Source organism: Nitrospiraceae bacterium (genome assembly GCA_019637075.1).
Lineage (GTDB): Bacteria > Nitrospirota > Nitrospiria > Nitrospirales > Nitrospiraceae > JAHBWI01.
On record JAHBWI010000004.1, the window covers coordinates 225,555 to 339,236 of the forward strand.

Annotated in this window: 116 protein-coding genes, 3 tRNA genes and 1 pseudogene (2 of these 120 running past the window's edge); 86 read left to right on the forward strand and 34 right to left on the reverse strand. The window is 59.5% G+C overall.

Features of this window, described 5'->3' with window-relative positions; genetic code table 11:
- Together KF814_12280 and KF814_12285 are read right to left on the reverse strand one after the other, a co-directional pair.
- A protein-coding gene (locus KF814_12280; protein MBX3236923.1) for an LPP20 family lipoprotein crosses the window boundary here: on the reverse strand, positions 1-114 show its 5' end (the start). 426 nt of this gene lie to the left of the window's left edge; only the first 114 of its 540 coding nucleotides appear in the window; the start codon lies at positions 112-114; its stop codon lies off the left edge, out of view.
- Positions 114-1,397, reverse strand: coding sequence for a hypothetical protein (locus KF814_12285; GenBank protein MBX3236924.1), 1,284 nt, complete (start codon positions 1,395-1,397; stop codon positions 114-116). The genes KF814_12280 and KF814_12285 overlap by 1 nt, the downstream gene beginning before the upstream one ends.
- A gap of 188 nt (positions 1,398-1,585) precedes the next feature.
- Here KF814_12285 and KF814_12290 point away from each other — a divergent pair, with 188 nt between their 5' ends.
- The 7 genes from KF814_12290 (at position 1,586) to KF814_12320 (ending at position 8,350) form a co-directional block, all read left to right on the forward strand.
- The gene (locus KF814_12290; protein MBX3236925.1) at positions 1,586-2,632 is read left to right on the forward strand and encodes an alkaline phosphatase family protein; all 1,047 of its coding nucleotides are present in this window, start codon (positions 1,586-1,588) and stop codon (positions 2,630-2,632) included.
- Between the two features lie 18 nt (positions 2,633-2,650).
- Complete coding sequence (locus KF814_12295; GenBank protein MBX3236926.1) at positions 2,651-3,112, forward strand: hypothetical protein; 462 nt, start codon at positions 2,651-2,653, stop codon at positions 3,110-3,112.
- Positions 3,109-4,491: a HEAT repeat domain-containing protein gene (locus tag KF814_12300; GenBank protein MBX3236927.1), complete on the forward strand. Its 1,383-nt coding sequence runs from the start codon at positions 3,109-3,111 to the stop codon at positions 4,489-4,491. Before KF814_12295 ends, KF814_12300 begins: the two co-directional genes overlap by 4 nt.
- 74 nt (positions 4,492-4,565) lie before the next feature.
- Complete coding sequence (locus KF814_12305) at positions 4,566-5,648, forward strand: HEAT repeat domain-containing protein (protein MBX3236928.1); 1,083 nt, start codon at positions 4,566-4,568, stop codon at positions 5,646-5,648.
- Between the two features lie 116 nt (positions 5,649-5,764).
- On the forward strand, positions 5,765-6,865 hold the full coding sequence (locus tag KF814_12310; GenBank protein MBX3236929.1) for a HEAT repeat domain-containing protein: 1,101 nt from the start codon (positions 5,765-5,767) through the stop codon (positions 6,863-6,865).
- Positions 6,858-7,619: a HEAT repeat domain-containing protein gene (locus tag KF814_12315; GenBank protein MBX3236930.1), complete on the forward strand. Its 762-nt coding sequence runs from the start codon at positions 6,858-6,860 to the stop codon at positions 7,617-7,619. The genes KF814_12310 and KF814_12315 overlap by 8 nt, the downstream gene beginning before the upstream one ends.
- A 20-nt stretch (positions 7,620-7,639) precedes the next feature.
- Positions 7,640-8,350 (forward strand): HEAT repeat domain-containing protein, encoded by a 711-nt coding sequence (locus KF814_12320; protein ID MBX3236931.1) that lies wholly within the window; start codon positions 7,640-7,642, stop codon positions 8,348-8,350.
- Positions 8,351-8,367: 17 nt separating this feature from the next.
- Here the strand turns inward: KF814_12320 and KF814_12325 are convergent, their stop codons facing one another.
- Entirely contained in the window at positions 8,368-9,687 is a 1,320-nt protein-coding gene (locus KF814_12325; protein MBX3236932.1) for a UDP-glucose/GDP-mannose dehydrogenase family protein, read from the reverse strand.
- 183 nt (positions 9,688-9,870) lie between these two features.
- Here KF814_12325 and KF814_12330 point away from each other — a divergent pair, with 183 nt between their 5' ends.
- The 3 genes from KF814_12330 (at position 9,871) to KF814_12340 (ending at position 12,693) form a co-directional block, all read left to right on the forward strand.
- Positions 9,871-10,278 (forward strand): CBS domain-containing protein, encoded by a 408-nt coding sequence (locus tag KF814_12330; GenBank protein ID MBX3236933.1) that lies wholly within the window; start codon positions 9,871-9,873, stop codon positions 10,276-10,278.
- Positions 10,279-10,342: 64 nt separating this feature from the next.
- A complete protein-coding gene (locus tag KF814_12335; GenBank protein ID MBX3236934.1) occupies positions 10,343-11,914 on the forward strand; it encodes a fused MFS/spermidine synthase in 1,572 nt (523 codons plus the stop codon).
- 299 nt (positions 11,915-12,213) lie between these two features.
- Positions 12,214-12,693, forward strand: coding sequence for a hypothetical protein (locus KF814_12340; protein MBX3236935.1), 480 nt, complete (start codon positions 12,214-12,216; stop codon positions 12,691-12,693).
- Between the two features lie 146 nt (positions 12,694-12,839).
- On the opposite strand, the gene KF814_12345 is transcribed toward KF814_12340, so the two are convergent.
- Both KF814_12345 and KF814_12350 read right to left on the reverse strand, forming a co-directional pair.
- Positions 12,840-13,175: a hypothetical protein gene (locus tag KF814_12345; GenBank protein MBX3236936.1), complete on the reverse strand. Its 336-nt coding sequence runs from the start codon at positions 13,173-13,175 to the stop codon at positions 12,840-12,842.
- Between the two features lie 222 nt (positions 13,176-13,397).
- A complete protein-coding gene (locus KF814_12350) occupies positions 13,398-13,745 on the reverse strand; it encodes a 4Fe-4S dicluster domain-containing protein (protein MBX3236937.1) in 348 nt (115 codons plus the stop codon).
- 247 nt (positions 13,746-13,992) lie between these two features.
- On the opposite strand from KF814_12350, the gene KF814_12355 reads away from it, so the two are divergent.
- From KF814_12355 to KF814_12425, 15 genes are all read left to right on the forward strand, one after another.
- Positions 13,993-14,490, forward strand: coding sequence for a DUF192 domain-containing protein (locus KF814_12355; GenBank protein MBX3236938.1), 498 nt, complete (start codon positions 13,993-13,995; stop codon positions 14,488-14,490).
- Positions 14,491-14,510: 20 nt separating this feature from the next.
- Positions 14,511-14,828, forward strand: coding sequence for a Rieske 2Fe-2S domain-containing protein (locus KF814_12360; GenBank protein MBX3236939.1), 318 nt, complete (start codon positions 14,511-14,513; stop codon positions 14,826-14,828).
- Positions 14,829-14,861: 33 nt separating this feature from the next.
- Positions 14,862-15,194 (forward strand): protease inhibitor I42 family protein, encoded by a 333-nt coding sequence (locus KF814_12365; GenBank protein MBX3236940.1) that lies wholly within the window; start codon positions 14,862-14,864, stop codon positions 15,192-15,194.
- A 26-nt stretch (positions 15,195-15,220) separates the two neighbouring features.
- Positions 15,221-16,060 carry a D-amino acid aminotransferase gene (locus KF814_12370; protein ID MBX3236941.1) on the forward strand — a complete coding sequence of 280 codons (840 nt, stop codon included), beginning with the start codon at positions 15,221-15,223 and terminating at the stop codon, positions 16,058-16,060.
- A 108-nt stretch (positions 16,061-16,168) separates the two neighbouring features.
- Positions 16,169-16,666, forward strand: coding sequence for a ribosome maturation factor RimP (locus KF814_12375; protein ID MBX3236942.1), 498 nt, complete (start codon positions 16,169-16,171; stop codon positions 16,664-16,666).
- 54 nt (positions 16,667-16,720) lie between these two features.
- Positions 16,721-17,860: a transcription termination/antitermination protein NusA gene (gene nusA / locus KF814_12380; GenBank protein MBX3236943.1), complete on the forward strand. Its 1,140-nt coding sequence runs from the start codon at positions 16,721-16,723 to the stop codon at positions 17,858-17,860.
- A 49-nt stretch (positions 17,861-17,909) separates the two neighbouring features.
- Positions 17,910-20,531: a translation initiation factor IF-2 gene (gene infB, locus KF814_12385; GenBank protein MBX3236944.1), complete on the forward strand. Its 2,622-nt coding sequence runs from the start codon at positions 17,910-17,912 to the stop codon at positions 20,529-20,531.
- On the forward strand, positions 20,528-20,809 hold the full coding sequence (locus tag KF814_12390) for a DUF503 domain-containing protein (protein MBX3236945.1): 282 nt from the start codon (positions 20,528-20,530) through the stop codon (positions 20,807-20,809). The genes infB and KF814_12390 overlap by 4 nt, the downstream gene beginning before the upstream one ends.
- 9 nt (positions 20,810-20,818) lie before the next feature.
- On the forward strand, positions 20,819-21,223 hold the full coding sequence (rbfA, locus tag KF814_12395) for a 30S ribosome-binding factor RbfA (GenBank protein MBX3236946.1): 405 nt from the start codon (positions 20,819-20,821) through the stop codon (positions 21,221-21,223).
- 15 nt (positions 21,224-21,238) lie between these two features.
- The gene (truB, locus tag KF814_12400) at positions 21,239-22,210 is read left to right on the forward strand and encodes a tRNA pseudouridine(55) synthase TruB (GenBank protein MBX3236947.1); all 972 of its coding nucleotides are present in this window, start codon (positions 21,239-21,241) and stop codon (positions 22,208-22,210) included.
- Positions 22,211-22,256: 46 nt separating this feature from the next.
- Complete coding sequence (gene rpsO / locus KF814_12405) at positions 22,257-22,526, forward strand: 30S ribosomal protein S15 (protein MBX3236948.1); 270 nt, start codon at positions 22,257-22,259, stop codon at positions 22,524-22,526.
- 229 nt (positions 22,527-22,755) lie between these two features.
- Positions 22,756-24,873: a polyribonucleotide nucleotidyltransferase gene (pnp, locus tag KF814_12410; GenBank protein ID MBX3236949.1), complete on the forward strand. Its 2,118-nt coding sequence runs from the start codon at positions 22,756-22,758 to the stop codon at positions 24,871-24,873.
- A gap of 5 nt (positions 24,874-24,878) precedes the next feature.
- Positions 24,879-26,132 carry an insulinase family protein gene (locus tag KF814_12415; GenBank protein ID MBX3236950.1) on the forward strand — a complete coding sequence of 418 codons (1,254 nt, stop codon included), beginning with the start codon at positions 24,879-24,881 and terminating at the stop codon, positions 26,130-26,132.
- A gap of 367 nt (positions 26,133-26,499) precedes the next feature.
- Positions 26,500-27,012 carry a hypothetical protein gene (locus tag KF814_12420; protein ID MBX3236951.1) on the forward strand — a complete coding sequence of 171 codons (513 nt, stop codon included), beginning with the start codon at positions 26,500-26,502 and terminating at the stop codon, positions 27,010-27,012.
- 54 nt (positions 27,013-27,066) lie between these two features.
- Positions 27,067-27,741, forward strand: coding sequence for a hypothetical protein (locus tag KF814_12425; GenBank protein MBX3236952.1), 675 nt, complete (start codon positions 27,067-27,069; stop codon positions 27,739-27,741).
- Positions 27,742-27,829: 88 nt separating this feature from the next.
- Here KF814_12425 and mutS read toward each other — a convergent pair whose 3' ends face one another.
- The 5 genes from mutS to KF814_12450 form a co-directional block, all read right to left on the reverse strand.
- Positions 27,830-30,478, reverse strand: a complete 2,649-nt coding sequence (gene mutS / locus KF814_12430; GenBank protein ID MBX3236953.1) for a DNA mismatch repair protein MutS — start codon at positions 30,476-30,478, stop codon at positions 27,830-27,832.
- Positions 30,471-30,815 carry a LapA family protein gene (locus KF814_12435; protein MBX3236954.1) on the reverse strand — a complete coding sequence of 115 codons (345 nt, stop codon included), beginning with the start codon at positions 30,813-30,815 and terminating at the stop codon, positions 30,471-30,473. Before KF814_12435 ends, mutS begins: the two co-directional genes overlap by 8 nt.
- Positions 30,812-31,351, reverse strand: coding sequence for a tRNA (adenosine(37)-N6)-threonylcarbamoyltransferase complex ATPase subunit type 1 TsaE (tsaE, locus tag KF814_12440; protein ID MBX3236955.1), 540 nt, complete (start codon positions 31,349-31,351; stop codon positions 30,812-30,814). The genes KF814_12435 and tsaE overlap by 4 nt, the downstream gene beginning before the upstream one ends.
- 63 nt (positions 31,352-31,414) lie before the next feature.
- Positions 31,415-32,968: an NAD(P)H-hydrate dehydratase gene (locus KF814_12445; protein ID MBX3236956.1), complete on the reverse strand. Its 1,554-nt coding sequence runs from the start codon at positions 32,966-32,968 to the stop codon at positions 31,415-31,417.
- Between the two features lie 48 nt (positions 32,969-33,016).
- Entirely contained in the window at positions 33,017-33,730 is a 714-nt protein-coding gene (locus KF814_12450; protein ID MBX3236957.1) for a pyridoxine 5'-phosphate synthase, read from the reverse strand.
- Between the two features lie 307 nt (positions 33,731-34,037).
- Between KF814_12450 and alaC the strand changes: the two genes are divergently transcribed.
- From alaC to rlmB, 13 genes are all read left to right on the forward strand, one after another.
- Entirely contained in the window at positions 34,038-35,234 is a 1,197-nt protein-coding gene (gene alaC / locus KF814_12455) for an alanine transaminase (GenBank protein MBX3236958.1), read from the forward strand.
- Positions 35,231-36,544 (forward strand): homoserine dehydrogenase, encoded by a 1,314-nt coding sequence (locus tag KF814_12460; GenBank protein MBX3236959.1) that lies wholly within the window; start codon positions 35,231-35,233, stop codon positions 36,542-36,544. The genes alaC and KF814_12460 overlap by 4 nt, the downstream gene beginning before the upstream one ends.
- A 46-nt stretch (positions 36,545-36,590) precedes the next feature.
- Entirely contained in the window at positions 36,591-37,649 is a 1,059-nt protein-coding gene (locus KF814_12465) for a threonine synthase (protein ID MBX3236960.1), read from the forward strand.
- Between the two features lie 18 nt (positions 37,650-37,667).
- Positions 37,668-38,915, forward strand: a complete 1,248-nt coding sequence (gene apgM, locus KF814_12470) for a 2,3-bisphosphoglycerate-independent phosphoglycerate mutase (GenBank protein ID MBX3236961.1) — start codon at positions 37,668-37,670, stop codon at positions 38,913-38,915.
- Positions 38,916-38,920: 5 nt separating this feature from the next.
- Complete coding sequence (locus KF814_12475; protein ID MBX3236962.1) at positions 38,921-40,156, forward strand: aspartate kinase; 1,236 nt, start codon at positions 38,921-38,923, stop codon at positions 40,154-40,156.
- A gap of 122 nt (positions 40,157-40,278) precedes the next feature.
- Positions 40,279-41,868: a citramalate synthase gene (gene cimA, locus KF814_12480; protein MBX3236963.1), complete on the forward strand. Its 1,590-nt coding sequence runs from the start codon at positions 40,279-40,281 to the stop codon at positions 41,866-41,868.
- A gap of 144 nt (positions 41,869-42,012) precedes the next feature.
- Positions 42,013-42,288: an integration host factor subunit alpha gene (locus tag KF814_12485; GenBank protein MBX3236964.1), complete on the forward strand. Its 276-nt coding sequence runs from the start codon at positions 42,013-42,015 to the stop codon at positions 42,286-42,288.
- Positions 42,289-42,329: 41 nt separating this feature from the next.
- Positions 42,330-42,680: a MerR family transcriptional regulator gene (locus KF814_12490; GenBank protein ID MBX3236965.1), complete on the forward strand. Its 351-nt coding sequence runs from the start codon at positions 42,330-42,332 to the stop codon at positions 42,678-42,680.
- Positions 42,681-42,742: 62 nt separating this feature from the next.
- Positions 42,743-42,819, forward strand: a tRNA-Pro gene (locus KF814_12495).
- A 130-nt stretch (positions 42,820-42,949) separates the two neighbouring features.
- Positions 42,950-43,765, forward strand: coding sequence for a 5'/3'-nucleotidase SurE (gene surE / locus KF814_12500; protein MBX3236966.1), 816 nt, complete (start codon positions 42,950-42,952; stop codon positions 43,763-43,765).
- Positions 43,762-44,397: a DedA family protein gene (locus KF814_12505; GenBank protein MBX3236967.1), complete on the forward strand. Its 636-nt coding sequence runs from the start codon at positions 43,762-43,764 to the stop codon at positions 44,395-44,397. Before surE ends, KF814_12505 begins: the two co-directional genes overlap by 4 nt.
- A gap of 12 nt (positions 44,398-44,409) precedes the next feature.
- Positions 44,410-45,861: a cysteine--tRNA ligase gene (gene cysS, locus KF814_12510; protein ID MBX3236968.1), complete on the forward strand. Its 1,452-nt coding sequence runs from the start codon at positions 44,410-44,412 to the stop codon at positions 45,859-45,861.
- Complete coding sequence (gene rlmB, locus KF814_12515) at positions 45,836-46,609, forward strand: 23S rRNA (guanosine(2251)-2'-O)-methyltransferase RlmB (GenBank protein ID MBX3236969.1); 774 nt, start codon at positions 45,836-45,838, stop codon at positions 46,607-46,609. Before cysS ends, rlmB begins: the two co-directional genes overlap by 26 nt.
- On the opposite strand, the gene KF814_12520 is transcribed toward rlmB, so the two are convergent.
- Positions 46,606-46,881, reverse strand: coding sequence for a response regulator transcription factor (locus tag KF814_12520; protein ID MBX3236970.1), 276 nt, complete (start codon positions 46,879-46,881; stop codon positions 46,606-46,608). The two genes, rlmB and KF814_12520, sit on opposite strands and share 4 nt — an antisense overlap.
- 212 nt (positions 46,882-47,093) lie before the next feature.
- Here KF814_12520 and KF814_12525 point away from each other — a divergent pair, with 212 nt between their 5' ends.
- From KF814_12525 to KF814_12620, 20 genes and pseudogenes are all read left to right on the forward strand, one after another.
- Complete coding sequence (locus KF814_12525; GenBank protein ID MBX3236971.1) at positions 47,094-47,867, forward strand: prepilin peptidase; 774 nt, start codon at positions 47,094-47,096, stop codon at positions 47,865-47,867.
- A 292-nt stretch (positions 47,868-48,159) separates the two neighbouring features.
- Entirely contained in the window at positions 48,160-48,594 is a 435-nt protein-coding gene (locus KF814_12530; protein MBX3236972.1) for a GspH/FimT family pseudopilin, read from the forward strand.
- A 65-nt stretch (positions 48,595-48,659) separates the two neighbouring features.
- The gene (locus KF814_12535; protein MBX3236973.1) at positions 48,660-49,118 is read left to right on the forward strand and encodes a hypothetical protein; all 459 of its coding nucleotides are present in this window, start codon (positions 48,660-48,662) and stop codon (positions 49,116-49,118) included.
- Entirely contained in the window at positions 49,115-49,891 is a 777-nt protein-coding gene (locus KF814_12540) for a prepilin-type N-terminal cleavage/methylation domain-containing protein (GenBank protein MBX3236974.1), read from the forward strand. Before KF814_12535 ends, KF814_12540 begins: the two co-directional genes overlap by 4 nt.
- A gap of 22 nt (positions 49,892-49,913) precedes the next feature.
- Positions 49,914-51,395, forward strand: a complete 1,482-nt coding sequence (locus KF814_12545) for a hypothetical protein (protein ID MBX3236975.1) — start codon at positions 49,914-49,916, stop codon at positions 51,393-51,395.
- 262 nt (positions 51,396-51,657) lie between these two features.
- Positions 51,658-53,271, forward strand: coding sequence for a type II/IV secretion system protein (locus KF814_12550; GenBank protein MBX3236976.1), 1,614 nt, complete (start codon positions 51,658-51,660; stop codon positions 53,269-53,271).
- Between the two features lie 294 nt (positions 53,272-53,565).
- The gene (locus tag KF814_12555) at positions 53,566-54,066 is read left to right on the forward strand and encodes a prepilin-type N-terminal cleavage/methylation domain-containing protein (GenBank protein MBX3236977.1); all 501 of its coding nucleotides are present in this window, start codon (positions 53,566-53,568) and stop codon (positions 54,064-54,066) included.
- 11 nt (positions 54,067-54,077) lie between these two features.
- A complete protein-coding gene (gene pilV, locus KF814_12560) occupies positions 54,078-54,599 on the forward strand; it encodes a type IV pilus modification protein PilV (GenBank protein MBX3236978.1) in 522 nt (173 codons plus the stop codon).
- A 3-nt stretch (positions 54,600-54,602) separates the two neighbouring features.
- Positions 54,603-55,727 carry a PilW family protein gene (locus KF814_12565; GenBank protein MBX3236979.1) on the forward strand — a complete coding sequence of 375 codons (1,125 nt, stop codon included), beginning with the start codon at positions 54,603-54,605 and terminating at the stop codon, positions 55,725-55,727.
- Between the two features lie 90 nt (positions 55,728-55,817).
- Positions 55,818-56,369 carry a hypothetical protein gene (locus KF814_12570; protein ID MBX3236980.1) on the forward strand — a complete coding sequence of 184 codons (552 nt, stop codon included), beginning with the start codon at positions 55,818-55,820 and terminating at the stop codon, positions 56,367-56,369.
- Between the two features lie 10 nt (positions 56,370-56,379).
- On the forward strand, positions 56,380-56,700 hold the full coding sequence (locus tag KF814_12575) for a hypothetical protein (GenBank protein MBX3236981.1): 321 nt from the start codon (positions 56,380-56,382) through the stop codon (positions 56,698-56,700).
- 75 nt (positions 56,701-56,775) lie between these two features.
- Positions 56,776-61,191, forward strand: a complete 4,416-nt coding sequence (locus tag KF814_12580) for a hypothetical protein (protein ID MBX3236982.1) — start codon at positions 56,776-56,778, stop codon at positions 61,189-61,191.
- The gene (locus tag KF814_12585; protein ID MBX3236983.1) at positions 61,176-62,219 is read left to right on the forward strand and encodes a hypothetical protein; all 1,044 of its coding nucleotides are present in this window, start codon (positions 61,176-61,178) and stop codon (positions 62,217-62,219) included. Before KF814_12580 ends, KF814_12585 begins: the two co-directional genes overlap by 16 nt.
- 117 nt (positions 62,220-62,336) lie before the next feature.
- Positions 62,337-63,272, forward strand: a pseudogene (locus KF814_12590) (PhoH family protein).
- A 125-nt stretch (positions 63,273-63,397) separates the two neighbouring features.
- Positions 63,398-63,868 (forward strand): rRNA maturation RNase YbeY, encoded by a 471-nt coding sequence (gene ybeY / locus KF814_12595; protein ID MBX3236984.1) that lies wholly within the window; start codon positions 63,398-63,400, stop codon positions 63,866-63,868.
- Positions 63,869-63,924: 56 nt separating this feature from the next.
- A complete protein-coding gene (gene ftsY / locus KF814_12600) occupies positions 63,925-64,839 on the forward strand; it encodes a signal recognition particle-docking protein FtsY (GenBank protein MBX3236985.1) in 915 nt (304 codons plus the stop codon).
- A 148-nt stretch (positions 64,840-64,987) separates the two neighbouring features.
- Entirely contained in the window at positions 64,988-65,773 is a 786-nt protein-coding gene (locus tag KF814_12605) for a response regulator (protein MBX3236986.1), read from the forward strand.
- A gap of 33 nt (positions 65,774-65,806) precedes the next feature.
- Complete coding sequence (locus KF814_12610) at positions 65,807-68,005, forward strand: hypothetical protein (GenBank protein ID MBX3236987.1); 2,199 nt, start codon at positions 65,807-65,809, stop codon at positions 68,003-68,005.
- A complete protein-coding gene (locus tag KF814_12615; protein MBX3236988.1) occupies positions 67,992-69,128 on the forward strand; it encodes a PD40 domain-containing protein in 1,137 nt (378 codons plus the stop codon). Before KF814_12610 ends, KF814_12615 begins: the two co-directional genes overlap by 14 nt.
- A 141-nt stretch (positions 69,129-69,269) precedes the next feature.
- Positions 69,270-70,292 carry a phosphatase PAP2 family protein gene (locus tag KF814_12620; GenBank protein ID MBX3236989.1) on the forward strand — a complete coding sequence of 341 codons (1,023 nt, stop codon included), beginning with the start codon at positions 69,270-69,272 and terminating at the stop codon, positions 70,290-70,292.
- Positions 70,293-70,326: 34 nt separating this feature from the next.
- Here KF814_12620 and KF814_12625 read toward each other — a convergent pair whose 3' ends face one another.
- From KF814_12625 to KF814_12640, 4 genes are all read right to left on the reverse strand, one after another.
- On the reverse strand, positions 70,327-72,126 hold the full coding sequence (locus tag KF814_12625) for a glycosyltransferase family 39 protein (protein MBX3236990.1): 1,800 nt from the start codon (positions 72,124-72,126) through the stop codon (positions 70,327-70,329).
- Positions 72,126-72,431, reverse strand: coding sequence for a lipid-A-disaccharide synthase N-terminal domain-containing protein (locus KF814_12630; protein MBX3236991.1), 306 nt, complete (start codon positions 72,429-72,431; stop codon positions 72,126-72,128). The genes KF814_12625 and KF814_12630 overlap by 1 nt, the downstream gene beginning before the upstream one ends.
- Positions 72,432-72,452: 21 nt before the next feature.
- Positions 72,453-73,187: a glycosyltransferase family 2 protein gene (locus tag KF814_12635; GenBank protein MBX3236992.1), complete on the reverse strand. Its 735-nt coding sequence runs from the start codon at positions 73,185-73,187 to the stop codon at positions 72,453-72,455.
- A gap of 221 nt (positions 73,188-73,408) precedes the next feature.
- Positions 73,409-73,975, reverse strand: coding sequence for a hypothetical protein (locus KF814_12640; GenBank protein ID MBX3236993.1), 567 nt, complete (start codon positions 73,973-73,975; stop codon positions 73,409-73,411).
- Between the two features lie 166 nt (positions 73,976-74,141).
- Here KF814_12640 and KF814_12645 point away from each other — a divergent pair, with 166 nt between their 5' ends.
- From KF814_12645 to KF814_12670, 6 genes are all read left to right on the forward strand, one after another.
- Entirely contained in the window at positions 74,142-75,617 is a 1,476-nt protein-coding gene (locus tag KF814_12645) for a class I SAM-dependent methyltransferase (GenBank protein ID MBX3236994.1), read from the forward strand.
- A gap of 272 nt (positions 75,618-75,889) precedes the next feature.
- Entirely contained in the window at positions 75,890-76,165 is a 276-nt protein-coding gene (tatA, locus tag KF814_12650) for a twin-arginine translocase TatA/TatE family subunit (GenBank protein ID MBX3236995.1), read from the forward strand.
- 116 nt (positions 76,166-76,281) lie between these two features.
- On the forward strand, positions 76,282-76,581 hold the full coding sequence (locus tag KF814_12655) for a twin-arginine translocase TatA/TatE family subunit (protein ID MBX3236996.1): 300 nt from the start codon (positions 76,282-76,284) through the stop codon (positions 76,579-76,581).
- 259 nt (positions 76,582-76,840) lie between these two features.
- Complete coding sequence (locus KF814_12660; protein MBX3236997.1) at positions 76,841-78,511, forward strand: alginate export family protein; 1,671 nt, start codon at positions 76,841-76,843, stop codon at positions 78,509-78,511.
- 82 nt (positions 78,512-78,593) lie between these two features.
- Positions 78,594-79,022, forward strand: a complete 429-nt coding sequence (locus tag KF814_12665) for a hypothetical protein (protein MBX3236998.1) — start codon at positions 78,594-78,596, stop codon at positions 79,020-79,022.
- 100 nt (positions 79,023-79,122) lie between these two features.
- Positions 79,123-81,003 carry an ATP-dependent DNA helicase RecQ gene (locus KF814_12670; GenBank protein MBX3236999.1) on the forward strand — a complete coding sequence of 627 codons (1,881 nt, stop codon included), beginning with the start codon at positions 79,123-79,125 and terminating at the stop codon, positions 81,001-81,003.
- Between the two features lie 10 nt (positions 81,004-81,013).
- On the opposite strand, the gene thrH is transcribed toward KF814_12670, so the two are convergent.
- Both thrH and KF814_12680 read right to left on the reverse strand, forming a co-directional pair.
- Positions 81,014-81,634 carry a bifunctional phosphoserine phosphatase/homoserine phosphotransferase ThrH gene (thrH, locus tag KF814_12675; GenBank protein ID MBX3237000.1) on the reverse strand — a complete coding sequence of 207 codons (621 nt, stop codon included), beginning with the start codon at positions 81,632-81,634 and terminating at the stop codon, positions 81,014-81,016.
- Between the two features lie 96 nt (positions 81,635-81,730).
- Positions 81,731-82,528, reverse strand: coding sequence for a YkgJ family cysteine cluster protein (locus tag KF814_12680; GenBank protein ID MBX3237001.1), 798 nt, complete (start codon positions 82,526-82,528; stop codon positions 81,731-81,733).
- 193 nt (positions 82,529-82,721) lie between these two features.
- On the opposite strand from KF814_12680, the gene KF814_12685 reads away from it, so the two are divergent.
- Both KF814_12685 and KF814_12690 read left to right on the forward strand, forming a co-directional pair.
- Positions 82,722-83,093: a hypothetical protein gene (locus KF814_12685; GenBank protein MBX3237002.1), complete on the forward strand. Its 372-nt coding sequence runs from the start codon at positions 82,722-82,724 to the stop codon at positions 83,091-83,093.
- The gene (locus tag KF814_12690) at positions 83,094-84,266 is read left to right on the forward strand and encodes a PQQ-dependent sugar dehydrogenase (GenBank protein MBX3237003.1); all 1,173 of its coding nucleotides are present in this window, start codon (positions 83,094-83,096) and stop codon (positions 84,264-84,266) included.
- Between the two features lie 92 nt (positions 84,267-84,358).
- Here KF814_12690 and KF814_12695 read toward each other — a convergent pair whose 3' ends face one another.
- On the reverse strand, positions 84,359-85,186 hold the full coding sequence (locus tag KF814_12695) for a YdcF family protein (protein MBX3237004.1): 828 nt from the start codon (positions 85,184-85,186) through the stop codon (positions 84,359-84,361).
- 69 nt (positions 85,187-85,255) lie between these two features.
- Here KF814_12695 and KF814_12700 point away from each other — a divergent pair, with 69 nt between their 5' ends.
- Positions 85,256-85,729, forward strand: coding sequence for an EVE domain-containing protein (locus tag KF814_12700; GenBank protein MBX3237005.1), 474 nt, complete (start codon positions 85,256-85,258; stop codon positions 85,727-85,729).
- 173 nt (positions 85,730-85,902) lie between these two features.
- Here the strand turns inward: KF814_12700 and KF814_12705 are convergent, their stop codons facing one another.
- Positions 85,903-86,151, reverse strand: coding sequence for an ImmA/IrrE family metallo-endopeptidase (locus tag KF814_12705; protein MBX3237006.1), 249 nt, complete (start codon positions 86,149-86,151; stop codon positions 85,903-85,905).
- 549 nt (positions 86,152-86,700) lie between these two features.
- Here KF814_12705 and KF814_12710 point away from each other — a divergent pair.
- The 9 genes from KF814_12710 to KF814_12750 all read left to right on the forward strand — a co-directional run bounded on the left by KF814_12710 (position 86,701) and on the right by KF814_12750 (position 95,181).
- Positions 86,701-87,261 carry a CHRD domain-containing protein gene (locus KF814_12710; GenBank protein MBX3237007.1) on the forward strand — a complete coding sequence of 187 codons (561 nt, stop codon included), beginning with the start codon at positions 86,701-86,703 and terminating at the stop codon, positions 87,259-87,261.
- Positions 87,262-87,487: 226 nt separating this feature from the next.
- Entirely contained in the window at positions 87,488-88,249 is a 762-nt protein-coding gene (locus KF814_12715) for a hypothetical protein (GenBank protein ID MBX3237008.1), read from the forward strand.
- Between the two features lie 205 nt (positions 88,250-88,454).
- Complete coding sequence (locus KF814_12720; protein ID MBX3237009.1) at positions 88,455-89,546, forward strand: saccharopine dehydrogenase NADP-binding domain-containing protein; 1,092 nt, start codon at positions 88,455-88,457, stop codon at positions 89,544-89,546.
- Between the two features lie 6 nt (positions 89,547-89,552).
- The gene (locus tag KF814_12725; protein MBX3237010.1) at positions 89,553-91,112 is read left to right on the forward strand and encodes an aldehyde dehydrogenase family protein; all 1,560 of its coding nucleotides are present in this window, start codon (positions 89,553-89,555) and stop codon (positions 91,110-91,112) included.
- A 10-nt stretch (positions 91,113-91,122) separates the two neighbouring features.
- Positions 91,123-91,695 carry a VOC family protein gene (locus tag KF814_12730; protein ID MBX3237011.1) on the forward strand — a complete coding sequence of 191 codons (573 nt, stop codon included), beginning with the start codon at positions 91,123-91,125 and terminating at the stop codon, positions 91,693-91,695.
- Between the two features lie 190 nt (positions 91,696-91,885).
- Entirely contained in the window at positions 91,886-92,956 is a 1,071-nt protein-coding gene (locus tag KF814_12735; GenBank protein MBX3237012.1) for a cytochrome-c peroxidase, read from the forward strand.
- A gap of 133 nt (positions 92,957-93,089) precedes the next feature.
- On the forward strand, positions 93,090-93,608 hold the full coding sequence (locus KF814_12740; protein MBX3237013.1) for a DUF1264 domain-containing protein: 519 nt from the start codon (positions 93,090-93,092) through the stop codon (positions 93,606-93,608).
- Between the two features lie 130 nt (positions 93,609-93,738).
- Entirely contained in the window at positions 93,739-94,155 is a 417-nt protein-coding gene (locus tag KF814_12745) for a cytochrome c (protein MBX3237014.1), read from the forward strand.
- A gap of 21 nt (positions 94,156-94,176) precedes the next feature.
- Complete coding sequence (locus KF814_12750; GenBank protein MBX3237015.1) at positions 94,177-95,181, forward strand: hypothetical protein; 1,005 nt, start codon at positions 94,177-94,179, stop codon at positions 95,179-95,181.
- A 33-nt stretch (positions 95,182-95,214) separates the two neighbouring features.
- Here KF814_12750 and KF814_12755 read toward each other — a convergent pair whose 3' ends face one another.
- The 11 genes from KF814_12755 to KF814_12805 all read right to left on the reverse strand — a co-directional run bounded on the left by KF814_12755 (position 95,215) and on the right by KF814_12805 (position 103,799).
- Positions 95,215-95,589: a PilZ domain-containing protein gene (locus tag KF814_12755; protein MBX3237016.1), complete on the reverse strand. Its 375-nt coding sequence runs from the start codon at positions 95,587-95,589 to the stop codon at positions 95,215-95,217.
- Between the two features lie 281 nt (positions 95,590-95,870).
- Positions 95,871-96,071 carry a hypothetical protein gene (locus KF814_12760; GenBank protein ID MBX3237017.1) on the reverse strand — a complete coding sequence of 67 codons (201 nt, stop codon included), beginning with the start codon at positions 96,069-96,071 and terminating at the stop codon, positions 95,871-95,873.
- Between the two features lie 382 nt (positions 96,072-96,453).
- Positions 96,454-96,831 (reverse strand): hypothetical protein, encoded by a 378-nt coding sequence (locus tag KF814_12765; GenBank protein ID MBX3237018.1) that lies wholly within the window; start codon positions 96,829-96,831, stop codon positions 96,454-96,456.
- 64 nt (positions 96,832-96,895) lie between these two features.
- Positions 96,896-98,092: a glycosyltransferase family 2 protein gene (locus tag KF814_12770; GenBank protein MBX3237019.1), complete on the reverse strand. Its 1,197-nt coding sequence runs from the start codon at positions 98,090-98,092 to the stop codon at positions 96,896-96,898.
- A 99-nt stretch (positions 98,093-98,191) separates the two neighbouring features.
- Positions 98,192-98,692, reverse strand: a complete 501-nt coding sequence (locus KF814_12775) for a hypothetical protein (protein ID MBX3237020.1) — start codon at positions 98,690-98,692, stop codon at positions 98,192-98,194.
- 329 nt (positions 98,693-99,021) lie between these two features.
- Positions 99,022-99,660: a response regulator transcription factor gene (locus KF814_12780; protein ID MBX3237021.1), complete on the reverse strand. Its 639-nt coding sequence runs from the start codon at positions 99,658-99,660 to the stop codon at positions 99,022-99,024.
- On the reverse strand, positions 99,657-101,750 hold the full coding sequence (locus tag KF814_12785; protein MBX3237022.1) for a PAS domain S-box protein: 2,094 nt from the start codon (positions 101,748-101,750) through the stop codon (positions 99,657-99,659). Before KF814_12785 ends, KF814_12780 begins: the two co-directional genes overlap by 4 nt.
- Before the next feature lie 557 nt (positions 101,751-102,307).
- A tRNA-Lys gene (locus KF814_12790) sits at positions 102,308-102,383 on the reverse strand.
- Positions 102,384-102,489: 106 nt separating this feature from the next.
- A tRNA-Arg gene (locus KF814_12795) sits at positions 102,490-102,565 on the reverse strand.
- 47 nt (positions 102,566-102,612) lie between these two features.
- The gene (locus tag KF814_12800) at positions 102,613-103,233 is read right to left on the reverse strand and encodes a YkgJ family cysteine cluster protein (GenBank protein ID MBX3237023.1); all 621 of its coding nucleotides are present in this window, start codon (positions 103,231-103,233) and stop codon (positions 102,613-102,615) included.
- A gap of 5 nt (positions 103,234-103,238) precedes the next feature.
- A complete protein-coding gene (locus KF814_12805) occupies positions 103,239-103,799 on the reverse strand; it encodes a hypothetical protein (protein MBX3237024.1) in 561 nt (186 codons plus the stop codon).
- A gap of 286 nt (positions 103,800-104,085) precedes the next feature.
- On the opposite strand from KF814_12805, the gene KF814_12810 reads away from it, so the two are divergent.
- Positions 104,086-104,373: an HU family DNA-binding protein gene (locus KF814_12810; protein ID MBX3237025.1), complete on the forward strand. Its 288-nt coding sequence runs from the start codon at positions 104,086-104,088 to the stop codon at positions 104,371-104,373.
- A gap of 97 nt (positions 104,374-104,470) precedes the next feature.
- Here the strand turns inward: KF814_12810 and KF814_12815 are convergent, their stop codons facing one another.
- Entirely contained in the window at positions 104,471-104,743 is a 273-nt protein-coding gene (locus KF814_12815; GenBank protein ID MBX3237026.1) for a MoaD/ThiS family protein, read from the reverse strand.
- Positions 104,744-104,839: 96 nt separating this feature from the next.
- Here KF814_12815 and KF814_12820 point away from each other — a divergent pair, with 96 nt between their 5' ends.
- From KF814_12820 to KF814_12860, 9 genes are all read left to right on the forward strand, one after another.
- Positions 104,840-105,226, forward strand: a complete 387-nt coding sequence (locus KF814_12820) for a hypothetical protein (GenBank protein ID MBX3237027.1) — start codon at positions 104,840-104,842, stop codon at positions 105,224-105,226.
- A 176-nt stretch (positions 105,227-105,402) separates the two neighbouring features.
- On the forward strand, positions 105,403-105,954 hold the full coding sequence (rfbC, locus tag KF814_12825; GenBank protein ID MBX3237028.1) for a dTDP-4-dehydrorhamnose 3,5-epimerase: 552 nt from the start codon (positions 105,403-105,405) through the stop codon (positions 105,952-105,954).
- 105 nt (positions 105,955-106,059) lie between these two features.
- Positions 106,060-106,515 (forward strand): transcriptional repressor, encoded by a 456-nt coding sequence (locus KF814_12830; protein MBX3237029.1) that lies wholly within the window; start codon positions 106,060-106,062, stop codon positions 106,513-106,515.
- Between the two features lie 39 nt (positions 106,516-106,554).
- Entirely contained in the window at positions 106,555-106,983 is a 429-nt protein-coding gene (locus KF814_12835; GenBank protein ID MBX3237030.1) for a rubrerythrin family protein, read from the forward strand.
- Between the two features lie 106 nt (positions 106,984-107,089).
- Complete coding sequence (locus KF814_12840) at positions 107,090-108,361, forward strand: hypothetical protein (protein ID MBX3237031.1); 1,272 nt, start codon at positions 107,090-107,092, stop codon at positions 108,359-108,361.
- A gap of 20 nt (positions 108,362-108,381) precedes the next feature.
- Positions 108,382-108,984, forward strand: a complete 603-nt coding sequence (locus KF814_12845) for a DUF3501 family protein (GenBank protein ID MBX3237032.1) — start codon at positions 108,382-108,384, stop codon at positions 108,982-108,984.
- Between the two features lie 59 nt (positions 108,985-109,043).
- The gene (locus tag KF814_12850; protein ID MBX3237033.1) at positions 109,044-109,796 is read left to right on the forward strand and encodes a 6-carboxytetrahydropterin synthase; all 753 of its coding nucleotides are present in this window, start codon (positions 109,044-109,046) and stop codon (positions 109,794-109,796) included.
- A gap of 207 nt (positions 109,797-110,003) precedes the next feature.
- Positions 110,004-111,335 carry a hypothetical protein gene (locus KF814_12855; protein ID MBX3237034.1) on the forward strand — a complete coding sequence of 444 codons (1,332 nt, stop codon included), beginning with the start codon at positions 110,004-110,006 and terminating at the stop codon, positions 111,333-111,335.
- Position 111,336: 1 nt separating this feature from the next.
- Positions 111,337-112,089: a hypothetical protein gene (locus KF814_12860; protein MBX3237035.1), complete on the forward strand. Its 753-nt coding sequence runs from the start codon at positions 111,337-111,339 to the stop codon at positions 112,087-112,089.
- Here KF814_12860 and KF814_12865 read toward each other — a convergent pair.
- From KF814_12865 to KF814_12875, 3 genes are all read right to left on the reverse strand, one after another.
- Positions 112,086-112,865: a formylglycine-generating enzyme family protein gene (locus KF814_12865; protein ID MBX3237036.1), complete on the reverse strand. Its 780-nt coding sequence runs from the start codon at positions 112,863-112,865 to the stop codon at positions 112,086-112,088. The genes KF814_12860 and KF814_12865 overlap by 4 nt on opposite strands.
- A gap of 61 nt (positions 112,866-112,926) precedes the next feature.
- Positions 112,927-113,256, reverse strand: a complete 330-nt coding sequence (locus tag KF814_12870; GenBank protein ID MBX3237037.1) for a thioredoxin family protein — start codon at positions 113,254-113,256, stop codon at positions 112,927-112,929.
- A 94-nt stretch (positions 113,257-113,350) separates the two neighbouring features.
- Positions 113,351-113,682, reverse strand: the 3' portion of a protein-coding gene (locus tag KF814_12875) for a peroxiredoxin (protein ID MBX3237038.1). 139 nt of this gene lie beyond the right edge of the window; 332 of the gene's 471 nt are visible here — the last part of the coding sequence; its start codon lies off the right edge, out of view — the gene reads right to left on this strand; it ends in the stop codon at positions 113,351-113,353.

Genomic DNA, 113,682 nt, shown 5'->3' on the forward strand with positions numbered 1-113,682 from the left:
GGCATGCTTCCGCACCGTTTGAGGCGAGGTGTCCGCCGGCTGCGCCAGGCTTGTGAAGAGCGCACAGGTGAGCAGGCACGCCATCGATGCGGAGGTCCGTCGAATAGACTCCATTATTTGACTCCCGGACTCAGCCCCTGGGTGGGGGCACTGGACGGTGCCGTAGTCGGAGCCTGTGCAGGGCGCTGACTGTGATGTGATGCGGGCGAATGAAATTGTTGTACGCCGGGCGGTGGCAGCGGTTGCCCGGGCGTGGACATGCCGGAGCCGCCTGGTTGCATCGTATGCAACGTCGGCGGCGGCTGGAGCCGGCCGGCAGGCCCCGGCACCTGTTGGTACATGCGGTCCATCAACCCTCCCGGCCGTTGTGGTGAGGTTCCTGATCGGGTCGGAACCTGAATGATGGTCACCGAGCTGCCGACGGCCGGAGGCTGCCCGGTTGGATTAGGCAAGAGCGGGTTTAGCTGATAGACGCTCGACAGTTGACGCGTATTCCCCGGCGCGTTGTTCGACGATATCGCCGGCGGCGAAGTCGCTGCTCCGGGGATGGCGATGCCCGGCCAGGTTGTGATAGCCGATGGCAGAGGCGGGCGTGGAGGCTGCGGCGGCGCGGGCGGAGTCTTGGTGGCAATGACCTGCTGCGCCCATGCCACATGAGGATTGTTGGGATTCAAATTGGCCGCGACGGCCAGCATCGCCTGGACCTGTGCCAGACCGGTGGCGGGGGGCATCAGCGGAACGAGGAGTGCCCAGTCCGTCCAGGCTTGAGCCACCATGCCGTTGGATTGCGTACGGTTCAATAGACCCTCGCGCTGCTGACTGAGCGTTCGTGCCTGGTCCGCCGAGGTGGCAGTTGCCAATGCCTGATTCGCGCGATCCAACTCCTGTTGGAGTTGCTCGACCTCCTGGTGGAGGGTGAGGAGCTCCTGCCGTGCATCCTCGTTTTGCCGGAGTGCGGTAATCGCGCGTTGGACCTCATCCGTATCGACCTGAGCGGTGAGGATGACCTTGATAACCACGGTATCTTCCTCAAGCAGAGTCTTGGTTTGCTGGTCCAACACCAGGACCATACCGGCGGTGTAACTGCGGAGTTCGTCTTGCGTCACGTCCAGGTTTCGGACAACCGTGATGCTTTCCAGGTACGTCGCCACCTGCTCCAGAGCCTGCCGTTTCGCCTGTTCGGCCGCAAGACGCACTCCGTCATCTTTCGTTTCTCGATCTGAGAGACGATGGAGCCCTTCGCCGGTGACGACACGCGTCTCCGCAAAGAGCTGGTCAGGAACGACGTTCAGGACGCTTGCGAGGGCGAGGCAGCCACAAAGAATGAGCAGGTAATGCCGGTGAGACCCCCATTGGGTTGCGCGTGGTACGCCCTTGTGCCAGATTCCGGAGGGCATCGCCTGACCACCAAATTATGAGGGCAATTGAGGGCTCGATCGGGGCTCGATTCGACCTGTTGAGCATAGCATCGAAGGGCCGCAAACGCCAGGATTGACGCGGCTCCTTCCGTATATCGCCATACCTTGCCTTCGCCGAAAACAGCGTGTTAAGGTACCTATCCCCTTGTGAAAGAAAGGAAAGCGTTGTGAAATCCGCCAAGCTCTCCCCACAGCTATATATGGTTCTCGTTGTCCTTTGCGTGCTTAGTGTTCTGCTGGGTCCGGCTGCATTCGGTGCTTCTTCGGCCTGGTCTGCCAAGGGAACGGGCGAAGCTCCGGCGGCGGTGCCCGGGATTGATACGGAGCATGTGATTCTCTTTGTGTTGGAAGGGGTGGATCAGGAGGCCCTCAAGAGCGGCGCCATGCCGGCGTTGTCGGGGTTGGCTAAGAACGGCTCGGCGACTTGGGCGGCTACCGCAGTGGCGCCGGCCCGTCGGCTGCCGACGATGGCGTCGCTCGTGACTGGGATGCCGGTAGACAAGCACGGCATTACCTGGAACTTCTTTGAGTTCAGCCGCGGCTACCCCCGGCACCCCACGATGTTCGACTACCTGGACTTGAGCGGCGGGCGTGACAGCGCCATCTTTTTGATGGATGAATCGCTGTATCAGCTGGCCAAGCCCGAGCCCTATACCGACTACCAGATGTGCGGCCCGTTGCGGCCCGAGTGCACACCGGACCGGTTGGTCAGCTATATCAAGGACTATTTCCGAAAGGCGACCAGCGGCTCAGGTCACGGACACGCGATTTTGTCGTTGCCCCATCTTCTGGTCGTGCACTTACCGCAGGCTGGACGGGTAGGGGAGGCGCAGGGTTGGAAGTCCCCTGCGTACAAAGAGTCCCTGAAGACTGTCGACAAGGCCATGAACTCCGTGCTGGACCTGTATCGGCAGCTTGGGCTCTTGAGCCGGACCACGATCTTCGCGACCTCGCTGAGTGCAGTCGGCGAAGGGCAATTCTCTTCCGGCGAGGGACCTGCTGCTCCGTCTGCCGCTGTGCCGGTCGTTCCCTGGATTGCTTCCGGCGTCGGGATCAAGCCCGGCTATGCGATTCGTCAGCCGGTTTCGATCATGGATACCGGAGCGACTGTGATGCGGGCTCTCGGTTTGGAGACGCACACGGAATGGGACAGCCACGCGGTCGAAGAAATCTTTAAAACCGCATCCACCGCATCCGCTTCATCCAAGCAATAGAAAAGTAAGGTGCTTCATATGCGATCTGCCTATCACACGTCGTTCGCACGGCATTCGATATTCGGATCAATGGTGCTGCTCGCCCTTTCTTTGGTCGGAACGACCGCGTCCTTGTTGGCTGCTGGTCCTCCCCCCGCGTATACAAAAGAGCATGCGATTACCATCGATGCGACTGCATTGGTTCCGCAGGGTTGGTGGGGTGTACCAGGCGTGACTCCCCCCTTGTGGGTCTTGGATCCTGAGACGTCGGATGCGTATCGGACGACCGAAAAGAAAGAATTGCAGCTCAAGCCTGGTCAGTACAAGTTCGTCAGTTTTACGTTCGATTTTCCGTTCACAGTCAGCCTGGAAGGTAAGCTTGAATATTCAGCCGCCCTCGACCAATGCGTCGGAGGTCGCGGTACGCAAACCCTGCTGGTGCGCTGCAAGCGCACGTATCCGCACGGCGGACAGCGGGATCCCTATTACGGGCAACAATGAGGCTCAACATGGCACCAGCAGTAGACGATCTCCTCGATGCGCTCGAAGATGTGGATGACGCGACCCGTGAAGAGGCCGCGAAAGCCTTGGCGGAACTGGCCGATCCCAAGACGCTCGAGCCGCTCCTAAGCGCGTGCGGGGACGACTTTTGGTCGGTCCGTGCGTCGGCCGGGTGGGGCGTGGCCAAGATCGGCGGGGCCAAGGCGATCGAAGCGCTGGTGACTCTGTTCAACGATCCGATCATGGAAGTCCGCAACGAAGCGGTGGCGGCTGCGGCCAAGATGGGGACAGTCGTGGTCGACCGCATGTTGGTCGCGATGAAAGACGAGCGCTGGCGTGTCCGTGAACATGCCGCCAAAGTGTGCGGCGATCTTCGCGATCCTCGCGCCGTCGACGGATTGATCTTTGCCTGCCGCGATCGTGACGGTGCCGTGAAGAGTGCCGCTGCGGAGGCGTTGGGTAAAATCGGGGATCCAAAGGCGGTGGCGGCCCTGGTCAAGCTGTTCCGCGATTCTTCGAAGATCGTCCGGGAAACCGCCGGCATCGCGCTGGTCGCGATCGGCCAGCCCTCGGTCGATCAGTTGCTCGAAGGGCTTAAGGATAAAGACTTTGTCGTGCGCTGCCATGCCGCCCGGGCGCTTGGCGGGATGACTACGGACTACCAAATCGGCCGAAGTTGGGTGCAAGAACCCCGCGTGGTGGATGCCTTGATCGAGGTGCTCAAAGATCCCGATCGAGCCGTCCGTGAAGACGCCACGATTGCTCTGGGCATGATCGGAGACGCGCGTGCGGTCGATGCGCTCATGGAAGCGATGAAGGATGGCGCGGTTAAGCGCCATGCCATCGCGTCGCTCGGCATGATCGGTGATCCCCGGGCTTTGCCGGCGGTATTGAATGCGTTGAAGGGAAAAGGCATCAAGCAAGCCGGTACGCCGACTCCCGGTTGTATCGTGAGCGAAGACGCCTTCATCAAGGAAGCCGCAGCAACCGCGCTCGGCCATTTCCGCGATCCGCGTGTCATTCCCGACCTCATCATGTTGCTCAAGGACGGTGTGTTGCGGGAAAAGGCTGCAGCAGCGCTCGTGCTGATCGGCGATTCCGCGATCGAACCGTTGATTTCATTCCTTTTTGATCCCAAGGCCTCGGAAGTAGAGGCTGAAGGCGAGCGGGTGTTGTCCTATGCATCCGTGCGATTGACGGCCAAGGACGCCCTGCGCCAGTTGGTGTTGGAGACCCTCGAACAATTGGGCTGGACGCCGCCTGAAGAGGACGTGGCCGTAGACTCCAGCCAAGCCGACAACCTTCGAGTCGATCGACCGTTGGGTGACGTCGGACGATTTGGCCCGAGCGGAGACTACGCCAAAGGTTCGGCGCGGTAAGCCTTGGGACCATACCTCATCCGTCATGTTCGTCCGGATCATCTGCGGCGGGCGTGGCAGGAGCCTGGTAGTCGATGGCCGACCCCGTTACCGAACAAATTGCCGCCCTATCCGATGAAGATTGGGCTGTCCGCGAAGATGCCGCATCAGCGCTTGCGACCTTGAGAGATCCTCGGGCTGTCGCGCCCCTGACTCGGGCGCTTCGAGACAGCGATCGGGCGGTGCGTGAGGCGGCGAAGGCCGCATTGTTTGCGATCGGCGAGCCTGCCGTGCCTGCCCTGGGCGATTGTCTCGACGATCCTGCGCTTCAGGTTCAGGAAGCGGCCTCGTCGGTGTTGGCGGAGATTGCCGACTATCGCGTATTCGATGCGCTGGTCGCCGCCTTGCGAAGCGGCGATTGGATTGTCCGCATGCATGCCGCGAAGGCGCTGGGCCGAATCCGCGATCCGTCGGCCGTCGCGTTTCTGATGCCGTTGTTGCAGGACAAGGTCAAGGCCGTGCGGGAGCAGGTCACGGCATCCCTGGCTGCCATCGGCGATTCCGCGGTATCGCCGTTACTTCAGGCCTTAGAGCATGACGAGTGGTTGATTCGACTCCATGCCGTGGAAGCCCTGGGCAAACTGAAGTCTGCAGATGCCGTCGAGCCGCTGCTCCGCGCCTTGTTCAACGATGGGGACTCCGCGATCCGCGAGGATGTAGTGCGGTCTCTGGGGCTGATAGGCGACGCCCGTGCGGTCGATTATTTGTTTGTGGCGTTGAAGGAACCGGGCCTTCGTCCCACGGCGGTGGAAGCCCTGGGGTTGATCGGCGACAGTCGGGCTGTGCCGGTACTGCGGGCTATCGTGGAAGGGGCACAGCGAGCCGAGTATCGACGTCCGATCGCGGGCTGTGGCGATGAGTGGACGGAAGACATGGCCACGATGGGGTTGGCTGCCAGGGCTTTGGGCTTGATTGCCGATGACGCCGCCATTCCCTCACTGGTCATCGCCTTGCGGAACACGGTGACTCGTGCGGAGGCTGCGGCGGCGCTGGTGCGGTTTGGGGCTAAAGTGGTTCCGGCACTCGTGCCGTTGCTGACGCGCGAGCAGGACGAGAATGTCCGGTACCACGTCAGGGAAACGCTGACTGCCGTGGGATGGCGACCGGGACGACTCTAAGGACGTACGATTTCCGGATCCGATGATGTGCCGAATTCCAGGAAGCGGCACTCATCGCCGACTAGCAAAACGAGTCAGCGGATCATTCAGGCGTCAAATCAGTAAGATCTTCTGCGATGTCTAAAGAAACGATTGAAACCCTCGTATCCGAATTGACCCATGAGGAAGAGTGGCGGCGGATGCGCGCGACTGCGGCTTGTTTGGCGGGCGGGCCGGTGGCGGTCCGTACTCTCGTGAAGGCATTGGAAGTCGGGGATGCCCCTCTGCGCGCGGAAGCTGCGTCGATGCTCGCACGGATCAAAGACCCGGCAGCCGGATTGCCTCTTGTGGCGGCGCTGAACGATGCGGACGAGACGGTTCGAAAGGCCGCTTTTGGAGCGCTGGAACAGATGGCCGGCGTGCTGGACGGTGAAACCGCCGCAGGGTTGGTTCGCTATCTCTCCGACTCGCCGGATGAGGATGTCAGAGCTCGTGTCCGGCAATTGCTGGGCGTCATCCCTAACGCGATTGCGCCGCTTTGTGACATGCTGAAACATCCGGATGCCGTCGTGCAGGAAATGGCCGCCTCCATTCTGGAGCATCTGCTCGATCCCCGGTCGGCGGACGGCCTGATCGATGCGATGACCTTTCCCGCCGTGCGCGATATCGCGGTGCGTACGTTGAAGAAGCTGGGCGTGATTCGGGACCGGATCGATGGCTCCTTCAATGCGTTGCGCGATGTCGAAGGCGCAAGCGAGCGGGAAGAGGCTCGGATGGCGGTCGTGATGGATTTGTTGGGGATCGGTCGGCCGAGCGTCGAGATCCTGATCGAGTATCTCGAGGACGACGATTGGGTTGTCCGGGAAGCGGCGGCCGATTTGTTGGGCATGATCGGCGACGTGCGGGCAGTGGAGCCCTTGATGAAGCGACTGCAGGTGGACAAGGATACCGGCGTGAAGGAATACGCCCTCAAATCGTTGGGTCTGATCGGCGATCCAAGGCCGGCGCAATTGTATATCGAGGCCATCCCGATTCGCCCGTTACGGGTGTTCGCGATGGAAGCCCTGGCCAAGGTGAAGGACGTAGAAGTGCTCCGCCCCCACCACGAACTGTTCAATCGGTTGAGGACGGATCGTGACGGCTTGGTGGCGTATAGTGCGGGGCTCATTGCCGATAAGTTGGCGGCTTTGGAGGGGATGCAACCGGTGGGGCAGGAAGGAACAGAGGACCATGAGTGACTCCAATCGCATCGAACAGTTGATTGCCGCGTTGCGGGACGATAACGAAGCGCTTCGCGACCATGCCATGGCCAGTCTGGGCCAGATGGGCGTCGACGCGGTGCCGCAGCTCATCGGGCTGATGGCGGACGAAGACACGGTCATCCGCGAAGCGGCCGCCACGGCAGTAGTCCGGATCGGTCCCGTAGCGTTTGATCAACTCTTGGAGGCCTTGGGAGATGACGAATGGGCCGTTCGGGAGCAGGCGGCCAGCGCGCTGGGGCGGCTGCGGGATCCGCGTGCCGTCGAGCCCCTGGTGAAGGCGCTTCGCGATAAGGACGGAGCCGTCCGCACCGCCGCGGTGTGGGCGCTTGAACGGATCGGCGATTCCCGGGCGACGCCGGGCTTGATCGAGGCGTTGGGTGACAGTACTGTGCGGGAAGATGTCGCGCGGGTATTGAAGAAAATCGGAGATACGCGGGCGGTTGAGGCGTTGATTGACGGCCTCTTGGGGCCGAATTGGATGGTGCGCCGCCATGCGGCGGAGGCGCTCGGCAAAATCGGCGATGCGCGTAGCGTCGATCCTCTCATCCAGTCGCTTCAAGACGAGGACTGGCTGGTTCGGCGTAACGCCGCCGAGTCGCTGGCGCGGCTGGGTGCAAAGCAGGCGATCGAGCCGCTGCTCCCCTTGCTGGAAGACGAAAATACCATGGTGCAGGAAACCGTGGAGGGCGTGTTGGCAAGTTTGGGCTGGAAGCAGGAAGCGTCCCAATAACCGGATAAAGGAAACATATCATGGCAGATGAAGCACCGGCGAAGCTGATTCAGATCGGTCCCAAGGGCGGAGCGAAGAAGGATGGGTTCAACCTCGTGACGGAACGGGTCGTGGCGGTCAACCCCGAGTCCAAGCAGCTCGAGGTCGAATTGCTGGCCTACGACGGCAAGACGGTCGTGCTCGACGTGGCCGAGGAGGCCTTAGAGGATCTCGCCAAGATCAAGGTCGGTGACGGCGCGACGATTCGCGTGGTGGAAGAGGGCGGCAAGCGCATTGCCAAGAGCTTCCGGATTCGCGCGAAAGATCCCAATGCCGCGAAGGCCGACGCGATGTTGGCGGATCTCAAGGATTCACACTGGCTGAACCGGAAGTATGCTGCCGAGGTATTGGGTGATCTGAAGGATGCCCGGGCCGTAGGGCCTTTGGTCGAGGCGTTGAATGACGAGGTCGGCGATGTGCGCCAGCGGGCGTACGATTCCCTGATCAAGATCGGCGGGACGGCTGTCCCCTCGCTCGTGCCGTTGCTCGTGGCCGAAGAGGATGAACTACGACAGTCTGTGACGGAGATTATCCGCAAGATCGGCAAGCCGGCCGTCGAGCCGTTGGCGACGGCATTAGGCGACGCCGACGATCGGCTTAAAACCAGGATCATGAAGGTGTTAGACCGGATGGGCTACAAGCCCAAGGCGAAAGACGAAACCAAAGCCGAGGCCGCAAAGCAATTGACGTAGCAGCCTCGGCTCAGGGGTTACTTGCCGGGGGCTTGGGTCAGGCGGCCGACCGAGACGTGCGTAAATCCGTGCGGGACCACGCGATCCGAGTCATAGACATTCCGCAGGTCCAAAAGCACCGGTTTGCGCATGATGCCCTTGAGCTTTTCGAAGTCGAGGTTTCGGAACTGGTTCCATTCCGTCATGATCACCAGGGCATCGGCGCCTTGCGCCACGTCGTAGGTGTCGTGACAGGGGATCATCTCCGGCAACAACTTGACCGATTCTTCCATTGATGCGGGATCGTACGCCCGCACCTTGGCCCCTTCTTTCATCAACTCTGGCAGGATCGTCAGGCAAGGGGCTTCCCGCATGTCGTTCGTGTTGGGCTTGAACGAAAGGCCCAGGACACCTACCGTTTTTCCTTTCAGTCCGCCGCAGGCTTCCCGGATTTTGTCCACCATCCGCAAGTGTTGTTCGTGGTTGACCTTTTCGGCTGCGCCTGCGATTTGCAGTGGGTAGCCGACACGGTCGCCGGTCTGCACCAACGCCTTCAGGTCCTTGGGGAAGCAGGATCCGCCGAAGCCGGGGCCGGCATGCAGGAACTTGTTGCCGATCCGGTTATCGAGCCCCATCCCCTTCGACACCATCTGCACGTCCGCGCCGACCTTCTCGCACACGGTCGCGATTTCATTGATGAACGAAATCTTGACGGCCAGGAAGGCGTTGGACGCATACTTGATCATTTCCGCCGTTGGAATGTCGGTGACGACGATCGGGGTTTCCAGCAGGTACAAAGGACGGTAGAGGTCTTTCATGATCGCCACCGCCTGCTCGCTGTCTGCGCCGATCACGACCCGGTTGGGCCGCATGAAGTCCTCGATGGCCGAGCCTTCGCGAAGGAACTCAGGATTAGAGACGATATCGAAGCGGAATCGCTCCGATTGGTTCGCCTTGATCACTTCGCGCAGCTTTTCGCCTGTGCCAACGGGAACCGTGGATTTCGTGACGATAACTTTATAGCCGGTCATGTTCTTCGCAATGCCGCGTCCGACTTCTTCGACATAGGAGAGGTCGGCCGAGCCGTCTGCTTTGGGAGGTGTGCCCACCGCGATAAAGATGACCAGGGCCTTGTCCACTGCCTTGGCGACGTCGGTCGTAAAGTGAAGGCGCTCTTCCTTAATCCCCTTGGTAACCAGTTCGGTGATGCCGGGTTCGAAAAACGGTACTTCGCCTTTCTCGAGGCGGGCGATGCGGCGGGCATCCGTGTCCATACAGGTCACGTTGACTCCGAACTCTGCAAAGCAGGCGCCCGTGACTAATCCGACATAGCCCGTACCGATAACGCTGATGTGCATGGAACCCTCTCCTTGGTGATGAAGGATGCGGTGCGACCGAAGCGAATGTGTGCAGCGTCGTCAGTATAGCAACGGTCACCGGCCGGGGCAAACAATTCACAGGATTTGAGTTCAGAGCGGGGCAATTGCAGATTCGCGTCCACTCCAGTAATATTTTGCCCCTTACGCAAAACGGGATCTATCGTGATATCTAGCGGTGCGGTCCAGCGGCCCTTGGCGATGATGATGCGTCCGATCGTGCGGGCAGTGCATCCGGATGATACGCTGCTCGAAACCGCCAGGCGGTTTCGTGATGCGCGGGTCGGGGCCATGCTCGTGGAGGAAGGCGGGAGCTATGTGGGCATCATCAGCGAAGCCGATATGGTTCGGAAGGCCATGGCGAGCGGCTCGACTGCGGAGCAGATGACGGTGCGGATGGTGATGAGCACTCCGCTGATTACGATCGATATCGCCCGATCGGCGCATGATGCCAGCGACCTGATGGCCGAACAGGGGATTCGGCACCTTGCCGTGACGGAAGAGGGGCAAGTAGTCGGGATGATTTCCGTGCGCGATTTACTTCGGTATTTCAAAAACTGGGGGACCTTGTGACCAAGGTCTCTTGGTCCAATCGTTTGTTCCGGGGCCTCGCTGCGCCGGCGATTGCTGGGCGGCAATGACGCAAGCAGCCGGCGCGTATTCCACCTCGCGATTCTTTCTTCTGGCTACCGCCTTGATCACGGGCGCGGTCGTCATGGCCTTAGAAATCCTCGGAAGCCGTCTCCTTGCTCCGATCTTCGGCAATTCGTTGTTTGTTTGGGGCGCCCTCATCGGGATCATCCTTGCGGCGATGAGTTCGGGGTATGCCTTCGGAGGTTGGGCCTCGGATCGGTATCATGTTCCCGCAGTATTGGCCTGGTTGCTTCTAGTGTCCGGGACCTGGACGATCTTGATTGCCTGGATGGGGCAACCGACGATCTTGAAGGTCGCGAAGTTGGTCGAGGACCCTCGCTGGGGCCCGAGTTTGGCTGCCTGTGTGTTGCTGGCTCCTCCGGCATTCGGATTGAGCGGGGTCATGCCCGCGATGCTGCGTCTGGCTGTTGTCGATATGGGATACCTGGGCCGGCACACGGGTAGCATGATTGCACTGTCGACTGTCGGGAGTCTCGCTGGGACGTGGGGAACGGCCTTTTTTCTCCTCTCTTGGTTGGGAACCCACACGTTGGTCGCATCGCTTGGGATCGTACAACTGCTTCTGGGGCTGCTCTGGTTGCTGAAAGGGACGCGCGGCGCGGCGCGGCTGTCCGGAATGGCCTGGGCGGGTTTGCTTGTTACGGGCTGGCAGTTATTCGGGCAAGCGCCTCCAGTCTCCGGGTTGGTGCATCAGGAGGACAGTCCCTACCAGCAAGTTCGCGTGCGGGATGACGATCTGTTTCGCTACTTAGTGCTCGATCGGACCTGGCATGCGGTCATGTGGCGGGCGGACCCCGTGAATCTCTTCCTGCCTTACAGTCAGCTCATGGTCGGGGCGCTCGCCCTGACGCCGGAACCAAAGCGTGGGCTTATTCTCGGCCATGGCGGTGGTTCATTGGCCAAGTGGCTGGCCTTCGTCTGGCCGAAACTGGAGTTGGATGTCGTCGAGTTTGATCCGGTCGTTGTGCAGATGGCGGAACAATACTTCAGTTACCGACCACCGGCAAACCACCATGTCTTTGTGAAGGATGCGCGGGTCTTTCTTCGTGATACCACTGCCACCTACGATGTCATTTGGGTCGATGCCTTTGCGCGGCATCTCATTCCGTTTCATCTGACGACGGTGGAGTTCTTCGCTGAACTGCGGCAGAAGCTGAATCCGCAGGGAGTCGTGGCGGTCAACCTGGCTTCGTCTGGTGAAGGCGGAGACCTACAGCGAGCCAGCGCCGTCGTGCAGACTTTGAAAACGGCCTTTCCCACCATCGAGGCGTTCGGAGTGAAGGGACCGTGGAGGGCTCACCAAACGACTGCCGAAAACCTTATCTTTTTTGGGGGAGCGCCAATCGATCACATGTCGTTCGATGAAATGGTATTGCGCATCCAAGCGCAAGTGGATGCCCATCGGATGCCGCCCGAGGCGACGGCGCTCTTGGCATCACGTCGAACCGGAGTATGGTCGCCGGGGCTGACCTTGACCGACGACTACACCCCCTACGACCTCTTAGTAGGCGCCCACCTCGGCGAACCCCAACCTGATGCGAAGGTCGCACCATAACAATCTGGAATTACAGATGAATTCCGCGTAATTCCGGTATCGTGTGGAGATTGCCGCTGACGGTGAAGCCCGGTTTCTGAGGGGCGGATTCGGGAGTCTATCCGGCCCAAGAACTTTCTTGCTTCCTTTTTAAACCCTGTGCTATAAGGTGTGCCTCGTTAGCCAGGGATTCTCCCCTAGATCACGCGTGCGAAAGACTTGCGTCCGATGCGGAACGTCCCACAGAGTTTATTGAGTGCGGTGCTCATTATTCACCAACCTAATCACATCTCTTCTTAATCTCTTTAAGGAGGTAGGTCATGGGTAAGACGATGGTAGCGGTGTTCTTCGGCCTGGTCATGGTCGTGGCTGGGGTGTCGGGCGCCTATGCGTTGCAAGCGGGTGGCGTGGAAATCGGCGACCTCGAGACCGGGTCTGTCGTGGGCCAGCCGTTCAAGGAATTGGAAGTGGATGCGTCTCTCTATGCTGTGGAAATCGGGAACATGAAGACCTGGTATCCTCCGACGACGGTCATCGACTTCAAGGTGCGTCCTGGCCGTCCGGTCGTCATCAAGGTCACCAATAACTCCTCGGCCGAGCATGGGTTCCAGATGACCGATGCGGCGAACGCTGGCTCTCCGTTCGTGTTGAAGGCGGAAGTCGTCTTGAAGCCGGGTGAGACCAAGTACATTGGTATCCCGACCAGCGACCTCTTCTATGCCACGCAGGGCAATACCTTGAGCTATCGGTGCCACCTGCATCCGGCTCACGTCGGCGGCAAGCTCTTGATGTGGAAGTAGTGACGAGGGTAGGCAGCTGCCCGGCGGTCACCTCAGTAATAATATAGAAACAGCGAAGGCCCCACTCGCCATCGGCGGGTGGGGCCTTCGTCTGTTTAGAGAAGGGAGCGTGGCGGCCGTCTGGCCTTCCGGATCAACTCTGGGTCTCAGGCCTCATCCGTCTTGCATTCAGGCTGGCCGTCTAGCGGTACGCTTTGCACGCCCTCCAGTTTGCCTGCCACGATCAGCAGGAGAAATCGGCTTGAAACGGGTTCTGGTTGTTGTTTGGGCTGAATGACCGCGTTGATATCGACGATCATTTCGTCGCCGTCCCACTGTGTCCCGTTGACTACCCAGAAATGGCTGGCCGCATCCGGGAACTGCCGCGATACGAAGTTTTCGATAATGCTGCCGATCTCTCCTCCTGCGCTGGCAGACGCAAGATTCGGCAGGAAGAGGGCAAAGAGGCAGCAGAAGAGAATCAGTCGAGTGGGGTGACTCATGAGGGCACCTCCCAGTGAGAGTGATGGGATGGAGGAGGGGCCACGCCAGGCGAGGCTGGCCGCGCGTCCTTTGTCATGACGTACTTGAAGTCTACTGCACTGGAACGGAGAAAGCCAGAAAAGAGGTGCTTCGCTCGACGTGCCGTCGGCAGGATACGTACAAACAGCGAAGGCTCCCGGAGGAGCCTTCGCGCGTAATAAAATCAAGTTGGATCGAATCGACTAGTTGCGGACGCCGCTCCAGACCTTGGCTGGATCTATGGTCTTGTCCGGGTTCAGGCCCTTGGCCTTTTCCAGTAGGACGTCCGTCGTCTCGGGATAGGCCGGGTCGGAGATGCAGCAGTTGTCCACCGGGCATACGGCGGCGCACTGCGGTTCATCGAAGTGTCCAACGCACTCGGTGCAGCGATCGTGGGTGATCACATAGATGTTGTCGCCGACACCCTGGCCGTCGCCGACATGGAAACCCTTGCCCTCTGCATCGCTGCGGGTTTCGAAAATGGCTTCGTTCGGGCATTCCGGAAGGCATGCCCCACAGGAAATACATTCATCGGTAATCAGCAGTGCCATGGCCTATGCCTCCTTCTCAATTCCTTCGAGAGCAGATAAAATGTTGACAATTTCGTGCTGCCGCGACCATAGTTCGCGGCGAACAGGAGCGGCATTTTATGCCGCGATTCTTCATCAAGTCAACAGAGTGAGCCTCGCGCAGAAGGCCTAGGCTCGGAGGGTGCATGGGGCTTTGGGCCCAATTTCCATGCGGTCGTCCGTATGAGGTGTGTCTGACCGGCGCAGATGTTCCCAGGCAGAATCGTGCATGACCAAATCATCGAGCGGATCTGATTCAGAACAACGCAAAAAAAAGGTGATCACGCTCACGCTCCTGGCAATCTTGCTCATGAGCGTGAGTCTGTTTCTTACGGGCCCGAAGGAATCCGACACCATCATCGTCGAATTTCCCGGCGGCAAGAAGCTGGAGACGGAAGTCGCGAGCACCCCTGAGAAGCTGCTGTTCGGCTTGGCGTTTCGTGAAGGATTGCCCCGGGATACCGGGATGCTTTATATCTTCGAGTCGACCGGCCTGCACCGGGTGCGGACGCGGCAGTACAAGATTCCGGTGGATATGATGTGGGTGGATGAGAGCCACCATGTCATCCAGCTTCTGGAGAATGTCCCACCCTGCGCCCAAGATCCTTGTCCGCTCTACGGTCCGCCTCCGGAACCCGTGCGATATTTGATTCAAACGGACGCAGGCTACGTGCGGCGCGAAGGGGTGACGGCCGGCATGGAACTCAAATTCACTCTTCGAATGTAACCGGGAAGGTACTACGGGGCATGGAAGGATTTCAGTGCGTGGCCACGGTGGACGAGATTCCCCCCGGCCAGGTCAAAGTGTTTACGATCAATGAGCGGTCCATCGCGGTCTTCAATGTCGAGGGCCGATTTCATGCGATTTATAATGTGTGCCCGCACGAAGGTGGTCCATTGCACAAGGGGCGGGTGAAAGGGTATGTGGTGTCTTGTCCCTGGCATGACTTGGCATTTGATATTCGGAATGGTCAAGGCACCGACGGCGGCGGGTACTGCGTGGGCAGCTACGACGTACGCATTGAAGAGGGGCAAGTCTTTGTCGGCCCCCGACGGAAGGTGTAGTGGCGATCGAGTGAAAATCGGGATGAATCGGAGATGAATCAAGGTGGGAAAGCGCCTGCGGGCGCGAGCGAGCGCGAGTCCGAGGCGAAGGCCATAACTGGGAAAGTCGGCCAGCCGGTGCGCATTCATCTGTGGGAAGACCGTACGCGCGGGGAGTTGTGGGTGCCGATCTACGATCCCAAGACCATGCCCTTGGTGGACGACGATTTTCTGCGGATCGCCAGCGGTAATGCCGTCGATACGGGGCGACGGACCTTCGAGTTCCGGCCTGTGACAGCCGGGACGCACCGCCTCGTATTCGAGAAGCGCATGGGTTGGAAATTTACGGCCGAAGATCGCCAAGTATTTTATGTCGCCGTCGTCTAACGGCGGTTGTGACATCCTCCATTGCTATGCCTGATATTGCGTATGTGAACGGACGGTTCAGTCCCCTGGCCGAGGCCGTCGTCCATGTCGAGGATCGAGGATTTCAGTTCGGCGACGGTGTCTATGAGGTCATTCGGACCTACCGCGGCCGCCCCTTTGAAGTAGAGGCACATCTTGCCCGCCTCGAGCGAAGTGCTGCAGCATTGCGCCTGTCTTGGGATCGCACGCAGGCGGCCTGGGCAAATCTGATCGACGAAGGGCTCCGGCTGAGCGGCTTTCCAGAGACCAAGATCTATATCCAGTTGACCCGAGGACAGGCACCCCGGGACCATCCGTTTCCCGCCGGAATCGCGCCCACGACGGTCCTGACGTTTCGGGAATTGCACCCATTGGATCCGGCCGTTCGTCAGGAGGGAGTTTCAGTCATGACGTTGGAGGATTTGCGATGGGGGCGCTGTGACATCAAGAGCCTGAATCTCCTTGGTAACGTCCTGGCACGGCAGCAGGCAAAGGAAGCCGGCGCGTTCGAGGCCATTCTCATTCGGGACGGTTTGGTCACGGAAGGCTCGGTCAGCAACGTCATGGTCGTTCGCAGCGGCGTGCTTCAGACCGCGCCCGAGGGGCCAAAAATTCTGTCGGGTGTGACGAGGACCTTGGTCTTGGACGTGGCGCGGAAGCAGGGACTGCAGGTGAGGGAATCCTATGTCTCGCGACAAGAATTATTCGACGCGTCCGAGGTGTTGTTGACCGGCACGACGGTGGAAATTTTGTCTGTGGTGCGTGTGGATGATCGAGTGATCGGCGACGGTGTTCCCGGTCCCGTTTCCAAGACCCTCATGCGCGGCTGGGAGAGGCTGATCGGCTGATCTCCCCTTGCTTTCATAGGAGGGGCGTGTTATGGTTCGTGCGATTTAAGTGGGCCCAGGCCCACTTTTTTGTTTGAGCAACTTTTGACGATGCCTGAAGCAAGCACAATGGCGAGCGAAAAGCCTTCAGCTGGACGTGCTGAGGCGGCTGCGGCGCGGGTCCATGAAGTCGCGGCGCCGATTCTGTGGTCGCATGGGTTGGAATTGGTTGAAGTCGTGTGCGTCGGCAAGGGACCCGGCACGGTCATTCGTGTCTTCATCGACAAGCCGGGCGGGGTGACGCTGACCGATTGCGAGCAGGCGCATCGATCCCTCAGTCCGGCGCTCGACGTCGCAGATCCGTTTCCCCACGCCTACACGCTGGAGGTGTCATCGCCCGGCCTCGATCGGCCTTTGCGGGGACCAAAGGACTATGTGAAGCTGGTCGGCGAGCGGGTGACGATCAAGTTGCGTGAACCGCGGCAGGGCCAGTGGCGGCTGACCGGCACCTTAAGTGAAGTTGGGGAACAGGGGCTGACGCTGGCGATCCAACAGAAAAAAACGACGGAGACCGTGTCCGTCGCATTCGAGCACATCGCTTCCGGTCGACGGGACGTGGGATTTTGACCGGCGCTCCGTAGCGGGCGCCTCCGGAGCGTGGGAAATCATGAGGGATGAGTCATGAATCGTGAGTTGATCGCTGTCATCGACGAAATCGGTCGGCAAAAAGGCATCGACAAGGCCAGAGTGATCGGCGCGATCGAATCCGCCCTGCAGACCGCTGCGAAAAAACGGTTCGGCCAGGCTGAAAATATTCAGGTCGAAATCGATCCGAAGACCGGCGAAATTTCGGTGGTATCCAAGAAGGTGATCGTCGACACCGTGACGAATCCCAAAGCCGAGATTTCGTTGAAGGAAGCGCGTGAGTACGACGAGGGCGCGGAGATCGGCGACGAGATCGGGTCACTGATTGAGATGGACGAGCTCGGCCGCATCGCCGCGCAGACCGCCAAGCAAGTGATCTTTCAGAAGGTTCGCGAAGCCGAGTGGGAAGCCGTACAAAAAGAATACTCGACGCGGCAAGGCGATCTGGTCAACGGCATTATTCTCGGAATGGAGCGCCGAAATTTCCTGGTCGATCTCGGTAAGACCGAAGCCGTGCTGCCCATCCAGGAGCAGATCCCTCGCGAGACCTACCGTCGTGGTGATCGTGTGAAAGCCTTGCTGTTGGAAGTCCGTCGGACTCCCAAGGACGTGCAGGTCGTGCTCTCCCGCAGTCATCCTCAGTTCGTGGCCAAACTGTTCGAGCTGGAGGTCCCCGAGGTCGGCGAAAAGATCGTCGAGATCAAGTCGATCGTGCGGGAGCCGGGAGATCGGACCAAAATCGCCGTCTCGTCGCGTGACAAGGCGGTCGATCCGGTCGGCGCCTGCGTCGGTATCAAAGGGTCTCGCGTGCAGGCCGTGGTCCGCGAGTTGCGCGGAGAGAAGATCGACATCATCACCTGGACCCAGGATCCCCGCGTGTTCATCGCGGAGGCGTTGAATCCCGCCACGATCGAGAAGGTCGGCATCGACGAGGAAAAGAAGTCGGCCCTGGTCGTCGTCGCGGATTCACAATTGTCGCTCGCAATCGGTAAGAACGGGCAAAACGTGCGGCTGGCCGCACGGCTCACCGGTTGGAAGATCGACATCATCAGCGCCACCGAATACGAGAAAGAAAAGGCAGAGCGGGACAAGGAGATTAAGGCGGCGCTGGCCGAAGAGGCCGAGGCGCAGCGTCAGCAGGATGAAGCGCGGGCTGCCGCGCAGCAGGCGGAGTAAGCCCGAGGGCACCGGCCACACCATTTTAGAGAAGGCGGAACGGAATCGTATGCGGGTGTATGAGCTAGCGAAACAGTTGGGGATGGAGAATCGGGACCTGATCCCCGAACTGAAACGGCTGGGGATTGCAGTGGCATCGCACAGCAGCGCGCTGGACGAGGACTCCGTCAGGCTCGCGCTGGAGAAGTTGGGGCCGAAGACCCGGCATGCCGGGGGCGAGTCGGGCGGCGATGCGGGCGCAGCGGGGCATGACGTGAAGCGGACCCACCGGCCAGCCGCTGGCCATGAAGGCGGCGCCAAGGCGCATGCGGCGCCGCATGAAGAGCCGGCTAAGCCTGACAAGAAACGGATTCTCATCAAGAAGAAGCGGGAAGAAGGGACGGAAGAGCCGGCGACGGTCATCGCGACCGAAGCTGCTGCTCCCGCCGTTGCTCCTGCGGCCCCCGTGTTTGAGCCGGCTCCTGCTGCGCCGGCCGAATCGGCTCCTGTTGCGGAGCCGTCTGCTCCAGTGGTCGTGACGGCGGCGTCGGCTGACGCGCTGGTGGCGGCGAAACCGGTTCAGCCTGCTGCGTCCGCTCCTGTTCTTGCTGCTGCGCCTGCGACCACTCCCTCCGCGCCGGCGCTCGACTCCCTGGCGGCTGTGGCGAAGAAGAAGAGTTTCTCAGGTGAGACCGCCGAGGCAGAAGCTGCGAACAAGGACAAGCTGAAGAAGGGTCGGAAGGGGCCACGTGCCCGAGAGGAAGACGACACCAAGTTTCGAAACGATGCAACGCGCTGGGAAGATCTGCGGGCGATTCCGGTGCAGCGACGGGACGATCGCTCCAAGCATGCTCATCACGCTACTCCCGCGGAGATTACGAAACCTCGGAGGAAAAGTGTGAAGCTGGTCGCCGGAGTGAGCGTTAAGGAATTTGCCGAACTCATTGGTCAGCGGCCGGCCGAGATCGTCAAGAAGCTGATGGAAATGGGCCAGATGGCCACCTTCAATCAGCCTATCAACCTCGAAGCCGCCTCTCTTATCGCGGAGGAGTTCGGCACGAAGGTGGAAGTCTCGGTGGAAAAGGCCGGTGAGGCCTTGTTGGAGGAGGCAGCCCAATCGACTGGGGAAGAGCTGGCGGTGCCTCGGCCTCCCGTCGTTACCATTATGGGCCACGTCGACCACGGGAAGACGTCCCTTCTCGATGCCATTCGTTCGACGAAAGTCGCCGAGGGCGAAGCCGGGGGCATTACGCAGCACATCGGGGCCTATACGGTCTCGGTCCATGGCAAGCAGGTGACGTTCCTCGATACACCGGGTCACGAAGCCTTTACCGCCATGCGTGCCCGCGGCGCCAAGGCGACGGACATCGTGATTCTGGTCGTGGCGGCTGATGACGGCGTCATGCCGCAGACCATCGAGGCGATTCACCATGCCAAGGCGGCCGGAGTCCCCTTGGTTGTGGCTATCAACAAGATCGACAAGCCGGGCTGCAATCCGGATCGTGTCCGCACTGCGCTATCTGAACACGGTTTGATCCCTGAATCCTGGGGCGGCGAGACGATTATGGTGGAGGTGTCCGCCAAGCAGAGGACTGGGTTGGATCAGCTGTTGGAAATGATTCTCCTGCAAGCGGAAGTCTTGGAACTGAAAGCCGATCCCACGCGCATGGCGAAGGGGTTGGTGATCGAGGCCAAATTGGAGCGAGGCCGGGGGCCGGTGGCCACGGTACTCGTACAGAGCGGTACCTTGCATGTCGGCGATGCGTTTGTCGTGGGCAACTTCAGCGGCCGTGTTCGCGCCCTCGTGACGGATACCGGAGCCAAGACGGCTGAAGCCGGCCCGTCGATTCCCGTGGAGGTCATCGGACTGCCCGGTGTGCCGGCGGCCGGAGATCTGTTCACGATCGTGAAAGATGAACGGGTTGCCAGAGAAATCGCGGAAGAGCGCGCCCGCAAGCAGCGCGCGGCGGAATTGGCCGGACCGGCCAAGGTCAGCCTGGATGACCTGTTTGCCAAGATTCAAGAAGGCGAAGTCAAAGAACTTCCCATCGTGATCAAGGCGGATGTGCAGGGTTCGGCGGAAGCGCTGGCTGCGGCGGTCGAGAAAATGCCGGCCGGCGCCGTCAAGCTTCGGGTCATGCATAGCGGGGTCGGAGGAATCACCGAAACGGACGTATTGTTGGCGGCGGCTTCGAAGGCCATCGTGATCGGGTTCAATATCCGTCCGGAGCCCAAGGCTGCGGCCTTGGCTGAGCGAGAAGGTGTGGATATCCGCCTCTACAGCATCATTTACGATGCATTGAACGACATCCGTGCGGCGATGGAAGGCCTCTTGGAGCCGATGTTGAAGGAGCGGGTCCTCGGTCGCGCGGAAGTCCGGCAGGTGTTTACGATTCCCAAGGCGGGTCTCGTGGCCGGCTGCTACGTGGTCGACGGCGTGATCTCGCGGGCCAGTGCCGGCGCGCGCGTCATCCGCGACAGCGTGGTCGTGTACGAAGGTAAGCTTGGGTCCTTGCGTCGGTTCAAGGACGATGTCCGGGAAGTGCAGCAGGGCTATGAGTGCGGTATCACGGTTGAGAATTTCAATGACGTCAAATCCGGCGACATCATTGAAGTCTATGTGGTCGACAAGATCGCGGCCAAACTGGAAACGGCTGGACGCGCGCCGTCCTCGCAAAGCCAGCGGGTATGATCGTCGGGTTATGTACGGTTGAGCTCTTCATACCGGACAGCCACTCGTTGAAGGACAAGCGCCAAGTTTTGCAGAGTTTGAAAAGCCGGCTTCGGGACAAGTTCAATGTATCCGTGGCCGAGGTCGGTGACCTGGATTTGTGGCAAAAGGCCATATTGGGGCTGGCCTGTGTCGCGAACGAGTCAGGCCACGTGAACCAGGTGCTGGATCAGGCGTTGAATCTCGTGCATGGGATACCTGCAGTTCAGGTCGTGAGATCGCAGATTGAATTGCTTTAGCAGACTGCCATGATGAAATCGACCTACAACCGTGCCGATCGTGTGGCGGATCAAATCAGAATGGAAGTCGCCGACATTCTGATGCGGAAAATCAAGGATCCACGGGTGCGCTCGGTAACGGTGACCGACGTCGAATTGACCAAGGACCTCCGGATCGCGAGGGTTTTCGTCACGACGTTGGAGCGGGGCGAGGCGGAACGTCACGTGTTCGATGGGCTGGCCAAGGCCAGTGGGTTTGTGCGCGCCGAATTGGGGCGTCGGCTCACATTGCGGTACTTGCCCGAGTTGATTTTCGTCAAGGATGTGAGCGGATCGCGGGGAGACCGCATACTCGAGTTGTTGGAAGGGTTGCATCGCGATGAGGCCGGAACGGAAGCGGCAGGGTCGCCCGAACCGGTGCATCCCGATCACTGAACGACGATGACCGTCGTGGCGTTGTCCCCATCACTTCCTGATACCCGTCTGCGGGATGGGGTGTTGAACGTTCGAAAAGAAGCGGGCTGGACCTCTCACGATGTCGTAGCGAGGCTTCGAGGCAAACTGCGGGGGGGCAAGGTCGGCCATGCTGGGACCCTGGATCCTGCTGCCACGGGTGTGTTGCCTGTGCTGGTGGGGAAAGCGACCCGGATTGCCGAGTACCTGTTGACCTGGGATAAGCAGTACCTGGTAGAGTTGCGGCTCGGGGAGACGACTGACACCCAAGATGCCACGGGAACGGTGTTGGATCGCAATTCGGTCGACCATCTGACCGAGCAGGCGGTGCGGGACGCTGCCGCAAGATTCGAAGGGCGTATCCTCCAAGTGCCTCCGATGTATTCGGCGGTCAAGGTGAGGGGCGTGCCGCTTTACAAGTCGGCACGGGCGGGTCGCGAGATCGAGCGGGAAGCGCGCGCAGTCACCATAGAGCGACTCGAAGTGTTGCGGGTGTGCTTACCCGATGTAACCTTGCGTGTCGTGTGCTCGAAGGGCACATACATGCGGACCCTCTGCGCGGATATCGGCGAGAGCCTTGGCGTCGGCGGGCACATGCTGGCTCTTGATCGCGAGCGCGTCGGCCCCTTGAAGGTTGAGGAGGCGTTGACTGTTGCCGAGGTCGAATCCCGGCTGGCTGAGGGTACGTTCGGGGCTGTGCTGTTGACGCTGGACGGGGCGCTCCAGGGTCTGCCGGCTTGTACAGTAGGTCCCGAGTCGGCTGCTCGTATCCTGCACGGAACGCCCGTGGAGCAGCGCGATGTGCTGGCCTGGGTGCCGGCTCCTGTTGCAACGGGTGACGGTGCAGACCATGCGATTCGCCTGAAGGATGAGCAGGGGCGGTTGTTGGGCATTGGTATGTTGCGAGGGGACGTCAGCGACGGTCGGCAGCCGCTCATTTCGGTGTCGAAAGTGTTGGTAACGGAATAAGGGTTGGACGGTGGGTCTAGTCAATCAATAGAGGAGTAGGGACGTTATGGCATTGGCGAAGGAAGCGAAAACGGAATTGGTGAAGACTTATCGGACGCACGACACGGATACCGGGTCGCCGGAGGTACAGATCGCCATTCTCACCAATCGAATCACCTATCTGACCGAGCATTTCAAGCAGCATAAGAAGGACCATCACTCGCGGCGCGGATTGCTCACGCTGGTCGGCCGGCGTCGTCGGTTATTGGACTATCTGCGGCATACCGATGATGCCCGGTATCGTTCGGTCCTGGATCGGTTGAGCATTCGGAAGTAGTTGTCGGTAAGTGGACGATAATGGGCCGTCTCCGATCGATGGGACGGCCCGCGGATTCCCCCTCGCAGGTGAACACTGACATGGGCTCGCGCTTCGGCAAGGCACAGGGAGAAAGGGCGAAAGAGAGTGGTGGTGAACTCTCGCCTTTTGATTGTGAACTGCTTGCTGGGTACATGCGTGTGAGCGCATCTCTGTGGGCATCTGTGGGAGATAACGAAGGAGACCATAGATGAAACACACGGTAGAAATGGAACTGGCGGGTCGGCGGCTGACTCTGGAAACCGGCCGCATTGCGAAACAGGCGGATGGGGCGATCTGGGCCACATACGGCGACACCATCGTCCTTGCGACGGCGGTGGCGTCCCAAACCGTGAAGCCGGGCGTCGATTTCCTGCCCCTGACCGTCGATTATCAAGAAAAGACCTACGCGGCGGGCAAGATTCCCGGAGGGTATTTCAAGCGGGAAGGTCGGCCGTCGGAGAAGGAAGTCCTCACGAGCCGGTTGATCGATCGGCCTCTCCGCCCGCTCTTTCCGGAAGGCTACTACTACGACACGCAGGTCATTGCCTCGGTTTTGTCGGCGGACAAGACGGGTTCTTCGGATATCATCGGCATCATCGCGGCGTCCGCTGCCCTGGCCGTGTCGCCGATTCCGTTCAACGGTCCGATCGCCGGCGTGAAGATCGGCCGCGTCAACGGGCAGTTCGTCGTGAATCCCGACATCGAGACGCTCGAAACCAGCGAACTCAATCTCGTCGTGGCCGGGACGGCCGATGCCGTCATGATGGTGGAAGCGGGTGCCAATGAATTGCCGGAATCCGTCATGCTGGAAGCGATTGAGCTGGCGCATAGCGAGATCAAGAAGATCGTGGCGAAGATCGAGGAGTTGCGCGCGTTGGCCGGCAAGCCGAAGCGGGTGGTGGTGCAGGAACAGATCGACGCAACACTCAGCGATCAGGTGCGGGCTTTGGTGGCGGGGCAGATCCGCGAAGCCATTCTGATTCCGAACAAGAACGCGCGTCAGGAGCGCTTGGATGAAGTGTTGGCGGGGGCGATCGCCAAGTTCAAGTCGGATGAGCCGAACCGTGAACGCCACGTCAAGATCATCTTCCATGGGCTCGAATACACCGAAGTCCGAAGCATGATCCTGGAAAAGCGTGTGCGAGCCGACGGCCGCGGTCCGGCGGACATCCGACCCATTACCTGCGAAGTCGGGGTGCTGCCTCGGGCTCACGGCTCAGCCGTCTTCACCCGTGGAGAAACGCAAAGTTTGGCCGTGGTCACGCTCGGTACGACCGATGACGAGCAGCGGATCGATGCGTTGGAGGGGGAATACACGCGAACGTTCATGCTCCATTACAATTTCCCGCCGTTCAGCGTCGGCGAGGCGAGGCCGTTGCGTTCGCCGGGTCGGCGCGAAGTCGGCCATGGTGCGTTGGCGGAGCGGGCGCTCAAGTCGGTCATTCCGGGCAAGGACAAGTTCCCGTATACCCTCAGGATCGTGTCGGAGATCTTGGAATCGAACGGGTCATCCTCGATGGCAACGGTCTGTGGCGGTACTCTGGCCTTGATGGATGCCGGTGTGCCGATCAAGGAGCCGGTAGCCGGCATTGCCATGGGGTTGATCAAGGAAGGCGACCAAGTGCTGGTCCTCTCCGACATCCTCGGGTTGGAAGATCACTTGGGCGACATGGACTTCAAGGTCACCGGAACGAAGAACGGCGTGACGGCGCTGCAGATGGATATCAAGATCGGCGGCATCACGTTCGCCTTGATGCGGGAAGCATTGGCGCAGGCGAAGGCCGGCCGACTCCATATCCTGGAGCGCATGGCGAAGGCTCTGACGGAACCGCGGACGAAGCTGTCGGCCTATGCGCCGCGCATATTCCCGATGAAGATCAAGCAGGACAAGATTCGCGATGTCATCGGCCCGGGCGGCAAGATGATCCGCAGTATCATTGCGGAGACCGGGGTCAAGATCAATGTCGAGGACACCGGCGACGTGACGATTGCCTCCTCGGATGAGGCATCGGCACAGAAGGCCATCGACATGATCAAGCGGCTTACCGAAGAGGTCGAGATCGGCAAGATCTACCTTGGGACGGTGCGCAAGATCATGGATTTCGGCGCGTTCGTGGAAGTGTTGCCGGGGACGGATGGGTTGGTGCACATCTCGCAGTTGGCGCATCATCGAGTGAAGGCCGTGTCCGACGAGGTGTCCGAAGGCGATCAGATTATGGTCAAGGTACTAGAGATCGATAAACAAGGGAAGATTCGCCTGAGCCGGAAGGAAGCAATGCCGGCGCCGGACGGTTCTCCCGCCAAAGAGCCGACTCCTGCGGGATAACCGACGTGTATCGTAAGATCGTTCTGGATAATCGGCTGCGCATTGTGGCCGAACATATCCCCACGCTGAAGTCCGTCACCATCGGGATCTGGGTCAACGTCGGCTCACGAGACGAGCAGCCCGGTGAAGAAGGCCTCTCACATTTCCTTGAGCATATGTTCTTCAAGGGAATGCGTAGCCGGTCTGCGACGCAGATTTCACGTGAGATCGACGCCCTTGGCGGGGAGATGAACGCTTTTACGACCCGCGAGACTACGACGTTCTATATCAAGGTGCTCGATCAGCAGCTGGATACGGCGCTGGAACTCCTCTCGGACCTCTTCTATCAGTCCCGCTTCGAGACGAAAGAAGTCGAAAAAGAAAAGCAGGTCGTGCTGGAGGAGATCCGGATGGTGCAGGACGATCCGGAGGATCTTGTCCAAGAGTTGCACATGAAGCATACGCTCGGCAGTCATCCCCTTGGGCGTTCGATCCTGGGGCAGGCCAAGCGTATCCAGGCACTCGACCGCAATGATTTGTTGGCCTATGTGCAGTCGCACTACGATCCGGAGCAGACTGTCGTGGCTGTGGCCGGGAATTTTAGCTGGCGGCGCTTGGAACGCTTGCTCGCCAAGTATTTCTCCGCGCCTCACAAGGGCGCACCGGTGCGCCCGCATCGTTGGCCGCCGGAGGTCAACGGCGGAGTGCTGGTGCAGCGGAAACCCCTCGAGCAGGTGCATCTGTGTCTTGGTTTGCAGGGGCTGGGGGCCGGACATAAGGATCGCTATGCGGCGCATGCGTTGAATGGCGTGTTGGGCGGCAGCGTGAGCTCGCGCCTGTTTCAGGAAGTGCGGGAGAAGCGCGGCTTGGTGTACTCGATTTATTCGTTCCTCTCCGCCTATTCCGACGGAGGCATGATTACGGTATATGCCGGCACGCGTGCGAAGGAAGTGCAGCGCGTGGTCGAGTTGGTTTGCCGGGAACTCCGGAAGTTGAGGATGCAGGGCATCGATGCGAAGGATCTTGCTCGGGTGAAGAATCAGATGAAGGGTAGTCTGATGCTGAGTCTCGAGAGTTCGCATAGCCGTATGAGTAAGCTGGCGAAGGACGAGTTGTCGCAGGGGTGCCACGTGTCCCTCGAACAGATGACGGCAGAAATCGATCGCGTCACGACTGATCAGGTGTATCGTGTCGCGCAGGACCTGCTTAACCCGCGGTGTTTGTCGGTGACGGCTCTTGGGCCTATTGCCCCGAAGGCGCTGGACGCGTTCGCGAAGTAATCAAGTAATCATTAGGTATCGGGCGGCCGAATATATCTGTCCATTGGGCGGTGTTGGGGTAGAGCAAATTCGTGACTAAGTCATTGAAACCATGATCGTTTTAATCCTCAAGTCCGACATGAAGAATCGCCAAAACAATTCCTTGACACCTTTGGGGGATTTCAGTACGATGGCGGCGTTTTTCGGGCCAACGATACTGAAATATCTTTCGGTTGCACCACACAGGAAGGTAAGCAGAGTGAAAGGGGGTGTCGGTCGCACTTCCTCCTGCTAAAGCGTTCTCTGATTTTTTTGCTTTTCTGCAATCTTTATTGGAAGCTGGTATTCAGGTTTTCTGGTCATCATTTTTCCAAGGAGGGATAGGGTTATGAAAAGGGTCGGAATTCTAGCCGCACTTGCAGTTTCGTCTGTTGTCGGCTTGCTGACGGCCGAATTTTCGGTGGCAGCCGACGCGCCGGCCGGTGGTGGACCGGTTGAGATCACCACGGGCAGTGGAAAGTCCTACAAGGGCGAAGCGACCAACACCCTGAAGGGGCGTGTGTGGTCTCAGTGGGCTGACAATCCCGATGGGGAGCTCCTGTTCGGGATCCAGTACTGGAATACGGGTGAGCCGGCCTCCGGGAACTCCGGTGGACGCTCCTCCGGCGACCTCGATGTGAAGCCGCCGGATCCTTTGTTCAGCTGCTGCGCCTGGGGCTTTGTCGGTGGGACTGAAAAGAACAACCCCTACTCGGGCTGGTATCACGCTGCCACGACCGTCCGCTTGGCTGTCAAGGACAAGGCGTTGATGGATCAAATCATCAAGGCAGCCCAGGAACTCGTCGCGATGGAAGTGACCCTTGATGGTCGCACCATCACCGGCTTCAAGGTCCTGAAGTAGAATTTATCACTATTCGAAATTCATAGACTTTCTTCTCTTAAGGAGGACGTGATTATGAAGCTGCACAAGCAAGGCTGGGCCTTCATGGCTGCCGTGGCCCTGGTGGTAGGGCTCTCCTCCACCGCGCTGGCCATTGAGGCGTTCCAGGAGCGTTTTGAGTGGGGAGACATGAGCAAGCCGACCACGTTGCAGGGTCGGGTGATCATTCTGGATCCCTACGATGAAGCGGTGTGGATCAACATCGCAGTGTTCGGCGGCAACGCCGAGAGTGGTTTGTTCTGGCAGAAGATTCACCCGGGCAAGAACCTGAAATTCTATGCTGCCGACAAAGCGGTGTGGGAACAACTGAAGTCGATGGCGCGTCCGCATGCCGGTCCCGCTGCCGCCAAGGAAGTTCCGCCGTCTTCCCAGACCACGTTGGTTGAGTTCACCGCTCAGGAGACCGAGCAGAACCATCGCGTGATCTCCGCAGTCAAGAAGCTGAGTGACAATGCTGGTGAGTTGGGCAAGCCGAAGAGCATCTCCTCCTTGCGCTTGAAAGAGTGTGATGGGAAGAACGAGATGGAAGCTGGCTGCGCAGCTGCCAAGCAGGTTCTGAATACCTCCCCTAAGTCTCCGGATGGTGCCAACGTCATGATGCAGTACGATGTGCTGCAGCCGGGCGGGAAGCCGTTGTCTGGCTTGATTCCTTGGTCCGCCAAGTACAATCAGCCAGGCGGCCACCACTGATCGCGTAAGCGATTCCTGTGAGGGAATGAAGGGCGGTGCTTCGAAAGAGGCACCGCCTTTTTGTTTGTCCGGCCTTGTTGCCTCCGAATCAGTCGTTTGCTAAGCGACGCTGCAATTCGGCTAGGCGATTCAGCGCGTCCAGTGGCGTCATTCCAAAGAGATCCATTTGGCGGACCTCCTCAAGAATTGGGTGGGGTGGAGGCAATGTGGCGTCGAACTGTAGAGACTGCTGGGGTTCCCTTTGAGGGTGGGCGGAGGTACCTGAGGTTTCCAATTGCGCCAAGACCGCCTGTGCGCGGCTGATCACAGCGGCTGGCAGGCCCGCCAACTTGGCAACATGGATGCCGTAACTCCGGTCTGCACCGCCGGGCACGATCTTTCGCAAAAAGAGGACATCGCCGTCCCGTTCCTGAACCGCAACCCGAAAATTCGCGATTCCGTCTCGAAGCGATTCCAATTGCGTCATTTCGTGGTAATGGGTCGCGAAGAGCGTTCTGGCTCCGAGGCGCTGGGGATCTTCGATGAACTCGGCGACTGCCCAGGCGATGCTGAGTCCGTCATAGGTACTGGTTCCGCGGCCGATTTCGTCGAGCAGGATGAGGCTGCGACCGGTGGCGCTATGTAGGATATGGGCGGTCTCGGTCATCTCGACCATGAAGGTGCTCTGTCCCCCCGCCAGATTGTCTGATGCCCCGACTCTGGTGAAGATGCGGTCCACAAGTCCGATGCGGGCGGATTTGGCCGGGACAAAGCTTCCCACCTGGGCCATCAGGACGATGAGGGCCACTTGCCGAAGATAGGTACTCTTCCCCGCCATGTTTGGGCCGGTAATGAGATGCAGCCGATGAGACACCGCATCCAGACGAGTGTCGTTCGGAATGAATCCGCCCGAGAGGTTCAGCCGTTCAACCACGGGATGTCGCCCTTGAACGATCTCCAACTCCACACCCTCATCGACGATCGGCCGCACATACCGATTCAATGCTGCTGTCTCCGCCAGCGCCCCGAGGATATCCAAAATTGCCAATCGCTGGCTGATTTCCTGGAGCCGCACCGTGTGTCCGGCGAGCCGGAGGCGCAGCGCCTCAAATAGCTCCTGCTCAAGCGCTACCAGCTTCGACTCTGCCCCCGTTACACGCTCCTCCAATTCCTTCAGTTCCGGGGTCATGAAGCGTTCCGCGTTGGCCAGCGTTTGCTTTCGAATGAAATCGGCGGGGACTTTATCCAGATTCGCCTTTGTCACTTCAATGTAGTAGCCGAACACCTGGTTGTAGCGAACCTTGAGTGAGTCGATCCCTGTTCGCTCACGCTCCTTTGCCTCCAGCCCGGCGATCCATCCCTTTCCTTCTCGACTGGCCTTCCGAAGTTCGTCGACTCCAGCGTGATAGCCCTCCCGGAAAATCCCACCGTCACGGATAGAGACGGGCGCCTCCGCTTCAATGGACTGTTCCAAGAGTTCGTACAGGTCTCCGGCGTTATCCCATGCGGTCGCCAGCTCTCCGATCAACGGAGCGGTAAGGGGGATGAGCCTTGTCTGCACGGCCGGAAGGGATGCGAGGGAAAGCTTGAGCGCCACAAGGTCCCGCGGGTTGGCGACGCCCAGGGAGATCCGGCTGCTCAGACGGGAGATATCCTGTACCGTCCTCAATGCGGATCGAAGTCCGACGCGGGATTCCAGATGGTCCTTCAAATTCTCGACGGCGGAAAGACGGGCGTCGATTGCCGAACAAGACAGTAGGGGACGCAACAACCACTCGCGCAGCAGGCGGCTGCCCATTGCGGTGACGGTTCGGTCGAGCACTCCGAGCAGCGTCGAATCCGCCGCTGCATTGGATGCGTCCAGCCGATCCGAGCCACGGACCAACTCCAGATTGCGGATGGTGACGCTGTCCAACTGCATGCCGTCACCGTCATGCCGCACTCGGAGTCGTCGAATGTGTTCCAACGACGCGGTGGGTTGGGTTTCGCGCACGTACCGCAGGACGGCGGCTCCGGCTTGAACGGCGACCGTCAGGCCTTGGCATCCGAAGGCGTCGAGACTATGAACATGCAACTGCTCCTGAAGTCGGAGGCGCCCCTGTTCGAGGTCGAACCAGGCGGCAGGTCGGTTACAGAAGCGCAGGTGTGAAAGCGGCGCGAGCCACTTCCGTGCCTCATCCTGTTGTTCCTCCGGATAGAGCAGTTCTTTCGGTTCGAGGCGCGTAAGTTCGTCTTGAAGGGCCGAGGTTGCCCGTTCTCCATGAAACTCGCTGAGCCAAAATTCGCCGGTCGACACTTCAAGGGTCGCGAGTCCATACGAAGCGGTGTGTCGTCCGCCGGTTCCGGCTCGATGACGGACGGCGACGGCCGCCAACACATTCGTTTCAGTCGGGGGCAGGAACTCGCTGTCCACCAATGTGCCCGGTGTATAGAGGCGGACCACTTCCCGCCGCACCAAGCCCTTGGCCAGTTTGGGGTCCTCAACTTGATCGCACAGGGCCACCGTCCGTCCGGCCTTCAATAACTTGGCGATATAGGCGGTGGCGGCATGATAGGGCACGCCGCAGAGGGGAACGGGATTGTCGCTCGTCTTGTCGCGGGATGTCAGGGCAATGGAGAGTAGTTTGGATGCTTCGACGGCATCTTCATGGAACATTTCATAGAAGTCGCCGACTCGAAAAAACAGGATCGCGTCGCGATATGCTTGCTTGATCTCGCGGTACTGCCGCATCAGCGGCGTTGCTTCGGAGTCACCCATCGGCGTGGTCTCCCTCCGGGTCTCCCAGCGGGGCGGGGGCAGTCCGGCGTGTGGCTCTTTCCAGCGATTGCCTCAGCCGTTCCAGGTCGACCTCCGCTTCCTGCAGGGCTTTGGTCTTTCGACGGAGTTCGATACGGCCGCGGACCCAGGCCGGAAACAGCAAGATGCCCGAGACGAGAATACCGATGGCGAACGCCGCGAGGATCGGCTTGTAGATAAGCGTGGAGGCGGATCGAAGGCCGAAGAAGTAGCGGAGGGTGACTTCCTGCTCCTGATTCTGGAGAAAGAAGGCCAAGGAGAGTAGGAGTAACGTGCCGACCAGTATGACCCGAATCACCGCGAAGCCCTCCTTGATCGGCGCGATTGTACACGGGTCGGCCGGCGCGCTCCAGTAGCAGCGCGTTGCCTCAGTTCGGCGCGGACGCCGGACAGCCATCTGGTGCTCGAAGGCCCATAGGGAATGAGCGTCGCGCGGCGCGTGGCGGCAGTCCGATGCTTGAGTTGGATGTCGAGGCGATCCGCGGGTAGTCCGGCGTTCCAGCGCTCAGCCCATTCGATTGCAAGCACAGTCCGGTCGTCGAGGTATTCGGTCAAACCCGTGTCCTCGAGTTGTGAGCCGGTCAAGCGATAGAGGTCCGTGTGAATCAGACGCAGTCGTCCAGGATATTCCTGGATTAACGTGAAGGTGGGACTGCTGACCGAGGCCGGCTCCGCACAAAGTCCTTCGGCCAGTCCTCGCACCAGCGTGGTTTTTCCGGTTCCGAGATTCCCGAAGAGCGCCAACACGTCTCCGCCACAAGCTGTCCGGCCGAGCGCGAGTCCCAGTCGGCGGGTATCACGGAGGGATTTCAGTAGAAGCGTCAAGGGTTTCACGGCATGGCCTGAAGGCGTGAGGGAGTCTCCTGTTGCCTGGGACGGACGCGGGCGCGAGCCATATTATGCCCCCGTGCAAGATACAAGGGCGTGGGGAATTTCCGCGATGAGGTCGCCCGCGATCATACCGGCCTGTCCATGATGTTCCGCTGCCAGATCTCCAGCCAACCCATGCAGGTATGTGGCGGCACAAGCGGCATCCCAGGGCGACAGTCCCTGTGCCAGGAGGCCGACCAGCATGCCGGTCAGGGCGTCACCGGTTCCGCCCGTCGCCATTCCGGGGTTTCCCGTGGGGCAGATGGCTGCTGTACCGTCTGGTCTGGCGATGATCGTCTTTGCGCCCTTCAAAACGACATAGACCCCGCGCTCCCTGGCAAATCGTGTTGCAACGCCGAGGCGATCGGCATTGATCGAGTGGGTGGTGGCCTCAGGCTCCAACCGTGCCATTTCCCCCGGGTGAGGGGTGAGGATGGGAGGCACTGTACATTCGGTGAGTAACGAAGGCTTGCCCGCAAGGGCATTCAAGGCATCCGCATCCAGGACGCAGGGGCGATCGATGCGTCTTACCAGTTCCTGCACAAGTTCAACGGTTTCAGGATGGGTTGTCAAGCCGGGGCCGATCGCGACGGCTGTGCGGGCGCCGGTGAAAGCCGCCAGGCTATCAAGTCCGGACCGGGCGAATGTGCGGGCTTTCGTCTCGGGCATGGGGCTCGTCATGGCTTCCAACAGTTTCGACTCCAGGATATCGTTCACGCTGGAGGGGACGGCCACGGTGACCAGACCGGCGCCGATGCGCAGAGCCGCCAGCGCAGCCATCGCCGCGGCGCCGGTTTTTCCGACTGAACCGGCGATGATGCCGGCATGTCCGAAGGTGCCCTTGTGGGCAGTCGGGCGGCGGGTCGGCAGCACGGCCGACGTACCGGCTTGGGTCAGCAGGTGGACACGACTGTCCAGGGCCTCTACAAAGTCGTGGGGAATGCCGATGTCCACGACCCGAACGGCCCCGGCGCAATCGATGCCTGATCCCAAGTAGAGCCCTAACTTGGGCAGGCCAAAGGTGACGGTGAGGTCAGCTCTGACGGCGCTTCCCAGGATCTCGCCCGTATCGGCATGGAGCCCGGACGGCAAATCGACGGCGATGGTGGGCTTGTCTGCGGCATTGATGGCCTCGATGGCTGCCTGGTAGAGGCCGGTGACCGGTGATGATAGCCCGGTTCCCAATATCGCGTCGATGACGAGCGCGGAGGTCGATAAGCGGCCGGAGAGAGTCGACGGATCTGTAACGCGAGTGAGCGCGGAGTTCGAGATGGTTCCCCGCAGACGCCGGTGCATGGCTTTGGCGTCACGACTCAACTCGGTTGGGCTGGCCAGCAGGAACACATGGACGCGCGCGCCTTTTTTTTGCAGCAACCGGGCCGCGACCAGACCGTCACCGCCGTTGTTACCTTTTCCGCAGACGATAGCGATTGGGCAGCGAGCGATGGAGCCATAGCGGTCGATGAGGTGTGTGACGATCCCCTTGCCGGCACGCTCCATCAGAGTCAATCCGGGCACCCGCGCTTCGGCGATCGTGCGCCGGTCGAGCGCTTGCATTTGAGCGGCCGTGACGATTCGCATAGGTGACCGACTGGTGTTCCCTGGACGTATGAACCGAATTCAGGGGGCCTAAGCGATGAGCGCTTTCATCTCGCGCACGGCCCGGCTGAGGCCGACCATGACCGAACGCGCGATGATGCTGTGCCCGATATTGAATTCGACGATTTCCGGAAGTTTGGCTAATCGCTTGACGTTCTTGTAGTTGAGGCCATGTCCGGCGTTGACGCCGATCCCTAATTTGTAGGCTAACTTGGCTGCTTGGGTGATGGCTTCGAATTCCTCGTCTTCTTCCTTTGATCGTCTGGCATTGGCATAGCGGCCGGTGTGCAGTTCCACGTAGGCGGCGCCGACTTTGTGGGCGGCCTTCACCTGTTCGAGGCTTGGCTCGATGAACAAGCTGGTCGGAATACCACCGTCCCGGAGCATGTCCACGAGGCCTTGAATCTTGTCTCGATGGTTGGCGACGTCCAACCCGCCTTCGGTTGTCAGTTCCTGACGGCGTTCCGGCACCAGAGTGACAAGGTCGGCCTTGATGCTCAATGCGATCTTTGCCATCGTCTCGTCGGCGGCAATCTCGAGATCCAGCTTGGTGCGGACGATTTCGCGTAGGAGAGTCAGGTCGCGATCTTGGATGTGACGGCGATCTTCGCGCAAATGCACCACGAGACCGTCGGCCCCGGCCAGTTCGACCAGAATGGCGGCGGCCAAGGGGTCGGGGTCAGTGCCCCCCCTGGCTTGCCGAAGCGTCGCCACATGATCGATATTCACACCCAGTCGTGCCATCGTGCCTCCCCAGTCTCGGCTCAGTTGCAGAGGGATTTCGAACGGAACTTCTCGAAATTCATAGACATTTTGGATGCCGGTCAGGCATTATTAACAGAAAGTACGAGGATGCGGCAAGGAGGCAGCGGCCTAGGGTGGTTTCCTCATGTGCGCAGGGTCCCACGAGACTATCGAAGAAATCCCCCAACCTCATAGAATCCAAGTGAAATTGACTCGTTTTGAGCCCTCAATTAGAATACGCCCTTTCATAAATACGGCTTTTACCTCAACCAGACGTATGACCCTTCCCTAAGGAGTCAGATATTTCATGTCGATCGGCGAAGGATTTTACCGACTCAAGCGCCTTCCTCCCTACGTTTTTGCACAAGTACAAGCACTGAAGCTTGAGGCACGTCAGCGGGGCGAAGATATCATCGATTTCGGCATGGGGAACCCTGATCAACCCACGCCCGGACACATTGTCGACAAGCTGATCGAGGCGTCCAAGAAGGCGAAGAATCATCGCTATTCCGCCTCGCGCGGCATCACCAAGCTCCGGCACGCCATCGCCGGTTGGTACAAGCGAAACTACGATGTCGAGTTGGATCCGGAAACGGAAGCGATCGTCACCATCGGATCGAAGGAGGGCATTGCCCACCTGGCGTTGGCCATGATCGGGCCAGGCGACGTCGTGTTGACGCCGACGCCGACCTATCCGATTCACATGTACAGCTTTATCATCGCCGGCGGCGAAGTGCGCGGGATCGAGCTTCGCCAAGACAGCGATTTCTTCGACGATCTGCAACGCGTGTATCGGCAGACCTTGCCCCGGCCACGGATCCTCGTCATCAATTTTCCGCACAACCCGACGACGGCCGTCGTGGATCTGGAGTTCTTCAAGAAGATCGTCGCCTTTGCCAAGGAACACAACGTCATCGTTATCCACGACCTTGCCTATGCGGATATCGTTTTCGATGGGTACAAGGCGCCTAGCTTCTTGCAGGTGCCGGAGGCGAAAGATGTCGGCGTCGAGTTCTACACGCTATCCAAGAGCTACAACATGCCGGGATGGCGTGTCGGATTCTGCGTGGGCAATCGTGAAGTGGTGGGCGCGCTGGCGAAGATTAAGAGCTACCTCGACTACGGGATTTTCCAGCCTGTTCAGATCGCCAGCACCGTGGCCCTCAATGGTCCGCAGGATTGCGTGAAGGACATCGTGCAGCGCTATCAAAATCGGCGCAACGTGCTCGTGAACGGGCTCAACCGGATCGGTTGGCCGGTGGCGCTGCCGCGCGCGACGATGTTCGTCTGGGCTCGGATTCCGGACCCGTTCCGCCACATGGGCTCGCTCGAGTTTTCGAAGTTGTTGTTGAGGGAGGCCAAAGTCGCCGTGTCGCCCGGCATCGGATTCGGTGAGGGGGGCGATGAATATGTGCGCTTTGCGCTCGTGGAAAATGAACATCGAACGAGACAGGCGTTGCGCGGGATTCGCAAAGCCTTGAAATTGGACGGTCGCGAAGCATGAAAAGTGAGATCGGAGTCGGGCTGATCGGGTTCGGGACGGTGGGGACGGGAGTTGCACGTATCCTGCTGGACAATGCCGCGCTCATCCGGCGGCGGGTGGGCATTCCCATCAACCTCGTGCGGATTGCAGATCTGGATATCACGCGTGATCGCGGGGTGAAATTGGCCCCGGGGGTGCTCATCAACGACGCACAAGCTGTACTGGCCGATCCCAAGGTCGATATCGTGATCGAACTCATGGGCGGCTATGACGCCGCCAAGCGCGTGTTGCTCGATGCGATCGGCCGCGGGAAACAGGTGGTGACGGCGAACAAGGCATTGCTGGCGGTTCATGGTGAGGACATTTTTTCAGCTGCCTCGCGGCACGGAGTGGACGTCGGTTTTGAGGCCAGTGTCGGTGGCGGTATTCCGGTCATCCGGGCGCTGATGGAAGGTTTGGCGGCCAATAACATCCAATCCATCTATGGCATCATCAATGGGACGTCCAACTATATTCTCAGCCGCATGACGAGCGAAGGGCAGCGGTTCGAGGTCGTGCTGGAGGAGGCCAAGCGGGCCGGGTATGCCGAAGCGGACCCCACGTTTGATGTGGCCGGAACCGACAGCGCCCATAAGCTGACGATCATGGTGAGTCTGGCGTACGGCACGCCGGTGAATTTCAAGGATGTCTACACGGAAGGGATTACCGGTCTTACCCCGATCGATATCGCCTACGCGAAAGAGTTTGGGTTCACCATTAAGCTGCTGGCCATCGCGAAATACGTGGAGGGAGAAATCGAAGCGCGGGTGCACCCCACCATGGTGCCGTCGGCGTCGCAGATTGCAAAGGTGGACGGCGTCTACAATGCGATTCAACTGGTGGGTGATGCGGTTGAAGACGTGGTGCTCTATGGTCGTGGCGCCGGGTCGATGCCGACCGGCAGTGCCGTCGTGAGTGATGTGATGGCTATCGCGCGCAATCTGATGAAGAATGCGACGGGCCGAGTTCCGCCGGCCTCGTATCAACAGGATCAGCGGCGGCCCCTGCGCATGCGTCCGATGGAGGAAATCACCTGTCTGTATTACATTCGGTTCATGGTACTGGACCGTCCCGGCGTGTTGTCTCAAATTGCCGGCGTCCTGGGCCGGTATGGCATCAGCATCTCGTCGGTGCTTCAGCAGGGGCGTAAAGAGGGGCAGACGGTGCCGGTGGTTATCATGACGCACATGGCCCGAGAGCGGGATGTGCAAAGCGCGCTTCGCGAGATCAATGGGATGCCGTATATTTCGGAGCCCACCACCCTGATTCGGGTCGAGGGGAAGGACGAATGAGTCGGGCAGGCTCGTATCGCCGAAATTGGGAGAGGATGAAGAGCCGATGAATCGTTGGCGCGGTGTCATCGAAGAGTACCGGAAGTTTCTTCCGGTCACAACCCAGACCCCGATAGTCAGTCTCGGCGAGGGAAATACCCCGTTGATTCGTGCCGCTCGCCTCGCGAAGAAGATTGCGCCGGGCGTGGATCTCTATTTGAAGTACGAGGGGGTCAATCCGACGGGGTCGTTCAAGGATCGTGGGATGACGATGGCCATCTCCAAGGCGCTGGAGGGTGGCGCTCGCGCGGTCATTTGCGCATCGACCGGCAACACCTCCGCCTCTGCCGCGGCCTACGGAGCCCGCGCCGGCTTGGCTGTGTATGTGCTCATTCCTGCGGGAAAGATCGCCTTGGGGAAGCTGTCCCAGGCAATGATGCATCAGGCCACGGTCATTCAGGTCGAGGGCAATTTCGATCAGGCCCTGACGATCGTCAAGGAACTCGCTGCGTCGTATCCGGTCGAACTGGTGAACTCCTTGAATCCCTTCCGGATCGAGGGACAAAAGACGGCGGCGATGGAAATTTGCGACGATCTCGGGGATGCCCCGACGGTCCATGTACTTCCCGTGGGCAATGCGGGTAATATCACCGCCTATTGGAAGGGATATCGGGAGTATCGGTCGGCCAACCAAATCACTCGGCTCCCGCAAATGATGGGATTCCAGGCCGCCGGAGCCGCGCCGATCGTGCTGGGCCATGTCGTGGCAGAACCGCAGACGATCGCCACCGCCATCAGGATCGGCAATCCGGCCAGCTGGCAATCGGCTCTTACGGCCGTGGAGGAATCCGACGGGCGTATCGACATGGTGACCGACGAAGAAATTCTTCATGCCTATGCGCTGGTCGCGGGCGAAGAAGGGGTTTTTTGCGAACCGGCCTCTGCGGCCTCCGTTGCCGGTGTCATCAAGATGAGCCGAGCCGGGCAGTTGAAAGAAGGCGGCACGGTGGTCTGTACTTTGACCGGCCATGGCTTGAAAGATGCCGATACGGCGATCAGTATTTCGCGTCCGCCCAAAACCGTTAAAGCCACTCGTGATGATGTGGCCCGCCTGCTTCATGTCTGATTATTTCAGGACACTGGCATGAAATACTTGATCCTCCACGCCGATGGCATGGCTGATTTTCCATGTCCGGAACTGGGCGGGAAGACACCGCTTCAGGCCGCTGTGACGCCTCACCTAGACCGTATGGCGCTGGGAGGAGAAGTGGGGCTGCTTGCGTTGCCGCCCGATGCAGGGCATGCCGGCAGTGATGTCACGGCCGTGGCGATGTTGGGGTATGATCCGCGCAAATTTTACCCGGGCCCCGGACCGCTCGAAGCCGCCAGCCTCGGCGTGACGGTTGGCGAGCACGACGTGGTGTTTCGCTGCACGATGGTCACGGTGCGCGGGGAATCCGTCGGTGGAAAGAAGGGTGGGTACGGGGATGTCAGGAAACTGACTCCGCAGACTATTCTCGAGGATGCGACGGCCGGCTTGATCGACAGTGAGCAGGCGCGTGAGTTGATCGATGCGATCAATGAGCAGCTCGGGTCCGAATCGATTCAGTTTTATCCGGGGTCTGGTCACCGGCATCTGATGGTGTGGGTCGGAGGAAAAGCGCGTGCCGCTTGTACTGATCCGCAGCGGCTGGTGGGGAAAGCCATCGGTGACGGGCTTCCGTCCGGTGACGGAGCGGACACGCTGCGTAAGATCATGGACGCGTCGCTGCTGATTCTGCGCGACCATCCGGTCAACGATGAGCGCCAGGCTGAAGGCGCCAAGCCGGCCAATTGTGTGTGGCTCTGGGGCCAGGGGCGGGCTCCGTCCTGGCCTCCGCTGCCGGAACGGCATCAATTGAGCGGCGCGGTCGTCTCGTCGAGCGATGTCCATCGCGGCGTGGGGTTGTGCGCCGGGCTGGATGCCGTCGAGGTGCCGCTCGAGCACGACCATGAGTCCGGAGAATTCGGGACTCGGGCCCAACTCGCGCTGAAAGAATTGGCCAAGAAGGATTTCGTGTATTGCCACATCGGATTTTCGGATGACGTGCTTCATGCGACGGACCCTAAGGACAAGGTGCGGGCGATCGAAGAATTCGACGCCAAGGTCGTGGGACCGTTCCTGTCCGCGCTCGCATCCTTTCCCGCGCATCGTTTCTTGATGGTCTGCGATCCAGGCTTGGCCCGCGAGGGGCAGGCGATGCCACCGATTCTCTATGCGTTGAACGACAGTGCCGCGCCTGCCAAATCGGGCGGAGCGCGTCGTTTCAACGAACAGGACCTCACGGCCGGCGATGCCGTTCCGCGCGATGCGTCGAAACTGCTTGCCCGGCTGATTGCCCGCGGAGTGTAAGACGTATGGCCTTAATCGTTCACAAGTACGGCGGCACGTCCGTCGGCAGCATTGAGCGCATCCACCGTGTGGCCGACCGGGTCGAGCAGGCTTATAAAGCAGGCCATCAGGTCGTCGTAGTGTTGTCGGCCATGAGCGGTGAGACCGATCGCCTGCTGAAACTGGCTCATGAAGTGACGTCGACGCCGGACGAGCGGGAACTTGACATGTTGTTGTCGACCGGGGAACGGGTCACCATCTCCCTGCTGGCGATGGATCTGCGAGGCCGGGGTATCAACGCCCGCTCGTTTACCGGACGCCAAGTCGGCATCCATACGGACAGCGCCCATACCAAGGCTCGTATATCGCGGGTGACCGCCGAACGTATCCGTGAGGCCATCGTCGAGCGGGTCGTCCCGGTCGTCGCGGGTTTCCAGGGCATCAACGCCCGGTCCGATGTGACGACGCTCGGCCGGGGAGGGTCGGACCTCACCGCCGTGGCGCTCGCGGCCGCACTGAAGGCTGATCGCTGCATTATCTATACGGACGTCGACGGCGTGTACACGGCGGACCCCAACATTGTGCCGGCGGCGAAGCGGATCGACAGGATTTCCTACGAAGAGATGCTGGAGATGGCGAGTCTCGGAGCGAAGGTCTTACAGAGCCGCTCGGTGGAATTTGCCGCGAAGTACGCCGTTCCCGTTGAGGTCAACTCCAGTTTTAAGGAAGGAAAGGGGACGCTCGTGACACGTGAAGACGCGGATATGGAAGGGGTGCTGGTATCCGGAGTAACCGGTGACCGCCATCAGGCCAAAGTGACGATTGTCGGAGTTCCTGATCGCCCCGGCATCGCCGCGAAGATTTTCGGCGCCATCGCGGAAGCCAACATCGTCGTGGACATGATCATTCAAAACGTGAGCCAAGCGGCGATGACGGACATCTCCTTCACGGTGCCGAAGCCCGATTTACGGAAGGCGGTCGATCTGATCCAACGCTTGGCTAAGGAAGTGGATGCCCGGTCGGTGACGGTCACTGAATCCATTGCCAAAGTGTCCTTGATCGGCGTGGGCATGCGGTCCCATTCCGGTGTCGCAGCGAAGATGTTCGAGGTCTTGTCGCGAGAGGGCGTGAACATCATGATGATCAGCACCTCGGAGATCAAGATCTCCTGCGTCATCGAAGAGAAATACCTAGAGTTGGCCATGCGCGCGCTCCATACAGCCTTCGGGTTGGATCGGGTGTCCGCTCCTTCCCTTGGGTAATCGCCGCGTCGTCGGGACCGGTCGGCTCGGACTGGACTCGACAGGCGCTTACGATCCTTGCTACGCTCATGCCTATGAAACGCCAACAGACACCTATTCGGAGGCCCGACGGCCCCGCCTCGATTCCGGCCGCGACGCCAGCCAAGCTTGCAGGGTTGGAGATCTACGACACCACGCTTCGCGACGGCGCGCAGGCGGAGGACGTGAGTTTCTCGGCCGAGGACAAGGTGCGGGTCGCGCAAAAGCTCGACGAACTGGGCGTCCAATACATCGAGGGCGGCTGGCCTGGGGCGAATCCCAAAGACATTGAGTTCTTCCGCATGATCAAAACCATCCCGTTGCAACATGCGACGGTGGTGGCGTTCGGCTCGACCCGAAAGGCCAGCAACCCGGTTCAAAAAGATGCGAATCTCCAATCGCTGCTGGCGGCCGAGACCCATACGATCACGCTGTTCGGGAAAAGTTGGTCGCTCCATGTGACGGACGCGCTCGGTATCTCGCTGGCGAAAAATCTCGAGTTGATCGGGGATTCCGTTCGCTATTTGCGCGAGAAAGGGCGGCAAGTGTTTTACGACGCCGAGCACTTCTTCGACGGCTACAAGACTAATCCGGACTATGCCCTGGCTACTCTCAAAATGGCGGTGGAGGCCGGCGCAGAGCGGGTGATTCTTTGCGACACCAACGGCGGTTCCATGCCCTGGGAAATTCGCGAGATCTGCGAGACGGTCCGTCGCGAGTGCGCGGTGCCCTTGGGGATTCACGCCCATAACGACTGCGAAATGGCGGTCGCCAATTCTCTTGTGGCGATCGATACCGGCATCGTGCAGGTCCAGGGGACGATCAATGGTATCGGCGAGCGATGCGGGAATGCGAACCTGTGTTCCATCATTCCGAACCTCCAGCTCAAGATGAAGCGCCAGGCGCTCGGCAAGAAGTTGGCGCATCTGAAAGAAGTGTCGGGCTTTGTCACGGAAATCGCCAATCTCATGCCGGACAAACACCAGCCGTACGTGGGCGACTCGGCGTTTGCCCACAAGGGCGGGGTCCATATCCATGCGGTGCTGAAGAATCCCGCCACCTACGAACACGTCATCCCCGCCGAGGTGGGCAATCGTCAGCGCATGCTGGTGTCCGACTATGCCGGGCGCAGCGGATTGCTTGAGAAGGTCGAAGCCTACGGGATCTCCCTGAAGAAAAATCACGCCAAGGTGCAGGAACTGGTCGACACGCTCAAGGAGCGAGAGAGCCAGGGCTACCAGTTCGAAGGCGCCGAGGGGTCGTTCGAATTGCTGATGAGAAAAGCGATGGGCACCCACAGACCCTCCTTCCAACTGCTCGGATTCCGAGTCATTGTCGAGAAGAAACAGGACGACGGGGCTCCGCTCTCCGAGGCGACCGTTATGGTCAAGGTGGGTGAAGTCGTGGAGCACACGGCAGCGGTTGGTGCAGGCCCGGTGAACGCGCTGGACCATGCATTGCGCAAGGCGTTGGAGAAATTCTATCCCCAACTTCGCGAAGTAAGATTATTGGACTACAAAGTCCGGGTATTGTCTGCGAGCAAGGGCACCGAATCCCGCGTCAGGGTGTTGATTGAATCAGGCGACCACAAGGACAAGTGGGGCACGGTGGGGGTCTCTGAAAATATCATGGAGGCCAGCTGGCAGGCCTTAGCCGACAGTATTGAATACAAGCTTCTCTTAAAGGATCGGTAAGCCAATCTATCCCTTCAAGCCGCATATAATCCTTGACAGAGTTGGTAACCTCACGTAACTTATGGGAAAATTCTTCTTCTGGGACGATCGGCGCCAAGAAAGACTTCCTAAGGAACGATTCGAGTGCATGGCGGGGGGAAAGGCATGAGAAAGGCCGATATTGCGAACGAGATTTTTAAGCAGGTTGGTGTCTCGAAAAATGAAGCATCGGACATCGTCGAATTGGTGCTCAACCTTCTGAAGGGCGTTCTGCAAAAAGGCGATTCTGTCAAAATCGCGGGGTTTGGGAATTTCGTGGTCCGCAGTAAGGGGGCGCGCAAGGGGCGCAATCCGAGGACCGGCGAGGAAATCGGCATCACTCCCCGTCGTGTGGTGACCTTTCGGCCCAGTCAGGTTTTTAAAAAATACGTCAACTCCTAAGCATCATTGTGCAACAGGCGATCACGGTATGAGGACCGGTCATGGGCAATGAACCCAGACTGGGAAGCAAAGTTTTTTATAAAATCGGTGAGGTCGGCGCAATTACGAAGTTGCCGGCCTACGTGTTGCGGTTTTGGGAATCCGAGTTCGCATTCCTGAAGCCGAAGAAGAGCCGAGGTAATCAGCGGCTCTATGTGCAGAAAGATGTGGAAACGGTGCTGGAGATCAAGCGCATGCTGTACGAGGAAGGGCATACTTTGGCCGGCGTCAAGCGGTACTGGGCCCGTCGTGGGCGGGCAACGACCAAGCAGGGGACCAGAAAAGATCTGGCGCAGCGGGTGCGGGGTGATCTTCAAGCCATCATTCGAATGATTGATTCTTATTCGGCATAATCCCTCCGGTGATTCGGGCGGCTGCGTTCGAACCACTCTTTCCGGAACAGGGTCGTGTGTGTCGGGGCGTAGCGCAGCCTGGTAGCGCACTCGCTTGGGGTGCGAGTGGTCGTGGGTTCAAATCCCGCCGCCCCGACCATCCACACGAACCCGGTCGGAATTTCATACTGTCCGGATGTGAATATTCCAGATGCCGCTTACGGTTTAGGTCCACCCCGCCTCCCGCCGCCGCTTCGTCCCGACCAGATTCATGCAACCAAAGGAACACTGTGGCCCGCCTAACCATACTTTTGACGAATGACGACGGAATCGCCTCGCCGGGTGTTCGGGCCATGGCCGCTGCATTGCAGTCGCTCGGCGAGGTGTGGGTGGTGGCGCCTGAGCGTGAACGCACGGCCGTTGCCCATGCGGTGACGTTGCACAAACCGCTTCGGCTGACGAAGCTTGAGTCCCGATGGTTTGCGGTGAATGGGACGCCGGTCGACTGCGTGAACCTGGCGCTGGCGAAGGTTTTGCCTAGAACACCCGCGCTGGTCGTCTCCGGCATCAACCGAGGCGTGAATCTCGGCGATGACGTCATGTATTCGGGAACCGTCTCCGGCGCTCTCGAGGGCACGATCCTGGGCATCCCGTCGATCGCCGTCTCGCAGGAAGGGGACGAGGATTTTCGCTTCGAGGTCGGCGCCCGCTATGGTGCGCGCGTGGCTTCCTCGGTCTTGCAGGACGGTTTGCCGCCGGAGACAATCCTCAACGTGAATGTGCCAGATTGTCCGGCCCGCGCCATCCGTGGAGTGAAGGTCACCTGCCTGAGCCGCCGCAGATTTGAAAATCCGATTGTCGAGAAGGTCGACCCTCGAGGAAGAAAATACTATTGGATCGCGGGGACACGCGTCTCATGGAGTCGTCGAAACGACGCGGACCATGAAGCGGTTGAGCGTAAGATGGTGTCGGTCACTCCCATCCATTTGGATACGACGCACTATGAGGTGTTGTCGCAATTCAAGCGGTGGGAGTCTGTCTGGTCGAAGCGTCCGCGCGCCACGAAGTCCGCGACGACACGTTCACGGGCGAGGCGTCTCGTATGACTGCGTTCATCGAATGGCTGGTGGAGGAACTGGGGCGGTTCGTCATTGCGGCGATTTCGCGGTTCGGCTACACGGGCATTCTCCTCACGATGGCGATCGAGAGCGCCTGCATTCCGCTTCCAAGTGAAATCATCATGCCGTTTTCCGGCTACCTGGTGTCGACGGGAGAGTTCTCGATGCTCGGCGTGACCTTGGCCGGAGCATTCGGCAATGTGCTGGGCTCTCTCGTCGCCTACTATGCGGGGCTCTGGGGTGGACGACCGTTCGTCGAGCGATACGGCCGGTATGTGCTGGTCTCGCATCATGATCTGGATCTGGCGGATCGATGGTTTCAAAAGCACGGCGATGCCGCCGTCTTGGTGAGCCGCCTCTTGCCCGTGGTCCGGACGTTCATCTCGCTCCCTGCCGGGATCGCGCGAATGAACGTGACGAAGTTCGTGTTGTTCACCTTCATCGGGGCGCTCCCGTGGTGTTACGCGCTCGCGTACATCGGCGTTGTTATGGGTGAGCGGTGGAACCAGTTGCGTGCTTATTTCCACCACGTCGATCTTGTCATCGGAGTCGCGGTCGCGATTGGGGTGGCCTATTTTCTGTGGTCCCACTGGCCAAAACGACAGCCATCCACGGAGTAATAAAGTAGGGTCATGCGTCTCTTCAATACGTTGACGGGGAAAAAGGAACAGTTTGAACCGATCGATCCGGGCAAGGTCCGCATGTATGTGTGCGGCGTCACGGTCTATGACTACTGCCACTTGGGGCATGCGCGGAGCGCCTTGGTCTTCGATGTGTTGCGGCGCTACCTCGAGTTTTCCGGACTGACGGTCGAGTTCGCCAAGAACTTTACCGACGTGGACGACAAAATCATTCGGCGAGCCAATGAGCAAGGGGTGTCCTGCGAGGCCGTCACGACCAAGTATATCGATGCGTATTACGAGGACATGGGGCGCCTGGGGGTGCGACGCGCCACGCTCGAGCCTCGGGCGACCGAGCACATCGAGGATATCGTTCGGCTCGTCGAGCGGCTGATCGAGAAACAGATGGCCTATCGTGTCGATGGCGATGTGTACTTCCAGGTTGAGAAGTATTCCGAATATGGGCGTCTCTCCAAACGGCGTTTGGAGGACTTGCAGGCGGGCGCTCGCGTCGAAGTGGACGAGCGTAAGCGCCATCCGATGGATTTTGCCCTGTGGAAGGCCAGCAAGCCTGGTGAGCCGGCATGGCCGAGCCCATGGGGACCCGGACGCCCTGGCTGGCATATCGAGTGCTCCGCGATGTCGCTCCGACATCTCGGGGACACGTTCGATATCCACGGCGGTGGGATGGACCTCATCTTCCCTCATCACGAGAATGAGATCGCACAATCATGCGGCGCAACGGGCCGCGAGTTCGCACGGTATTGGGTGCACAACGGATTCGTCCAAATCAATCAGGAGAAGATGTCGAAGTCGCTCGGCAACTTCTTTACGATCCGTGAGATTTTCGACAAGTCGGAGTGGTCTGAACCGATTACGGGAGAAATTCTTAGACTGTTTCTACTCTCGACGCACTATCGCAGCCCGCTGGACTTTTCGGACCAAAGCCTGAGAGAGGCTAAGAATGCGCTCAACGGATTCTATGATCTGTTCGAGCGGCTCAAGGAACCCTCGCCCCGTGCCGGCGGCGATCCACGCACACAGGAAGCGGTCGCACGATGCCGCGTCGCCTTTGCCGAGGCCATGAACGACGATCTGAATACTCCGGTTGCTCTTGCCGAATTGCAGAAGCTTCGCAGCGAAGGCAACAAAGCCGTCGAGAGCGGGCTTTCAGACGAGGGGCGTCGAAGCTTGCGGCAGGAATTCCGGACCTTGGGCGCGGTGGTGGGATTGTTCCAGCTTGAGGCTTGGCAGTTTAAGACAGTGCCTGTCCAGGGGAGCGCGTCGGTCGATTCCGGCCAGGATGCCCTGAGCGATCAGGTTATCGAGGAGCAACTCGCGGCCAGAGCGGCAGCGAAGAAAGCCAAGAACTATGCGCTAGCGGATCAAATCCGGAAGGAATTAGCCGGACGTGGAATCACCATTGAGGATCGCCCTGATGGCACCAGCCGGTGGAAGCGATAGCCCTCACGATCTCATCTATGGTCTGCATGCCGTCCGTGAAGCGCTGCGGGCCGGTGCGCGCCCGCTGCAACGATTGCTCGTCCTCGGCACCGACCGTCAATTCAGCGACATTGTAAGACTTGCCAGGGAACGTCGTGTCCCGATTCACGTCGAGCCCAGGGTGGCATTCGACCGCCTCGTTTCCGGCGGGAATCACCAGGGGGTCGTCGCCGTTGTCGCCGCAAAGTCCTATGATCAGGTCGAGGAAATCCTGGCGGCGGCCCGGGCGCCGGGGCAAGTTCCGTTTCTCGTTGCGCTCGATGGGGTGGAAGATCCGCACAATTTGGGCGCCATCCTTCGCACGTCTGAATCCGCGGGGGTCCAGGGGGTATTCGTCCCTGAGCGCCGCGCAGTTGGCTTGACCAGCGTGGTGGCGAAGGCGTCTGCGGGGGCGCTGGATCATATGCGGGTGGCCCGTGTGGTCAATATGTCGCGTCTGATCGAACAGCTCAAAGCAGCCGATATTTGGGTCTATGGGCTTGATGCCGAGGCGAATAAGCCGTACACCGCGCTGGATCTGCGCGGACCGATTGCGCTGGTCTTCGGCGGGGAAGGCAAAGGCGTGCGTCCGGCTGTTCGCGATGCCTGCGACGAGGTAGTCCGCATTCCGATGTTAGGGAAGGTCAGTTCCCTCAATGTATCGGCAGCAGCGGCGGCGGTCCTCTACGAGGCGGTTCGTCAGCGGGGCCGGAACGAAGCCGGGGATTAACGCAACCGCAACATTTTCCCCTGGATTGCGGCTTTCAACAACTGGGCGGTGTTGGAGACACGAATCTTCTTCATCATGTTTGCGCGGTGAGCCTCGACTGTCTTGACGCTGATACTGAGCCGCTGTGCGATTTCCTTGTTCTTGAAGCCTGACCAAATCAGTTCAAGAATCTCCTGCTCGCGTGTCGTAAGGGCTTCCGGTCGTCGCTTGCGCGACGGGATGAAGACCTCGGGAGAGGGGGTTGGAACTCGGCGTTTGCGTGTGGTCGCCATGGGCATATCCGTCAGGCTCCGCTTCGGGTAAGGGTCAATCGGCTGACTCGGTAGACCTGCGGATTATACGCAAGTCTCCTGTCGATTGTAAATCACGGCCCGCGGAATTTCATTGCATAATTCCCGGGGAGAATCGTCGTACGATAAACTACATAAATCCCTGAGGGCGAGGGCGCCGTGGAGAAGGTAGAAGCGGGCGAGTTAGGTCAACCATGATGCCCTATGTGTTCGTGGCGCTGTTCGGCGCCGTCATCGGCAGCTTCCTGAACGTCTGTATCTACCGGATGCCTCGGGGCGAATCGGTGGCATGGCCGGGTTCGCACTGCCCTGCCTGCGGGCACGAAATCGCACCATACGACAATATCCCCGTCGTCAGCTACTTGGTGCTCCGGGGGCGCTGTCGTGCGTGCGGAATCGGAATCTCTCCGCAATATCCGCTGGTTGAAGCCGTCAATGCCCTCGGCTTCGTGCTGATGTTCTGGCTTTTCGGTTTCGGCCCGGCGGCCTTGGTCTACTCGCTATTCTTCTCCGCGCTGCTGGTCATTACGGGTACGGACCTGTCACATCAGATCATCCCAGACGCGATCACCCTGCCGGGACTTGCGCTTGGTCTCCTGGCAGCATGGCTCATTCTCCCCCTCGGTCTCGTCGACGCAGTCCTTGGAGTCCTTGTTGGGGGAGGCCTCCTGTGGTTCCTCGCCTGGATCAGCCCCTATGTCTTTGGCAAGGAGGGGATGGGCGGAGGCGATATCAAGCTTATGGCGATGGTTGGGGCTTTTCTCGGTTGGAAGCCCGTCTTGCTGGCGATCATGATCGGGGCGTTTTCCGGCTCCATCGTGGGTGTGGGGCTCATGGCAACCGGGCTCATGCGGAGGGAGCAGTATCTGCCGTTCGGTCCCTTTCTCGCATTCGGTTCGTTAGTGGCCCTTTTGTTTCATGAACCGCTCTTCACCTGGTACTGGTCCTTCATCGAGATTCCCCAATAGGCCCATAAACCGGCTCTGGTGGCCGGTTTTCTCCACCATTCTGGCCCCGCCTTCTGTATCCGATTCGATGGTGTGTTGTATCTGAAGAGGCACACCTCACCTCAATCTCTAGCCTGTTCGATATGTCCCCGAATGTCGCGGCATCCTGTCCCTTGCGCGGGGGGACACCGATTTTCTCCATGATTTGGCCAGATTCCCGCTGAAATGCTCCCGATCCGATGCCGTGAGTACGCAGAAGTTCCTGACGGCATGAAAATTGGAAACGCTCTACGCGCTCGACGTGGGAGGCGTTATGAAGGAACGGGGCGGGAGTCTGATTGAAGTCTGTGCGGTATTGGGGCTGATCGGGACCCTGTGCGCCTTGGCGGTGCCGGGATGGGGCGCGCTGACGGCGCGTCATCACGGACGGGCGGTGGTCCGGGAATTGGCATCGGAACTGAGAATGGCTCGGCAGTTGGCCATGGCGCGCCATGAACGTGTGCGCGTGATCGTCAATGCCGAGCAGTCCAGCCTGAGAACCGAGTGCATCGAGTGCGGAGGAACGGCGTTGCGCTGGTACTACTTTGCTCAACGCGGTACGGCGATTGAATCGATGTCGACTCGGGGGGAGATTGTCTTTCAGCCGAGCGGACGGTCCGCCACGCCTACGACGATCGTGCTCGTTGGGCCGCAGCAAGAGCGTCCGACCCTGACAGTCAGTCTGACAGGAAAGGTGACGGTGTCATGAGCAGGTGCGGCGTGCAAACGACGTGGTTGAGAACACTGTCTCACAACTCATCGGGATTCACCCTCGTGGAAAGCATGGTTGCCACATTGGTGCTCTCCGTTGGTCTCCTTGGTCTGTTGGCAATGTGTCAGTGGTCTGAGAGGGGGTTGCAGCATGGATTGCTTGCCACACGGGCGTTGGCCTTGATGGAGTCACGGCTGGAGGCGAAACGCCTTGGAGCGTGGGATCACCTGTTGCTGGATGACCTGGATCGAAACGGGTCGCTGGAATCACGGATGCATGACGACGGACTCTTAGGAGACGCCACAGCCGGTGACGGCGTATTCACAGGACAACTGATGGAGGGCGCCGTTCGATTGCAATGGACTGTAGAACTGAATCGACCGGCGGCTCCTGCCTCATCGAGCACCGCGTGGGTCGAAGTGCGCGCGTGGTTTCAGCCCGCCGGAGACCATATGCGCGAGGTGCGGCTGCGAACGATGCGAGCCAATCCTCGGTTTGTCGGAGTTCAGGTGCCGTCATGAACCAGCAGTGTGGGCGGGTACGGGGTCGATCGTGCAGGTCGCAAGCATGGCGAGGGAGCGATGACTCGGGATTCAGTCTGATCGAATTGCTGTTTGCCGTGCTGATTTCGGGGATCGTCATGTCCTCGGCGATTCGAACGTTTGCCGTCTACGGGCATAGATTCTCGGCACAACAGACTGCGATGGAGTCGATGCAGGAGTTACGGCTGGCGTTGGATGTGTTGTGCGGGGAACTTCGCCTGGCGGGCGCCGGGCTTCTGACACGGGATGTCGCGTTTCTTCGAATGGATCGACAGGAGGTCGAGTTTCTCGCGAATCTCGCGTCATCGACGACCCAGATGACTGCAGATGCCTTGCCCGGACAGCGCGACCTCACTGTGGAGGAAGCCACGGGGTGGGGAAAGGGGAAGACGGTTGTGTTGTGCACATTCGAGCGTTGCGGAGAGAATCGATTGGCCGCCGACGGTCGCAAGCACGAGATCACATTGGCCGCGCCTGTGACGGCATCGATTCCTGCGGGCAGCGGCCTGTTTCTGCTCAATCGAGTGCGCTACTACCTGAAGGTTGAAGAGGGCGGAACGTTTCGACTGATGCGGGACGTCGATGGTGGAGCCAGTACGCTCTTGGGCGGGATCACGCAATTTCGCTTGGACTATCTCACACGGCAAGGAACCGTGACAGCCGATCCTCGGGTAGCCGCGCATGTCCGCATTACGATGGGGGTTGGAGCGAATGGCCCGCTACTCACCCGAGATGTGGGTTTGCGAATCTGACTCGGACAATATAGGAATGACGATGAAAGCAAAAGACGAAGCGAATAAATCAAACCGGCAGAGTGAACGTGGCATGGCGCTGTTGGCTGCACTCATGCTGTTGCTGATGCTCACGATCCTGGGAATGACCTCCATGCAGCTGGCGGGGCAGGAAATCGCGGGTGTGAATGCGTTGCAGGAGGAGCGCGCGGCGCACCACGCTGCGGAATCGGCTGTCGATGCGGTGATGGGGTGGTTTCACGATCCCAGCCTCCCGCCTGAAGGAATCCCTCCTGGGTTTATGGCTAAGCGGGTGGTGAATGCGCAGGGAGAACCATCCTACTTTGATGCCCAAGGGCGGTCACAGTTCACGGGGACGGCGAGTCGACCGGATGTCGTGTTCGACGCCGTCAATCCGCAACACGATCAGATGTTAAACGATCCCCGTACCGGATGGTTTCGCTCGCTCAAAGGGTTGGCGAAGATTCTCAAACTCCGCGTGTATGGGGCGATGCGACCGGGCTTGCTCTGCACGGTGGAGGTGACGGCGGGGGCGGGGCCAGGAGCGCGTGTGAAAAGAACGTTGTCGGTAGAGCTCGGAACCTATGCGATGCCGGCTCTGCGCGCTCCGTTGGAGGTTGCTTCGATGGGGTCTCCGTCCCCATCGGCGAAAGGTCTGGCTGTAACCCATTGGGGCGACATGCTGGTGCGTGGCTCGGCGTACTTTGGTGCAGTCGGCGACCTGCCCGGCAAGAGCATGTCCGCTTCAGTGACCGGACAGGCCTATGAATTGATGGTGCACCGGGAGGATCGGTGGCTCGATGTGTGGATCGGAGGAGAGGGGTACTTCTCGCAGATGCCATCGGGCAACGTCGCGGGCGTTCCGTCCAATCTGCATGTGCATCAGGAGCCGGAACCGGGGATCAAGGTTGATGACTGGAAGTATGATCGCTTGAAGCAAATGGCAAAGCAGTACGGCCGCTACTATGCGATGGATCGCGATGGACTGTTGTATGCAGACGGCAACGTCCAGCCTGGGCTGGGGCACCGTCCTGCGGAGGTACTTGCTTCCACGGAGCCGGGAGATCATCTGGGACTCGTCTTCGTCGACACCCTGGACGGCCAGCCGCCGAGCGCGAATAACCTCGGAACTCTCGTCCTCGAACAAGACTACATAGAAGGTATTCTTGTCTTGAACGCGCACGTTCGGTGGAAAGGCGGGCGAATGGGAAGGTCGGTGCCGGTTTTGAGTCCTCCCCCGGAGGGACAAACTGCGCTCGGGACACGAGTGCCGGTGCAACTGTCCAGTGTCCATCTGCAGGGTGTCCTGTACTCTGCCGGTGATGTGACCTATTCGGGTCGTGTGAACGTGTTCGGCGGTGTCATGGCTCAAGGCAACGTGTCTGCATCGGGAGGTGAATTGGGTCAGTTGGAGGTCTGGTACAACTACGAGCTGCGGGAAGGACTGGTGCGCGGTATGCCAGTGGTGTTTGTCTCGCCGGGTAGTTGGCAGGTCAGAGCCTAGGGGGCGTTGACGGCACTGATGAAGATCGTACGTCGAACAGAACGGGAATTATTTTGAGGAAAGGATCGCTGACATGAGTGCAGGTGTGATGGTGTCCGGGACCGACTCCAGGCCGACAAAAGCCGCCTTCCGTGCATCGAAAGTCGAGACGTCAAAACAAGCTTACGAGTTGCTCGTCGCGCGGGGATTGCTCCGAGCGGAAGAGCTCACATCGGCAATCTCGGAGGCGCGACGCAAGGGGTTGGATTTGGCGATCGTGCTCATGGATCGGTACCGTGTTCCGAAGGCGGCTCTTGGCGTCGTGCTGGCCGAATACTATGGCTGTCCTTTTGAGAGTTTTCACGAATCGACAGTCATCGAACGGGATCTACTGAAACGGCTCAGCCTCGACTACCTCCGCAGGAGCCATTGGATTCCATTACGCCGGCAGGGTGGGGCCGTGGAGGTGCTGATCGATGATCCGCATCATCTGGATAAACTGCAAGATGTGCGACGAGCCTTCCCCCAGCAGTCGGTCGCGTATCGGGTCGCACTGCGAAGGGATATTGAGCAGTTTGTGGCGGCAGTCTCCGGGCGCGATTCTGAATCGGCCATCACCGAGATCCTGGGCGAGCTGGTCAGCGAAGCCCAGTTGGAGGAGCAGCAGAATGCGACGATCGGATCGATCAGCGAGAACGACAGCGCGATCGTCAGACTCGCCAATCAAATCATCGCTGAGGCTTATCGCCAGGGCGCTTCGGATATCCACATCGAGCCCTATGCGGATCGAAAGGAAACGGCGGTTCGGTTTCGAGTGGATGGGGCCTGTTTTACGTATATGGCGATCCCGGCCGCCTATCGGCGGGCGATCGTGTCTCGAGTGAAGATCATGGCCAGCCTCGATATTGCCGAACGGCGTAAACCCCAGGACGGCAAGATTCGATTCAAGCTCAATACCGGCAATGAAATCGAGCTGCGGGTCGCCACGCTGCCGACTGCCGGTTACAACGAGGATGTGGTCGTGCGGCTGCTCAGCGCCGGCGGACCCCGGAGGCTGGATAACTTGGAATTCAATCCTCGCACCAGGCGCTCGATTGAGGAGTTGGCTCAGAAGCCGCACGGGATCATGCTGTGCGCCGGACCCACCGGATCGGGGAAGACGACCACGCTCCACGCGATCTTGTCATCAATCAATACGGATGAGCGAAAAATTTGGACCGCCGAGGACCCGATTGAGATCACCCAGGATGGGTTGCGTCAGGTGCAAGTGCATCCGAAAATCGGGCTGACATTTGCTACGACGATGCGGGCGTTTCTCCGGGCCGATCCCGACGTGATCATGATCGGGGAAATGCGGGACAAGGAAACGGCGGACATTGCAATCGAGGCTTCGCTGACCGGACACCTGGTGTTCAGTACCATTCACACGAACAGTGCCGTGGAGACCGTGGCGCGGCTGCTCGATCTCGGCTGCGATCCATTCAACTTTTCAGACGCCATGCTTGGCGTGCTGGCCATGCGACTCTGCAAACGCATTTGTCCGAACTGTCGGGAGGCCTATCACCCGACTCGCACGGAGTACGATGAGTTGGCGCAGGGATATGGCGAGGCAGCTTGGGAGGAACGGAACCTTGCATACTCAAGCGAATTCACTCTGTTTCGTGGCCGCGGCTGTGAAGTTTGCAATCAGTCTGGCTATCGAGGGCGTGTCCCCATTCACGAATTGATGGTCGGTTCAGGGCCCATGAGAAGTCTGATTCAAACCCGCGCCCGTACCACCGAACTTCTGCGCCAGGCCAAATCCGAAGGGATGAACACCTTGATTCAGGATGGTATCGACAAAGTTCTGCAGGGATTGACGACCTACAAACAGGTTCGAGCTGTAGCCGCCTACTAAGTCCCTCGAGGCTGTGGTTGCAGGGAGGGCATAGGCCCTCCCTGCTGGCTCACCAGTAAACGATTTTCCTTAACTCGATTCCGTAGATCCTGTGCTTCCTCCCGCATGCGATCGTGCTCGGTCGCGCCTCTTTGTATGGCCACCAAGGGTATTTCCGGTACCGAAGCTGCCGAGATTAGGCCGAAATTTGTCACCACTTTCGACCGGAATGGGCCGAAATTGTACTCGGGCAACAGACGGCGCAAATAGTGTTTTCAAGGAGTTGTGAAGGAAGCCACATAGGGTAACAACGGCATGGCACTTGCTCACATCATTGTCGCCATGTGTGTGCAACCTCAAACGCAGGGGCTCTGTATTGTCCGAAACCGGGGTGGATTTACCCTGGTTGAGGTCATGATCGTGTGCGCGATCATTGCCATTGTCACGATGCTATCCGTTCCCGCTTATATGCAGTGGACTGCTCGGTATGAACTGAGCCAAGGGACGACGGAGTTGGCCAACAACCTTTCGTTGGCGCGGATGGCTGCCAAGCATCGCAATGCGGCCGTTACCGTGAGTCTGTCACTGGTGTCGAGCCATGTAAGCGTCTCAACCGGAGGTGTGTTTCCCCCCGTGGTCCTGCCGCGGTCGATCGTGGCGTTTTCCGGCGGCCCAATCCAATTCTCTCCGCAAGGCATGACGACGGCTGCGGCGAATCAGACCCTCACCCTCACGTCGAATCAGAACAAGGTGTACTCGGTGGTCGTGACGCCGGCGGGGAAGGTGAATTGGTGTCCGAAAGCCACCTGTCCGTAGGAGTATCGACAATGTATCAGGCCTTGGAGCGCTTGCCCATAACGTGTCGTCGATCGCAGGAAGGATTCAGTCTCCTGGAGGCGATGGTGGCCGCTGGAATTCTGTCCGTGGGGCTCCTGGGGCTCGCTGGTCTGCAAGGGATGTCGATCGGCAAGAATGTCGATGCGAATGAAATTACCCGTGTGACCAATCTTGCGGCCGATATGGCGGAGCGTATTCAGAACAATCGCCAGCGGGCGTTGGACTACAACGGAATCGATACTTCGGTGGCCTGCGCGCAGAGTGCGTCAACTCAAGCGATGGCATTGGGAGACTGCACTCAATGGCGGACCTTGCTGGCCAATTCCGCACTCGGTAGCGTTCGAGGCATCGTCACGGCGGCGCGGATCGATCCTGACCCCGCCACCAATCCTGTGACCATGAACCGCATTGCGATCACGATTCGCATCAGCTGGCAGAATGGCGCACGAAGTGAGACGAGTGTCTCGCGTCCGAAGTCGGTTACCTTCAACAGCGTCATCGCACCGGAGTAGCCCATGAAACGACCAACCAGCAGGACCGAAACTCGACTGATCGGGCAACGGGGATTTACCGTCGTCGAGATGATGGTGGCTGTCGGTGTGACGGCGGTGATTGTCGCCGCCGCGATGACGACGGTGGTCAATACCAATCGGGCGAATATCGCGAACAGTCAGATTGCGGATACGCAGCAGAATGTGCGACTCGCAACGGAGATCATCGGTCGAGACATCAAGTTGGCAGGTTTCAATTATAGTCCGACCGACCCTGCAACGGCATCGATCGCCGGTTGCACGACGACTGTCGGCTCGATAGCAAAGCCTGTCAGCCTTCGTCCTCAGGATCAAAATTCCGGGGGCGCAGATACCGGGCCGGATAGTCTTTCTTTGGTGGTTCCCGTGCTGAACACCACCGGCTGGACTTTGTCGGCTGCCGCAGGTGGTACGCAGAATGCCCCTGCCCCCTACAATTCCATTTCTCTCTCTGCCGCGGCCGTCACGCAAATGGTAGCCCAAGGGCTTGCGATTGGTTCCACGGTTTCAATCGGCGGTGCCGTGTCTAAGACGGTGGCTAGCGTGGGCGCAACCTCGATCGGATTCGGCGCAGGCAACTTTGTCGATGCGCGATTCCCGGCCGGTACCCCTGTGTACTTGCTGCAGTGCGTGCAGTACCAGGTGATCTCCAACAACGTGCCGACCTGCGGGAGCACGAGACCGTGTCTCGTTCGTAACGGGGTGCCGATCGTGGATGGAGTCGAAGACCTACAGATCACCTACGCGTGCGACGGCTGCAATACCACGGCGCCCAACCCCGCTCTGCCTGACGGTGTCGTCGACAATCAGGATGGCTCAACCAGTTCGGGGCAACCGAGCTTTACCCAAGGGGATTTCGTATCGAACAACACCTGGGCGATCACCCCCTGGACGCCCGATAAGATCAAGCTTGCCCAGCTGAGCATCGTCGCCATTCAGCCGAAGGCGGAACAGGGAACAAACGAGAAGGGAACCATCGCCGCGAATAGTTCGACGCCTGCAGTCGTAGGAGACCACGACCCTGCGACGAGTCCGGGATATAGCGCGCCTGCGTATCAGCAGCAGCGCCGGCGGGTGTTGGTTCGCACGATCCAGCCTAGGAATCTCTAGATAGGGGCGTGATGTATGGGGACGTTGCGTTGTCAGTCTAGTCAAGGTAGCCGGTCACCGGCCGGTTTCCGAAACGACCGGGGCATTGCCATGTTAACGGTCATGCTCTTGTTATTGATTCTAACCGTGTTGGGTATCGCCGCCGTCACGGTGACCGGGTTGGAAAACCGAATGGCCGGCTTCTTCCGAACTGGCGAGGCCGTCACGGCTGCGGCCGATTCATGCGAGGGGACGGCGGCAAACATCATTCAACAAACACTGACACCTCCGGGGACGCTGCCTGCTGCCTTCTTGAGCACGGCGGCTCCTCCGGGACCGGTTCCGGTGGCGAATGGACCCACGCTGTATGCCGAAATCTATGGATACAATTTGCCTTCTCCTCCGGCAGCGGCGAACACGCCGGCGGAAAATTACAGTGACAGTGCCAACACCGCTCCGAATTTCACGCTGGTGAACATGCCGGGGTTCACGGTCAACGGCGACATCGATTTGCTCTACAAACACAACAAACCAGGGACGCCGGTGGTTGAGCATGTCTACCGCATCACCTGCATGGCCAGCAATGCGGCGACCGGGGCGAACAGCACCGTCACGTCTGTCTACGCGTGCACCCAGAATGAAACCTGCGTCAAGAAATTCTAGGAGGTGGAGTATGACTGCACGGAGCACATTCATTCTCCTGGCGATGAGCTTGATGTTGTGTGCATCGGGACCGTTGGGCTCTATGGGATTTGCACAAGAAACCATCAAACTGCCGTTTCCGACCGTCGGATTCCAGTCCGGGTCGGTTGACGAGGTTCACGGCTCTTCGATTCGTATCGACGGGAGAACCTACACCATGAAATCGGACGTGATCGTGGTGGATCACAAGGGGCGCGAGTTGCAGCTGGAACGCATCATTCCCACGTCGATGGCCAAGTTTCATTTGAAGGAGGGCCACATCGATAAGATGGTGGTCACGCTTCCGCAATAGGCAACGATCTTCTCTCAACCTGTAGCCGACGATGAACGGCTGGTTGTCTTGATTGAGACGAGGAGGAGTACACACATGAAACGACACACCATCACTGCCCTGACCCTGGCGATCACGAGCGGACTTGGTGTGCTGCTGAGCGCGGGGGAGAGCCGCGCCGTGAGCAATGCCGATTATACGGCGACGCCGCCGTTCGTTTCGAACGCGACGACCCCGAACATCATCATCATCATGGACAACTCCGGCAGTATGAGCAACCTGGGCAATTGCGACGGCACCGATGACGGCGACTGTGTGGATTTTTCAGGTTCTTCAATCGATAAAGCTTTTACGAACACGACCAACTGGGGTGGGTACTTTAACAGCCTTACTTGCTATACCTACGACACGACCGACACGCGGTTTGAACCCGCCTCCTCCAAAGCGACACTCGCCGATCTCTGTCCCGATACGCAATGGGACGGCAATTTTCTGAATTGGGCGACGCTTCGCAGGTTTGATGCGGTCAAGAAGGCGATGAGCGGGGGAGATTGTATTGTGACCAGAGCGGCGGATGGAACCTGTCCGGCCAACGGGACGCCGGCCTTGAAGACCGTCACAGCTCAGGGGACCGGCGTGAATACGCAGGCAGCATCGGTCAGATACAACGCTGGAACCGGCGCCAATACGTATGTCGGCCGGATCCCGCTCGCGGATCGGTCGGGCAACAAGGACCCAATCTACATCCATACCGACGCGGCCTATTTCTGTGTCGATGACGACAACAGCTTCAACAGCAATTGTGGCGACTCTTACAGCGTGAGAAAGTATCTGCTGAAAATCGGGTATGCATCGGAACCGACCGGCGTGATTCAGCAGATCGGTTCGAAGGCCCGATTCGGGCTCATGGAGTTTAAGTCTTCTTCGGTAGGCGCGCGGATGCTGGTAGGTGTCGGCGCTCGGCAATCGATCGACTGGTCGGGCACGGTCGTCGAAACGTTCAATACCAACACAGCTGCGATGGTTGATGCGGTTGGGGAGTCATATCCCTATACCTGGACGCCGTTGAGCGAATCGCTCTATGAAACGGCTCGCTACGTCGCGCAAATCAATTCCACCTATTCGAGCACGTCATATGTCTATCCGATCGCCTTTGCAGGCGGTATTTCAAACGGCGTCAACTTTGCCACGAGCGGGGTCGGTTCCATCGGAACGAGTGAGATTACGGCATTAGGGGCCTCGGAATCCTGTCCATCCGGCTATATCAGCAACGCCTGCGGGCGAGATCCATATTTTTATGGCCAGAACCATACGCCTGCCTGGTCCAGCACTTCGCAATTGGTTAACTGCTGCAAGACCTTCGTCATCATCTTCACCGACGGAGAACCGACGCAGGACCAGAACATTCCTGCGGCGATGCAGGACTATGCGCACGCCCGTCACGGCGTACATTGCACGGGAAGCGACAACGGTGTCCCCTCCCGACCCATCGACGGGACTTGCAACACCAACGCAGCGACTCCGTTCAGTGACCTGCTCGCGGAACACAAGACCGACTATGCCAGCAGCGGCAGCCACTTCCTCGACGATGTGGCCTACTGGGCTCACACGAACGACCTTCGTCCCTGCAATGGTAGTGCGGACGGCACCATCAACGTGTTGGCAGTGACCGGTCACTGTTTGCCCGGGACACAGAATCTGACCGTCTACACCTTCTTCGCATTCGGCAATATGAATGGGCGAGGCATTCTTTCCCAGACCGCTCGGTTGGGTGCATTCGAGGATTCGAACGGTGACGGCATTCCCCAGACTAGCGAATGGGATAAGGAGAACAACTATTCCGGAGCGGCCACCCCGGACGGCATTCCCGACGCGTATTTTGAGTCTTCCAATGTCGACGATCTTCAGGACAAGCTGCTTGCCACGATTGCCAGCATTCTTCGGCGCAGTTCGTCCGGTTCATCGGTCTCGGTGCTGGCGACGGCCAATACGGGTGAAGGAGCGTTGTATCAGTCATATTTCTATCCGAGCACGATCGAACCCTCGACCCTGAGCGACATCCGATGGACCGGTTATACCCAGTCGCTCTTTATCGACACCTTCGGCAACACGCGCGAAGACACCGATCAGGACGGCAAGCTGAACTACGTGCGCGATTTGATCGTCAAGACCCGTTTTGACAGCGTGGCGAATCAGGTCAAAGTGGACAAGTATATCGATACGAACGGAGACGGGTTGCCCGATGATCGTACCGGAGATGGATTGGTCACGTCGGCCGACTGTTACGTCTGCGGTCAAACACTGGCGGACATCGTCCCCCTGTGGGAAGCGGGGAAACAGTTGGCACTCAAGGACGCGGCCACACGTAGCATCTACACGTGGGTGGATTCCGACCATGACGGGATCGTCGATTCGGGTGAGCAAATCTCCTTCGATACCGCCAACGAGGCGACTCTGCGCCCGTACTTGCGTGCAGCGACAAGCGCGGATGGGACCAAGATCATCAACTTCGTTCGGGGCTGCGACCCCTCGTCCTGTGCGGAGCAGGCGGCGACGAGAGATCGACGGTTGCAGGTTCCCCCGACCAGTGGGACGCTGAAGGTCTGGAAACTGGGCGATATCATTCACTCTACCCCGACCGTCGTCGCGTCGCCGAAAGATCGCTATGACGCCGTGTATGGCGATGAATCTTACTCAGCGTTCTTGCAGCACTACTACAACAGGCGCCAAGTTGCCTACGTGGGCGGGAACGATGGGATGCTGCATGCATTCAACGCAGGCTTCTACCATCCCGGCGATGACTCCTCGACCACAGGAACCAACAGGGTCGAGCACGGGTATTTCACGCGAACAGCGACCGACAACTCCGGCGGGCCGGTGCTGGGTGAGGAATTGTGGGGGTTCATCCCGTATCAGCTGCTGCCTCAATTGGAATGGCTCACTCGGGCTGACTATCAGCACACGTATTATGTCGATTTGCCGATCAAGGTCGCCGATGTCAGGATCTTCGCCGCGGATACGGACCATCCCAATGGCTGGGGAACGATTCTCATCGGCGGGTTCAGAATGGGTGGCAGTTGCGGGGCCTGTACCTCGGGGACCGGCGCACCGCCTATGGTGGTAAACATCGGCGGTACCAACTATACGTTCTACAGCGCGTACTTTGTCCTGGATATTACGAATCCGGAGGTTGCTCCGAAGCTCTTGTGGTCGTTCAGTGCCTCGAACCTCGGTCTGACCACCAGCGTCCCGGCCGTGGTGCGGGTCAATCCCAGCGGGGATGCCGTGGCGAGCAATGCGAACGCCAAGTGGATGTTGGTCGTCGGGTCAGGACCGACCGCCTACGATGCCACCGTGACGCAAACCTCGAATCTGTTCGTGATCAATCTCGCGTCTGGACCCGGGAGCAACAATAGTTTGGTGACGACTCTGCCGGTCGGAAGCTTCAACTCATACATCGGTGACATGACGGCCTTCGACAAAAACCTGGATTACCGTCACGATGCCGTCTACTTCGGTCGCGTGATCAATGATGGATCGCTGCCCTGGAGGGGTAAGATCTATCGCCTGACTTTGGGTAAGAATCCGTCGACCGCAGCGTTTGGGACGTCCACGGATCCGGCTCAGTGGGGTATTGCCTCAGGAGGCAACCGAGTACCGACGGAGCTCCTGGATACCTTTGCGTCGGGGGCCGAAATGGGACCTGTGGCTGCTGCTCCTGCCGTCACGGTGGATGATGCCGCCAACGTCTGGGTATTTGCCGGCAGCGGCCGATACTACAGCGCGGCGGATAAGACCGACATGTCGACCCAGTACTTCGTGGGGCTCAAGGATTCCGTTCTGAACACGGGCTGTGACCAGACAGTCAGCATCATCAATTGCTGGACCAATGATTTGGTGGATATGTCGAACGTGACGGTATGTATGGTCGGCGTCGGTGACTGTGGTCAGTCGACGGGCACCAAGCAAGTCACCGGTCTGTCCGGAACCAATACCTTTACGGACCTGATCGGCGCGGTCAAGGCCAAGGATGGGTGGTACACGAAGATGTTGGAACCGGCCAGCCTGCCGACCTATCCGTCACCGTATGGGATCGGTGAGCGAGTCGTGAATAGTCCGACGGTCTTCGGCGGCATCGTGTTTTTCCCAAGCTTTATCCCGACGAACAATGTCTGCTCCTCGTCGGGCACCAGCCGGTTGTGGGCGCTGTTTTACAAGACCGGAAGCGCCTATCAGGAGCCGATCATCGGCACATCGGCCTCCGGGACCAACAAGAATGTCAACCGGTATGGCTCCCTTGGGGATGGGTTGGCGTTCGGCATCGTGGTGCATATCGGATCAGGTCGAGATGGGGGAAGCCCCTTTGGACTCCTGATCAACATGAGCCAGGGTAATTTCGGTGATTGTCCCACCTGCAACCCTGGAGGGAGCGGCGGGCCGATCAGTTCGAACATCGGGGCGAACGTCGCTATTGATCCCCGCAGTCGATACTTCTCATGGATGAACATGTAATGCAGATCGGCCTTGGCAATTCGGTGGAAAAGGCGGGGAGAGCGTTTCTCCCCGCCCAGCCCTCCATGCAGATGGGAGCCCTCTTGTGGAGCTTGGGAATCGCGCTCCTGTCCGGCTGTTCTTCCAGCGGCTCCCAGGACGACGTCACAAAAGGTGCGAATGTCTTGAACAACCAGCCGCCGGTTGTTCGCAAAGTCACCCTTGTCCCCACTCCCCTGACATTGGCTGGTCCGCTAGCCGTACAGATTGATGTCCACGACCCGGACGGACAGCAACTCACGACGCGTGTCCAGTGGATTGTGAACGGCGCGCCGGTCACGGGCGTGAACGGTCCCGAACTGCGTCCGGACCTCGTCAAACGCGGAGATATGGTGGCGGTTGAAGTCGTGGCATCCGATGGTGAAGCCGAAAGTGTGCCGTTCAGAACGGAGCCCGTCCAGGTGGTGAATACCCCGCCGATTCTGACCCGAGTCATGATAGAAGCCGACGGTCCTCAGGGGAGCAATCGTGTCCAGGCGAAAGTCGATGCGGCCGACCCCGACCGCGATGAAATTCAATACACTTACCAATGGTGGCATAACGACAAGCAGGTAACGGAAGGGACAGAGAACGCGTTGGATACGACGGGCTATGGACGAAAGGATATCGTCGGCGTCGAGGTGATCGCTCGAGACCAGGAAAGTGCGTCATTGGCCATGCGGGCTACGCCCATCGTGCTCGGCAATTCTCCTCCCGAAATCACGTCCAACCCCGCCGTATTGAACAATCGCGAGCAATATGACTATGCGGTGCAGGTGAAGGACATTGACGGAGACCCGATCACATTTGCCCTTGAAACCGCTCCTCCGGGCATGTCCATCGACAAGACGAGCGGCCAAGTCACGTGGAAGGTGACGCCGGGCCTTACCGGCACGCATCGGGTAAAGATCGTGGCAGAGGACGGTCAAGGGGGATCGACATGGCAAGAGTTCGAGGTCACGATACCGTCGACGGCTCAGACCGCGACACAGTCGTCACCCCAAGGCTGACGACTGCACGAGCCGATTCCTCCCTCCCGGACGCCATTGCCCATCTACTTGTTCCCCACTTTGCCGCTTTGTTAAAATCACCCTAACGATCCTGGCGAAAGGGGTGTACATTCCGGCGTGCGAAAACTCAAACTTCGCGAAGGTACGAATACAGCAGCCCTCTTCGGTCATCACGATCGGCACCTGAAGCTGATCGAGGAAGAGTTTGGAGTCCGGCTCTCAGCGCGTGGTGAGGAAGTCGCGATCGAGGGGATTCCGGATGCGGTGCGGCAGGCAGAGCGCGTGTTGAACGAGCTGGCCCTGCTGACGTACGAAGGCTACGAGCTCAAATCCGATGAAGTCAGTCATGCCCTGACGGCTCTCCGTCAGAATCAGGACGCACCCCTTAAAGAGCTCCTGTTCAGCGCCTCTCCTATCGTTACCAAAAAACGATTCATCGTTCCCAAGACGCCCACGCAGAAGTTTTATCTCGAGGCCATTGAAAAGCACGATATCGTGATCGGCATCGGTCCTGCGGGGACCGGGAAGACCTATCTGGCTATGGCGATGGCAGTGACGGCTTTGATGAAAAAGGACGTGAGCCGCATTATTCTGGCGCGGCCGGCCGTCGAAGCAGGAGAGAAGCTTGGCTACCTGCCGGGTGATATGTATGCCAAGGTCAATCCGTATCTGCGGCCGCTGTACGATGCCTTGTTCGACATGATGGATATGGAGCGGGCCAATCGATTGATCGAACGCGGAGACATTGAAATCGCGCCCCTGGCCTTCATGCGCGGGCGAACGCTGAACGATTCGTTCGTGATCCTGGACGAAGCGCAGAACGCGACGGCCGAGCAAATGAAGATGTTTCTGACCCGTTTGGGGTTCCATTCGAAGGTCGTGGTCACGGGCGATGTGACGCAGGTCGATCTTCCGCCCGACCGTGTCTCAGGGTTGATAGAAGTGCGGGAGATTTTGAAGGACATTTCCGGCATCGAGTTTGTGTATTTTGATGAGCGCGACGTGGTTCGGCACCGCTTGGTGCAGGACATCATCAAGGCCTACGATCAGCATGCATCTCATCGGTCCGGTGGAAGTGCCGCGCATAAGGACGGTGGCCGTGTCGGTTCACCAGGAAGCCGCCCGTCCGCGACTCCTCCCTCCCATCCTTCCAAACGCCCCTGGGGCCAGCCTCATTAATGCCTGTCGTGGTCGGGGCGCGGCTGAGGCGCAATGCGTTGCGTCTGCGTGCGCTTCAATCATTGGCCTGCCGTGTTCTGGATGCCGTGGGCGAATCCGACGCCTTCTTGAGTTTCGAAATAGTCGGCGATGCCCGTATGCGGGGATTGAATCGACGCTACCGTCGTAAGGATAAGACCACCGATGTGTTGGCGTTTGCCGCACGCGAAGCGCTGGGCCCGGCTTCTCCCGCATTGGGCGATGTGGTGGTTTCGCTTCCTCAGACCATCCGGCAGGCACGTGAACGCGGCCATCATCCCGATGTCGAACTGGCCGTGCTGCTGATCCACGGGGTGCTGCATCTCTGCGGATATGATCACGAGCGCAGCGAAGCGGAAGCGAGGCGGATGAAACGGCGTGAGGCCCGCGTCCTGGCGATGGTCGCTCCAATCCCCCGTCTCTTGCTATCTGGGTATCGCGTTCGAGTATGATGCAGTCCGCAGCGTGGGCTTCGCGTGCGTGACTGATGCCGAAAGGGGAGGGGCCGGTGGGTTGGTTTCAGAAACTGACGGCGGGTTTGACCAAGACGCGGGAGGCCGTGACGGGGCAGCTTGATCGGTTGCTCGGTAGGGCGGCTGATCCGGCGCTCTTGGACGAACTCGAGGTCTCGCTTATCGGCGCTGACTTGGGTGTGTCGGCCGTCGACCGGGTGATGACGACTCTACGTGCCCAAATGCGAGGCGGAAACTTTTCATCGGCCGAACGCGTGCGGGAGCAGTTGCGCAGCTCGCTGCTGGATATTCTTCGCCCCGCCCAGTCCGTATCGATCGACCAAGTGATCAGCCAGGGCCCGAAGCCCTTCGTCATTCTGGCGGTGGGAGTGAATGGGGTCGGGAAGACCACCACCATCGCGAAATTGACCCAGCGGCTGAAGCAGCAGGGACAGTCGCCGTTGTTGGTCGCCGGCGACACATTTCGCGCGGCGGCCATCGATCAGCTTCAAGTGTGGGCCGATCGTATCGGTGTGGAAGTGATTTGCCACCGCCCGGGAGCCGATCCCGCTGCCGTAGCCTACGACGGAATGACGGCTGCCAAAGCGCGAGGGGCTGGGGTCGTCTTGATCGATACGGCCGGCCGTCTACATACCAAGACCAACCTCATGGACGAATTGCGAAAGGTCAAACGAGTGATCGGCCAGGAGTGCCCCGGTGCCCCGCACGAAGTCCTGCTCGTGCTCGATGCGACGGTCGGGCAGAACGCCATTGCCCAGGCCAAGCAGTTTCATGACGCAGTCGGCGTCACGGGGATAGCCTTGACGAAACTCGACGGAACGGCGCGCGGCGGGATCGTCGTTGCGATCGCCGATACCCTCAAGATTCCGGTGCGACTGATCGGGGTGGGGGAAGCCGCCGAAGATTTGCAGGACTTTCGTGCCGACGCATTCGTCTCGGCCCTCTTCTAATGCCTCGCTGCCAAGGCGAGCCTTCCCTGTAACTCCTTCACTTTTCAGCTAATTCCTTCCCAGCCCTGCGTTTCCGTGCTAGCCTCAATTCCTGGTACATCGCCGGGAAACCCCGGAGTTATTTCTCAAAGAAGGAGTGCGACCGACTATGAGCACCCTCCTCGTAATCGACGACGACCGGCTTCATTGCGACCTCCTGCAGGCCGTGTTTGCGCGTCAGGGCTATCAAGTGATGACGGCCACCAGTGGTCGCGAGGGCTTGGCCTTATTCCAGTCCCATCGACCGCATGTCACCTTGCTCGATCTCAGGATGACCGAAATGGACGGTCTCACGGTGTTGAAGGAGATTCGTGCGCGCGATCCGCTGGCCGGTGTCATTATCATCGGCGGCGGCGCGACGGAAGATCAGGAGAATCAGGCGCGCGAGTTGCGCGTGACGGATTTTCTGCGCAAAGGTCTCTCGCTGGACGTGTTGATCGGGGCCGTGCATCGAGTGGCGCAGCAGGCCAGACGCACCCGCGAAGCCTCCGTAACGGCGGACACTGCTGTGGCCGACGAAGCGCCAACCGAGTCGATCTTGGTCGTCGATGATGAGGTGATGGTGCGGGACCTGCTCGTGCGGTTCTTGAGCTTGCGCGGCTACCGCGTGCATGCGGCCCAAGACGGTCGCGAAGCCCTTCGCATGATCGACCAGTTGAAGCCCGATCTGATCATGTTGGATCTCATGATGCCCGAGATGAACGGTGTCGAGGTGTTGCGTATCTTGAAGGAGAAGGAATACCCCGGCGGGACGATCATTCTGACGGGCAATCAGCATGAGGATATGCTGGGTACGGCCTGGGGCTTGGGCCCTCAGGAAGTCCTGCCGAAGCCCGTCGATCTGGAGCGAGCGCTCATGGCCGTTCAACTTGTGATGGTCTGCCGGGAGTGTTAAGCTGCCTCCTTCACACGGTGGTTGCGGTGAAGGGTGAAGTATCTGCGTCGGGTCATTGTCTGCAGTCTCCTCGGGCTTTCTGCCGTCTTCATTCCTCTCGCGGGTGATTCGCCCGCCGCATCCGACGATCCCACGATTCTCCACCATCGCCTGACGGTGGAACTCCGCCCCCCGACTCACGAATTGATCGCCACCGACCGTCTCACGGTGAAAGCCGGGCTCGCTGGCCGTCCGCTGGCCTTTTCACTCGCGCCGTCTCTTCGGGTGGAACGGATTGAAGTCGTCGGACCTTGTGCGGCGCCCTGCCGCACCGGAGATCGCCTCGACTTCCAATCCGTCGTGGCCCCTGACCAGCCCGGAATTCGGCAGGTCGTGGTGGCGTCGCCGCATTCACTCGGCAAAGAAGGCGGGGTCGAACTCGCAATTTCTTACCGGGGGGTGATCAACGACCCACCGCGCGACCCGCGACATCTCCGTTTCGTCACGCCGAGTGAAACGTCCGGCCACATCGGAGAGGACGGGGTCTACCTGAGCAGCGAGACCCAATGGTATCCCGATCTGGACGGTTCTTTGGCGACCTTTGAAACTACGATCAGTGTGCCCGAGGGGTGGGTGGCGGTGAGCCAAGGCGCAACTCAGGACCAAGGGCGGCATTGGACCGTCGACACGCGTAGCGAGGCCCTCACCGTCGTCGCCAATCGATTCGTTGTCAAAACCCGGGACTGGCAGTCACCCAGCGGCCAAGCCATTGAACTCGCGACCTATCTGTTCCCTGAGGATGCCGCGTTGGCGGACGAGTATCTCGATGCGTCCGCTCGCTACCTGGCCGCCTACATTCCAATTTTGGGGCCCTATCCCTTCTCGCGGTTTGCCGTCGTGGAGAATTTTTTCAGCAGCGGCCTCGGGATGCCGTCGTTTACGTTGCTGGGAAGCGGGGTGATCAAGCGGCATTACACGCAGCCTTATGCATTAGGACATGAGATCGTTCACTCCTGGATCGGCAACGGCGTGTTCAACCGGGTCGATCAAGGCAACTGGGTCGAAGGGCTCACGACCTATCTGGCAAACTACTACTATCACGAATTCACCGGTGACCTGGCTCAAGCGCGCGAGCAGCGGCGGCTGATGCTGCTGGGGTATGGCGTCTATGTCGGGGCGGCGCGCGATTATCCCGTCGGCGCGTTTACGCGCAAGAGCGATGAAAAGGACAACGCGATCGGGTACCAGAAGTCCGCGATGGTCTTCCATGCGCTCCGGCAAGAAATCGGTGATGCGCATTTCTGGAAGGGAATTCGGACACTCGTGGCCGAACACTTGGGCCGGCCTGCGGATTGGAAGGACATTGAACGGGTCTTTCAAGTCGTTGCAGGCCGTGATCTTCGGTGGTTCTTTGCCCAGTGGGTCGAACGTGCCGGGGCGCCGACTTTGACCGTAGAGTCGGTCGAAGTCCAGTCGAGGGATCGCGCATCCCAGGAGGAGCGAGCAACCCAAGTCGGCGTTCGGATCGCGCAGGGGACAACAGCCTTCCGTTTTCCGCTCGAACTCGAATTTGTCCTCGCCGGAGGAACGCTCCACCGTGCGCGTGTTCAAATTACTCAGCCGGCGGAGACCGCGACACTGACCCTGCCTGATCGGCCGGTCTCGGTTCGGGTCGACCCTGACCTGCAGCTTTTCCGGCGGGTCGCGCGTTCCGACATGAGCCCGATGTTGAACGTGTATGTGACCGACGACAGACGATCCGTGGTGATTCCTTCGGGGGCGGCGCCGAAGCCATCAGATCCGTTCGGAGAACTGCTTGCTCGCATCGCCGCGCAGGAGGCAAACAGGCCAGAAGGGGAACGGACCATTCAAATCGAAAGTGCGCGTCTGACGGGCACTCTACCCAGCGGGTCGATCCTGTTGTTGGGAGGGCCTGGCGAGAATCCGGCGGTCGCTGAGGCTGTGAAGGAGTGCGGGGGCCATATCGATCTGACTGAAAAAGGATTCGTGGCCGAGGGGCGTTCGTATGAGGGGCCGACCATGGCCCTGCTGGCCTCCTGCCGCCGGAAGGACGAACCAGACTCCGTGGTGACGATCCTCTACGGCGTGAGCCCCCAGGCGCTTCCTCGAGTCGCGAGGCTCTTGTTTTTTTATGGATGGCAGAGTTATGTGGTGTTTCACGAAGGCGCAGTCGTCGCTCGCGGCGACTGGGACGATAGAATGAACGCAGAGGTGCGGATTGAAACGAACTAAGAAGTTTTTGTGGGGTGTCCTGACGGGCCTGCTGTGCGGCATGTGTGTCGCCTACGTTTTTGCCGGAGAGTCTCCTGCACGGGCGAAGGGCAGCAAGGCTTCGGCGGCGGCTTCGGCCGAGCGCCATCTCAAGAATGTGCGGCAACTGACGTTCGGCCGGCAGAACGCAGAGGCCTATTTTTCCTTTGCAGGCAACAAACTGATCTTTCAGTCCACGAACAACTGGATGAAAGACACCTACGCCGCCGCGCTGAAGCCTGCGGATGAACCGTTGGGCTGCTACCAGATGTACATTATGGATCTGGACAGCGATAAGATCCGGTTGGTCAGCACTGGGGTCGGAGCCACGACCTGCGGTTACTTTTTCCCGGGGGATCGCCGGGTGCTGTATTCGTCCACGCATTTGAGAGGGCCGAATTGTCCGCCGAAGCCGAAACGCGACGGGGCCTATCGCTGGGCGCTCGATGACTACGATCTCTTTTCCGTCCGCATCGATGGGCTGGATCCCATGCGGTTGACGAACACGCCCGGATACGATGCCGAGGCCACGGTGTCGCCGGACGGCAAGACCATCGTCTGGACCTCCGTGCGAGACGGGGACCTGGATATCTATGCGATGGATTTGGACGGGAGGCATCCGCGTCGGCTGACTCAGGAAGTCGGCTACGACGGCGGGGCCTTCTTCTCACCGGACAGCAAGCGCATCGTCTATCGGGCGCAGCACCCGGAAAACCAGCAGGAGTTGGAACAGTATCAATCCCTGCTGGCGCAAAATCTGGTAGAGCCGGGTCGGCTCGAGTTGTTCATCATGAACGCAGACGGATCCGGTAAGCAGCAGGTCACCCGCAACGGGGCGTCGAATTTCTCTCCATTTTTTCATCCGGACGGCACGCGGGTCATCTTCTCGTCCAACGTGGAGACGCGCGGCGGCAGCGGACGGCCTGAGTTCCACCTCTACCTCGTCAACGAGGACGGGACGGGGCAGGAGCGTCTTACGACCGAGGGGCATTTCAACAGCTTCCCCATGTTTTCCCCCGACGGGAAGAAACTGGTCTGGGTTTCCGATCGCCACGCGAAGGAGCCGGGAGAGTTCAACGTGTTCCTGGCGGACTGGGTGCCTTGACGATGAAGTCCCGTTCGGTTTAGACAGGCGAGCTTCCGTGTCCTCCGTCCAATCGGATTCGGCATAATGGCCTTTCCACTATTCGCCTGCGGGGACTCGGATCCTTCGGCTCCAGACGGCAGGGAACCTCGCCCGGTTCCCATGCCTGTCTTGTCGGCCATTGCGTTCTCGGCGCTTGCGGCCTTCGGTTCTTTTCTCGTTCTTCTCCAGATCGATATTCCCCTCCTGCGGTTTCTACGGGCCCTGAACCTCTCGTCCGTGCAGCGGCTTGGCGATTGGGGCGAAAAACTTGGGAACGGGGGGACGCTGGTCGGGATCAGTCTGGCGATATTTGCGCTCGGCTGGTTTTTGAAGCGTGAGCGGTGGCAGCGAGTCGCCCTGGACAGTTTACTGGCCCATGGCGCGGTGGCTCTGGTCGTCAACGGGTTGAAGCATCTCATCGGCAGGCCCAGACCGCGGCTGACGCACGGTGATGATTGGCAGTGGTGGCCCTCCTGGGAATCGGGCATGGACTCGCTTCCGTCGGGGCATACGTCTGCAACCGTGGCGGTGGTGACGGTGTTAGTCCGGGGCCTTCCTCGTGCACGGTGGTTGCCCTTTGTGATTGCCGCTTGGGTGGCGGCAAGCCGTATCTGGCGCGGGTCGCATTTCCCGAGCGATGTGGCCGCCGGGATGGTTGTGGGCTATATGACCGGTACGGTCTTCAATGCGCCGCTGAAGTGGTGGTATCGGTCCGCAGCTCTGGGGCTGGTTCGCATTGCGCCGGTGGCCGTTGCCGTGGCGGGGTTGTTCTGGATCGTGTCTCACCGGGTGATCGATCCCGGCACCGACATGTTGCTGGTTGGATCGGGGCTTTTGCTTGTGGTGGCCGGCGCGAGCATCGGTATGCTCGGGCGGCGCAACGAGGGCTCGCACAGGAGCGGACTGGCCGCGCGTGTTCCCCTGGTCTGCCTCGGGTTGGGCCTCGGTGTGGCGACTGGGGCGCCGGTGATCATGGTCCTGTCGCTGCTGGTGTGCCTGGCGTGGCTGTTGGAAGGAAATCAACCGACCGAAGAAACGGTCCAAGCAGTGGCCGCTTGGCCGCAACCGGCTCTGTATGCGATGGGGGGGACCGCTGCGTTGCTGGTGATTTACCTGGTGAAGGGGCTTATCCCACTTCGCTGATCTTGGATCGGAAGGTCACCGCCTGACCTGCGGCTCAGTGGCCCGGGATGCGGATCCGAGGTTTCTCTTCCTGCTCCGGCACGTTGACCATCTCGCGATTAGCCAGCAACACGTACCCGAATCGTTCGAGGACGATCGGGTAGTCCATCGTCTCGAACGGCAACCGCCCGCGCAGGGCCGCCGGCAGGAGGAGCATTGTCTTACCCGGTTGAGCCAGGTAGGGCTTGATGTTGGCTTCCTCGTTCACCGGAATCATGATGGCCTTTCGTTTGGCGTAGAAGACCAGCGACGGTCGCGGCTGCCCGTATACGATGAGCCGATCGTTGGGACCAAGGTTCAACCCCGCCACTTCCGCCAGTTGCTGCGGCGGTTCGACGAAAAAGTAGCTCAGCATGGGCAGCGTCAATTGGGTCACCACCAAGACGACCAGCGCCAGCGATCCTCCGGCGGCCCAGAATGCGGCCGGCCGTCTCGTCTCGCTCAGTCCGAAATAGGCCACCAAGGCCATTCCCACCAAGAAGATGCTGGCGACTGCGTAAGGGCCTGGGCCAAGCGGCACATGCCCGGCGGCTGGAAACTCGTTCGTCATCTTCACGGCAAACTTGGCATAGAGCGGAGGTAGTGAGGCCATGGCAATGGCCAAGATTCCCCCGACGATCGTCACGGTATGGATGGCCGCGCGGGTACCTCGCGTGTTCGGGTCGGTGACGCACCGATTCCAATAGCTCGCTGTCAGCAGGGCGGCTGCTGGAAAGAGTGGCGCGATATAGTGTGGCAGCCGCGTCGAAGAGAGACTAAAGAAGATCAGCCCGCCCACCACCCAGACCGCGGCAAACCATTCGAGCGCGTGGAATGGCGTTGAGGCCGCAGCTTCCGAAGCAGGTGTGCCTGAGAAAAGACCGGCCCGCTTTGCTGCCCGCCATTCTTGAAAAGACCGGTACCAGGCATAGGGCAGCCAGCCGCTCCAGGGGAAAAACCCCACGAGGAAAATAGGGAGATAAAACAACGGCGTGCCCCCATGGCCTTCCATGGCTCCGAGAAACCGTCCGATGGTGTCACCTTGGGCGGAGGCAGCGTATCGCTCGCCATGAATGGTCCACATCATGATGTACCAGGGGAGGGCGAGGGCGACGAAGATCGCAAGTCCCACCACCGGAGATCCTTCTCGCCAGTAGAGCGCCCAGGAACGTGTGAACCAGAGGTACAGGGCGACGGCGAGCATTGGAATGAGGAACCCGACCGGTCCCTTGGTCAAGGTGGCCAGCGCCATGCCGAGGTAGAACAGCCAGATGCACCAGCGTTCCCGCCCTTTCCCGTACAGTCCGAGCCAGAAGCCGTACAGCGCCAATGTCGTGAAGAAGTTCAGGACACTGTCGGTCAAGGCCATGCGCCCGAGACCGATGATCTCGAGATTGAGCAACAACATACCGGCGCCGAAGAGCCCGACGACCGGTCCTCGACAGCGGGTCAAAAATAGATACTGGAGCAGAATTACGCCCACGCCAAAGACGGCGGACGGCAAGCGTGCCGAAAACTCCGATACGCCGAACAGGTGATAGGACAGGCTCATCAGCCAGTACACGAACACGGGTTTCGCGAAGCGCGGCTCATAGTTGAAGGTCGGGCTGACGTAGTTGCCGGTCTCGTACATCTCCCGGCCGGCTTCTGCATTGCGCCCCTCATCCCGGTCGGTCAGGCCGGTCGAGCCGAGGCCGACGAAAAACAGCACGGCCGACAACGCCAGCAACAGCACCAACACGATCGGTTGGATCGACCGATCCTCTTCGACGCTCGGCGCCTGAGGTGGGGGATGACCGTTGGTATCGGGGATCATTAGGACTTCATGCCGGGGGGCGATGTCGACTCGACCGCTGCAGAGGGCCGATGAATCAACATGAGGTTGCGAAGGTACACGACGCTGCCGATACTTTGCCCGGCGATAAATACCGGGTCATGACGGTAGATGGCATAGGCCAACGTGATCAATCCTCCGATCAGACTCATATACCAGAAGGCCACGGGGACCTTGCTGGCGGCGCTCCGTTCAGAGGCCAGCCACTGGATAATCCAACGGCCGAAAAAGAGCCCCTGGCCGAGGAAGCCGATCGCGAGCCACATGGTTTCGTTCGTGATGTTCATGGAAGGGTTGTGCGTCTCCGTTTACTGGCTGCGAAGACGATATTTCAACACCCGATGTTGCATCCAACGGACCGCGACCAGATCGTAGAGTCCTTTGAAGAGCCGATTCCCGACGCCGTACTTCGATACGCCGTGGGCCCTGGCATAGTGCCGCACCGGGACTTCGGTGACCGTGAAGCCGTGCATCAGGGCCAGGGCCGGAAAAAAACGGTGCATCCCCTCGAACAGTTGCATCTTTTCGACTACCGGCCGACGGAAGATCTTGAGGGAGCAGCCGGTATCGTGCACCCGGTCCCCGGTCACGGCGCTGCGAACCGTATTGGCAATCCGAGAAGAAATTTTGCGGGTCAGGTTATCGTGCCGGTCTTTGCGCCAGCCGCAGACCAAATCATGGGTACGGGTATGGGGCAACAGGGTTGCGATGTCCGCGGGATCGTTCTGCAGGTCGCCGTCGATCGTAATCACCAGCTCGCCGCTGGACCGTTTGAATCCCGCGTCGAAGGCCGAGGACTGTCCGTAGTTGCGGTCGAAATGGAAGACCGTCACCGCGCGATGCTGGGAAGCTAACCGGTCCAGCACCTCCGAACTTCCGTCGGTGCTGCCGTCGTCGATATAGACCAATTCATACGAGGCCGAGCGAGATTCCTCTCGGGCTTCGAGGACGTTCACCAGCTGTTCGGTGAGGGGGACCAGGTTCTCCCGTTCATCCTTGATGGGGATGACCACGGAGGCCCATGGGCGGGTCGCCACAGTCATGGAGCGGAGCAGTGTCCTTCACGCGGGGGTTGATTGCATCGCACGCCAGCATTCTACAGAAGGGGGGAACAACGGGTCAAACGCTGTTTCCCCGACGGGGCCTCGGCTGAAGTCGGTCGATGGCCACGACACGGTCGATCTGCACGGGGATCTGCGGGTCGTTCGAAAAGCAAGGCTCGATGGGACGGGCTGGATCTTGTTCCGTCGGAATGGCGTGGACGCTAAGGAGCGGGCGCAGATGGTTTCACCGAGGCGACCGAAAAGCGCATCGTTCCCATGAGAGTCGTATCGTTCATCTGCTCGCCGGCGTAGATTTCGACTTTGTATCGGCCGGGGCTCCAGCCGTTCTTGGGGGGAAAGAGTTTGAGGTATCCGGACTCATCCTCCAGCGCGATGTACATCGCATCTTCGGCGACGACCGTGCCGGGCAGGAGGCCCACGACCTGTTCGGGGTAGCACCGGCCGAAGATCTGAAAGGATTGATAGTGTTGGTGCAGTTCGAACACGATGAAGACCGGCTTGGCGCCGGCGGGGAACTGTTCGGTCGGCCGCACCGGGACAATCTCATGAGTCCGGCGAATCCCCAACTCCTCATCGAACCCTTCGGCAACCACGATTTTTCGGAACATGCCTTGCGGCGGGGCATCAAAACTATAGGGCTTCGTATTCTCCGTGCGGTTCTGGAATTCAGGAATCGGTACATTGTGGGTCAAGGGCAACTCGTCGGCCTCGGCGGATGGAGCCGCCACGAGGAGGATGCCGGCGATGAGTCCCAGCGAGAGTCTCATTCTGCTTAGGTACACTCCACCCCAGAGCGCTGTCAAGGAAGCGCCGAGCGCCTGGCCTGAACTCGGTTGCGGGTCAAATTTGCTTCCTGCTAGAATTTCCCTCTTTCGCCGCGTCCACGCGCTGTGGCGTGGCGTCGAGCTCGTATCACGTGTGACAGGGGGAATCATGGAACAACAGGTCGCCAATCAGCTCCAGGAACTCGACGCCCTTCCTCAGCCGCTGGGGGACTACAAGCCTGTCGACCAATGGCAGGCCCATATCAACGCGCTGTTCTACGGTCTGCGTGGAAATCAGCAGCGGAGTTTCTACCAGACGTTCGCGACGGCGGATTATCGCCTTGCCCACGCCTTGGCCGCCGACTATTACGACAAGGTCATTGCCCGCGAAAAAAACCTGAACGCGACGAAAGCCGAGGGGAAGGCGGAGGTTCAGCCCCAACCTGATATGCGGCCCTCTCTGACGGTGATGGAGTGGAGTCCCGGCAACGGGGCCATGGCCGCCTCTTTCCTGAGTCACCTCAAGCAGCTCGACGAGGGCGGGACGGTTTATCCCCGCGTACGGTACGTCATGGTCGATGCCTGGCAAGAGGCCTTGGATTGCGCCAGGACCCATCCGGACCTTGCAGAGCATCTCGGCCACATCGAAGTCGTGTGTGCGGACGTGCAGCACCTCGACATGATTGGGGACGGCACGGTCGATCGCATCATCTGCAACGAACTCTGGAACGAGCTTCCCACGAAACTGCTGGCGAAGAAGGGCGCGGAGTATGAAGAAGAATATCTTCGCCCAAATCTTAGTGAGCGGAAGGCCGCGTCTATACAGGACTGGTCGGGTTTCATTAAGGCATTCGACAGCGGGGATATCGAAGGTTTGAAGCGGTATCCAGCCTTCTTGGATGATCTGGTGTGGGAGCGCGAATACCGGAAGGTGGAATGGAAGGACGTACCCTTCCGGAAGACCATTACCGATTTCCTCAAGCGCATCGATGACGAGGTCTTGGTCCCCGTGAACGTCGGCGCCTGCAAATCCATCAAAGAGGCCAAACGCATTCTGGCACCGGGGGCGGTTGGCTTCAGCAGCTTTGACGCAGGCACGGCCGATATGGATGTGCTCAACGATCCGGAGAAGCCTTGCTACGGGCAATTCGGGGGGCTGTACAGTTTCATGGTCAACCTGGCTTTGCTTGAGGCGATTGCGAAGCACCTCGGTATTGCGGCAGTGAGCGTCGAAACCCAACGGGAGTTCATCGGGAACCGACTGGGGACAAACGTCATGACCCTCATGGATTTGCTCGCCTGTCATTCTCTGGCGGGCTCGAAAGCCGCATCCTGGGAATTGGATCGATTGACGATCCGAACAATTCGAGCCCTGAACGAAACCTACGAAAGTCCCTACCAGCGGAAGCTGGAGTTCCCGTTGCGCCAAGATATGCCGCAGGAGGAACGGGATGCCATGCAGGGGACGCTCTTGTCGCTGAAGCCCAATGGGGTTCCCGACACCATCGCCTACCTGACTGAAGACGAGTTGGCTCAAGCCGAACCGGCGTTGGAAGCGTTGGGATATGAGCGGGAGGCGATCATGATGTCGCTTGGGGCGCCTCCGAGTCCGGTTGAGTACCATCACTTTCGGTTTCGGGCCTAGCGGGTGCTATATAGGAGTTGAAGTTCACAAGCTCAAGCCTTGAAGTTTCCTAGAGAAAGAGCTTGACTAATGGTTTCAATTTCTATAGCCTCTCCCGCAATTTCCGTAACGGGACCACTCCTTTGGTTGTGCAGGAACGAAGGGGAAATCATACGGTCCCCCGGCGTCACATACTCTGTCCCCTCCACGTGACGTGTACGGTGTTCTGTTTGTCTGGGCGTGATCACGCAGTGAGAATAACGACACAGTTGTAACAAGGAGCATACAGCACCATGTTTGGTTCGTTTGGGTGGATGGAACTGCTGCTGATTCTCATCATTGTCTTGATCATCTTCGGCGCCGGTAAAATTCCGCAACTGGGCGAGGGATTAGGCAAGGCAATCAAGGGGTTCAAGAAATCGGTCCATGAACCGGATGCCATCGATGTCACGGCGGCGGGGCCCGAATCCCAGCCGGCACAACCGGCGGCACAGATCCAGCAAACACCACAGACGGTGGCCCCTCCGCCTCAACAGGCCGGAGCCGCTCCGCCGCCACGAACCTCGTAGGGATAACCAGAGAGGCGCGATGAGTTTTGCGTCACGCGTGATGGGAATCCAGGGGTTCTCGCAGGGTCAGCCATCATGCTTCACGCCTCACGCTTCACGTTGTACGGGTGAAGTCGATGTTTGGTCTAGGCGCCGGCGAAGTTCTCATTATCCTTGTCATCGCGTTTCTTCTGTTCGGGCCGAAACAGTTGCCTGAAATCGGGCGGCAGGTTGGGAAGGCCGTCAAGGGTTTTAAGGAAACGGCGGAGGATCTGAAGAAGACGGTTGAGCCCGAGCTCAACATGATCCAGTCCGAAATGAAGATGGTGGAGCAGGACTTCGAAGCCTCCATGAAGGAGGCTGAGGAAGAAATCAATAACGCCACGTCGGGCGTAGAGAAGGGAGCCGAAGAGTCTAGTCTGCCCAAGCAGGCCTAATTATCCTATCTTTTCCCTCTACGTCTGTTGAAGGGAGGTGACCACAGTCAACAGCGCACAGAGAACATGCTCGATTCGGTGACGTCGTCTGCGGAGACAGGCGGCGCAGCAGGCTGGATGGTGGGCACCAGGAGTTCCAGCCGATGCCGAACGACACACCACATTTGTGCTTCATCGTCAGTAGCGGTTGGATGAACGAACGGCGGCTGGAGTGAGTGGGTACACGGAAAGCCGCCATCCAATTCACAGGAGGAACGCTATGAGAAGCATCCACGGACGGACGCGGTGGTCCGGTTTGGCCACCATGATGGGCGCTGCAGCGGCTGCGGTCCTGCAGTTCCTGACCTTGCCGGCTTTTGCCGGATTCGAGTTACCCCCGGGCGAACGCATTACGAACCTGCCCGCCATCCCTCGGGCCATGCCGCAGAAGGAAGCCTACGAAATCTACGATCCGGTCATCGGCCGGAACTTCGACGTGAAGAACCTCTGGATGCGCGCCGATCTGCGCGTGCGTCCGGAAATGCGGAACAACACCTGCTTCGGCCAGGCCATCAATACCAACGGGTCATGTAACACGTTCGGCACCAAGGGCAATGCGGGCGGTGTCGGAGGCCAAGTTGGTAACAAAGGCAACGATTTCTTCGTGCAACAGTGGATGCGGTTGGGTATCGGCTATGACCTCTCGCCCGACGTCAATTTCTACGTGGAAATCATCGACAGCGCCACTTGGGGTGGGAACGGTTCAGCGGTCAATGCCGGCAATGGTGGCGATCCACTCAATCACCAATGTTCGACGACTGCGACCGGCGCGTGCCGCCTAGGCGTCCGGGCTGCCTACATGTTGGTCCGGAACCTGGCCGACGTGCAGGGCTTGAGCATGAAGGTCGGTCGTCAGTATGTCGTGTTCGGCAACCACTCCCTGTTCGGTCACTTTGACTGGGCCAACACCGGCTATAGCCATGACGGTGTGATGTTCGCCTATCAGACCAAGGGCTGGGACAGTTACTTTGGTTGGTTCCGCAATTCCGAGTCGGATCTGAACCAGGCTGCGGCGGTCGGAAGCGGATCCGGCAACATCGCCGGCACCGGCAATCGCGATGCCAACCGCGACGCCGACATGTTCATCTTCTACAATCAGTTGAAGATGGTTCCCGGCATGGTGATCGAGCCGTTCTACATGTATTACAAGAACAATTATGCGTCGGCCGACAACGCGGCCTTCGGATTGGGCACGGCCAAGCACTCGAACCAGACTCGCCACATGGTCGGGAACCGGATCGAAGTGCGCAAGGGCGGATTCGATTTCAGCAACGAGATCGCGTGGCAGTTCGGGCAGATGGGCCAGGCCGGTGCCTGCCAAGGCGAGCAGAAGTGCTTGCACATCAACGCTTGGGCGACCAGAAACTGGATCGGTTATACATTCTATGACTCGGCGTGGAAACCGCGGTTGGCCTTCAATTTCGACTATGCCTCCGGCGACGGCCGCTCGAACAAGTGCGGCGCGGGCGCGGCGGCCGGTTCCTGCACCACGGCCAATACGTTCGAAAACTTCTTCCCGACGAACCACATCCATATGGGCTACATGGACGTGATGGCGTGGAAGAATATGCTGTCTCCTTCCGTCAACTTCCAGGCGAGGCCTTCGGCTCGTGACCACATCGAACTGTGGTATACGAACATGAACCTCGCCAGCTCTCAGGATTGTTGGTATCGCGCGGCGCAAAACTGCTACGTGTTTTCGAATGCCAACAACACCAAGAAGCACATCGGCGACGAAATCGATGTGAGCTGGACCCGCATGTTCGCGGACGGCAAGGTGGCTTTCCAGGCGACCTACGGCACGCTGTTCAGCGGCGGCTATCTGACCAGCACGTTGAATCAGCAGGTCAACCAGCACTGGGGCTATGTCCAGCTCTGGATGAATTTCTAGGACGAAGCGATCAGCCGACAGCTTTCAGCCGACAGCTTACTGCTGATAGCTGATAGCCCAAGCTTAGAAAAAGGAGACCATGATGAAGAATCTGTTATCGGTGACGCTGGGCGTCGCGGCACTGGCTGTGGCCGGTTTGCCGACCGTCGGGCAAGCACAAGTTGCGGATGCGATTCAAGCAACCAATGATGCGGTGGTCGAGCTGACCGATGCCCCCGGGCTGGGGAAGCGGACGACCGTCGATGTCACGAAGCGTTGGGGCTCCGATCGTACGGTGATCGACAGCGCCACGGCCAAGCTGGAAGATGCACTCAGCAAGGCCCAATCGGGTGGCGCGCCCAACGGCGCGATCCACCAGTTGAAGATGGCCACGGCGTACGGCAAGGCTCGGTTGCACAAGGAAGCCAGGCTTTCAGCGCAGGGCGCCTTGTACCACCTGTGCCAAGCGAACCAGAGCCAGGGGCCTGGCTGCGACACGGTGCCGAAGTTCGGCAGCTACACCGCGCCATAACCACTCGAGAGATATGAACCACCGCCTGTCCGGTGATCGATCTCCTCGGACAGGCGCCTAAAACTGATCCCCGCCGCGGGAGAACCCCCGGCGGGGATCGTTGTTTCAGCCCCTGCGTATCGTGACCGATCTCACAGTCCTGCTCCAGCAACGATTCGGCTTTTCTGCTTTCCGTCCTGGCCAGCGCGAGGTCATTGACGCCGTCCTTGCCGGGCATGATGCGCTGGCCGTGATGCCCACCGGCCAAGGCAAATCGCTCTGCTATCAGCTTCCGGCCACCCTGTTGCCCGGCGTCACGCTGGTGATTTCTCCGTTGATCGCGCTCATGCGGGATCAGGTCGAGGGGCTGACACAACGAAACATCCCGGCTGCGGCGTACCACTCTGGCCTATCCGATGAAGAGCGCGAGCGAGTCATCGCCCAACTGACGCGGCGACGCCTTCGCTTGCTCTTCGTCGCGCCGGAGCGGGTGCAGCACGACCGGTTCCTGGCCATCCTCCGCTCACTTCATGTGTCGCTGCTGGTCGTCGACGAAGCCCACTGCGTCTCCCAGTGGGGCCATGATTTCCGGCCGGATTATCTAAAGGTTGGTCGCTTGCGGCGCGATTTGGGTAACCCGCCCTGCCTTGCCCTCACCGCCACCGCGACGTCGCGTGTCCAAGACGACCTGTGCGAGCGATTGTCGCTTCGTGCCCCGTTCCGGCTCGTCACCGGCTTTCGGCGTCCGAATCTCGCCTTGACGGTCGAGCACTGCGCCTCCCGCCAAGAGAAGCTCGCACTATTGGATCAGCTGGTGCGGCAGCACGACACCGGATCGATTTTAGTCTATTGCGCGACGCGTCGTTCGGTGGAGGCGGTCGCATCGTGGCTGGGACAGATGCATTCCGGGGTCGGCTATTACCATGCCGGCCTGTCCGATGAGGACCGCAGGGCCGTGCAGGACGAGTTTCGCACAGGCCGGCTCCGCATTCTGACCGCTACCAACGCATTCGGCATGGGTATCGATAAGGCGGATGTACGCTTGGTCGCACACTATGAAATCCCGGGGAGCCTGGAGGCCTACTACCAGGAAGCGGGACGTGCGGGGCGGGACGGTCAGCCGGCAACCTGCGCCTTGCTCTTCCACGAGCGGGATGTGGCCACCCAGGAGTATTTCATCCGGCAGGCCGACAATGAGAGTGTTTCAGGTGAACGAGCCGGACGAATGAAGACATTGCTGGCGGATCTGCTGACCTATGTGTCGACGTCGAAATGCCGACAGGTCGCGGTGCTCGATTATTTCAGCGATACGGAAGAATCGGCACTCGGCGCCTGTGGTGTGTGCGATCGCTGCGTGCAACCGGCCGCGCCTGCCGATGGAGCGGGGCACGACGAAGCGACGGGTGGAACCGCCGTGCTGACGGCGGTGTCTTGGTGCGGTGGGCGATTCGGCACGAGCCGTATCGTCGAACTGCTTCGCGGCGGGCGCTCAAAGCCGCTTCTGGCAGCCGGCGTGGAATCATGTCCTGTCTATGGTTTCTATCAGGCTCAGTCCAAGCTTGCCGTCACTCGCCTGGTGAGAGAGTTGCTCGAAGCCGGATTTCTGGGCGTTCAGGGGGCCGAATACCCTACGCTCGAACTGACGCGACAGGGACGCGAGGTGTTGCAGGGGCTGCGTCCTCTGCCGTCAGCGCCGTCGATGATGAAGACGGTCGATATCCACGTAACCGAGCCTGCGCTGCAAGTCCCTGCAGCCACGACGTATCAGCCTGCCGTCCCGGTTGATCGAGTCCTGTTTGAGCGCCTTCGCCAGTTACGGATGGAACTCGCACAGGAGGAAGGGGTCGCGCCCTTCGTCATTTTTCATGACAAGACCTTACGAGCCATCGCCGGGCACAAGCCCGCCACTCTCAGGGCGCTGCGAGAGATCTCTGGAATTGGAGAGGTCAAGGTCGAACGTTACGGTCGCCGAGTCCTGGAGGTGGTGACAGGGGCCCCATGATCCTCTGTTCTCACTTGGCGAAACCACCTGCCTTCGCGAAGTAGGTCTGCAACTCCTTGTATGTCTGGGCGACTGGGAACTGGGGAAATTCCTTGGGCAGATGGTCCGGCGGGCGGAAGAAGAACCCTGCGTGGGCCTCTCCGAGCATGGCCGTGTCGTTGTAGGCATCCCCGGCAGCCAGGATGCGAAAGTTGAGGTTCTTGAACGCCGCAACCGCATGTTTCTTCTGGTTGGCTTGACGCATCTTGTAGTTGACGATCCGCCCGTCCGTTCCGATCTCCAGCTGGTTACAGAAGAGTGTCGGATAGTTCAGTTGGCGCATCAGCGGCAGCGCGAACTCATAAAATGTATCGGAGAGGATGATGACCTGGGTACGGTCCCGCAGCCAGGCCATGAATTCCTTGGCGCCTTCAAGCGGGCCCATCGATTCGATCACCGACTGAATGTCGGATAGCTTGAATCCATGCTGATCCAGAATCTTGAGGCGTCTGGTCATCAGTGCATCGTAGTCGGGCATCTCCCTGGTCGTAATCTTCAACTCCTCGATCCCGGTCTTCAGCGCGAAGTTAATCCAGATTTCCGGAACGAGTACTCCCTCCAGGTCCAGACAGACAATCACAGGATTTTCCATTGAGTTCCCCTTACAATCGCTGAGTGTTGGCGTGTGGTGCTGAGTTCTGAGACTTGCGCGAATCGGGGTCCGAGGCGAGCCTCCCCCGGTGTGCGACTAAGAATTCGTCGTCTTCCTGCGTTGAAATTCCTGGCTGATATAGCGCCAGACCTGGTCGAGCGCCTGATCGAGCAGGGTGGTGCCGGGCCACTCCCGCCGTTGCTCCTCCGCATGGGCGCGGGCCCAGTCTAGTGCGAGGGGCAGGGGAATCAGTCGAGGCGCCGTCTCGGTCAATGCTGCCCAGAGCAGCCCCAGCGCGGTGGTGACCCTGACTGAGACGGGCACGGGCCTGACCGCAGGGCTGAGCAGGTTGTCGCAGAGCGCCGCCGGTGAGGTGACGGTGAGCTCCCTGCAGGCGGACGGCCGGTCGTGATAGATCAGGCAGGTGTCGTTCTCAAGAAAGGGGCAGGCCATCCGTACTGCATAATAGTCACGGTTGACCGGTTCAACAGCCTCATCCGATGGGGGCGTTTGGGATTCGGCCAGGGCCGTGAGTCTGCCCCACAATCCTGCTTCGGTCAGTCGCCGTTTGGCTGCGTCGAGCCTTGCGGTCAGCGCGAGCTTGGTGGTCTCATCGTATCGGTCGAACGCCTGGGCCAGTGCAAATGCCTCAGGCGCGGAGAGCGGCACCAGCATACGACAACAGGCCGAGCATCCCTTGCGGCATGAGATGACCTGCCCCGATGCCGTGACCTGTTCCTGCTCAAGGGTTTGAACCTGCGCACCGAGTCCTCGCATGAGAGGGACGACGGAGGCAATGGGGACGAATCCCGTCGGTACGCCGATCCCGGTGGTGATTTGCCCGGCCGGCGTGTTGAGCGAGATCTCAAAATGTTCGACGGTACCGCCGCTCATGTTTCAACCTACAACAAGCAGAATCAGTGGATCCGACGCGCGATCAGGAATGGCCGGCGACGAGAGACGAACGATGCTTCGCGAGGGCGGCCACGGAATGCCCATCATAATAGTGAAGCGTAGAATCGGCGGTCAACCGTGCGGTTGATTCATGCCTTGCCCCCGAGAAGCACTTCTGGCTAAGCTCCCCTCCATGCATTTCTCAGGTCATCAGATCGGGCTGTTGAAAGAATATATGCAGGATCTGGTCGAGCAGGCACGGCAGGACGCGCAGGCGGAGGAGGCGTTTGGATTCGCCTCGCAACCGTACCGACCGGATCAAGCGCTGGCGGACTTGCTTGCGATTCTTGACGATCGGATCGAATCCGAAGGTGTGCAGGTCGGCTTGCCGTGGGAGTTTCTCCACAATATGTGGCAGCAGAGCGACGAGGCGCGGAAGCAGATCATCGAGCAGGTCTGGCTGGAGAACAACCTCAGCGGCGCCCTGCCGAACAAGGCGCGCATCCGAGAGTTGACCTATCGCCAACTCATTGTCTATCTCGAACGGGATCAAGCCGGAGCCTAGATGGCGTGCATAAGGCGATGGCGTCGGCGCGTATGGGGCTTCGTTCTCGGTGGTTTATGTCTGCCGTGGCTGACGTCTACGGCTGGGGCGGAGTTCGATGGCCGTCCGCATGTGCGCTTGGTTCCCGTGGTGACTGCCGGGCTGGTGCAGCCTCTGTTCGTGACGCACGCCGGCGATGGGAGCGGCCGCATTTTTGTTGTCGAACAGGCAGGCCGTGTTCGGGTCATTGTCGGGAACAGCCTTCAGGGGACTCCGTTTCTTGACGTTGCGGATCGGGTATGGTCAGGCGGCGAGCGAGGGCTGCTCGGCCTGACCTTCCATCCGAAATTTCAGCAGAACGGCCGCCTGTTCATCAGTTACACCCGCCGGCCGGACGGCGCGACCGTGGTCTCTGAATTTCGAGTCACGGAGCCAGGCTCGAAACCTACCTCCGCCGAACGTATGTTGATGACAGTGTCGCAACCCCATGCCAACCACAACGGCGGCATGATTGCCTTCGGCCCCGACGGGTATCTCTACATCGGTCGCGGTGACGGTGGAGGGGCGGGTGATCCTAATGATCGTGGACAGAATCCCGACGACCTTTTGGGGAAGCTCCTTCGTATCGACGTCGATCACGGTGAACCCTATGCGATCCCGGCCGACAATCCCTTCCACTCCGCTGGTGGGGGACGGCCTGAGGTCTATGCGATTGGGCTTCGGAACCCTTGGCGATTTTCGTTCGATCGCCGCACCGGCGACCTGTGGGCGGCCGACGTGGGGCAGTATGAGTGGGAGGAAGTCGATCTGATCGTGCGCGGTGGAAATTATGGATGGCGCCGGATGGAAGGGCGGCATTGTTTCCAACCGCGGATTGAATGCGAGCGGCCGGGATTGCGGTTGCCGCTGTTGGAATATGGTCATCACGGTGGGCGTTGTTCGATCACCGGTGGCTATGTGTATCGAGGGGTTGCACATAAGCAGTTCCAGGGGTTCTATGTCTTCGGCGATTATTGCAGCGGCGAAGTATTTTCCGCCGGGTTGCAGGGCGGAGAATCGCCCAGCGTACTTGATCCTGTTCACGTCCTCCTCCGAACAGGACTTCATATCTCTTCGTTTGGCGAAGATGAGACGGGAGAATTGTATGTGGTCGACCACGGAGGCGGGCTGTATCGGATCATGTCCGATGAATGAGCGGAGGGATGTAGATGGACACGATGGCCGAGGGCAGGACAACATTGCCGAATCGGATTCTTGCCTCGAGCCGGAAGCGTGATCCTGCCCCGCTAGAGCTTCCCTGCAGCCCAGTACACTGCGATGCCCACGAGTTCATCGATGGCGTGGGTCGTGATCCCAAGGGCGGTGTAGTTTGGCAGAAAGTCGAAGACCGTCAGCTGCTGCCAGGCGTCGGCCGGTCGATCCGTCGCCTCATAACCGCAGGGCATCGGCGTCACGGCAAAGCCTTGCTTTTCGAACAGGGCGACCGCTCGGGGAAGGTGATTGGCTGAGGTCACGAGGAGGATTCGCCCCGCACCCAAGAGTTCCTTGGTCTTGAGGGCGTTTTCATACGTTGTGCGGGAGCGGTCCTCGAGGAGGATAGCCGAGGCTGGAACGCCGAGACGGAGCGCCCACCGTTTCATCTCGTGTGATTCTAGCGTACCGGTCCCGAAGACGCTGGCGTCCCCGCCCGACAGAACCAGGCGAGGTGCAATCCCTTGCAACCATGCTTCCGCGCCGCAGGTCGTCCGTTCCCGCGAAGCTTCTGAGATTTCGGGCGCGGGACGGAGGCTTCCTGCGCTGTAGACTCCGCCTGCTAACACCACTACGGCATCGAACCGAGCCGTGGGAGTGGGATGGTAAGGGGGATACCAAGCTTCCAAGGTGCCGATGAGCATTCTGGCGGGTAACGGGGTCGTCGTCAGCAGTGTAACCAACACCGTGGCGAATCCAAATCGGCGGACCCAGCGCGTTTGCCAGGGCGTAGCCGGAAGGCAGGCCGTCAGGAATGTCAGCAGGCTTCCGGCTGCAATCCATGACAGCGGGTAGAGCAGATATTTGATTATCTTATAGGTCCCGTAGAGGGCCGGTGTCAGGTCCAAAGGTAGGACTCGCACGCAAGGAAATCCATGGTATGCAGCATACACCCACTGGAGGTTGGTACCAAGCGTTGAGGAGGTTTTGCGATGAAGCGGGCCGTTCAATACTGGTTGATGAAATCGGAGCCGGAAGTATTTTCCATCGATGATCTCAAGCGAGCACCGGGCAAGACGACCTGTTGGGAGGGGGTGCGCAATTACCAAGCAAGAAATTTCATGCGGTCGATGCAGATCGGCGATCGGGTCCTCTTCTACCACAGTAATGCGGAGCCTCCGGCTGTCGCCGGCACCGCAGAGGTAGTGAAGACCGCTTACCCGGACCCGACCCAATTCGACCGGAACGACGGACACTTCGATCCGGCCAGCAAGCCCGATGCTCCTCGATGGGATATGGTGGACATTCGGTTTGTCGATCGGTTTGAGCAGCCGCTCTCGTTGGATCGTCTCAGGAAGGAGCCGGCATTGGCGCGCATGGAACTATTGCGGAAGGGCTCGCGCCTTTCTGTTCAGCCGGTGACGGAGGCCGAATGGAAGCACATTCTCAAATTAGCGGGAGAATGATTGGATTCTCGAGGCTTCGCTCCCGCGTTGCTCAGCGATGCGAGACGCGGATGCTCAAAAAGGCCGAGTCGGCTAGGCTGCCGGCGATGCAATAGTCGCAGGCGGACCCTCACGGGTGCGCTGGGGCCTTCTTCAAGCTGAGAACGAAGCCGGTGGGATCTTACAGGATACGGCTACGTGCGGGCTTTGCCGTCATCTAAGTACCGGTGTTGCCAATCCAACCACGCGTGCCCCAGTTCGTGTGCAAGGATGTATCGTCGGCGGGTGACAGGCAGCCGCTTTCTGATGAAGATGGTTTTGGTATCGTTATCCCAAATGCCGTCTGCATTGGGGTCTCGGCGGTCCATTTCGGAATCGGTGACCTGCCGAACCGTGATGTGATAGCCGAACGGCAGGACGACACGTTTGGGTATGCGCAACATCAAGACTGACGCCTCATCGTGAGATCGCCGCATTCATAGCGGCGGCTGCATGTAGCCTAACACACTTTTCCGTCAGGCATCCCACCGAAAATCCCCGTCATCTCCGTATGTTCCAGCATTAGGGCGAAGTCCCCGGCGCGGCACTCTGCGCGTGTTGGACTTGGTCCGCCTTGGATGATCACTCGTCCAACGAAGCCCGGATACGCTCGTCGCGTTCCGTCTATGCGAAGTGTCTCGGCTTGACGGGCCATTCCGAGAGTGTGTTCCGAGATGGCACACCGGCGAACGCAATCGAGCTGATGTTGTCGCAATGTGAGTCATATTTTGCCGTGTGAATGCGGTGAGTTACGTAGTGCATTCAATTTCACGCGAAGCGACGGAAATTCTATCTTGACGAGTACCGGCTGCTCGCGTATAGACAGGCATGTTCGATGTGATGTGACGTGATAATACGTATATACGTAGAGTTTCCTGGGGCCGTGTGCTGGCGTGTGATGTGTCAGCGTGATACAGCATGGGACTGAAGATTACGGAAGGAAGGGGGACGACATGATGCAAAGGTTGCGATGGTCGTGGAGGAAAGGCTTGGTGGTCTTCGGGGTGGCGCTGGCCATCGGATTGGGGCAGGCACCGAACGGAACAGCCGCGATTATTCCGCTGTCCTCCTTCTTGAACGGTGCTCAGGAGACGCCGCCGAACGCTTCGCCGGCGATCGGGGCTGCGGCGTTGCAATTGGACAATGCAACCGGCAACCTGACCTGGAACATCGTATATAGCGGTCTTCAAGGCACACCGACGGCGGCGCATTTTCATCAGGCCCAGGCTGGACTGGCTGGTCCTGTCGTGCAGGATATTGCCTTGCCGTCTCCCGCCGGATCTCCCTTCGGAATCCTGACCGGCAGTGCCGTTCTGAACGCGGTGCAACAGAGCAATCTTTTGTCCGGCCTCTGGTACATCAACGTTCATAGCTCCTTGTTCACGAGCGGAGAGATTCGGGGGCAAGTTGTCGTGAATGCGGTCCCGTTGCCGGCCTCGCTGATTCTGTTCGGTGCCGGGCTGGTCGGGGTTGTGGGGTTGGGTCGGCTCGTTCGCCGGCAGGAACTCGTCTAGGTCAGATGCCCATCCATGGAGCCAGGGCCTTTCCCTTCCAGGAGGGAGAGGCCCTGGTTGCTCCTCTTCCCATTTGCCGGACCGCTTCCGGAACAAACAAGGCAAAGTGCCAGATCCCCATACAAAATAGCGCGATTTACGCCTCCATCTGCCCGGTGTCGGTGATAGGTAATCCCCGTATTTTGATCGGCATGACGATTCCAATTCGAAGCGCAGATGGTGTATCATGCCCCCTATGGTCGACAAATTAATTGCCCAGGAATTGGCGGTTCCCTATCCGGCTTCGGTTCGCGTGGTTGGGCTCAAGATTCGCGATCGGGGCGAGGTGAAGAAATTCGATGCCGGAGACTGTTCGCTCAGGATGGGCGACCGGGTGGTCATCGACCTCGACGGGGATCTGACCTACGGCGTGGTGTATGCCGAACCCTACTCGGTGCCGTTTGTGCCGCAGATGCGGGTCATGAAGGCGATTACGCGAGTGGCCACTCGTGAGGATATCAACGTAATCGACCGGTATGAACGCTTGGCTGCCGATGGCATGGTCGCTTGTCGTCAACAGGCTGCCGCGCTCGGGCTCCGTATGAAGTTGGTCGAGGTGTTCTGTTCGCTGCAGCGGCGCCAGATGACGTTCGTATATACGGCGGACGACCGCATCGACTTCCGGGAACTTGTGCGGCAACTCGCGCGCCGGTTCGGTGGGCGCATCGAGATGCGCCAGGTGGGCGTGCGGGATGAAGCCAGCCGACTCGGAGGGATTGATACCTGCGGACTCGTCTTGTGCTGCGCAAGCTTTCTCACCGAGGTCAAGCCGGTCAGCGTCAAACAAGCGCGTGGGTTGGGATTGCCGGTTGATGATCCCAAGTTGCTCGGGGTGTGCGGTCGATTGAAATGCTGCCTTCTGTTCGAAGCTATGGAATCCTCTCCCCCGGCCACCCCTCGGAACCAATCCCTTCTTCAGCCCGCCCGTCCTCGACAAGCCTCTTCGTAGCGTTCCCTCGGCTCAGTCCCAAGTTCCTCTCCACGTTCGATTTCATCTCAGTCTCTTTTCCAATATCGCTCGGTCCGCCCTAGGTTGAGTCGGGGTTTTATTCTGCGGGCGTCGACCACCATGGCATCGGTGTCTTGGACGATCGATTTGAGAGAAATCCTCCCTCGTCCTATTTGGAAGCGTATAATGAGCAGAGGGTGATTCCATGGCTCGGGTTCTCGTCCTTGGTGCCGGGAAGATCGGATCGCTGGCGGCCGGCTTGCTGTCTGGACTCGGAGGCTATGACGTCCATCTGGCGGACCTGACGCTGGATGCGCCAAAGCGGGTGGCCGAGGATCTGGGAGTGCCGTCGGTAACACCTTGTGCGCTCGATGTCAGAAACGACGAGGCCGTGACGCACTATGTGCAATCTCACCGCTTCGATGCCGTCGTTTCCGGGCTCCCTTACTTCTGCAATGCGGCGGTCGCCGGGATCGCCCGGACTCAATCTCTGCACTACTTTGATCTCACCGAAGACGTCTCCGTCACTCGGCGGGTGAAGGCCATCAGCACCGGAGCCGATCGCGCGTTCGTACCGCAATGCGGCCTGGCGCCGGGCTACATCAGTATCGTCACCAACGAACTTATGGGCCATTTTGATTCGCTCGATACCGTCAAGATGCGGGTGGGCGCCTTACCGGTCCATCCCAGCAATGCATTGAAGTACTCGCTCACCTGGTCGACCGACGGGTTGATTAATGAGTATGGGAACGTGTGTTTCGGGATCGAGGGCGGCAAGGAAGTGCAGCTCCAGCCGCTGGAGGGGTATGAAACCATCGAACTGGACGGTCTGCTCTACGAGGCGTTCAACACGTCCGGGGGATTGGGTACGCTTGCGGATACGTATGACGGGCGCGTGCAAACCATGAATTACAAGACGCTCCGGTATCCCGGACATTGTGAGAAGATTCAACTGCTGATGAAGGATCTCAAGCTGAACGAAGACCGGCCGACGCTGAAGCGTATTCTGGAGCGAGCCGTGCCGCAAACCCTGCAGGACGTGGTGTTGATCTACGCGTCGGTGACCGGAACCAGACAAGACGAGCTCTTCGAAGAAACGTACGTCAAGAAGGTGTATCCGCAACGATGGATGGGCCGCTTGTGGTCCGCGATCCAGATCACGACGGCCTCGGCGCTCTGCTGCGTGGTCGACCTCGTGCTGGCGACGCCGGGCGCCTATCGGGGTTTCATTACGCAGGAACGATTCCGTCTGGACGACGTGCTCGCCAACCGCTTCGGTGCCTGCTTTCGCCCGTGAGGGCCCATGACCAAGGCCGAAATCTTTGAACAACTGGGACTGGCCTCCGAACAAGGAGGGGGCTCAGCATCATCCACCGGCTGGACCACTGGCCGAACCGCAGAAGTCATCGAATCCCGCAATCCCTCGACCGGTGAGCTGCTGGCGAGCGTGTATGGCTGTTCCGAGGAGGACTACCGGAGGTTGGCCGCTCAGGCGCAACGAACGTTCGGCACCTGGCGCATGGTTCCCGCTCCCAAACGAGGGGAAGTGATCCGGCTCATCGGTGAGGAACTGAGACGACGCAAGGCCGCATTGGGCGAACTGGTGTCGCTCGAAGTCGGAAAGATCAGAGCCGAGGGGGAGGGGGAAGTTCAGGAGATGATCGACATGGCGGATTTTGCCGTTGGGCAGTCCCGCATGTTGTACGGTCTGACCATGCATTCCGAGCGACCGCAGCACCGGATGTATGAACAGTGGCATCCGTTAGGCCTGGTCGCAGTCATCACCGCGTTCAATTTTCCCGTCGCTGTGTGGGCCTGGAATGCCTTCATCGCAGCCATTGCCGGGAACACCGTCATCTGGAAACCTTCCCCGCGCGCTCCGTTGTGTGCCGTGGCGGTGCAACATATCTGCAACCGCGTGTGTGAGCGTGCCGGTTACCCGGGTGTCTTTAGTTTGTTCTGTACGGGTCGGCAGGAATTGGCTGAGCTTGTGATTCGTGATGAAGGCGTTCCCCTGGTGTCGTTCACGGGATCGGTGTCGGTCGGGCGGCACGTGGCGGAGGCGGTTGGGCGACGATTGGGTCGGGTGCTCCTCGAATTGAGCGGCAACAATGCTGTAATCGTCGATGAGACCGCCGACCTCGAGCTGGTCCTGCGCGCCTTGTTGTTCGGGGCAGTTGGTACGGCCGGACAGCGCTGCACCACCACGCGGCGGTTGATCGTGCATGAATCCCAATATGACAAGCTTGTGCCGAGACTGTTGGAGGCTTATCGCGGAGTGATCATCGGTGATCCGCTTGATTCGGGCGTGGTCATGGGGCCATTGATCAGCCACGATGCGGTGCGTGTTTATCAGGATGCGTTAGCAGAGGCCGTCCGCGAGGGCGGAGAGATTCTGTTCGGCGGGCGGGTGCTGGATCGGCCCGGTCATTTCGTCGAACCCACGATCGTGCGGGCGCAGAACCATTGGGCGGTCGTCCAGCGGGAGACCTTCGCCCCGATTCTCTACGTCATGACGTACCGAACGCTGGAGGAAGCGATCAGGCTACAAAATGCTGTGCCGCAAGGACTCGCTTCGTCGCTGTTCACGTCGAATGTTCGTCACAGCGAAACATTTCTGTCGACAATGGGCAGCGATTGCGGGATTGCCAATATCAATATCGGTACTTCAGGTGCGGAGATCGGCGGGGCGTTCGGCGGAGAGAAGGCCACGGGCGGAGGACGAGAGGCGGGGTCCGACTCGTGGAAAGCATACATGCGTCGGCAGACCAACACGATCAATTGGGGAACCGAGTTGCCGTTGGCGCAGGGGATTGCGTTCGGGCGACAAGGCGAAGGAGGGCGGCATGGGACAGGCGGCTGAGCTCGATATGCTGATCGCGAGAATGGTTGGGGAGTTTTTGTCCAAGAATCGCGCGGGGCGGGTGATCCGCGATGCGCTGAACGAGGTCGGGATCGGGCTCATGCCGGTCGTTGATCACCTTACGATTCGCACAACGGACATCGATCGGCGGGCGGCGGAATTCACGGCGCTGGGCTTTTCGTACGACGAAACGATCAATTTCGAAGATTGGTATGCCAAAGTGTTTCGCAGGCCGGGCTATCCCGCCCTCTTCATCGATCAGGCCTATGCCGACGAGCGCGGCAAAACCAGCATCATCCCCGGCTGGGTGGGTCGGTTCGGCGATCGCGTCTTTCACCATGTAGCGGTTCGAGTGGAGGACATCGAAGCGGCGATCGCAAAGTTGAAAGGGCGGGGCGTGGTCTTCACCGGAGAGATCGTCGGAGCTCGCGGCGGCACCTTGCGACAGATCTTCACGGCGCCTGAAATGGTCGATGGACATCCCTTCTCGGTGCTCGAACTCGCCGAGCGTCATCAAGGCTACCAAGGATTCCTCCCGCCCCAGGCCGACAGTCTCATGAAGTCGAGCGCAGCCAGGGCGTGACCCTGGATCCTGCTGGAGCCTCTTCTGGAAACGGTTCTCGCTGATGGGGCTCTGCTGCGGATTCGCCGGCATCGACCGACGCGCCTCGACGAACCGGCGCATTTCCAGTACAATGCGTCCTCGGTCACACCTTCTTTCCAGGCAACGGTAGCGTTTCAATGGCACCTTCTCATGCAGGGAGGTTCACCCTATGAGCGTCGTCCGTCTCGCAGGATATACCGTATTGGCCGCAGGTGCCGCGCTTGCGGCGATCCAACTCCCATCCAGCGTGTCCGCCTCACCGGCTGGATACGCTCCGCATGGAGTCGTCACGGTCGATGGCGTGACGGTCCCTGATATCGGTCCACTCCCGACTGCGATCCCCGTGCCGTCCACGAATCTCAACTATGCCGCGAAAATCGAACTCGGCAAGCAATTGTACTTCGATGGGCGACTATCGAAGAACAATGCGATCTCATGTGCCTTCTGTCACAACCCCGGGACGGGGTTTGCCGATTCCCGACAGACTTCCATCGGGGTCGGCGGCGGGGTCGGCGGCAGGCAAGCACCGACCGTCTTCAATACGGCTCTCAACCCCGTGCAGTTCTGGGACGGACGCGCCCGTTCGCTGGAGGAGCAGGCGATCGGGCCTATTCACAATCCGATTGAGATGGCGGAGACGCACGAGCATGTCGTTGCGAAACTGGGCAAGATCAAGGGGTACCAACAGCAGTTCCGCACCGTTTTCGGCACGGACGTGAATCTGCAGGGGATTGCGGAGGCGATTGCAGCCTATGAGCGGACGGTTATATCCACGAATTCGGCGTTCGACCGGTACGTCCTAGGCGATCAGCGGGCGATGGACGAGTCGGCGGTGCGAGGGCTGACGCTTTTCAAGGGGAAGGCGCGCTGCATTCTTTGTCACAATGGCCCGAATTTCACCGACAATCAATTTTACAATCTCGGTGTCCCGCAAGTGGGACCATTGAAGGAAGACCTCGGCCGTTACAATGTCACGCGGGCCGAAAAGGACAAGGGTGCGTTCAAGACTCCGACACTCAGGAGCATTGCGGACACGGCGCCCTATATGCACGACGGGGCGTTCAAGACGCTCGAAGAGGTGGTCGGATTTCTGAACAATGGGGGCGGAACCAATCCCCATCTGAGCTCACTGATCAAGCCGCTTGGATTGGCGAATGAGGAGCAGGCCGACCTGCTCGCCTTTCTACGGGCGCTGACCGGTGAGTCGACCAAGTTCAGCATGCCTAAGCTGCCCCAGTAGAGTTCCGATCGGTACGGCCGAAAATTGTTGAATCGTTTTTGAGCAGCCGGACTCTAAGGATGTGGATCTGGCGAGTGGTACAGTTACGTGGTTCGGTGATGTGTCCAACCCATATCATAGGAGGTCAATTGTGATGAGAAAGGGATTGTTAGCCATTATTGCGATCGCCACCATTGGGTGCGCCGGAGTCGCCCCGCAAAAAGCCGTCAGCGGGGAGCCGAAGTCCCCGGTGGAAGGATTTGATATTCACGTGCAGGCTCCGCACATGATGCCCAATGGCGAGCCGGGTGGACCGTTCCATCACTATTGCAAGGGCGTTACCGATCAGATTCTCCAGTGCCTACTCTTCGAGTCGACCGATCCCAAGGCCAAGCTGGTCGCGATCGAGTATTTCGTGGCGAAGGATTTGACGCGCAAGCTGCCGGCCATACAATGGCACCGCCACTTCCACGATCACAAAGTAGAAATTGCGACGGGTCGCGTTCAGGTGCTCGACATGCCGGCTGATCAGGCCGCGAAGGTAGCGGAAGCTGCCGCCGGAACCGACGGTGTGATCTACCACTTGTGGCAGCACGGGCAGGAATTCCCGGACGGCACAGTGACGTTCCCGCAGTCGCTCGGGCACAAGTTCCCGGGCCACGCTGACAAGTAGCCCTCCTGATACGCATCAGTCCGGCAGAAGCTGCCGGACTGATGCGTATCGCAGGTCGTCCATGCCTCGGGGGGGCGGCTGAGGATATCCCATCATGATGAACGGACTGGTTCGGTTCAGCTCTTGCCGTATGTTTGCGGCCTGGGTGGTCTCATCAACACTGATGGCCTCGGCTGCAGATGATGCGGTCCTGAGGCCTCGTGTGCCGGTCGATCAGATCGAAGAGGCGCGAACCTGGAAGAATCCCCTCCCCGTGACGGAGGAAACCCTGGAGAAGGGGAAAGCGCTCTTTCAGGGCAAAGCCTTTTGCATGACATGTCACGGACGGGATGGAATGGGTTTGAAAGATGTGGAAGGACTCCGCGGCAAGCTCCCGCGGAACTTCACTGATCGCATGTGGCAGCAGACAAGGACCGACGGCGAATTGTTTTGGATCTTGAAGAACGGAAGCCCAGGGACGGACATGGCGTCTTTCGTTCCATTGGTTCTCACCGAAGAAGAGGCTTGGCAGGTGATCACCTACGTACGCTCGTTCGGCGGGCGATGACCGGTGCGGCGGGGACGGGTTGTGCCGCGGTTTCGGCAACTATGGCTCTTCGCACTGGGAGGAATCCTCGGAGTAGCGTGGCCGGCGGAATCGCCGGCCGGAGAATGGTCCGCCGTCACCGAAGCCAGGGTGCTGTACACTGATAACGTGTCCGAATTGTCTGCGACCCGACGCTTAGCCTTGTCGGAAGATCCAAGCCAGCCGACGATCGTCCCGCTCAAGAAGCCCCAAGATGTGGTGTGGGAACCCTTCCTCGATCTGCGTCATCGCTCGAGCAATCCTCTCGGGAGCAATGAAGTCTCCCTGAAGGCCGCCGGTTTCATCTACACCGACCATACCATCTTCAATCACGGCAACTATCGGGTGCAGGTCAAGCAGGCCTTCTCGCCCGATACATCCCTGTTACTGCGCTATCGGTATGTGCCGAATTTGTTTCTCGGCCCCAATAATGAACGGCGGACCGGCGCCCGCTTGCTTGAAGAAGAGCGGGTGACCTCCCATGTGTGGCGAGCGCAACTGGAGCAGCGTCTGTCCCAGGCCTGGACAGGGACCCTGATTGCTCGTTACGGCATTCGCCTGTTCAATGAGGCGTTCGCAGAGCGGGACACCAAGTTTTGGACGCTGGGGTCTCAAGCGGAGGTGGCAGTCACGTCACGTATTACCGTCGTGTTGTCCTATTTGTTTGAACGAGGGGCGGCAGACGGGCGGGACGAGGTCCAATTCCGCGACGATGTATCCTACCGGCAGCATTTCGCTTCGCTGGGTGCGACGATCGCGCTTGGGCGGGGGTTCTTCATGGACCTGGCCTATGCGTATCGGCGCAAGGAGTTCACCAGCGAGATCCTGGGAGATTCGAATCGAGGCGTTGTTGATTCGACCCACGTCGGCACGGCCGGTCTACGCTACCAACTGTCACCGGCTTCAGCCTTGAGCTTGGAGGTCCAGCGGGCTCAACGCTCCTCGAACAGTGCCAGTCGTGACTTCTTCAATACCAACATGTCGTTAGGGGTTCAGTACCGGTTTTGATCGGGTACCGGCGAGGCAAGATTCGGCGGGCAATCAACGGCGGTGATGAACCAAAAACTCATCGAGTCGGGTTCGTTCGGCTTCAGTCAGCCTGAGGAACTCCAGGCCGAAGTACTGTTCACGGACCCACCGCACTGCCGCGAGGTCGATAGCCAGCGCGCTCGCCCCGTCCGCCAGCCACAGTCGAAGCTTTACATAGCTCCCCTGAAGGACGATCCGGTCGCATTCGACGGTACAGCCGTCCCGAGAGATGTTGCGGATAAACCCCTCGCCGATGAAGGGCACTCCGGCAAACATCACCGGGCACAGGACCGGGAGGCGGTCCCAGGCTCGCTGAAAGTGGAGTTTCGTAACGACTCGGTGGCGGATTGTGTCCGGCGCCGCGGGAAAGGAGTGCGATGAATGCATGGGCACAATGTACGATGGCCCGGTTTGGAATCGACATCCCACCTTGGAGGGGCGGGACGCCTGAGGGGATGGGAAGTTTCTGGACAGGGCTCCGTCAATAGCGGCGGCGGTAATAGTCACGCCTGCCGCAGGCTTGGCATCGCCAGGGGTAATGACCAAACAGAGACCATAGCAGGTCCCGAAATCCGCGCCGGGCGGAGCGTCGGATCAGGCCAGGACATGTGGTGCAGGAGGGGTGCATGGCTACCGATGTTATGGGGATTAGGAAGGGGAAACGGATGCTAGAGGATCGCTGCCAACTCCGGTTCGTGAGCCTGCCGGTTCTCCCATCTTTCCTGGAATCGACTCCCCATCCGGTACAACCGAGCCCGGTAGGGCAAGGTCAACAGCCCAAAGGGATCGTGAAGAATATGCGCCACGATACCATGAGGGCAATTCACCACAGTGCTTTCGAGTGCGACCCGTTCGACAGCTTTTCCCATGGCCATTACTCCTGCCACCACACCAACCGGATGAGATAGATGCCAGCCACATAGGTGCCGATGATCATTGCCGCTAGTACCATGATGCTGCCCTCCTTGGCTCAAACTCGCTGGGATCCTGCGAGGCGTTGTGATGTCCCTAGGGAACAGCAACTACCGTACCAAGGGTGGAGTGTGCGACGTGCGAGTCGTAACTGCTTGTTTTTCTGCACCGGATGAAATCGTGGCTCTGTGCGGACAACTCAGCGGCTAAGAAAGTGAGGCCGTTCTGTATCTGATTTGATAAACAGGTGAGTCGAAATAGATAAAGCAAAAATCACACGTTGCGAATCGAGACGCTGATGGGCCGGTCCGTCGAAAGATTAGCCAATAAAGAATTCAGCTATGGTGGGACTCCGTCTTTGGGATCAGTCCATCGGGGTGGGGTTGTGAAGCGGTCCCAGGAAATGACGGAATCCCCTTCAAAATAGACACGGAAGTCGGCTGTGACGCAGGGATCTCGACCGATCGGCGGATAGAGCCAGACTTCGACCTGCGTCTCACCGCGATAATCCTCTTTGCGACACACGGGGTTGCCGAGGGAGAGATAGACTTGGTTCCGCGTCATCCCACGAACCACATGGCCGTGATCGATCGCATGCCGGACGCCGACCGGATAGGAAGGATACTCGTCGCGCATGAGTCGGTGCCGTTCCGACTCACAGGCCTCCGTCAGCAGCAGGAGCGCAAGGATTCCCAGGATGTGGCACCGTGTCGTCATCGTTCGTCGCGGCTGCTTTTTCGACAGACGACCGTCGGCGACAGCGAGCGTTTGATCCACATGCCTACTGAGGCTGACGGAGTGAGCTGACCAGGGTGGTAAGTTTTTTGGGGGAAAACCACGAGGAGGGATTCATCACAATGGAGGTCGCTGCGACAATCCAGGCACGCCGCGGCGATCCGGCTTTCAACCGAATGGCGGCTTGGGCCAACAACTCGCCGAGCAGTCGCCGTTGCGCCAGAAACGACCGTGTGCTCCCGCCTTCGGCCAGTTGATGCTCGATTTCTCTCCAGAACGAGCAGACGGCCTGCTCCGGCGCATCGGATGTGGTCGTAAGGGCTCCTGCCATACGGTGCAGACAACCCAGGAAGCAGGGTTCGTTCACCAACCACGGGGCCGAGGGCAAGATCGAGAGCGTATACCCTTGAGCGGCGGTGACGCCTGCGACCGCCCATCGTTGTCCGATAACGGTCGCAACCACCGCGGCTCTGGCTTTTTGTCGCAGCTGGTCGGTATGCGGAGAGTCTGGTAACCGCGCCAGGGCACCTTCGACGATGCGGGACAGATGTCGCTCATTGTTGCCGTTGACGATGTTGCTATACCACTTCCCGCTTCTGGAAAACCTTCCGCGTGCGACCGGCCCTCCCGACACGAACATCCACTTGGTAACGAGGGCCAAGCGGAGCGCCATGTCGTAATGCTCCATGGTGCGGTGTTGTTCATCGAACCACCCGGCAGCTTCGAAACATTCGCGACGGATGAGCCATGTCGGGGGATGGAGAAAGTCGTCGGTTTGAGTGACAAAGGCTTCGAAGACGTCGCCGGAAGGGCCGGACTCCGGCCACAAGAGCAGCGGAACATCGCTGCCGGTCACGACGCTCTGACCATACAGAGCGCCGACCTGCGGATTGGCTTCGAGCAGCGGGACCTGCACCTGCAATTTCAACGTGAGGAACTCGTCGTCGTCGTCCAGCAGGGCGATGTATTTGCCCGCTGCGCGACGGATACCCTCGTTTCTGGCTCCCGACGCACCACGGTTGGTTAAGAGCCTGACGTACTGTACGGAGGGATACCTTCTGGCAACCTCACCGGTGTTGTCGCTGGAGCAGTCGTCGACGACGATGATTTCAATATCGAACAGGCAGCCGCAGCCCTCTTGCGCGAGCACGGATTCAATGGCTCGCTTGAGGAGCTTCGCTCGGTTATGCGTCGGGATGACGACGCTGACCAATGGCCGAGTCGATGTCCATGTCGTCGGCATAAGGGGGGAATCCATGGAGGACAGCTCCCTGAGTTGGGCTGTACCGTGACCGTCAACGAATCGGCTCTGGTTTGGTTGACTGATCATGAGCGAGACAATCTATGGGTGAGCGGCGGTAATTGACGATGCGGTTGCGCTCGCTTCCTGGGTCGGTTCAGTCGAGCGAAGTAGGTCGCGCTCCGGAGTTGAGCTGCCGAATTGTTTCAGAAAAAGACGTGATCGCTCCCAATGGTTTTGAATTTGCGCGTAGATCTCACCGAGCTCGTCTTGCTGGTCAGGATTCAGATAGTCGTTCAGTTGCACGATGGATCGAGTCACAATGCGCTCAACTTCGGGTTGCTGGCTTAGACGTAACTCCAGGAGTTCCAGGTATGCCTGTCCGACAATCGGTTCTACGGCTGCCTGCTGGCTGTCCGTCAGCGAAAGTTGGCGGGCAAGTTGGTGTGCTGTTTCCGTAAGCCGAGCCGACGATTCCTGCTCCCACCAGTAGTTCTGTAGGGCGCGATGATAGAGATCGTCCGCAAAGGCTCCGACCGAAATTCCTGCCACAAAAACCAAGGCAGCTTGGATTCCCACGGGCGGTTTCAGTTCGGTGCTCACAATCCGTCCATCTATCCGAACGGTTGCAGAAGTCTCGTCTCACCGCACACAGCCTTGGATCAGGGCCTGCCTCAAGAAGTGCTGCTTCTGTGTGTCAAAGGCGTACGATGTACGAGTCAGCCGGCAGAGTCGGAACCTGATCGGGCACTCTGTTCTGCGGCTACTGATTCTCGGAGTATAAGCGTGTCTATCGGCGTGATGGATCAGCGTGGAGACCGTCCGTCGTAGGATCTCCGTTGTATTTTGTGTAGGACTGGCCCTACGCGCGGCGGCCATCGGGGGGAGTTCGGGGTTGCGAATGAGCCTCGGCTGGACAGCAAGCGCCGAGGTCACGCTAAAAGCTGGTGCTCCACGGCATACCGAGCCAGGTCGGCATTCGTCTTGAGATTCAATTTAATGAGAATGCGCGTTCGGTAGGTACTGACGGTCTTCATGCTGAGTGACAGGCGGTCTGCGATCTCCGTCACGGTGCTGCCCCCGGCCAACAGCCGAAAGACGTGGTATTCGCGGTCTGAGAGTGCGGTGTGCGGCGGCTGCTCATTGGCGCCATATTGCTGCAAATGGACGGCGAGGAGTGCGGCGGCTTTCGGTGTAATGTACCGTCCTCCTTGGGAGATTGTTTTGATGGCCTGCACCAACTCCTGGGGAGCGCTTTCTTTGGTCAGGTAGCCGGCTCCTCCGGCGCGCATCACGCGTACCGCAAACTGGTCCTCGGGATGCATGCTTAAGACCAATACCGGCAGGGTGGGGCAGAGCCGTCGAAGTTCATGCAGGGCGTCCAGTCCGCCGCGTCCCGGCATTGTCAGGTCCAGCACGACGATGTCCCATTGGCGTTTTTGTGCGAGTTCAAGGAGTTCGGGAACGGAGGAGACTTCGCCGATCGTGACTCCCGGGAAGGAGTCAGTGAGAATTTGGATTAAGCCCCGACGGAGATACGGATGGTCGTCAGCAAGGATGATGTGCATCATTCACCCAATCCATACAGCGGGATACGGACGGTAACGGTTGTGCCGGAACCGCTGGTTCCTTCAATTGCAAAGTCCCCTCCCTGTTGACGGGCGCGCAGGCGCATCCCAAGGAGTCCAAATCCACGACGCCCGGACCGATCTTGTTCTTGGATCCCGCGTCCGTTGTCCGTGACCCGCAGCGAAAGTTCCTCGTCCGATTCTTCCAGTGCAATGTGCGCGGATGTCGCCTGGGCATGGCGGGCCACATTGGTCAGAATCTCTTGGAGGATTCGGAACAGGGCGGTCGACTGCTCTTTTCCGGCGCCGATTCGATGCGGTCGGATAACGACCTGGCAAGCGATTCCGGTTCGCGTCTGGAAGTCGCTCGCCAGCCATTCCACGGCTGCCGCGAGACCGAGCTCATCCAGGACGCCGGGACGCAACGTCGTGACGAGCTCGCGTACGGACCCAATGGTCGAGCTGATCAACCCGAGGGCGGAATCCAGTCGAGCGTGCGTCGGTCCCATGCGAGCCTGGTCGTTGGAGTCGCCAATCTGTTGGGCGATCCAGGTAAGGTCGAGTTTCAGCGCAGTCAGGGCTTGTCCTAAGACGTCGTGCACTTCCAGCGCGATCCTTGTCCGTTCCTCCTCCCGGACCGACTCCAGCCGAACGGCAAGGGCCTCAAGTTGATTGCGGGATTGGACCAGCTCCTCTCGGGCCCGTTTGCGATCCGTGATATCCATCGAAAGTCCGACAATGCCGACGGGTACGTGCGCCTCATCCCGCAACAGCGTGAGCGACAGCTGCGCGAACCGCACCTCACCGCTCTTGGTCTGCCTACGAACTTCGACCTGAGAGGTACCCGTGGTTTTCACCCGGTCGATAATCTCGTGTTCCAAAAACGCGCGGTCGTCCGAGGGATAAATGAATGAAATGTGCTTGCCGAGGGCTTCGGTGAGAGAATAGCCCAAGGCCTTTTCCGCGCCCTTGTTCCAACTGGTGACTCGTCCGTCGAGATCGACCGTGATGACGGCCTCCTCGATTTGATCGATGATGTCCGCTTGCCGTCGGATGACCGATTCCGCTTGTTTGCGAGCAGTCACGTCGGCCCAGAGTCCCACGATTTCCTGGGGAACGCCGTCCGGCCTACGGATCAACACCGCTTCATCCCGAAACCATCGATACTCGCCAGGACGCGTCTGCCACCGGTATTCCATCGACAGCGTGTTCTCCTGCGGAAGTTTGGCGAACTCCGCCAAGGCTCGTTCCTCGTCCAGGGGATGCAGCCGCGAACTCCACAGCGATGAATCACTGATGAACTCCTGCGGCGAGAACCCGGTCAGGGATTTCACATTGTCGCTTACCCAGAGCGCGCCGAAGTCTTCGGATGCCTTTGCAACATACATGACGATCGGTAATGAGCGCAGGACCAAGTCCTGCGACGCCTGCTTTTCGCGCACTTCCTCTTCGGCGGCCTGTCGGCGCATATGTGTTTGAAGGATGATCAGGCCGCCGCCCCCGGCAAGGAGGAGAATCAGGAAGGCTTTTCCGATGACGAGCACCAGTGCGAGTGAGGCGGCCTGTTTGGCCTGTTGAGACCGTGAACGGATGGCGGCCTCTGCATTATGTCGTAAGGTGTTCAGTACGGACGTGAGTTTGTCCTGATCGCTGATGGCGGCGTGAGGTTCGGTCGTCGCCGAAGGGGATTGAGGTGTCCCAGCCGGCGATGTCTTTTCGGGAACCAAAGGGCGAGTGATCCGCGACTGCATCAAAGTTCGAAGGAGTTGGAATTGGGCCTCCTGGGCAGGGTCGTGACCAAGCCGCTGCGCCAGCAAATCCAAAGACTCCTGCACACGGCGGCCGAACTCACCAACCTGCTCTTCCTGCGGAGCGGGCTGCTTGGCGCTCCGGGTCCGGTGCTGAATCGCCAGGCGATCTGCGAGATCGGCCAAGTGTTCCACTGCCGCAAGTTGCTCGTGTGCCTGGGCCAGACCAGTCTGGCGCTCGGCAAGGTCAACGGTGTTCTGATAGGAGATCACGCTCAGCCCGAGTAGCAGCACCAGGACGAGTGCGACGCCGACGGCAATCGTGGAGTCTCGAGTCAATCTCATGCGTGGCACGATCGCATTCTTGCGGCCGAAGGATGCATGGGCTGTAGTGACCGTTCCGTTTGGCCTGGGCGACTGGGGGCTTTATCGTGGGTTGAGTCCGGTGACGATCTCACGTGATCCGTCTCGCCAATGGTCTTGCTGGGAGTTTTCATTCGTTCGTCGGCGCGCTAGAGAAATCATGGCTATTTTCGTTGGCACTCAACCGATAACGCAGTGCCCTCAGAGGTCGCGGACATTCACGGGCACAATTGCTCACCGCGCCACCGGCACTCGCCAAATCAATCTGATCCTTGCCTCTGTGGCTACGGAAAAACCCGATCCTATGCTTGTTATGGTAGAGGGTTCGATGCGAGCAAGCAAGAGAGGGCCCCGGTCACCTGGAGGGTCGGCTGACTGCCACGACGAGCGGCGACGGATGAAGGATTCCGGTCGAAGAGTGGGATGGGTACGTCAGAGATCGCGAGAGGCCTTGGCACCAAGGCGGCACCAAATCGACAGCCTCGTGATGTTGCAGGTTCAATCGGAAACGGAAGTAGTGGAGAATCTGGAGAAAAGTTTGGTGGGCCGTGTAGGGGTCGAACCTACGGCCCGCTGATTAAGAGTCAGCTGCTCTACCAACTGAGCTAACGGCCCCACCGTAACTGCGTATGTAGGAACGAAAAACGTCAGGCGTGAAATGGATGTGCGGGCATCAAGCTTGGTATTGCCCTTTCACGACTCACGTCTCGCGTGTTGTTTTTGGTGCGCCTGACAGGATTTGAACCTGTGGCCCTCAGCTCCGGAGGCTGATGCTCTATCCACTGAGCTACAGGCGCTCCAGCCGAACAACCCTGCCACATTAGCACAGCATTTCCTGTGCTGTCTAGCGTCCGGTTGCGCGGTCCGGACAAAACGCATAGGGGAGGAGGATTTCCTCACTCATCGCTGGGCGAATCTGTCGGAGGACGTCCAGTGCTTCCCCTTCCAGCCTGGCGATTTCATCTTCCTCGCTTCGGAGTCCGGCAGACAGTCGTGCAATTGGCACGAAGGTTTGGACCGTGCAGGCTCCTTGCACGATCCCATCCGCTTCAGTGGGGACTCCCATCATCCGGCAGGTGATGGGACGGAATGCGTAGACCCCGCAGCTGCCGTCCGCTTGGAGTGCCGGGCAGGGGCGGTCTGCGAATTGTGCGACCAGGCGGTCAATGGTCTGATCTTTCCAGCCATCCAGGCTTGGGTCGGTCCGGAGTTCGGGGTAGGCCTGTTCCAGTTCAGCGACTTGTTCGGCGGCACGGGACTGGATACCGACGCGATGGTCGTCCGGCAAGAGTGTCAAACCGCGTCGCAATTCCAGCATGTCCAACTGCGTGACCGGAAAGGGGCCGATGCAGCAGGAGGAACAGCCCTGTCGGCAAGGAAGCTCATTCCCCAAGGAGACTCGGGCCTGATCGAACCAGTGGTCGGCGAGGGAGAACAGGGAATTTGTGGAGGCGGCGGCCCCCATTGGGATTACTCCTCCATAGCGACGGTCAGGTCCACGATCAATTCGCCCTTGGGGGAGAAGAAGCCCTGGCCGTCGACTTGCACGATGCCGTTACACTGTTCCTGGTAGAACTCCAAAATCCATCCGTTGAAATCGTAACCCTCGTCGGTAATGTCGTCCTGGGCCATCCGCGTCGTCAAGATGAAACGGGCGCGAGTGACGTATTCGCTGGCAATGCTTGCTTCGACGTCATCGAACGCGGCGAGGATGCGGAGGAATTCCTGTTGTTCTTGTTCGTATACATCTTTGAATGTGCCGCGATCTCGCACACAAAAGATTTGAACGGGCTTTCGATCTCTTGCGTATCCGAGCGATACCTGTGTCCAGGCCCACTCGTCGAGCAGCGCTTCATCCATGTCGGGCGGCAAAATCGGGAGCTGGCCCCGTGACTTGAGGAATTCGATCAGCAGTCGAAGCGGGGGGGAGTTCTCTTTCTGGCAAAACACGCGAGAATAGGTCACCGCCTCCGGCGCGGCTGCCTCGGCGGGCTGCGCCGATGCGGGAAGGATAGGAAGTTCTTTGCCCATGGGCGGTCCTCGTATGCTTCAGTGGTACACGTCGAAAGAATCGTAGGGTACTCTACTCTGCGGCACCGGCCTGGCGCAAGGGCGCGCGGGGCGCAGTCCAGCCGCGCCAGATGCGTGTTTTTCCGGTTGACAGCCTATAGGCCTTTCGTTACACTCTCGCCCTGTTTTCGGGCTGAATCCACGAAATCAATGCAGTGTTGCAACTCCACGGCTGCAGGGACGAGCCCATAAGTACGCCACCTCAGTTCACCGTTCACTACTTATCGTCTTTCAAAGGGAGGGACGCATGGCCAAGTCGATGACGAAATCGCAGATTGCTGACCATCTTGCCGGCAAGGCGGGGATTACGAAGAAGACCGCCGTCCAACTGCTGGACGACCTCGCTGCCCTGGCCTACCGCGAGGCCAAGAACGCCTTCGTGGTGCCCGGCATTGGGAAGCTGGTGCTCGCCAATCGGAAGGCGCGCATGGGTCGCAACCCGCAGACGGGTGAGCCGATCAAGATTCCGGCCAAGCGGGTGGTGAAGTTCCGCGTGGCGAAGATGGCCAAAGACTCGATCCTCGGCAAGAAGTAAGCTGTCGGGTCGAATGACGGTGGGGAAAGGGCCGGCGCCCGTGCAGGGGGCCGGCCCTTCCTTTTTCGAGACGATGATGGGTGCGAGACGAGAAAGGTCAGAACGATGGGGCGAGGCCGGTTCCCCCATGCCCATCGTGGCCGACAAAGCGCAATGCGTCCCCGTCCTGTACCATCGAATCCTCGCTGGCAATTCGTTTGTTGATGGTGACGATCACTTTCTTTTCCCGCAAGAGCTGGAGAAGGTGACGCAGCCCCTGGCCCTGCCGCTGAATGACCTGCCGAACGCTCAATGGCGCGGCGAGTTCGCAGGCAAGGTCCCGTTCGCCGTCGGTAGTTTGGAGTTGTCCCATCAAGGTGATCGTAATCATCGGCCGCGGTCCTTTCAGTAAGTCGCTTTATGGTCTGCTGGTCGTGGGGGCGGGTGGTGATTGACTCCCCTGCCCGCTTCTCCCGATAATGTACGTATGCAAACTCTAGATCTCCAACGGCCGGGGATGCCCGACCTCCAGTTCGTGCTGATGGTTACAGCGCTCTGTACATCGGGACTGACCGATATCAACGTGCCGGACGACCTGCGTCGAAAGGTGTTCGACAGTTGCTGGGCTTTGGTCAATACCGATCCTCCCCCCACCGATCCTCGCGAGCGCGTGCTTGATCTGCGATTCGGTACCGAGCTGACCTTGGATGCCATGGTGGTGACGATTCGCAAGGTGTTTGCGGAGGCAGGTGTATCGGTTCTGACGTGGGACCATCCGCCCAGCGACCCGACCAGGCCCAGCACTCCCGAAGCGGCGCCGCTGATCGAGCGGCTTCAGCAGCTGTACCCGCAACCTCCGTCTCCCTCCGAATAAGCCCTCTGCGCAGTGAAGCTCAACCATCTCGGCCGATCCGCTGTCAGTATGGAGGAGGACTCCCGGCCGTTTCAACGGGGGATCCACTCCGACTCGATACAGAAAGGACACTTCCGTCGTCATTCGGAACTCGGTATCATGCGCGCTCGCACGTTTCCCATTGGCGAGGAGGCGCCGTGAAAATCACCCAATTGTCTCTTCCGGGCTTGTTTCAAATCGATCCTGATGTCTTTGAAGATTCGCGAGGCCGCTTCGTCGAAGTATTTCGCGAGCCTCGTTATGAGGAGATCGGAATCGGCAAATCGTTTGTGCAGGACAATCTGTCCTGGTCGGTGAAGGATGTAGTGAGGGGGTTGCACTATCAGCTGTCCAAGCCTCAAGGAAAACTGGTCATGGCCGTCAAGGGGAGGGTGTATGACGTGGCGGTTGATATCAGAAAAGGCTCGCCCACATTCGGTCAGTGGTACGGTACGGAACTGTCCGACACCAACATGCGGCAGCTCTATATTCCGCCGGGGTTTGCCCATGGGTTCTGCGTGTTGAGCGAGGAAGCCGGCTTTCTGTATAAATGTACGGAGCTGTATGCCCCAACCGATGAGCGAGGGATCCTCTGGAACGATCCGGCCCTCGCCATTCCCTGGCCGGTCACGAGACCGCTCCTTTCACCAAAAGATTTGACCTACAAGCGCCTCGCCGACATGACGGACGAGTTGCCGAGTTTCGTCTAAACCACGCTCCATCCGGTAGAGTGAATCCTGCCTCCAGCGCCGGCGGCAGGCTTGCCGTGGTGCTTTGCTTCATGGTATCTAGGAACGATTCCTAGATAGGACTCAATGAATCAGTCAACCCACGTCATCCACGATCAGTTTCGTCGCCAGGGGGTTCGTGTGACCCCGCAACGTGTCGCCATCTACGAGGCGCTGGCATCGACGACGAGCCACCCGACGGCCGATGCGCTCTACCGAACGGTCAAGCAGCGACATCCCATGATGTCCCGCAACACCGTGTACTACACGTTGACGGCGCTGCGAGAGGCGGGACTGATCCAGGAAGTGAACGGTGGGGATGGAGTCGCCCGGTTCGACGCCAATCTCTCCCCGCATCACCATTTGATTTGTCTGGGTTGCAGACGGATCATGGACGTGATGGACGAGCGGCTGAATAGCTTGGCGGTCACCGAGCGTCAGGCACGTGGATTTCGGGTCGTGGGGCATCGAGTGGAGTTTCATGGGTATTGCCCGACATGCCGACAGGCTATGCCGGGCAAGCGTCGCCCAGCCGGGCGATGAGCGGCTTGTATTGAACGATCATTCATGTAAGGAGGACGCATGGGCAAGAGCTTAAAAGGGACCAAGAGCCACGACAATCTGAAGCACGCGTTTGCCGGCGAGTCGCAGGCAAACCGGCGGTATCTCTATTTCGCGCGTCGCGCGGACATCGAGGGATATCCGGATATCGGTGGATTGTTCCGTGATACGTCGGAAGCGGAGACCGGGCATGCGTTCGGGCACTTGGACTTCTTGAAGGAAGTCGGGGATCCGGCGACGGGTATTCCCATCGGCAACACCGAAGCGAATTTGAAATCAGCGATCGAGGGAGAAACCTACGAGTACACCCAGATGTACCCGGGTATGGCTAAGACCGCCCGTGAGGAAGGGTTCTCCGAGTTGGCGGAGTGGTTCGAGACGCTCGCCAAGGCGGAACGCTCGCACGCCAATCGCTTCACCAAGGGGTTGGACAGTTTGAAGCAGAGCTAGAAGCAGCGGTCGGTTTTCAGTGGTCAGCGATCAACGGAAGACGCGTTTGGTTTTCCTGTTGATGGCTGGCTGCTGATGGCCGACAGCGTTGCTGCGCGGACACTCCATGAACGGCCTCAATCTCCTCCAACCGATCGACTCTGCGGCGCTTGAGAAAGAGACGCTGCGGATTTATGACATTTGTGACGGCTGCCGGCGGTGTTTCAACCTCTGCCCCTCCTTCAACACCCTTCTTGACCGCATCGATGACTACGAGAGCGACGTCAGCAAGTTCGCGCCGGCCGATCACGAGCGGGTGGTGGACGAGTGTTACTACTGCAAGCTCTGTTTCAACCACTGCCCCTACACGCCGCCGCACCAATATGCGATCGACTTCCCGTTGTTGATGGTGGTGTGGAAAAAGCATCTGGCTGAGCAACGAGGCACGCGGTGGCGGGATCGTCTGCTGATTCAGACGGATCTGTTGGGCCGGCTCGGCACGTGGTTCGCACCGCTCGTCAATTGGATGTTGGGGCAGGGCTGGGTTCGCGCGCTCATGCAATCGCTGCTGGGGGTGCACCAAGAGCGACAGGTGTTGCGGTACCAACCGGAAACGTTCGCCCGTTGGTGGTCACGCCGCCCGAGTGCTCAATCTGCCCCCGCCAAGCGGAAAGTGGCGTTGTTTGCCAGCTGTCTGGTCAATTACCAGGCGACGGATGTGGGCAAAGCGACGGTTCAGGTTCTGGAAAAGAACGGCGTTGAAGTGATCCTGCCGGAACAGTCCTGCTGCGGAATGCCCTCATTCGATACCGGGGACAGTGCCTCGATGGTGGCAGCGGCCAAACGGAATCTTGCCACCCTGACTCCGTGGGTCGAACAGGGCTATGACGTGGTGGTGCCGGTGCCGAGCTGCAGTTTGATGCTGAAACGCGAATACCCGCAGCTGGTTCCCGGCGAGCAGGCTGGGAAAGTGGCGGCTCGGACGTTCGATGTGTGCGAATATCTGATGAAACTGAAGCGAGACGGCGCGTTAGCGATGGATTTCTCGAAAAGCCCCGGACGGGTTGCCTACCAGATTCCATGCCACTTGCGAGATCAAAACATCGGTTTCAAGTCGAAGGAATTGATGGAGTGCGCGGGTGCCAAAGTCGAAGTGATCGAAAAGTGTTCAGGCCACGACGGGACCTGGTCCGCCAAGACCGAGTTTTTCCCCCTTTCGATGAAGATCGCCCAGAAGGCCGTGCGGGTGATCGAACAGACGCCGGCCGACGTGGTGGCGTCCGATTGCCCTCTCTCGGGGCTGCAACTCGACCAGGCTGGGGCTTCGTCTCATGTCGGTGGCAAGGGGGCGCGGCATCCCATTCAGATCGTGCGCGATGCCTACGGCTTGCCCTCTTGAATCGGTAACGAGGAAGGCGCATGACTGCCAACCTGATTAAGCTCGAAGACGTCATTCCCATTGAGGAATACGAGCGGCAAAGGGAAACCTACCGACAGCGGATCATCGCCTTGAAGCGTCGCCGACGGATTACGGTTGGAGACAAGGTTACGCTGGTGTTTGAAAATCGACAGACCCTCCAGTTTCAAGTGCAGGAAATGATCCGGGTGGAGCGAATTCTCGATCCCGCCAAGGTGCAGGATGAGCTGGACGTGTACAATGCGCTCCTGCCCGAGGATGGGGAGCTGAGCGCAACGTTGCTGATCGAACTGACGGATCCCGACACGATGAAACACTGGCTCGACCTTTTTATGGGGTTGGATCAGGGGGAGACGGTCGGACTTCGTGCCGGCGGAGACATAACGTACGGGCGGTTTGAGGGCGGTCACAGCCATGAGACAAAAATCAGTGCCGTCCATTTCGTCCGCTTCAAGCCGTCCGAACGGATGGTGAAGGCGATCGGCGACCCGGCCGCACGGGTGGCCCTCAGCGTGACGCATCCCGGTTATGAGGCGGAAGCCGACGTGCCCTGGGACATGCGTCAGGAATGGCTCTCCGATCTGCAAGTACGTTGTGCCGGTTGAGTCTGGAATGGTAAGTTGATCAGTCCGCACTGTACGCGTAAACCGTTTGCCCAATAATCATGGCTGCTGTTCTGCTCACCAAACGTATCGAATTCGCCGCCTCCCACCGTTATTGCAAGCCGGAGTGGGATGAGGCGAAGAACCGCGCGGTCTTCGGCGCCTGCTACAATGAGCCGGGCCACGGGCACAACTACATGCTGGAAGTGACGATCGCCGGTGAGGTTGATCGCCGCACCGGTATGGTCATCAACCTCTTTGACCTCAAGCGCATCCTCCTGCAGGTGCTGGAAGAATTCGATCACAAGCATCTCAATCTGGACTTGCCTTACTTTACGAAGCGTATTCCGACCTCTGAGAACATCGCCCGCGTGTTATGGGAAAAGCTGCAGTTCCAACCCGACATCGGCACATTGCACACGGTGCGACTTTATGAGGACGAGGATCTCTGCGCAGACCTCACGGCCGGAGGTGGGTTGGACGCGGCGTCAGTCACGCGGCGCTACTCATTCACGGCGGTTCATGAATCCCATGCCGGGCATACGTGGGACCTGTACGTCACGGTGCATGGCCGAATCGACCCTGAGACCGGCATGGTGACCGATATCGTAGCGCTCGACCGATTGCTCAAGGAGCGGGTCCTGGCCCTGTTCGACGGGCAGGATCTTCGGACTGCCCTCGGCACGCAGGCTATCACCGGCGAATTCTTGGCCAAGACGGTGTGGGATCGGATCGTGTCTTTTGTCCCTGGTGGAGTCCTCCAATCCGTGAGGCTGGTCCGAACACGTGACCTCGCGTATGAATACGCGGGGTAATGGATTCAGTCGGTCGTCCCTAGTCACCCTGCAGATTCTTCCCTAGCCTGGGCAGTTCTTGCCCGGTCCCTCGTATCAGACGCATGCTTTTCCCGCGAACGGCCCGGATTTCCTTGTATCAGCTTGCCCGCGCGCTGGCCTGAAAGTTGAACACGACTAGGAGGCAAGGCAAGACCTTGGTGAAGGGATTTGGGGGAGGACGCAAGCATGACCGGATTCTGGGAATTCCTCAGCCGCGATATCGCATTATTCGGCGGGCTTCACAGCCCGATGTTGAGCTGGCTCGGCTCCTGCGGCCTGGTGGTATTTTTCCTCTGGCATGTGACCAGGCTTACCGTAGGGGTGTCCGGCATCCAACGATGCTATCTGCGGGTGCATCCGACCCTGAGCGCGCTTGCCAAGGCGCGAAAGGGTCTGCAATCCGAGTGGCTGTCGATCGGGGCGCTGAGCGATCCGAAAAAACAGTCCAAGCAGGCGGTCGCCAGGCCCAACCGTATCGATTTGGATGATTTACAAGCTCTGGATGTGGCGGTCAGGCGAGAGCCTCTGTTGGAGCAGGCCTGGCTCCATTTCCGAAAGACGTTTGTCATTGAGCGGACCGCCTGGTTCATTGAACCTCGGGTGTTTGCGACGCGTCCCGCCGCGGAGTTTTTTCCCCGCGACTTGTTGAACAGCAAATTGAATTTGGCCTTCTACCACCAGTTCCCATCCCTCATCACCGGCATCGGTCTGCTGCTGACGTTTTTGGCGATTCTCATCGGGCTCAGCAAGCTCCATGCGGACGGGTCGCAGATCGTCGGGATCCAGGGGTTGATCAACGGACTGGCCGGCAAGTTTCTCACGTCGATCGTCGGCTTGGTTTGTGCCAACCTCTTCGTGCTCCTGGAGAAATCAGCGTTCCACCGTCTGACAACGACCCAGCAGGAGTTCCTCACGATGGTGGATGAACTCTTCCCGCGCAAGACGATGGAACAGATGTTGGAGAATTTCACGCCAGCCGGGCAGGCACAGGCCTCGACGGTGGTGGCCAGCTCGGTCCCGACGGGAGACCTGGCCGAGCGGTTGGCCGGAACGCTCAGCGACCGGTTGACACCGACTGTCTCGGCGCTGCGTGATGCGGTCGAAGGCCTGACCCGCTGGGAGCCGAGCAGTGGAAGCGGAAGCCAGGCGCGCTCGACGGAGGAGCTCACGCGCATCATGCAACAGACCATCGCGGCGCCGATTTTGGAACTGAACCACGCGATTCAGGCGCTGTCGCGGTCGGTGGAGGAACTGAAGCTGGACCGCGAGGGGAAGCCTAGGCCCCATCGCTCGGCGGCTGCTCCGCGTCAGGATGCTCGGAGCTTCGATGAGAGTCGGCGGCCCATGCCGGAGGAAATGGTCACGATGGAGTCGATACAGGCGATGGAGCCGATCGAGTCCGCCGAGCCGGTGGTAGTTGGTCAGGGCGCCGGCGAGCAAGAGGCGGACGAGGGCATGATGGGGTTGCGCTGGTTTGCCAATTGGCGACAGGGGATCGAAGCGAAGGGGGCGGTCTGACATGAAACGACCTCTGCAATCGGAATCGGGGGAAGGGACGTCGGTCCTGACTGTCGGCATCACGGATCTGATGACGTCCCTCGCGGTCATCTTCATCCTCCTGTTTACGGCGTACGTGACGAAAGTGTCGGAAACCGAGTCTCAAGCCAAGGTCCAGGTGCCGGAGCCGGTACCGGAACGGAAAACGGCGCGGGCCATGGCGGAAGACATTAAAGGACAACTTCGGGACCATTTTCAGCGCTTCGACCTCTCGTTGGATGCGGACCCGGCCGATCCGAACGTTCTGCGGATCGTGGTTCCGGAGCAACTGCTGAATTTTGAATTTGGGAAGGGTACGCTCTCGTCCGTGGCCGACCGGTTCCTGGTCGAATCGATGCCGACCTATGCCGGGCTGCTGTGCGGCGCACTCAGGGAAAAAATTGATTCTCTGGTCATCGAGGGCCATACGGACGACCGAGGTTCCGACATCCACAACCTGCGATTGAGCCAAGAGCGGTCGCTCAATGTCATGGTGAAAAGCCTGCAAGTGATCGAAGAGCGAGTACCCTGGGCCTCCCGCTGCTTTCAGGAGAAAACGTCGGCGAGCGGTCGAGGCCGGCAGGACCTTGTGCTGGATGGAGCGCGGATGCCGGATCGGGACAAGAGCCGGCGAGTAGTCTTCAAGATCCGACTCAGGGCCGGCGAAGCCGCGCCGGAGTTGGAACGGATGACGGCAGCCAAACCGATGGCCCACGCCGTGTCGCGCCAGTTCTAATCCGCATTCTTTGCACAACGAAACCCGACATCGTTTCGGCGGGCATTGGGGGCATAGGCAGCACGGTTTGCCGCTCTGATCGCCCGTGAGTCGTTATTCCAAGCCCCTCCTCGCAGAACTCGTAAGGGGCCGGCAGCGGGCCCCGGCGGATTGTTGCGTGGTGCGGATTGGTAATAGGCCTGGTCGTACCAGTCAGCGACCCATTCCCATAGGCTCCCGGCCATATCGTAGACGCCATACGGACTTTTCCCCCGCTCGTAACGGGCGGCCCGTGCGAGCGAGTCGTATCCGACCCACTTGGTTTGCCCTGCATTCACGTGCGCCTTGGTCGGATGTTCTTCACCCCAGGGATAGGTTCGGCCGTCCGTACCTCTTGCGGCCTTCTCCCACTCGGCTTCGGTCGGAAGCCGTCCGCCTCTCCACCGGCAGTATTCCCGGGCATCGAACCAGTCGATCCCGACGACCGGCTTATTCCCGTGGCTGCTCTCCCGCGCCTCGTGCCATTTGAAGGGTGGATCGGCGTGCTCAAGCCTCAGAAAGTCCGCGTACTGTGAAACCGTGACCTCGGTTCGGTCGATGTAAAAACTGTCGAGCGACACCTGATGCATCGGGCGCTCGTCATCTTCTCCCTTATCGCTCCCCATCGTGAAGGCGCCGGATGGAATCAGGACCATCCCGGATCGGCCATCAGGGGGCAGGATATCGGTCTGGGCTTCACTGGTCGAAAGGAACAACGTCAGCAGCAGCGCGAGAGCGTGACGAATTGGCCGGCGCATCGAGTTATTGTACTCGATCCTCCCCGGGAGGCAATCGGAGGGTTGGCGGACAGGGATGCGGCTACTTCAGCAGGTGGTCGTTGATCAGAGCGGCAAGTTCCGCCGGCTCGACGACACCTTCACGGGTCAACAACAGCTTCCCGTGCGCAAAGAAATGCGTCGTGGGGTAGGTTTCGAACGTATGGGATTTCTTGATCTCGCGGCAGCGACCAGGCACATGCATCTTCGCCTTGCCGACCTTGATAGTGGGGAACTTAGCGGCGGTTTCTTCCAAAATGGGATCGTATTGCTTGCAGGGCTCGCATGTCGCCAGGCCATAGGCGACGACGGCTCCGGCGCTCTCGGTAAATTCTTTGTAGTTTTCGTCCCTGACGTCTTCGACGGTACCCATCTATATTTTCCCGCTGGCAGATTGTCCCGCGTATGCTGTGTAAAGGATCGTCGGGACCGGAAAGTCGATACTTCCCGGTCCCGATGACTTCGGTCTATCCGAGCTTTTGCAATGCCGCGAGAATGTCCTTGTCTTCCCGCGCCACCTTGATCTCCTGCACCTTCACGTAGGCGACCTTGCCGTTCTTATCGATGATGACGGTCGCGCGCTTGGAGCAGTTCAGCGGTTCGAAATACAGGCCGTAGGCCTTGCTCACCGTGCGATGCATGTCGGCCAGCAACCGATGCTTGAGGTCGAGCGAGTCGGCCCAAGCCTTGTGTGAAAAGAAGCTGTCGCAGCTCACGCCGAAGACTTCGGCATTGGCACCCTGGAACTTGGGGAAGTCGTCGGTCAGACACTTGTTCTCACCCTGGCAGACCGGGCTCC

What these genes read in the sequence shown, in the direction of transcription:
- KF814_12285 (MBX3236924.1), bottom strand. Translation starts at nt 1,397, where the DNA reads ATGCCCTCCGGAATCTGGCACAAGGGCGTACCACGCGCAACCCAATGG.
- KF814_12295 (MBX3236926.1), top strand. Translation starts at nt 2,651, where the DNA reads ATGCGATCTGCCTATCACACGTCGTTCGCACGGCATTCGATATTCGGA.
- KF814_12300 (MBX3236927.1), top strand. Translation starts at nt 3,109, where the DNA reads ATGAGGCTCAACATGGCACCAGCAGTAGACGATCTCCTCGATGCGCTC.
- KF814_12305 (MBX3236928.1), top strand. Translation starts at nt 4,566, where the DNA reads ATGGCCGACCCCGTTACCGAACAAATTGCCGCCCTATCCGATGAAGAT.
- KF814_12310 (MBX3236929.1), top strand. Translation starts at nt 5,765, where the DNA reads ATGTCTAAAGAAACGATTGAAACCCTCGTATCCGAATTGACCCATGAG.
- KF814_12315 (MBX3236930.1), top strand. Translation starts at nt 6,858, where the DNA reads ATGAGTGACTCCAATCGCATCGAACAGTTGATTGCCGCGTTGCGGGAC.
- KF814_12320 (MBX3236931.1), top strand. Translation starts at nt 7,640, where the DNA reads ATGGCAGATGAAGCACCGGCGAAGCTGATTCAGATCGGTCCCAAGGGC.
- KF814_12325 (MBX3236932.1), bottom strand. Translation starts at nt 9,687, where the DNA reads ATGCACATCAGCGTTATCGGTACGGGCTATGTCGGATTAGTCACGGGC.
- KF814_12335 (MBX3236934.1), top strand. Translation starts at nt 10,343, where the DNA reads ATGACGCAAGCAGCCGGCGCGTATTCCACCTCGCGATTCTTTCTTCTG.
- KF814_12340 (MBX3236935.1), top strand. Translation starts at nt 12,214, where the DNA reads ATGGGTAAGACGATGGTAGCGGTGTTCTTCGGCCTGGTCATGGTCGTG.
- KF814_12345 (MBX3236936.1), bottom strand. Translation starts at nt 13,175, where the DNA reads ATGAGTCACCCCACTCGACTGATTCTCTTCTGCTGCCTCTTTGCCCTC.
- KF814_12350 (MBX3236937.1), bottom strand. Translation starts at nt 13,745, where the DNA reads ATGGCACTGCTGATTACCGATGAATGTATTTCCTGTGGGGCATGCCTT.
- KF814_12355 (MBX3236938.1), top strand. Translation starts at nt 13,993, where the DNA reads ATGACCAAATCATCGAGCGGATCTGATTCAGAACAACGCAAAAAAAAG.
- KF814_12360 (MBX3236939.1), top strand. Translation starts at nt 14,511, where the DNA reads ATGGAAGGATTTCAGTGCGTGGCCACGGTGGACGAGATTCCCCCCGGC.
- KF814_12365 (MBX3236940.1), top strand. Translation starts at nt 14,862, where the DNA reads ATGAATCAAGGTGGGAAAGCGCCTGCGGGCGCGAGCGAGCGCGAGTCC.
- KF814_12370 (MBX3236941.1), top strand. Translation starts at nt 15,221, where the DNA reads ATGCCTGATATTGCGTATGTGAACGGACGGTTCAGTCCCCTGGCCGAG.
- KF814_12375 (MBX3236942.1), top strand. Translation starts at nt 16,169, where the DNA reads ATGGCGAGCGAAAAGCCTTCAGCTGGACGTGCTGAGGCGGCTGCGGCG.
- nusA (MBX3236943.1), top strand. Translation starts at nt 16,721, where the DNA reads ATGAATCGTGAGTTGATCGCTGTCATCGACGAAATCGGTCGGCAAAAA.
- infB (MBX3236944.1), top strand. Translation starts at nt 17,910, where the DNA reads ATGCGGGTGTATGAGCTAGCGAAACAGTTGGGGATGGAGAATCGGGAC.
- KF814_12390 (MBX3236945.1), top strand. Translation starts at nt 20,528, where the DNA reads ATGATCGTCGGGTTATGTACGGTTGAGCTCTTCATACCGGACAGCCAC.
- rbfA (MBX3236946.1), top strand. Translation starts at nt 20,819, where the DNA reads ATGATGAAATCGACCTACAACCGTGCCGATCGTGTGGCGGATCAAATC.
- rpsO (MBX3236948.1), top strand. Translation starts at nt 22,257, where the DNA reads ATGGCATTGGCGAAGGAAGCGAAAACGGAATTGGTGAAGACTTATCGG.
- pnp (MBX3236949.1), top strand. Translation starts at nt 22,756, where the DNA reads ATGAAACACACGGTAGAAATGGAACTGGCGGGTCGGCGGCTGACTCTG.
- KF814_12420 (MBX3236951.1), top strand. Translation starts at nt 26,500, where the DNA reads ATGAAAAGGGTCGGAATTCTAGCCGCACTTGCAGTTTCGTCTGTTGTC.
- KF814_12425 (MBX3236952.1), top strand. Translation starts at nt 27,067, where the DNA reads ATGAAGCTGCACAAGCAAGGCTGGGCCTTCATGGCTGCCGTGGCCCTG.
- mutS (MBX3236953.1), bottom strand. Translation starts at nt 30,478, where the DNA reads ATGGGTGACTCCGAAGCAACGCCGCTGATGCGGCAGTACCGCGAGATC.
- KF814_12445 (MBX3236956.1), bottom strand. Translation starts at nt 32,968, where the DNA reads ATGCGAATCGTCACGGCCGCTCAAATGCAAGCGCTCGACCGGCGCACG.
- KF814_12450 (MBX3236957.1), bottom strand. Translation starts at nt 33,730, where the DNA reads ATGGCACGACTGGGTGTGAATATCGATCATGTGGCGACGCTTCGGCAA.
- alaC (MBX3236958.1), top strand. Translation starts at nt 34,038, where the DNA reads ATGTCGATCGGCGAAGGATTTTACCGACTCAAGCGCCTTCCTCCCTAC.
- KF814_12460 (MBX3236959.1), top strand. Translation starts at nt 35,231, where the DNA reads ATGAAAAGTGAGATCGGAGTCGGGCTGATCGGGTTCGGGACGGTGGGG.
- KF814_12465 (MBX3236960.1), top strand. Translation starts at nt 36,591, where the DNA reads ATGAATCGTTGGCGCGGTGTCATCGAAGAGTACCGGAAGTTTCTTCCG.
- apgM (MBX3236961.1), top strand. Translation starts at nt 37,668, where the DNA reads ATGAAATACTTGATCCTCCACGCCGATGGCATGGCTGATTTTCCATGT.
- KF814_12475 (MBX3236962.1), top strand. Translation starts at nt 38,921, where the DNA reads ATGGCCTTAATCGTTCACAAGTACGGCGGCACGTCCGTCGGCAGCATT.
- KF814_12485 (MBX3236964.1), top strand. Translation starts at nt 42,013, where the DNA reads ATGAGAAAGGCCGATATTGCGAACGAGATTTTTAAGCAGGTTGGTGTC.
- KF814_12490 (MBX3236965.1), top strand. Translation starts at nt 42,330, where the DNA reads ATGGGCAATGAACCCAGACTGGGAAGCAAAGTTTTTTATAAAATCGGT.
- KF814_12505 (MBX3236967.1), top strand. Translation starts at nt 43,762, where the DNA reads ATGACTGCGTTCATCGAATGGCTGGTGGAGGAACTGGGGCGGTTCGTC.
- cysS (MBX3236968.1), top strand. Translation starts at nt 44,410, where the DNA reads ATGCGTCTCTTCAATACGTTGACGGGGAAAAAGGAACAGTTTGAACCG.
- rlmB (MBX3236969.1), top strand. Translation starts at nt 45,836, where the DNA reads ATGGCACCAGCCGGTGGAAGCGATAGCCCTCACGATCTCATCTATGGT.
- KF814_12520 (MBX3236970.1), bottom strand. Translation starts at nt 46,881, where the DNA reads ATGGCGACCACACGCAAACGCCGAGTTCCAACCCCCTCTCCCGAGGTC.
- KF814_12525 (MBX3236971.1), top strand. Translation starts at nt 47,094, where the DNA reads ATGATGCCCTATGTGTTCGTGGCGCTGTTCGGCGCCGTCATCGGCAGC.
- KF814_12530 (MBX3236972.1), top strand. Translation starts at nt 48,160, where the DNA reads ATGAAGGAACGGGGCGGGAGTCTGATTGAAGTCTGTGCGGTATTGGGG.
- KF814_12540 (MBX3236974.1), top strand. Translation starts at nt 49,115, where the DNA reads ATGAACCAGCAGTGTGGGCGGGTACGGGGTCGATCGTGCAGGTCGCAA.
- KF814_12545 (MBX3236975.1), top strand. Translation starts at nt 49,914, where the DNA reads ATGAAAGCAAAAGACGAAGCGAATAAATCAAACCGGCAGAGTGAACGT.
- KF814_12550 (MBX3236976.1), top strand. Translation starts at nt 51,658, where the DNA reads ATGGATCGGTACCGTGTTCCGAAGGCGGCTCTTGGCGTCGTGCTGGCC.
- KF814_12555 (MBX3236977.1), top strand. Translation starts at nt 53,566, where the DNA reads ATGGCACTTGCTCACATCATTGTCGCCATGTGTGTGCAACCTCAAACG.
- pilV (MBX3236978.1), top strand. Translation starts at nt 54,078, where the DNA reads ATGTATCAGGCCTTGGAGCGCTTGCCCATAACGTGTCGTCGATCGCAG.
- KF814_12565 (MBX3236979.1), top strand. Translation starts at nt 54,603, where the DNA reads ATGAAACGACCAACCAGCAGGACCGAAACTCGACTGATCGGGCAACGG.
- KF814_12570 (MBX3236980.1), top strand. Translation starts at nt 55,818, where the DNA reads ATGTTAACGGTCATGCTCTTGTTATTGATTCTAACCGTGTTGGGTATC.
- KF814_12575 (MBX3236981.1), top strand. Translation starts at nt 56,380, where the DNA reads ATGACTGCACGGAGCACATTCATTCTCCTGGCGATGAGCTTGATGTTG.
- KF814_12580 (MBX3236982.1), top strand. Translation starts at nt 56,776, where the DNA reads ATGAAACGACACACCATCACTGCCCTGACCCTGGCGATCACGAGCGGA.
- KF814_12585 (MBX3236983.1), top strand. Translation starts at nt 61,176, where the DNA reads ATGGATGAACATGTAATGCAGATCGGCCTTGGCAATTCGGTGGAAAAG.
- ybeY (MBX3236984.1), top strand. Translation starts at nt 63,398, where the DNA reads ATGCCTGTCGTGGTCGGGGCGCGGCTGAGGCGCAATGCGTTGCGTCTG.
- KF814_12605 (MBX3236986.1), top strand. Translation starts at nt 64,988, where the DNA reads ATGAGCACCCTCCTCGTAATCGACGACGACCGGCTTCATTGCGACCTC.
- KF814_12620 (MBX3236989.1), top strand. Translation starts at nt 69,270, where the DNA reads ATGCCTGTCTTGTCGGCCATTGCGTTCTCGGCGCTTGCGGCCTTCGGT.
- KF814_12625 (MBX3236990.1), bottom strand. Translation starts at nt 72,126, where the DNA reads ATGATCCCCGATACCAACGGTCATCCCCCACCTCAGGCGCCGAGCGTC.
- KF814_12630 (MBX3236991.1), bottom strand. Translation starts at nt 72,431, where the DNA reads ATGAACATCACGAACGAAACCATGTGGCTCGCGATCGGCTTCCTCGGC.
- KF814_12635 (MBX3236992.1), bottom strand. Translation starts at nt 73,187, where the DNA reads ATGACTGTGGCGACCCGCCCATGGGCCTCCGTGGTCATCCCCATCAAG.
- KF814_12640 (MBX3236993.1), bottom strand. Translation starts at nt 73,975, where the DNA reads ATGAGACTCTCGCTGGGACTCATCGCCGGCATCCTCCTCGTGGCGGCT.
- KF814_12645 (MBX3236994.1), top strand. Translation starts at nt 74,142, where the DNA reads ATGGAACAACAGGTCGCCAATCAGCTCCAGGAACTCGACGCCCTTCCT.
- tatA (MBX3236995.1), top strand. Translation starts at nt 75,890, where the DNA reads ATGTTTGGTTCGTTTGGGTGGATGGAACTGCTGCTGATTCTCATCATT.
- KF814_12655 (MBX3236996.1), top strand. Translation starts at nt 76,282, where the DNA reads ATGTTTGGTCTAGGCGCCGGCGAAGTTCTCATTATCCTTGTCATCGCG.
- KF814_12660 (MBX3236997.1), top strand. Translation starts at nt 76,841, where the DNA reads ATGAGAAGCATCCACGGACGGACGCGGTGGTCCGGTTTGGCCACCATG.
- KF814_12665 (MBX3236998.1), top strand. Translation starts at nt 78,594, where the DNA reads ATGAAGAATCTGTTATCGGTGACGCTGGGCGTCGCGGCACTGGCTGTG.
- thrH (MBX3237000.1), bottom strand. Translation starts at nt 81,634, where the DNA reads ATGGAAAATCCTGTGATTGTCTGTCTGGACCTGGAGGGAGTACTCGTT.
- KF814_12680 (MBX3237001.1), bottom strand. Translation starts at nt 82,528, where the DNA reads ATGAGCGGCGGTACCGTCGAACATTTTGAGATCTCGCTCAACACGCCG.
- KF814_12685 (MBX3237002.1), top strand. Translation starts at nt 82,722, where the DNA reads ATGCATTTCTCAGGTCATCAGATCGGGCTGTTGAAAGAATATATGCAG.
- KF814_12690 (MBX3237003.1), top strand. Translation starts at nt 83,094, where the DNA reads ATGGCGTGCATAAGGCGATGGCGTCGGCGCGTATGGGGCTTCGTTCTC.
- KF814_12700 (MBX3237005.1), top strand. Translation starts at nt 85,256, where the DNA reads ATGAAGCGGGCCGTTCAATACTGGTTGATGAAATCGGAGCCGGAAGTA.
- KF814_12705 (MBX3237006.1), bottom strand. Translation starts at nt 86,151, where the DNA reads ATGTTGCGCATACCCAAACGTGTCGTCCTGCCGTTCGGCTATCACATC.
- KF814_12710 (MBX3237007.1), top strand. Translation starts at nt 86,701, where the DNA reads ATGATGCAAAGGTTGCGATGGTCGTGGAGGAAAGGCTTGGTGGTCTTC.
- KF814_12715 (MBX3237008.1), top strand. Translation starts at nt 87,488, where the DNA reads ATGCCCCCTATGGTCGACAAATTAATTGCCCAGGAATTGGCGGTTCCC.
- KF814_12720 (MBX3237009.1), top strand. Translation starts at nt 88,455, where the DNA reads ATGGCTCGGGTTCTCGTCCTTGGTGCCGGGAAGATCGGATCGCTGGCG.
- KF814_12725 (MBX3237010.1), top strand. Translation starts at nt 89,553, where the DNA reads ATGACCAAGGCCGAAATCTTTGAACAACTGGGACTGGCCTCCGAACAA.
- KF814_12735 (MBX3237012.1), top strand. Translation starts at nt 91,886, where the DNA reads ATGAGCGTCGTCCGTCTCGCAGGATATACCGTATTGGCCGCAGGTGCC.
- KF814_12740 (MBX3237013.1), top strand. Translation starts at nt 93,090, where the DNA reads ATGAGAAAGGGATTGTTAGCCATTATTGCGATCGCCACCATTGGGTGC.
- KF814_12745 (MBX3237014.1), top strand. Translation starts at nt 93,739, where the DNA reads ATGTTTGCGGCCTGGGTGGTCTCATCAACACTGATGGCCTCGGCTGCA.
- KF814_12755 (MBX3237016.1), bottom strand. Translation starts at nt 95,589, where the DNA reads ATGCATTCATCGCACTCCTTTCCCGCGGCGCCGGACACAATCCGCCAC.
- KF814_12760 (MBX3237017.1), bottom strand. Translation starts at nt 96,071, where the DNA reads ATGGGAAAAGCTGTCGAACGGGTCGCACTCGAAAGCACTGTGGTGAAT.
- KF814_12765 (MBX3237018.1), bottom strand. Translation starts at nt 96,831, where the DNA reads ATGACGACACGGTGCCACATCCTGGGAATCCTTGCGCTCCTGCTGCTG.
- KF814_12770 (MBX3237019.1), bottom strand. Translation starts at nt 98,092, where the DNA reads ATGCCGACGACATGGACATCGACTCGGCCATTGGTCAGCGTCGTCATC.
- KF814_12780 (MBX3237021.1), bottom strand. Translation starts at nt 99,660, where the DNA reads ATGATGCACATCATCCTTGCTGACGACCATCCGTATCTCCGTCGGGGC.
- KF814_12785 (MBX3237022.1), bottom strand. Translation starts at nt 101,750, where the DNA reads ATGAGATTGACTCGAGACTCCACGATTGCCGTCGGCGTCGCACTCGTC.
- KF814_12800 (MBX3237023.1), bottom strand. Translation starts at nt 103,233, where the DNA reads ATGGGGGCCGCCGCCTCCACAAATTCCCTGTTCTCCCTCGCCGACCAC.
- KF814_12805 (MBX3237024.1), bottom strand. Translation starts at nt 103,799, where the DNA reads ATGGGCAAAGAACTTCCTATCCTTCCCGCATCGGCGCAGCCCGCCGAG.
- KF814_12810 (MBX3237025.1), top strand. Translation starts at nt 104,086, where the DNA reads ATGGCCAAGTCGATGACGAAATCGCAGATTGCTGACCATCTTGCCGGC.
- KF814_12815 (MBX3237026.1), bottom strand. Translation starts at nt 104,743, where the DNA reads ATGATTACGATCACCTTGATGGGACAACTCCAAACTACCGACGGCGAA.
- KF814_12820 (MBX3237027.1), top strand. Translation starts at nt 104,840, where the DNA reads ATGCAAACTCTAGATCTCCAACGGCCGGGGATGCCCGACCTCCAGTTC.
- KF814_12830 (MBX3237029.1), top strand. Translation starts at nt 106,060, where the DNA reads ATGAATCAGTCAACCCACGTCATCCACGATCAGTTTCGTCGCCAGGGG.
- KF814_12835 (MBX3237030.1), top strand. Translation starts at nt 106,555, where the DNA reads ATGGGCAAGAGCTTAAAAGGGACCAAGAGCCACGACAATCTGAAGCAC.
- KF814_12840 (MBX3237031.1), top strand. Translation starts at nt 107,090, where the DNA reads ATGAACGGCCTCAATCTCCTCCAACCGATCGACTCTGCGGCGCTTGAG.
- KF814_12845 (MBX3237032.1), top strand. Translation starts at nt 108,382, where the DNA reads ATGACTGCCAACCTGATTAAGCTCGAAGACGTCATTCCCATTGAGGAA.
- KF814_12850 (MBX3237033.1), top strand. Translation starts at nt 109,044, where the DNA reads ATGGCTGCTGTTCTGCTCACCAAACGTATCGAATTCGCCGCCTCCCAC.
- KF814_12855 (MBX3237034.1), top strand. Translation starts at nt 110,004, where the DNA reads ATGACCGGATTCTGGGAATTCCTCAGCCGCGATATCGCATTATTCGGC.
- KF814_12860 (MBX3237035.1), top strand. Translation starts at nt 111,337, where the DNA reads ATGAAACGACCTCTGCAATCGGAATCGGGGGAAGGGACGTCGGTCCTG.
- KF814_12865 (MBX3237036.1), bottom strand. Translation starts at nt 112,865, where the DNA reads ATGCGCCGGCCAATTCGTCACGCTCTCGCGCTGCTGCTGACGTTGTTC.
- KF814_12870 (MBX3237037.1), bottom strand. Translation starts at nt 113,256, where the DNA reads ATGGGTACCGTCGAAGACGTCAGGGACGAAAACTACAAAGAATTTACC.